The organism is Vibrio sp. B1FLJ16, assembly GCF_905175385.1.
Lineage (GTDB): Bacteria > Pseudomonadota > Gammaproteobacteria > Enterobacterales > Vibrionaceae > Vibrio.
In genome coordinates this window covers 2,479,873-2,595,215 of record NZ_HG992749.1, presented here as the reverse complement: position 1 = coordinate 2,595,215, position 115,343 = coordinate 2,479,873, and the positions used below count along the sequence as shown (strand labels likewise).

Here is a 115,343-nt window from a genome sequence, read left to right as displayed (position 1 = left end):
GCGCTCGTTCGGTAACTTCGAAAATGAAGTCATCCCTGTTTTGCAGAACTACTTCCACGCTTGTGCATTAAAAATGAGCTGCGTAGATTTAGCTAAAACCTTCAGCTACTTAGCGAACAAAGGTACTTCGGTACAAACAGGAAAGCCTGTTGTAACACCGACTCAGACAAAGCAGCTGAATGCTCTTCTCGCAACGTGTGGTCTTTATGACGGTGCTGGTGAGTTTGCTTACCGTGTCGGCATGCCGGGTAAGTCTGGTGTGGGCGGAGGTATTGTGGCCGTTGTTCCGGGAGAGATGACTATCGCAGTCTGGTCGCCGGAGCTTAATTCGGCAGGTAACTCACTGGCAGGAACTAAAGCTCTGGAGCTGCTTTCGGAGCGAATTGGTCGCTCTATTTTCTAGAGTTGCCCGTTCGGAGCAGGATCAACAAAAATGCCTCTCACATTAGGAGGGGCATTTTTATAGCTCAGTTTTTCGGGAAGTTATTCGTCTTCTTCAGCCATAAAGGCTTCCAACAAATCGTTTAAGAACAGTTTGCCTTTCTCGGTGATCTGCCAGTGTGTGTCAGTCTCACTTAAATACCCCACTTCCAGAGCCCACTGAATGGTGTCCTGAATGCTGCTTAGTGGTAAGCCAGTAGTGTCGATAAAGTCCTGTTTTGGACAAGCCTCGATCAGACGGAACCGGTTCATGAAGAACTCAAACGGACGATCTTCATCTTCCACAAACTGCTCTGTATGCAGGTATGGTTTAACCATGTTCTGGTATGCGGCCAGATACCCGCGAGGATGTTTTACCTTGGTGGTACGAATGATACGTCCATCCGCAAAGCTCAGCTTGCCATGAGAGCCGCAGCCAATCCCGAGATAATCCCCAAAACGCCAGTAGTTAAGATTATGCTGACACTGATAGCCCGGTTTGCTGTAACCGGAGATTTCATACTGGACGTAGCCAGCTGCCGAGAGCTTTTTATGCCCCTGTTCGAAAATGTCCCACAAGTCGTCGTCGTCCGGCAGAGTCGGCGGCTTGTAGTAAAACATGGTATTTGGCTCGATAGTTAACTGATACCAGGACAGGTGCGGTGGCGCTAGTTCAATCGCTTTGTCCAAATCATCGAGAGCCTGCTCGATGCTTTGATCCGGTAAGCCGTGCATCAGATCGAGATTAAAGCTGTTTAAGCCAATCTGGTGAGCCAGCTTAGCAGCATTAACTGCTTCATCCTTTCCATGAATACGTCCCAGTCGTTCCAGCTTTTCCTGTTCGAAACTCTGTACACCGATAGAGATACGAGTGACTCCTGCTTTTCGATAGCCAGCGAAGCGCTCTGCTTCAATCGTTCCCGGATTGGCTTCCATAGTAATTTCGATTTCTGGCTTGAACGGTACTCGTGTTTCTATCCCTTTTAACAGACGTTCGATACCTTCGGCGGAAATCAGGCTCGGCGTACCACCACCGATGAATATAGAGTGCAGCGGACGTGGCACATCGTTCAGGTGATATTTCTCAATATCGGTATCGAGATCTTCCAGAAGGGCATTGATGTACTCTTCTTCCGGGATCTCCGCTTTGAGCGCGTGCGAGTTAAAGTCGCAATAAGGGCACTTTTGTACACACCAGGGGATGTGGACATACAGACTGAGTGCTGGGGGCGTTAACATGGTTAAACTCGTTATGACTATACTTTGGAGTGTAGGGCTGTGGGCTTACTGGGCTGCGTGTGCAGACAGCTGAGCGAACAGTGATTTAAGCGCTTTACCGCGGTGTGACAGCTGTTTTTTACGCGCTGGTTCCAGCTCTGCAGATGCACACTCGTCTTCTGGTACGAAGAAAACAGGGTCGTAACCAAAGCCGTTTTCACCTTGTGCTTCTGTCAGAATACGGCCTTCCCATACGCCATGACAAACAACAGGAGTCGGATCGTCTTTGTGGCGCATTAACACCAATACGCAATGGAAACGTGCCGTACGCTCTTGTTCAGGAACACCTTCCATAGCGGTAAGCAGCTTTTCCAGGTTCTCCCGATCCGTAGCGTTTTCGCCGGCGTAACGTGCTGAGTAGATGCCCGGTGCGCCATTAAGGAAATCGACTTCTAACCCAGAATCATCCGCGATAGCAGGCAGGCCTGTTTCCTGAGCCGCGTGGCGAGCCTTGATAATAGCGTTCTCAATGAATGTGGTGCCCGTTTCTGCTACGTCAGTTACGTTGAATTCACTTTGTGCCAGTACTTCGAAGCCGAAATCTGACAGTAAATCAGCCATTTCGCGTACTTTGCCTTGGTTGCCTGTTGCTAACACAATCTTTTTCATGGGGTTCTCTTTTCATTGAGATAAGGAGAGCTTATTGCTCTCCTTATCTGTTTTACTTTGTTATTTTAACTTATGAAAGCTTTTGGTCTACTGGTGGTCAAAAGCTTTCAGAACATCATGTTCCAAAGGCTTTTGGTTCATGATGTTCTAATTGCTCTGGAATCTATTTTTCAACATATCACTCTTCGACACCTTACTCTTCTACAAAGAATTTCTGAGTGAATTTCAGTTTACCAGAGCCTTTGTTGCCAGATTTTACATCAATATCGAAGGTAAAAGTTTCTTCATGTGTGACTGGCAGTTCCGCCAGGTAGTAAATGGCATCGCCTTCTTTAATTTCGCGGAAGGTTAGCTTTTGAGTCTGGCCAATCAGGTTCTTTGCTTGCCCGCTGACTTTTGCTTCCAGAGCTGGTTTTCCTAAAGAGGCTCTGTCCAGTACGCTGATATTGATGATTGCGAGGTAACCATTACGTTTGATGTCGTAACTACGCGCTATTTTGGGTGTCAAAAAGGTGGAGTTAAACGCCACGTAATGCACTTCGATGTCTTTCATGTTTTTGAACTGTTCAGCGAAAGTCGGAAAAGACAACAGGCTGATCAGCAGTGCAGTAATCCATTTGTTCATCGTGAAATCCTCAGAGAGATACTTCTATGCTCAAGTAACTTCAAGATGCTTGAGTATATTTAAGTTTAATTTAAATCATCTGCTTTTAGGCTAAATAAAAAGCCATCATAAGATGGCTTTTACTTCAGCAGGTATCTGGGAAGGGGATTCTATCCGAATTTGTTTGTGCCGTCCCAGTTCGCCTTTTTCTATGTGAACCAAACCTTTAGCGACTTTAAACTGTTTAGCCAGAAATTTGGCTAGATGCGCGTTGGCTTTACCATCGACAGGCGGGGCGGTGATAGCGATTTTCAGCTCTTCCCCGTGCAAGCCGACGATTTTATCGCGGCTTGCTTTAGGTTGAATGTAGAGCTTAAGGACAATGTCCTCGCCATCTTGCCAGGCGGCTGACACTACAGCTGGAACCAAATCGGACCGATAATATCGCCCATCAGGAAGTTGGCGAACTGGAGGCCGATAAACAGAACCAGAACACTAAGATCAAGACCACCAAACGCCGGAAGAATACGACGGATAGGCGCGCACATTGGCTCTGTAAGCTGGTGGAATACATACTCAATCGGGCTGCGGCCCTGACTCACCCAGCTCAGGATGGCTCGAAGTAGCAATACCCAGAACACTAAACCACCGGCCGCTTTAATCAGAGACAGGAAGCCCAAGAACAGGAACTCAGCACTGAAAGAAACAGAGCCGCTTGATGCGATAAGAATTAAAGCAACAAATTTAAGCACGCAAAGCAGATACGCAAACAGAACTGTCGCTAAGTCGATATTACCGATAGACGGGATAACTCGACGCAGCGGAGCAATGACAGGTTGCGTAGCTTTAACGATAAATTGCGAGAATGGGTTGTAGAAGTCTGCGCGCGCAGCCTGCAACCAAATACGCAATAAAACGACCATGATGTACAGGTCGAATAGGGTTGAGATGAGAAAACTCATAGAATTCATAGGTTACCCTTCATAAAAGTGGATGATCTCTCTGAATCAGCCAGATAATTAAAATAATTTTTCCATTTCTTCCGCGCGAGCAACTGCTGCCTGCATTGCTTTTGCCACAATATCAGAAAGTTGGTGCTCGTTGAATGTGCGTAGTGCTTCTGCTGTTGTCCCGCCTTTAGACGTCACGTTCTCACGCAGGGTGGATAACTCGGTATCCGGATTATTCACAACCATGCTGGCTGCGCCCAATGCGGCTTGCTGAACCAATATGCGGGCTGTCTTTTTATCGAAGCCTTGCGCAATAGCTTCTGCCTGCATCGCTTCCATAAACAGGAAGAAATACGCTGGTGCGCTTCCCGCTGCTGCAATCACATTGTTAATGCCGGACTCTTGCTCTACCCAACATACTTTGCCAACGGCTTCCATCAGCTGGGCGGCAAACTCTTTATCTTGTTCGTTGACATGTTCTGGTGCAAAAAGCCCACTCATCCCTAAACCCAGCTGAGAAGGGGTATTTGGCATTACTCGAACCAGGTTTAATTGAGTGTTCAGCATCTCATCTAAACGTGAACAATTAATACCAGCAGCGATAGAAATCACCAGTTTGTCACTGAAATCGACTGCTTGCAGAGGTTTACATACCTCCGCCATCATTTGTGGTTTCACCGATAAAACCACCACATCGGCTTCTGACGTTGCAAGGATGTTGTCGCTGGTGGTGCGGATGCCAAAATCTTGCTCAAGAGGCAAGCGGCGTGTTTCCGAAGGAGCTGTTGCGATAATACTCTGCGCTGGATAACCATTTGTTACTAAGCCAGAAATAATGGCTCTTACCATGTTACCTGCGCCGATAAAGGCAATCGTTTTATGTTCCATTTATCTGAATTCCGTTGTGATTCTGTATTACTAAAATGCACTCGCGCGCCATAACATTTAAGTCTTGCCACGCGAAAAAGGCTCTGACAGGGGCAAGTTGAATTGCATATGTTGCCAGTGACTATTCACTCTTTGTGCTGTAGTCACGTGCTCCAAAAATAGCTGTTCCGATGCGAACCATGGTACTGCCTGCGTCTATGGCTGCGGTCATATCGCCACTCATTCCCATTGATAATGTGTCTACTTCCGGATACTGCTGTTCGAGCACTTGCTTCAATGTAGCCAGTTTCTGGAACTCATGAAGTTGTGACTCGTAGTCCGATACGTTCGCAGGAATAGACATTAACCCTCTTAAAGTGAGGTTGGGAAGACGAGAAATCAACTCAGCTAACTCGAATACTTCTGCATCGGTTACGCCGGACTTTGAGTCTTCACCACTGGTATTGACCTGAATAAGTACTTGCAGTGGTTTTAGCTCGTCAGGTCGTTGATCATTCAGGCGTTGAGCGATCTTGGCCCGATCAATGGTGTGAACCCAATCGAAATGTTCAGCAACAAGGCGGGATTTATTGGACTGAATAGGGCCGATAAAGTGCCATTCTATGTGATTTTCTGGATAATACTGCTCAAAGTGCTGGACTTTGTTAACGCCTTCCTGAACGTAGTTTTCGCCAAACGCGGTTTGGCCGGCTTGGTACGCGTCAAGAATGGCTTCAACAGGTTTGGTTTTACTTACTGCTAAAAGTTGCACTGACTCAGGAGAACGGCCGCACTTTCGTTCGTCGTTGCGTATTTGAGAGGTGATATGTTCAATATTTTGTTGGATACTACTCATAGCTGTATTTTGATTTAAGGGTTTTAAATGGATATCACTGAGTTACTGGATTTTAGTGTAAAGCATAATGCTTCGGATCTACATCTTTCTGCTGGCGTACCGCCTATGGTCAGAATCGATGGTGATGTACGAAAGCTAGGTATTCCGGCGTTTACACACCAAGAGGTGCATCGCTTGGTTTTTGAAATCATGAACGATGCCCAACGCAGTGAGTTTGAAGAAAAGCTTGAAGTTGACTTCTCGTTTGAACTCCAGAACGTAGGTCGTTTTCGTGTTAACGCATTTAACCAATCTCGTGGTTGTGCTGCGGTATTTCGTACTATTCCAAGCATTATACCGACTCTCGAAGAACTGGATGCACCAGATATTTTTCGAAAATTGCTAACGCACAAAAAGGTCTCGTTCTGGTCACAGGGCCAACCGGTTCAGGTAAATCGACGACCTTAGCTGCCATTGTCGACTACATTAACCGTAATCACAATAAGCACGTTCTCACAATTGAAGATCCGATTGAATTTGTTCATACCAATAACAAATGTCTGATCAACCAACGTGAAGTTCACCGTGATACACATAGCTTTAAAAATGCTTTACGTAGTGCGCTGCGTGAAGACCCAGACGTCATCCTGGTTGGTGAGATGCGTGATAAAGAAACCATCAGTCTTGCGTTAACCGCTGCGGAAACGGGTCACTTAGTGTTTGGTACTCTGCACACGAGTTCTGCTGCGAAAACCATTGACCGTATTATTGATGTGTTCCCGGGCAGCGATAAAGACATGGTTCGTTCAATGCTATCTGAATCTTTACGTTCTGTTATTGCCCAGAAACTGTTGAAACGTAATGGTGGCGGACGCGTTGCTTGTCATGAAATCATGATGGCGACACCGGCAATCCGTAACCTAATTCGTGAAGATAAAGTCGCTCAGATGTACTCGATCATTCAGACGGGTGCGGCTCACGGAATGCAGACCATGGAGCAAAACGCTCGACAGTTACTCGCTCAGGGTATTGTTTCTCATGAAGAGGCAGACAGCAAAGTCGGTCTTGATGTCCAGCCGTTCTCGTAGCCCTCATTAAATAAAGGTGTATACACAAGATGGATTTGAACAAATTTCTTGAAGGTATGTTGGCGCTTAAAGCGTCAGACCTTTATATCACAGTGGGTGCTCCCATCCTGTTCCGGGTTGATGGTGAACTGCGCCCGCAAGGCGATAAACTGACTGAAAATGACGTGGCTCAACTGCTGGATAATGCAATGGATCCTGAGCGTCGTCAGGAATTTCGTAAAAGTCGTGAGTCTAACTTCGCTATTGTCAGAGATTGCGGCCGCTTCCGTGTCAGTGCTTTTTTCCAGCGCGAGCTACCAGGTGCTGTCATCCGCCGAATTGAGACTGAAATTCCGAGTTTTGAGCAGCTTAAACTGCCTGTTGTGTTGCAGGATCTAGCGATTGCCAAGCGCGGATTAGTGCTGGTGGTCGGTGCAACTGGCTCGGGTAAGTCTACAACAATGGCGGCGATGACGGGCTACCGAAACAGTAACCGAGCCGGACATATTCTGACGGTAGAAGACCCAATTGAATTTGTGCATGAACACAAGCGTTGTATAGTGACGCAGCGTGAAGTGGGGTTAGATACTGAAAGTTATGAAATCGCACTGAAAAATTCGTTGCGTCAGGCTCCGGATATGATCTTGATTGGTGAGATCCGTAGCCGGGAGACAATGGAATACGCGATGACCTTCGCAGAAACAGGCCACTTGTGTATGGCGACGTTGCACGCCAACAATGCCAACCAGGCTCTGGAACGCATCCTTCATTTAGTGCCGAAAGATCAAAAAGAGCAGTTCCTGTTCGATCTCTCTATGAACCTGAAGGGAGTAATTGGTCAGCAGCTTATCCGTGACAAAAGCGGCAAAGGGCGCCATGGCGTGTTTGAGGTATTGCTAAACAGTCCGCGTATTTCGGATTTGATCCGACGTGGCGATTTGCATGAGCTGAAATCGACCATGGCGCGTTCAAACGAGTTTGGCATGCTGACCTTCGACCAGTCACTTTACAAACTGGTGATGGAAGGAAAAATCAGCGAAGAGGATGCATTGCACAGTGCAGATTCTGCGAACGACCTGCGTCTGATGCTGAAAACCCAGCGTGGTGAGCCACTTGCTACGGGAAGTTTGGCCAACGTTAAGATCGATATGGAATAGATATTTCAGAAAGGAAAGGTTGGCAGAAGCCAACCTTTCTCTTTGTATGCATTCACGCAATCTTTTTAAAACTTATTCACCCCAAAGCTTTTCAAACCAGCTTTCCAGAATCACAACCGCAGACTGACAATCAATATTGCCTTTTGACAGTGCTTTGTAGCCGCCCATTTCGAAAAGATCTGCCCTTGCTTCAGCCGTAGATAAACGCTCGTCGTGAAGTTCAACTGGTAATCCGTAACGACCTTGCAGACGGTTGGCAAATTTTTTCGCTCGCGGGGTAATGGTTTCCAAATCTTTCCCGTGCAGGTCTGTCGGCAAACCAACAACCAGCAAATCGGGTTGCCATTCTTTGATCTGTTTTTCGATGTCGTCCCAGTTCGGGATGCCGTCATTGGCTTTAAATGCTTTCAGAGGAGAGGCGGTACCGGTAATTTCCTGGCCGATGGCGCTGCCAATGCTTTTGGTTCCGAAGTCAAAAGCCATAATTGTACGTGACATAAAGTGTCTCAAATCTAAATTTAATCTAAACGGGGCTGAGCTTTCAGGTTACGCATGACCTGCATCTGAGGAGAGTTGGCTCGGATCGATACCGAGTTTTTCCACTGCTTTGTTCCAGCGCTCAGTTATAGGAGTGTCAAAGATAATTTCAGGCGTCGCTTCGATAGTCAGCCAGGAGTTTTCAACTAACTCGTTTTCTAGCTGGCCTGCACTCCAGCCTGCGTAACCCAGAGCGACCAAATAGTCACTAGGCTCAGCTTCTGTCCCTAATACTGACAGGATATCCCGTGAAGTTGTGACTGCCAGTTCATCAGTCATCTGAATACTGGACTCGTAATAATCTTTGGGTTTATGCAGGATAAATCCCCGGTCTTCTGAGATCGGTCCGCCGTTATACACCGGCCTTTCGAGACTTGCCTCAAACAGGCGTGGATGTACAGGGTCTACTTTGACCTGCTGAAGCATGTTTCCCACAGTGATATCGACAGGCGCATTAATGATCAATCCCATTGCACCTTCTTCGTTGTGTTCGCAAACGTAGATAACACTGTTCTGGAAATAGGGGTCTTTCATTCCAGGCATGGCAACTAAAAAATGGTTTGTGAGGTTCATACTTACACCGACCCTTCGGACTCGTAAATGAACTTGAGCAAATCGTTTATAAGAATAAGTTTGCTCAAGTTAGCATTTGGCTCTCTAGTATAACTTTACTATATATTTAGCCTTTTAGTCGGCGTTCAATGGCGTCCATTAGCTTACCTGTGATTGAAACATCGAATGCGGCTTCAATTTCACGGATACAAGTCGGGCTGGTTACGTTTATTTCAGTCAGTTTGTCGCCAATCACGTCAAGACCAACAAAGATTAGGCCTTTTTCTTTCAAGGTCGGAGCTACTGCCTGAGCGATTTTAAGATCGGTTTCGCTTAGTGGGCGAGCTTCACCGGTACCGCCTGCTGCTAAGTTACCGCGCGTTTCACCTTTGGCAGGAATGCGGGCAAGGCAGTAAGGCATTGGTTCACCGTCGACAACAAGGATACGCTTGTCACCATTGCTGATATCCGGAACGAACGTTTGTGCCATCGCGTAGTTTTGACCATGGTTGGTCAGCGTTTCGATGATCACCGATACGTTTGGATCGTTTTCTTTTACGCGGAAAATAGACGCACCGCCCATGCCGTCAAGAGGCTTAAGGATCACATCACCATGTTGCTCGCGGAACTGTTTAATTTTCTCTGCTTTGCGCGTCACGATCGTAGTTGGGGTTAACTCCGGGAACCAAGCGGTAAATAGTTTTTCGTTACAGTCGCGTAAGCTCTGAGGCTTGTTGACGATCAGCGTGCCTAGTTCTTCTGCTCGTTCAAGAATGTAAGTCGCGTAGATGTACTCGGTATCAAACGGAGGATCTTTACGCATTAGAACCGCATCTAACTCAGATAGCTCGATCGTTTGCTCTGATTTGAATTCGTACCAGCCATTTGGATCTTCTTTCAGCTCTACCACTTTAGTGTCGGCAACTGCGACACCCTGATCCAAATGCAGATCGTTCATTTCCATGTAGTGGATTTCGTAGCCGCGGCGTTGCGCTTCAAGCATCATGGCAAAGCTAGAGTCTTTCTTGATGTTAATGGACGAAATAGGGTCCATTACAATACCGAGTTTGATCATTATTTTTCTCCGTTTTAACCAAGATCGCCGAAACGAACTTGTAAGGCTGTAATTGCTGTAAGAGCCGCAGTTTCGGTGCGCAGCACGCGTGGGCCGAGGAGCGTCTCTTCAAATTGATATTCGCGGGTCATGTCGATCTCTTCTGACGACAAGCCACCTTCAGGGCCGATCAGAAGACGAACTTTTTCAACTGGTGTCGGCAGTGTGTTGATCGAGTATTTTGCACGAGGATGCAGATTGAGCTTTAGGCCATCGTACTCCTCTTTACACCATTGTTCCAAGCTCATGATCGGGCGAATTTCAGGGACGACATTACGACCGCATTGCTCACAAGCACTGATGGCGATTTTCTGCCACTGAGCCAGTTTCTTCTCAAAGCGTTTTTGATCGAGTTTGACACCGCAGCGTTCTGAAATGAGAGGAGTAATGGTATTGACCCCTAGCTCTACTGACTTTTGGATCGTGAACTCCATTTTATCGCCGCGTGAGATAACCTGTCCAAGGTGCAGATCTAGCGGGGATTCAATGCTGTTTTCTGTACGCTCAGTGATATCAACCATGACGTTCTTTTTACTGACTTCGCTGATCACTGCCGGGAACTCAGCGCCGCTACCGTCAAAAAGGAGAACTTCCTGGCCTTCTTTCATTCGAAGTACGCGACCGATATGGTTTGCAGCGTCTTCACTTAACGCGAGTGTGCCAATTTGCTGAATGGTTTCTGGGTGATAAATTCGAGGAATACGCATGAGATTTCCGGCAAGAGAATAAACTTAGTTCCTAACATGGATGCATTTTATCGAAAAAACAAGGGGGCAAGAGGCGTTTGAAGTTAATCAAACGCCTCAATATTAAAGGGGAAAGGCTATGTGTCTAAAGTGCGCGGCACGCCTCTTTAACAAATGGGTTGTGATTGCCCTGAACTTTAGCAATACGCTTGTCTCGTTCACACTCCCATTTATCAACCGGATAAGTTTTGTTCCATGCGCCCATCAGTTGAGTCTGCTGCTTGGAGAGCTTGAATCCGTATTCTTGGCTCATGTATAGATAGGTACGAGCGATTGAGCCCCGTGCGCGATCAGGCGGCATGACTTTGCGCTGCTTGAAGTTAACCTGAACCTCGCAACGCCCGTAGGTTGCACCATCGATACCGTTCCACTGGCTAAAGTTATAATTGGAACGGTCACCGTTGACTTCACCAATGGCAGGAGTCAGGTTATGCAGGTCGGCTTCCATCAGACGGAATGCTTGGTCATTGCGGGTACAGTTTTTACGACCGCCGTCTTGCCAGCATTGTCGCTGGTGGCCGAATTGCCAGGCTGGAACGACGTGCTCCCACTCTATGCGTGAGGCGCGTGTCTGTTGTTTGCGCACCTGGTAGCCACAAGATTCAAGGTCAGGTAAGCCTTTCTTGCCTTGCCATTGAATGTTGCACCCGCAGTAAAAGCTGGTGGGGTTGTCCTGATAGATTTTAACGGCTTCGCGCTTTGCTGCTGAGAAGGAGCTTGGTGGCGCTGCCACTGCTGCACTGGAGAGTGCCAGAATGAAAAAAGAGAACAGGTGTTTCATGGTTAAAGTCTTAGAAAAGTATGACTTTAGCCATTCTATCACTCAGATATTGGCTTTCGTAATGAGCAACTTAATAATAATAAAAGAAAAGTTGCTCATTATATCCGATTGATTATTTATTGAGCAAAACGTTCAGGTTACGTTAACTGATTACCTGTGAATTTCAGCGGCTGGCGACATTTTTGACACGAGTACACCGCCTGTTTGCGCTGCACCTTGTTATGACGACGAATAGACAGCGGATAAGCAGTACAACGACAACAGTACTCGAAGGTCTTACCCTGAACGGAAGTGACTTCAAAGGAGTGGGTAGTTTTGGCCGGTATTTTAAACACCGATTCCATCACCCCTTGCCACTCTTTACCATGAGGACGTACCCGTCCGTAGACCTGGTATGTAATTAAGTGTGCGACTTCATGCGGTATCACTTCATGTAAAAAAGCGAGCTTGTTTTCTTTAAACAAAATTGGATTGAGGCGAATTTCATTAAGCTGGAGGTAGGCTTTGCCAGCCGCTTTACCACGCACATTAAACGTAATATGGGGGAGAGGGAATGAGCGTTTAAAAGCATGTTCAGCTAAGGCAATATGGTCTGCCATCACTTGTTTTGCTTGGTAGCTCAGCTCAATATCCATCTTTACTCCACTTCATTTACTAAAAAGCCCCCGCGTTGGCGAGGGCTGGATCATAGCATCACTGATTTAAAGAGTATGCTTTTTCTTGATAGTTGCGTGGTAAGCATGCCAGGTACCGTAACCAAGGATCGGCATAGTAAATAGCATCCCGATTCCGTAGGTTGCAAACCCGATGAGGATGCCACCACAGATTATTGCTGCCCAGACAATCATGGCCGGAATGTTCGACTTAACCGCGTTAAAGCTGGTAAAGACCGCAGACATCATGTCAACCCGGCGTTCCATCATTAACGGAATAGAGAAGGCAGAAATACTAAATACGACACATGCCAAAACAAACCCAACGATAGAGCCGACCAGTAAGAAAGGCAGGAACTCAGACAGTGGAGCACCTTGTACGGACGGATATAAAGCATGAAGCAGTGACGCGATTCGCATCCAGAAAATCATAAACACCGCAAGCAAAACGGCAAATGCCCATTGAGAAGTGGAGTTACGACCGATGGCTTTCATCGAGTGGAACAGGCTGGGCTTATGTCCGCGTTCTCTTTCCCAGCTTGCATCGTACAGGCCCAGGGCCAGAAATGGGCCAATCAGCATATAAACAATCAGACTTGGCATCACGACAAGATGTGTACCCTGCCATTGTACAAGTAAAACAATTCCAATGGCTGCTGCCATAAAGCAGAGGCCGTAAAACGCGCTTATAAGCGGCATTCGGACGAAATCATGCAGACCGAGTGCGAGCCAATGGAATGGCGCGCTAATGTTCACCGTATTGCATGGAATGGTTCTAGCGTATTCGTTATCTGGGACTTCCTTTTTCTTACCGTGGAAGTCGGATGGATTGACTGTTCTAGGCATAACTCCTCCTTGGCTTATTCCTACGCAGTTATCTAAGCAGTGACTTATACCAACCCCTGTTAGGTGTAAGTCATAAAGGATGCCTGGCTAACGTACTCCCCAAGTTTTCTGTTGTTACCCTAGCTTGCACCCGAAATGTTATCGAAACACTTTTTAACATTATTTTAACTATTGGCAGAGTTCGAACAATTTACAACTATTTGCTTAAAATTTGTTTTCGTTCGACTGAGAAATTGGATAAGGAAGAGGGCGTGGATACTGGTAAAAACAAAAAGCCCCCGCCATTAGGCGAGGGCTTGAAGATTCAAACTGGCTTTCTTATTTGATGCCAGCAAAATCGCGAAGAAGTGCTGCTTTATCAGTCGCTTCCCATGGGAATTCTTCACGACCGAAGTGACCGTATGCTGCCGTCTTCTTGTAGATTGGCTGCAGAAGGTTAAGCATTTCTTGCAGACCGTAAGGACGCAGGTCAAAGAACTGACGTACTGCTTCGATGATGATGTCGTGAGATACTTTCTCAGTACCGAACGTCTCAACCATGATTGATGTTGGATCTGCAACACCGATAGCGTAAGAAAGCTGGATTTCACAACGATCAGCCATACCAGCTGCAACGATGTTTTTCGCTACGTAACGAGCTGCGTACGCTGCACTACGGTCAACTTTTGATGGATCTTTACCAGAGAATGCACCACCACCGTGACGAGCTGCACCGCCGTATGTATCTACGATGATTTTACGACCAGTCAGACCACAGTCACCCATTGGGCCACCAATTACGAAACGGCCGGTTGGGTTGATGAAGAAGTTAGTTTCTTTGTTGATCCACTCAGCAGGAAGAACTGGCTTGATGATCTCTTCCATTACCGCTTCACGCAGATCCGGAGTAGAGATAGTGTCACAGTGCTGAGTTGAAAGAACAACTGCATCGATACCCACGATCTTACCCTGGTCGTACTGGAACGTTACCTGAGATTTCGCGTCTGGACGCAACCAAGGTAGTGTGCCGTTCTTACGTACTTCCGCTTGCTTTTCAACAAGACGGTGAGAGTAAGTAATTGGAGCTGGCATTAGCACTTCAGTTTCGTTACATGCGTAACCGAACATGATGCCCTGGTCACCTGCACCTTGCTCTTTTGGATCTGCTTTATCAACACCTTGGTTGATATCTGGCGACTGTTTACCGATTGTATTCAGTACTGCACAAGAGTTAGCATCAAAACCCATATCTGAGTGTACGTAGCCGATTTCACGAACGGTTTCACGAGTTAGCTCTTCGATGTCAACCCATGCTGAAGTCGTGATCTCACCACCCACCATTACCATACCGGTTTTAACGTAAGTCTCACATGCAACACGAGCCTTTGGATCTTGCTCTAGAATCGCGTCAAGAACCGCATCAGAAATCTGGTCTGCAATTTTATCTGGATGACCTTCTGATACTGACTCAGAAGTAAACAGGTGCTTAGCCATGTTAGCTCCACTATATCTGGTTTATAGCGGCAGCGTGATAAACGCTACCGCGTAAAAATAATAAAATATGTAGGTGTATCTACATCTAGACGGCTATTCTAAATTTGATTGCTCGAATTACAAGCTCTTTTTTGGTTTTTGTCACAACTAAACGTTTGCCTGAATTATTTAACCCGAGCACAGGCTAATTAAAGCCAGCCAGTACCACCATTTCGCCCCAGAGCTCCCTTAGAGCCACAGCAGCAGTTCAACTACTGACTTCAGATTTTGCCTGGGTTAGTCAGCAGAAATGCAGTACTGGCTATGCTGCGAGAGTAACAATTTGATATTAAAAGGCTTGCTAACTTCCTTCTCTCCTATTCAGATTATTTATTCTTTTACGAGTTTCGAAGAAATTAAATTCACAGATGCGATATTTATAAGCTTTTGGAGTGGAAAACGTTTGCACACCCTCAGGGGCTTTGAGAGAATTATGACCTATTTTTTCTTATCGCTTAACGTACTCAGGAGCAGACATGTCGTCTCGTAAACATCTTGCCAATGCAATTCGTGCTCTAAGCATGGATGGTGTTCAACAAGCTAACTCTGGTCACCCAGGTGCACCTATGGGTATGGCTGATATCGCTGAAGTTCTTTGGCGCTCTCACCTGAACCACAACCCGTCAAACCCAGAGTGGGCTGACCGCGACCGTTTTGTACTGTCAAACGGCCACGGCTCAATGCTGATTTACTCACTACTACACCTAAGTGGTTACGAGCTGTCTATCGACGATCTGAAAAACTTCCGTCAGCTTCACTCTAAGACTCCAGGTCATCCTGAGTACGGCTACGCACCAGGTATCGAAACAACTACAGGCCCTCTAGGTCAAGGTATTACTAACGCTGTTGGTATGGCCATGGCTGAAAAAGCACTGGCAGCTCAGTTCAACAAAGAAGGCCACGACATCATTGACCACTTCACCTACGCATTTATGGGTGATGGCTGTCTGATGGAAGGTATCTCGCACGAAGCATGCTCTCTGGCAGGCACGTTAGGTCTGGGCAAACTGATCGCGTTTTGGGATGACAACGGCATCTCTATCGATGGTCACGTTGAAGGCTGGTTCTCTGACGATACACCTAAGCGATTTGAAGCGTACGGCTGGCACGTAGTCCCGGCAGTCGATGGTCACGATCCTGAAGCGATCAATGCAGCTATTGAAGCGGCAAAAGCAGACCCTCGCCCAACGCTTATCTGTACTAAGACCATCATTGGTTTTGGCTCTCCAAACAAGTCAGGCTCACACGACTGTCATGGTGCTCCACTAGGTGCTGAAGAAATTGCAGCAGCACGTGAGTTCCTGGGCTGGGAACACCCTGCATTTGAAATTCCTGCGGACGTATACGCAGAATGGGATGCAAAAGAAGCTGGCGCAGCGAAAGAAGCGGCCTGGAATGAGAAATTCGACGCTTACGCAGCGGCTTACCCGGCAGAAGCGGCAGAACTCAAGCGTCGTCTAAACGGTGAACTTCCTGCTCAGTGGGAAGAGAAAGCAAGCCAAATCATTGCTGATCTTCAAGCGAACCCAGCTAACATTGCATCACGTAAAGCATCGCAAAACGCACTAGAAGCGTTTGGTGCGCTTCTACCAGAATTCATGGGCGGCTCTGCTGACCTAGCACCTTCTAACCTAACTATGTGGTCTGGTTCTAAGTCTCTGGAAGCAAATGACTTCTCAGGTAACTACATCCACTACGGTGTGCGTGAATTCGGTATGACTGCGATCATGAACGGTATCGCACTACACGGCGGTTTCGTTTCTTACGGCGCAACTTTCCTAATGTTCATGGAATACGCTCGTAACGCAATGCGTATGGCTGCTCTGATGAAAATCCAGAACATCCAGGTTTACACGCACGATTCTATCGGTCTAGGCGAAGACGGCCCAACTCACCAACCGGTTGAGCAAATGGCCTCTCTACGTCTGACTCCAAACATGAGCACATGGCGTCCATGTGACCAGGTTGAATCTGCAGTAGCATGGAAACTGGCTATCGAGCGTAAAGATGCACCAACTGCGCTTATCTTCTCTCGTCAGAATCTAGCACAACAAGAGCGTACAGCTGAACAAGTTGCAGACATCGCTAAAGGTGCTTACATCCTGAAAGATTGCGAAGGCAAGCCAGAGCTTATCCTAATCGCAACAGGTTCTGAAGTTGAGCTAGCGGTAGAAGCAGCAGCACAACTAACAGCAGAAGGTAAGAAAGTACGCGTTGTTTCAATGCCATCAACGGATGCATTCGACAAGCAAGACGCAGCTTACCGTGAAGCAGTACTACCATCAGATGTTACTGCACGTATTGCTATTGAAGCGGGCATCGCAGACTTCTGGTACAAGTACGTGGGCTTTGGCGGCAAGATCATCGGTATGACTACTTTCGGTGAATCTGCACCAGCAGGCGAACTGTTCAAGATGTTTGGCTTTACTACTGAAAACGTAGTAAACACAGCAAAAGAGCTTCTAGCTTAATCTTAGTCACACTTTTCAATAAAAAAGCCCCTTATCGGGGCTTTTTTTTATACCTGATTTTTTTGTTTGTATTCGGTTTATTTTCTTTATTTGTTAGTTGGTATTCACTTACAAAAATATCAATGAGAGACGAGGAGTGCGTGTCTCATTTATAATACTCAATGCTTCATTTACGAATCCTGTAAATAGATTTTCATACTCAAAAGTGAGGGGGTTCTGACATCTTTTTCAGAGTAAGTTATTGATATTTTTATTGGACTGATAAGTGTAGTTAATGTATTTTGCTTTGATTATTTGAAATAGATTCATTTGTTAAGGTCCGTTAGAGGTGGGGGGGGGTAACCCTTACTTTTACGTTGTTGGATGCCATGAAAATTTTTCGTTAAAAAGTAAAATTATTACGCTCACCTCTGTCGTTGCAGTTTCATCATATGTTTTTGCTGGTGGTGAGGAACTTCAACAGCCGAACAGTGGAAAAGAAGTAAGAAACGCTGAACAAGGAACAGAGACTTCTGTTTCTGGTAAGACTGACAATATTTCTAACGATGGAACGCTGTTTGATATCCGCAAAATAGCGACGACTTACCAACAGCGAGCAAATGAAGTTCAACAGCAACGAGAAGAAAGTGCGAAAGCTCTCAATGACGCTAACCTTGCTGCTGAAAAAATCTATTTAGACTTAGACAGGCAGCAATCTGAGCTGGTGATTTTTAATCAAAAGCTTGAAGAAGATAAGCTAGCTTTATCAACTAGTCTGGAAAACGATCCTAAAAACGCTGAAAAGCTGTTTAGCTCCATCCAAAAAAATATCGCAACTCGTAAGCAAAAACTTTCTGCACTCGAAAAGCTAGAAAGTGAGCAAAATCTTGCCAAGAACAAAGCTGACCAACAGCTTGAAACGCTGGTCAAGCTTGATCATAAAATCAACGCACTGCAAATTGATACCAAGAAAGCGATCGGTGAACTTGCTAAAGAACACTTTAGTGAGGCGAAGTCTTTTACCTTCAGCGGCACGGTTCGATGCCAGACTGGTGAAGCATTGAAGCAGTGTATGAATAAAGCATCTACCCGCGAGAAAGTCGTTGATTCCGGTTTGAAGCATTACTTTAGTGGTTATCAATCTAACGGAAACAACTGGGAAGCGTTGGATTATAAACTACTGGATCTTGAATACTTGAATGTAACTCAGGACTGGCATGGGACAACTCAGTTCAAAGCTAAAACCAAGCTGATGGTTAATGTTAATAACCGTTTGCTGAACAGCTTATATTCTGTGGTTGGATTGCCTGAAAGTCACAAGGTTAGTCTGGTGTTGCGAAGCAATCAGTACGCTACTTTTTACATGGATGGTAAAGAAATTGGTAAAGGCGTGAATAAGGTCATTTTAATCGATCAAGGTGACTATACATTCAAAGCGGAATACCAAGGTAAAGCAGAATCCAGTAAAGAACATGTCAGCAGCAATAAAACTTTGTTTTACAAGTTATAAGCCTTCTTAGTAGCACATTTTTCTAGTTGCATTTCTGGCTGTAACTGATGCTATCGCTCATATAATCAGGTAAAATACATCCCTTACCGAATTGAGCCAGCATGAGATACAGTCAGGATGTTAAAAGTTGCGATTAATGGTTTTGGGCGTATAGGTCGTAATGTTCTGCGAGCTGTGTATGAAAGTGGCAAACATCAGCAGATCAAGGTTGTTGCAGTAAACGAGCTGGCTCAGCCCGAAGCAATGGCGCACTTACTTCAATATGACACCAGTCATGGCCGCTTTGGTAAGAAGATTTCCCACGACCAAGAACACCTCTACGTTCATCATAGCTCATGCCGTCAAGGCTCAAGTCTCCAAATCACAGGCGAGTACGATGCGATTCGCATCCTTCACCTTGCTGATATTGAGCTTCTGCCCTGGCGAGATCTTGAAGTCGATATCGTATTAGACTGTACCGGTGTTTATGGCTCTAAAGCGGATGGTTTAGCACACATCGCTGCAGGTGCGAAGAAAGTACTCTTTTCCCACCCGGGTGCTGCAGATGTCGATAACACCATTATCTACGGTGTGAATCATGAAACACTAAAAGATGAGCACGTCGTTGTTTCTAACGGTTCCTGTACGACTAACTGTATTGTTCCTATCATTAAAGTTTTAGATGAAGCATTTGGGATTGAGTCTGGCACGATAACGACTATCCATTCATCGATGAACGACCAGCAGGTTATCGACGCGTATCATAGTGATTTACGACGTACACGTGCCGCAAGCCAATCTATTATCCCCGTTGATACCAAATTGCATAAAGGGATTGAAAGAATCTTCCCGAAATTTTCTAACAAATTTGAAGCGATTTCTGTTCGGGTTCCGACAGTTAACGTCACTGCAATGGATTTAAGTGTCTCAATTAGTACAAATGTGAAAGTTAATGACGTAAATCAAACCATTGTGAACGCATCTCAGTGTACATTACGTGACATTGTTGACTATACTGAATCGCCACTTGTTTCCATCGATTTTAACCACGACCCCCATAGTGCAATAGTGGATGGAACTCAGACCAGAGTGAGTAACGGGCAGTTAGTTAAAATGCTCGTATGGTGCGATAACGAATGGGGCTTTGCTAATCGGATGCTGGATACCGCTTTAGCAATGCATACTGCGAATTAAGTTGTACAGCAGTGATGGAAAAATATTTAATTTTAGCCTTGAAATAAATATTGTATGTCTCCATATCTATAACCAGTTTGAAGAATTAACAGGCTTGGCAGGGTTGCCGAGTTTTCAAAAACTTTAATTTTTAAATATTTGAGAGGACACAACATGTCTGTAATCAAGATGACTGACCTGGATCTTGCAGGTAAACGTGTATTTATCCGTGCTGACCTAAACGTGCCAGTAAAAGACGGTAAAGTAACTTCAGATGCACGTATCATCGCATCTCTTCCTACTATTAAGCACTGCCTAGAAGCAGGCGCTAAAGTAATGGTTACTTCTCACCTAGGTCGCCCAACTGAAGGTGAATACGCTGAAGAGTTCTCTCTACAACCTGTTGTTAACTACCTAAACGACGCACTTGATTGCGAAGTTAAACTAGCAAAAGATTACCTAGATGGCCTAGAGCTAAACGCGGGTGAACTAGTCGTTCTAGAAAACGTTCGCTTCAACAAAGGCGAGAAGAAAAACGAAGAAGAGCTATCTAAGAAATACGCAGCACTATGTGACGTATTTGTAATGGATGCATTCGGTACTGCTCACCGTGCTCAAGCGTCTACTCACGGAGTTGGTATGCACGCTCCTGTAGCTTGTGCTGGTCCTCTGCTAGCAAACGAACTAGAAGCACTAGGCAAAGCAATGGACAAGCCAGCTCGTCCAATGGTTGCAATCGTAGGTGGTTCAAAAGTTTCTACTAAACTGACTGTTCTTGAGTCTCTGTCGAAAATCGCTGACCAACTTGTTGTTGGCGGTGGTATCGCAAACACGTTCATCGCAGCTGCTGGCCACAACGTTGGTAAGTCTCTATACGAAGCAGACCTAGTAGATACAGCTAAGAAGCTAATGGATGAGTGTGCAATTCCAGTAGCAACTGACGTTGCATGTGCTAAAGCGTTTGACGAAAACGCAGAAGCTGAAATCAAAGATGTTTCTGAAGTACAAGACGACGACATGATCTTCGACCTTGGTCCAGATTCAACGGCAGCACTGGCTGAAATTCTTAAGAACGCGAAAACTATCCTGTGGAATGGTCCTGTAGGTGTATTCGAATTCAAGAACTTCGAAGCAGGTACTAAAGGTATCTCTGAAGCGATCGCAGCTTCTGAAGGCTTCTCTGTTGCAGGTGGTGGTGACACGCTAGCAGCTATCGACAAGTTCGGTATCAAAGCTGACGTCTCTTACATCTCTACTGGCGGCGGCGCTTTCCTAGAGTTCGTAGAAGGTAAAGTACTTCCAGCAGTTGAAATGCTAGAAGCACGCGCTAAGTAATTAAAATAAAGCGGGGGAGTCATTCTCCCGCTTTTTTGTTTGCTGCAACGCGTGAGGAACTCTGCTAAAATTGCCTCAGTTGTGAGCAAACGTTTGCAAGATTTTCAACTTAACAAGTTTTGTTTAAAACAACAGATAAATAGGATTAAATCCATGTCTAAGATCTTCGACTTCGTAAAACCAGGTGTTATCTCTGGTGATGACGTTCAAAAAGTTTTTGAAGTAGCGAAAGAAAATAACTTCGCACTTCCAGCTGTAAACGTTGTAGGTACTGATTCTGTGAACGCAGTACTAGAAGCAGCAGCAAAAGTTAAAGCTCCAGTTGTTGTTCAGTTCTCTAACGGCGGTGCAGCTTTCTTCGCTGGTAAAGGCGTGAAACTTGAAGGTCAAGGCGCTCAAATCCTTGGTGCTATTGCTGGTGCTAAATACGTACACACTGTAGCTGAAGCTTACGGTGTTCCAGTAATTCTTCACACTGACCACGCAGCTAAGAAACTTCTACCATGGATTGATGGTCTTCTAGACGCTGGTGAAGAGCACTTCGCTCAAACTGGTAAGCCTCTATTCTCTTCTCACATGATTGACCTTTCTGAAGAGTCTCTAGAAGAGAACATCGAAATCTGTGCTAAGTACCTAGAGCGCATGTCTAAAATGAACATGACTCTTGAAATCGAACTAGGTTGTACTGGTGGCGAAGAAGACGGTGTTGATAACTCTCACATGGACGCATCTGAGCTTTACACTTCTCCAGAAGACGTTGCTTACGCTTACGAGAAACTAGTTGCAGTTAGCCCACGTTTCACTATCGCAGCATCTTTCGGTAACGTACACGGTGTTTACAAGCCTGGTAACGTTGTTCTGACTCCAACTATCCTACGTGATTCACAAGCGCACGTTTCTGAGAAGTTCGGCCTACCTGCTAACTCTCTGAACTTCGTATTCCACGGCGGTTCTGGTTCTTCTCAAGAAGAAATCCAAGAGTCTATCGGCTACGGTGTTATCAAAATGAACATCGATACTGATACGCAGTGGGCAACTTGGGATGGTATCCGTCAGTACGAAGCGGAAAACCACGATTACCTGCAAGGTCAAATCGGTAACCCTACTGGCGAAGACGCGCCAAACAAGAAGTACTACGACCCACGTGTATGGCTACGTGCTGGTCAGGCTTCAATGGTTGCTCGTCTTGAGCAGGCATTTGCTGACCTTAACGCAGTTGACGTACTATAATTCGTCCGAATTAACGTTGTTAAAAACCCGCTCATTGAGCGGGTTTTTTTATACTTGGGTATTGAACAATAGGTTGATGTATAAGCATATATGTGAGCATTCTCAATTTGTTGGCGAAATATTGTTCGCTCTGCGCAAGTTAGAGCATTAGAAGTGGCGAAATACTTGAGCATTGCGTAACCTGTATTTGACGATATGCGGAATTTCTTACAAGGCTTTGTTTTGTAAGTATTTACGAAAATTTGACTTGGTGAATAGCCAGAGTTGAGATATCGTGCCAAAAATCTGGCATCAGTCAGTATATGTAACAATAGCAATATTGTTTTAAATAAGAGCTTGTAAAACAAGGCTCATAACTAAACGGCAATTGGTTTTATATTTTTATTTGAGGATAAGAGTTATGGCAGGTGAATCGACTGGTATCGATACCACTTTAACTGACGGGTTGAATCAAGCAGAGAAGTGGTTTTCAAACAACTCAGACCTACTTATTCAGTACGGTGTAAACATTATTTCAGCACTGATTATCCTGTTTATCGGTAATATTATCGTTAAAGCAGTCGCTGGCAGCGTAGCAAAAGTACTAGAAAAGAAACATATGGATAAGGCGGTTGTGGAGTTTATTCACGGCCTTGTTCGTTATTTATTATTTGTTATCGTACTTATTGCAGCCCTTGGCCGCGTAGGTGTTCAAACGGCATCTGTTGTCGCTGTGATTGGTGCGGCAGGTCTTGCTGTTGGTCTTGCTCTACAAGGTTCGCTATCAAACTTTGCGGCAGGTGTGCTTATCGTTGCATTCCGCCCATTCAAATCTGGTGACTATGTAGAAATCGGTGGTGTAGCAGGTAGCGTTGAAGCGATTCAAATCTTCCAGACGGTTCTGAAAACCCCAGATAACAAAATGGTTGTTGTGCCTAACTCTTCTGTTATCGGTGGTGCAATCACAAACTACTCTCGCCATTCCACTCGTCGTGTTGACCTCGTAATAGGTGTTTCTTACAAAGCTGATTTACAACTGACTAAGAAAGTGATTCGTGAAACACTGGAAAAAGATCCACGTATTCTGAAAGATCCAGACATGACAATCGGTGTACTGGCTCTTGCTGATTCTTCAGTTAACTTTGTTGTGCGCCCTTGGGTTAAAACAGCAGATTACTGGCCAGTTTACTTTGATTCGATGCAAGGCATTAAAGAAGCATTGGATGCGAATGGTATCGAAATTCCGTTCCCACAGATGGATGTTCACCTGAACAGAGTCGAAGCTTAATCTTTACGATTAGGCATCAAAAAAAGCGAGGCAGTAGCCTCGCTTTTTATGCATGTCAATTAGGTACGTTACCTACTCATTTTCGTATGCAATCAGAGTACTTACCAGTATTTAGTGATTAACTCACTAGCTAAAAAATAAGCGATGGTAAACATCATCACGGCTACAGCGATGTCGATACCTTTTTTCACCTTAGGTTTCGAGAGAGTCGGACCTAATTTTGCCGCGCCAAGAGACAAGGTAAAGAACCACACAAAAGAAGCCATAATAGTACCAAGAGCAAATGCAATGCGGTCATGGCCTTCAAACTGGCCTCCAATAGAACCAAGAATAACAACGGTGTCCAGATACAGGTGAGGGTTCAATACCGTTACCGCAAGTGCACCTAAAATTACAGTACGACGTCCACGGGCAATGACTTCCCCTCTCGTTTCCGATTCATCTGCTGGTTTCAAGGCGCTTCTTAATGAGAGGAAACCATAAAAGCCAAGAAACGCAATACCACCGAGTGTCACTGAGGTTAGCAGAATTTCGTTTTGCGATAAAATGGCACCGCCACCGAAAATACCTAAAGAAATGAATAGCATATCTAGGATGCTACAGATGGTCGCTGTGGTCAGGTGATGGTTGCGTTTGATACCCTGATTTAGAACATATGCATTCTGTGCACCAATAGGGATGATCATTGATGCCCCTAAACCAAACCCTTGTAACAAAACCCAAAAGCTCACAACACACCTCAAAATTAGTAGTAAAAAGACCGAGGAGTGGAAGATAAAACTTCTGGGTAAATAAGTATAATTAATGATTTTAATATAATATAAGTAAAGCTTATCAAGTTGCTTTGGGGACTGTAACAGGAGGGAGGGTGTATGCGCGGACTGGACTATAAATGGATTGAAGCGTTAGATGCGGTAGTCTATCAAGGAAGCTTTGAGCGAGCTGCAGATAATCTTTTTATCTCGCAATCAGCTATCTCTCAGCGTATCAAACAGTTAGAAAAGTTTCTTGCCCAACCTGTATTAATTCGTGAGCAGCCACCGAAACCGACCCCGATCGGTAAGAAGCTTTTGGGATTGTATCGTCGCGTTCGTTTGCTGGAACATGAAATTCTGCCGGAATTAAAAAATGACAGCAGTACTCGCCCAGTTCAGTTATCACTTGCCACAAACGCCGACAGTTTAGCCACATGGTTACTGCCCGCTCTGCAGGGGGTGATGAAGACGCGTCAGGTTGAACTAAAACTCGCTATCTATGGTGAATCCCGATCTATTGAGAAGCTTAAAAGTGGGGAAGTGGCTGGCGCAATCAGTTTGGAATCACAACCAATACCAGGCTGTCGGGCAGACTACCTGGGTCGTATCGATTATGTTTGTGTTGCGAATCCGGAATTTTATCAGCGCTATTTTTCTGAAGGTGTAAATAACCAAACGCTCTCACATGCTCCCGCAGTTTCCTACGATCAATATGATGAACTGCATAAGAAGTTTCTCACGGAGCACTTCAATATACGACCGGATAGCGTTATTCATCATAACATCAGCAGCTCTGAAGCGTTTTTAAAAATGGCGCTGGCTGGTGTCGCGTATTGTTTGATTCCCAGGTTGCAGATCACTGATGAACTGGAGCAAGGAACGTTGATTGATATCACCCCCGGATTCTTGATGACCTACCGGATTTACTGGCACCACTGGCAGTTGGAGACGGGCGTTCTGCAAGAAATTTCCCAAGCCATCGTGCGTTATGCACAGCGTCATTTACCTCAGTAAATACTGAAGCTACTAAACCTATTCTACAATGAGCCGATTAAAAAGAACCTGAATTGCAAGGTTAAAATTGTGTTAGAAGTGAGCTAAGGTGGTTGGATAATTGTCAAAACTTTCTATGATCAAGCCATCTAATTTGGGGTATCTTGCGGTTTATATTATGGATAGATTTGTCAAAGTGAAGCTGTACTCGTGTTTGTTAGCCTCTGTACTCAGCTTTGCGAGTATTTCTGCTCTGGCCAGCACGCCAGAATTCGCTCATATTACGACGACTGGTTACGGTGAAGTTGTTGCAGCGCCCGATATGGCAACGTTCTCTGTTAAAGTCGTTGATACGACAATGACTGCAGAGCAAGCAAAACAGTCGGTGGATGAAACGGTCGATGAATTTTTGAAAAAACTATCTGCTGCTGGCTTATCGAAAGATAGTGTCACAAGCTCGAATCTGTATCTTGCCCCGCAATATCATTATCCGAAGTCAGGTAAGCCTGAGTTAGTAGGTTACCGGGCCACGCGCGGTATTAACGTTACGGTAACGGACTTATCTCGCCTTAATGATTATCTGGATATGGCAATACAAGCGGGTATTAATCAGGTGGATAATATTCAGCTTAAGGTGAGTAATCAGACTGAGTTTCAGCAGAAGGCGCGCATGGAGGCAATTAAGGATGCCAGAGAAAGTGCAGCTTCATTAGCATCGGGATTTGATAAGCAACTTGGCGACATCTGGCGCGTGAACTATAACCACACCTATCCTGAGCCGGTACTGATGCGCTCAGTGGCATTAGATAGTAAACAGCATGTGAACAGTTACCAAGACTCAACAATGGTGATCCGGGATCAGGTTGAGGTGATCTACAAGCTGAAGTAATACCAATTATTTCTGGATATAAAAAGGCAGGGAAATCCCTGCCTTTATTGTTTGTAAGCTTCTTAGTGAAGAATACGCGCACGAATCGTGCCTTCGATGCTTTTCAGTTTGGTTAGAGCTTCTTCTGAGCGCTCTGTTTCTACATCGATAACCACATAGCCGATCTCTGCTGCCGTTTGCAGGTATTGCGCAGCGATGTTGATGCCTTCTTCAGCAAAAATGGTGTTGATCTGAGTCAGGATACCAGGACGGTTTTTGTGAATGTGTAGTAGACGAGAACACTCACCACCGTGTTCAGGAAGTGATACTTCAGGGAAGTTGACGCTTGAAAGTGTCGAACCGTTATCTGAGTATTTTGCGAGTTTACCTGCAACTTCAACACCGATGTTCTCTTGAGCTTCTTGAGTCGAACCACCGACGTGTGGTGTCAGGATGACATTGTCGAACTTCTGTAGCGGAGACTCAAACGGGTCTGCATTCGTTTTTGGTTCAACCGGGAAAACATCGATAGCTGCGCCGGCAAGGTGGCTAGCTTCCAAGCTATGACAAAGAGCTGGAATGTCTACCACAGTACCGCGCGCTGCATTGATAAATATTGCGCCCGGCTTCATGCGTGCAAATTCTTCTTCACCCATCATGTTCTTCGTTTCTGGTGTTTCCGGAACATGCAGTGAGATGACATCACATTTATTCAGCAGCTCACTCATAGTGTGAACTTGCGTTGCGTTACCCAGTGATAACTTGTTTTCAATATCGTAGTAGTAAACACGCATACCTAAGTTTTCAGCAATGATACCCAGCTGAGTACCGATATGACCGTAACCGATAATGCCTAAACGCTTACCACGAGCTTCGTATGAGTTATCCGCACTCTTTTTCCAGATGCCGCGATGTGCCAGTGCATTTTTCTCAGGAATGCCGCGAAGAAGCAGCAGAACCTGTCCTAGTACTAACTCGGCTACACTGCGTGTGTTTGAGAACGGAGCATTGAATACAGGAACACCGCGTTTTGCTGCTGCGTCCAGATCAACTTGGTTAGTACCGATACAAAAACAGCCAATAGCAACCAGTTTGTTTGCTGCATTGATCACTTCTTCAGACAGATTCGTTCGGGAGCGGATACCGATGAAGTGCGCATCTTTTACGGCTTCAATCAGTTCTTCCTCAGGAAGTGAACCTTTGTGATATTCAATGTTGGTGTAACCAGCTGCTTGCAGAACTTCAACTGAAGAAGGGTGAAGTCCTTCAAGTAAGAGGATCTTAATCTTGTCTTTTTCCAGTGAAACTTTGGCCATTTTTTCTCGTCCTTAAATGGAAAGGTGGGCTAATAATGGCGCACATTGGGCAAAACGATTAAAAAGGGGATAATTAACCGTTTTTTAGGAGGACAAACGTTTCCTTGTGCGTCTTCTGTTCAATAAAGTAACAAAAAAAAAATTACTTTGGGTAAGAAAATTACGGAATAAGGAATAAATTTATTGAGCGAAAGAACGAAAAACGGTGCTTTGCAGCACCGTATGTAATGAAATAACCGAAAAATGAACCTGATAGCCAGGTTTTTAGGTATTTTACTCTTCGATTTTTGCGCCTTCTGGTGTGCCCGTAATGACTACGTCGGCACCACGATGAGCAAAAAGACCATTGGTTACAACACCTGCGATGCTGTTGATTTTGTCTTCCATCTCTTTCGGGTTAGTAATCTTCATGTTGTGTACGTCCAGAATAATGTTGCCATTATCTGTTACCACACCTTCACGGTACGCCGGATCACCACCAAGTTTCACCAGCTCACGAGCAACGTAAGAGCGGGCCATTGGGATAACTTCTACAGGTAACGGGAACTGGCCTAGTACGTCAACTGCTTTGGTATCATCGACTATACACACGAATTTTTCAGAGATTGCTGCGACGATTTTTTCACGAGTCAGCGCTGCACCACCACCTTTGATCATGTCACGTGTCGGGTTGATTTCATCAGCGCCATCAACATAAACATCCAGCTTAATTACGTCGTTACACTCAAATACTTCAATACCAAGCTCCTTCAGGCGCTCAGTAGAAGCAACAGAGCTAGAGACAGCACCTTTGATATCGTCTTTGATTGTACCTAGTGCATCGATGAAGTGATTCACGGTAGAGCCGGTACCAACACCAACAATGCTGCCTTTTTCAACATATTTTAATGCTGCCCAACCAGCCGCTTTTTTCATTTCATCTTGAGTCATGCCAATCTCCTGAATAGATGTTCGTTAACATTTGCGGCGTGATTATAGCGGCTAAGTGCTAGTTTTCCCATTGCCAGATTCGGCTTGGAGTCACGATCTTAGGCAGTGGGATGTCCCAGCTTTCAGTTGGCAGGCGATCAACATGCTGGCAATCGTGAGCAATACCAACCGGTATTGCTCCTTCACCGGTCGCGAACCAGAGGGAAAGTGTACGATCGTAATACCCGCCGCCCATGCCTAGCCGATGGCCGATACTGTCGAAACCGACTAACGGTGTGCAGATAAGATCGAGTTGTTTTACTGGCATCAGGTGACGGATATCGAGCCTGGGTTCAAGAATGCCATATTTGTTGTAAACCAGTTGGTCGTCGTTTAAGTACTGATGAAACAGTAGCTGACCTTTGGAAAAGGGATGGATAACTGGCAGGTAAATCGACTTTCCTTGTTGCCATAACCATTCGATAAGTGGTTTGGTATCTAGCTCACCATCCGCAGATAAATATATAGCGATGTGCTGCGAATGCTGTATTTCAGGGAGTTGGGAAAATTGCGTAATAAGGTCGAGAGCCGCCTGGAACTGGGTATCACTACACAGGGCGTTGCGTTTTTCACGAATTAGTTTTCGGAAATCTTGTCGGGAGCTTGATGATATGGATAGTTCTGACATAGAGGAATACCCCAGGGTGCCGTTGAGGATTATGACCCTTGAACCAGCTAGTTCAAGGCGGATCAGCAATGATAACCGTAGGCTTCTCGGTACATGCCAAGCTTGCTCAATAGCTATCAAGTACTAACCCTTTGGTATTGCTTATCGGCTCGGGGACTTAAATCCTGCTGACGCACACCCCAGGGTAAATTTTGTATCTACTGCTGTCCTTGCGTAACTTTACTTAGTGCGTTTTCTAACGACGCAGTGAGCTTTTCCATTCGCTCAGTCATTTCTTGCTGTTGGCCACTTGACTCGTATGATTTAGTCTGCAATTCATAACAAATGTTCAATGCGGCAAATGTCAGCAACTGAATTTCATTGGTTACCTTAGTACGATCGCTCATCTCTTTCAATCGGCGATCAAGATCTTTTGCTGCTGCAACGAGAGATTCTTCTTGTCCAGTAGGACAGTTCACTCGTGTTACTTTGCCTAGTATTTCAACGTCGATCGCTTGATTGCTCATGATGAATAAACTCTATATTCGCGCTATCTAAGGTGTTGCTCCATACAACTACCGAGGAGGAAACTATAGGAAAAGCGGATTTAAGATTCAAGCATTTCCCATCACAGAAAGAGAAATGATGATGTGATCACACAGGAATTCGGCAAATTGAGCAAATGGTGTTCAAAATGAATTTGATAGTCGTTTCGGAGGGCCAGGCTTGATGGTAGGATATGTCGATACATTATTACGCAAGAATGAGCCAAGTTATGAGTGAAATCACCCTTCCGGAATACCAATCTATTGCCGCTGAATTGAAATCTGCAAGTCTGGCAGTTAGTCCAGCTGAATTGCACGGATTGCTTGTCGGTATGTTAAGTGGTGGATTGGCGATTGACGATCAGACCTGGCAGCCAATTTTGTTTGATTACACCAATGAGGGCATGGGATGGCCAACAACGGCTCTAACGTTTGCACAAAGTGTGTTTAAAGTTACTGTGGATGAGCTGACAGGCTCTTCAATGGAGTTGTCGTTGCTATTGCCAGATGAGCCAGGCGAAGAAGGTTTATTTGCACTGGCAGATGGTTTATCTGATTTCGTTAATCATTTTATCTCAGGACTTGGCTTAGGTGGTATTACACTGAACAAAGCGTCCGACGATGCCAAAGAAGCATTGGCTGATTTAGAAGAAATCGCCAAACTGGGTATTGATGAAGAAGATGATTTGGGCGAGCAGGCACAATTGCTGGAACAAGTCATCGAGCATGTTAAAGCTTGCGTACTCACGATCCATGCAGAGTTTGGTGTGCGCCCTGAAAGTAGTGACAGTAAACCAACGATTCACTAATCGCAGATTAGTTCAGCAGAGGTAAGCATGAAGCAGTATGATGTAGTGATTGCTGGTGGTGCGATGGCTGGGGCTACGTTAGCTCTGGCGATTGAGCACTTATCTCAGGAGACGTTGCGAATTGCTGTTGTCGAGCCATTTAAGGCGCAGTCTGATGCCCATCCGGGCTTTGATTCACGCTCAATCGCGCTGTCTTACGGCACCGTTAATTTGTTGCGCCATTTACAGCTTTGGTCGGTCATTGAACCATTTGCGACTTCAATTGAGCATATTCATGTTTCTGACCGCTCTCATGCAGGGATGACGGAGATCACCAGGCAAGAGGTTGGGGTAGAAGCTTTGGGATATGTTGTGGAGCTGGCCGATGTAGGTCGTGTTTACCAAGACCTGCTTGCGAAAAGCGCTTGTATTGATTTCTTCTGTCCTGACTCCGTTACCTATATCGAGCGGGAACAAGAGCATACCAATGTCGAATTAAGTAGTGGTGAAAAGCTGGTTGCGAAGCTATTAGTTGCCGCTGATGGCGCGGTTTCACAGTGCTGCCAGCAAGTTGGCTTAGAACTCTTTGAACATGATTTCGAACAGGTAGCCGTCATTGCTAATATTGTTGCTCAAGAGGCTCATCAGGGGCGCGCATTTGAGCGCTTTACTGAGAATGGCCCTGTTGCGTTACTTCCGATGAGTGACAATCGAATGTCATTAGTGTGGTGTCTCCATCCGGATGAAGCTGAGACTGTTTTAGCCCTTTCTGACAGTGATTTTCTTGCGAGGCTGCAACAAGACTTTGGCTGGCGTTTAGGCGCTCTTAAGAAGGTAGGCCAACGCGCGAGTTATCCTCTGCTACTTCGCCATCGTAAGCAGAACATCTCTCACCGCTTTGCGATTGTGGGCAATGCCGCCCAGACACTTCATCCAATAGCGGGGCAAGGCTTTAATCTTGGGATCCGTGATGTGGTCTCTCTGGCTGAAGAAGTGGTCAAACAAGCTGATGATGCTGGGCGTTATCAGGGCTTAATGCGCTTTAGTCAGCGCCGCGAAGCTGACCGGAATGAGACAATCTGGCTAACGAGCGCGCTGGTTCATATTTTTTCCAATGATTTACCCGCGATGCGAATCGGGCGTAATACAGCCTTAGCCGCGATGGACAACCTTTCTATCTTTAAGCAGCCTTTGCTACGCCATACACTTGGTTTAGTGAAGCGATGAATGGCAGAAACGAGTTAGGTAACTATTAGTTACTAGGTTAGTTCTTAGGTAACAATTAGCTCTTAAGTTACATCAGTTATTAGGTAAGTATAAGTAATGATGCAAAGTGTAGATATCGCCATCATTGGCGGCGGGATGGTTGGATTGGCGCTTGCCGCCGCATTCAGGGACAGTGACCTTCGTATCGCTGTTATCGAAGGAAGCGTGCCTGATCAGCAACTTAATGAGTTACCCGACGTGCGTGTTTCTGCATTGAGCCGCTCTAGTGAAACTATATTGCGTAAGCTTGGTGCCTGGTCGGGAATAGAACAGCGACGAGCTTCACCGTATTACGGAATGGAAGTCTGGGAACAGGACAGCTTTGCCAAAATAGAGTTTGATGCACAAAGCATGGCACAGCCGGATCTTGGACATATTGTTGAAAACAGAGTGATTCAGTTGGCGCTGCTCGAGCAGGTGCAAAAACTGGATAATGTTACTCTGTTTATGCCTGCTCGTTGCGCCACCCTTGCAGTTGGTGAACAGGAAAGCTGGCTGACATTGGACAATGGTCAGGCGATGACGGCAAAATTGGTGGTTGGCGCGGATGGCGCGAATTCCTGGCTGCGCAACCAAGTGGATATCCCGCTTACTCACTGGGATTACGGTCATAGTGCGTTGGTTGCGAACGTAAGAACGACAGAGCCGCACAATAACATTGCGCGTCAGATTTTCACGCCTCATGGTCCATTAGCATTGCTGCCGATGTCTCAGCCAAATATGTGTTCTATTGTATGGTCTACGGAGCCTGATCGGGCAGAGCAGCTGCTCGCGATGGATGAGCACGACTTCAATAAAGCGTTGACCAGCGAATTTGATGCGCGTCTTGGTCTGTGTGAGGTATTAGGTGAGCGAGCAGCTTTTCCTCTGAAAATGCGTTATGCACGTGACTTTGTCACAGAGCGTGTTGCGTTGGTCGGAGATGCTGCGCATACCATTCACCCATTAGCCGGACAGGGAGTGAACTTAGGTCTATTAGATGCAGCAAGCCTGGCGCAGGAAGTTTTGATGCTTTGGAAGCAAGGACAGGATATAGGTAGCAAGCGTAATCTTCGCAGTTATGAGCGCTGGCGTAAAGCCGAAGCTGCCAAGATGATTGCTGCTATGCAAGGCTTTCGCGATTTGTTCTCGGGTGAGAATCCGGCTAAAAAATTGGTTCGTGGAATTGGTTTGAGTCTAGCTGGGCAACTGCCGGGCGCGAAAGATGAAATCATGAAGCGGGCGCTTGGCCTGAAAGGGCATTTGCCTGAGCTAGCTCGTCAGTAGGCTGTTGTTGAATCACAAAAAAGGCTGAATAATTCAGCCTTTTTAACATCGATGTTTAGCTAAGCATATGCGCACCGGAGCTTCATGATTTCCTGGTTGATCTCTTTTACTGCTCTGAAATGACGTTGTTCCGCTTTTTCAGGGATCATCAACTTACCGTTATCAAACTCGAACCTACCGACTCCGTAAATATAAATTCTTCCTTTAAAAAGACGACTTATATGTTTAGCAATCATACCTGGAGTATAGCGCTTAAACAGTCTCATATTTACTTTCCTTTTTTTATTTTACCTAGCTCAGGTTATTTTACGTTTTTGACGCGATATTATTGTGATGGCAATAATATAAAGTACAGGTGATATGTAACAGATTAGATATTTGTGCTGTCACAAGCAAAATGTCAGGTGGATATCTTAATTTGCGTGAGGTTTACCCCAAATATCGCCTGTGTAAGGAACATTATTTGTTCTTATCTCCTTCTTGCACGATGCATTAAGCAACAGTTTTGTTACAGAATTAAGAATAGAAGGAAAACATAAGTTTGCTAAATGTTTCTTTTGTAACATTCATTCCGTTTTTTTCTGCTCATGTGATCTTAGAGGCAGGGGTTTCGCTAAAGTTCAGACAAAAAAAAGCCCGCTTCAGCGGGCGAATAGTCACAGATGCATTACACAAAAGTGGGCTGCTGAAATAACAGAGAACGTTATGTAACTCAGCATTACCACTTTATGTCAGTCAAGTCCTGTTGAAAACTTAACCAACATGAATATCATATATAAGTTTTTTAAATGTGACTATTTATGTTTTTAAGTTGATTAAAAATTCCATTCTAATTAATGCAAAGCGTGAGGCTGGTACAGTTTCTTGCATGGTTTTGCAACCGATTACATTTCTGGCCCCGACTATCGACAAATATCAGCCACGATTGGCTGACATAATTTGGCAAGATCATCGATGGATAAAGCAAGTCCGGCCATTCGATCACCGCTACTGATGGTGACTTCCCCTTCCTCAAAAAGACTTGGGTCAAATACCACAGGCATATGACGCTTAAGTAATAGCGGTGTCACCGTGCCAATTTTATATCCTGTAATGCTTTCAACATCGGTTTGATCAACGCAAGTCATGCGCCGAGACTGCAGAAGCACGCGTACTTTTTTAGGATCGACACTGCGATCACCAGGTGCACAAGCCAGTGCATAAAGGTTTCCCATGTCACGCAGCAGGATCGCTTTTACCATCTGAGAAGGACGAATGCCGCGTTGTTGTGCGACATCCTCAATGGTCGTGGCGGGTCTTTGATGTGGCAGTAACCTGTACTGGATGTTCTGCTCAGACAGGAATTGCATCAAAGGGGTATGAATGGGATTACTCATCATCCAAGCTATAAGGTAGTGCTTCGATGCTCCATTCACATTCAGGTTGAGAAACCAAACGCAAACGCGTGTCTTCATCTAGGTTGTTTGGTAACACAATCAAACCGATAGCCTGGTTGTCGCTAAACTGGTAGTGAGCCTGCAGGGCACCGACAGAACGCCAGTTTTCTCCTACGCTTCGTTCTAATTCAACAGGTTCGTTTAAGTCTGACGTGATTACACCTTTTACGATGTACATAGCTCGTTTGTTGATGCCGCGATATTTGGCGCGCGCGACGGTTTCTTGGCCAGTGTAACAGCCCTTAGTAAAGCTGATTCCACCCAGCGCTTGAAGGTTGAGAGCCTGAGGTATGTGTTCGTTTTGTGCACTTGAAGACACAAATGGCAGTCCAGCTTCAATATCGAAACGGTTCCACAACTGATTGTTTGTCAGGGTTGCATCGCTTGTTTCAACTATTGCTTGTGCAGCCTCATTGCTTACGGCTAGTAACCAGCGATTATCTTCAACTTTTACTGCAGTGCCACCGTTAATTCCTCGCACGTTGCCCGTTTCTTCAGTCAAACTTGCGATAAAGTTGTCGGCCTTAACGCCAGACACGCCAAGAATAACCTCGCTTGATTGCTCGATGGTGACTTTTGAAAATACGGCGTATTTCTTAATTTCTGTTAGTTCAACTTCAAGGGCTGTTTTCGGTTGGATCATGCCGTAGCCATCGTGATGATGGAACAAACGAAAAACACTCCACACTTTGCCTTTAGCATCGCAATGCGCGCCCAGTGTTGACTGGTCTTTTTCAAGCGAAACGACATCACAGGTTACCTGGCCATGTAAGTACGATTTTTTATCATCACCGACCATGGTGATCATGCCTAAGTTGTCTAATAATGAGATAGAAAGCTCAGGTAATGCATCTTGAGTTGAGAGGGGTAGTGCTGAAAAGCGGGTTTGCCATTCCATGATTACAATGCCTTTTGAAGATATTTTTCAGCTATGTTAATTGTAGATGAAGCATTTGTCAGCTCTCATTATGCGTACATAACCTCATGGAGTTTGGTTCGCGTATTGTGACCGGGACACTAGTGACGTTGCACATCAGTTGCTACACTCCGCACCTATAACAAGACATCTATTAAGGAATAATGAATGTACACTCCGGAAGAAAAGGCGCGTATTAAATGGGCTTGCCGTCGAGGTATGCTTGAGCTTGATGTGGTGATTATGCCGTTTTTTGAAGAGTGCTTTGATGCGCTGAGTGAACAGGAGCAGCATGACTTTGTTTCTTTGCTTGAATGTGATGACCCTGATTTGTTTACATGGATTATGGGACATGGCCGTAGTGAAAATCTAGGTCACGCATCGATGGTCGATAAAATTGTCGCCCACAACCTCAGCAAAGTTCGTTAATCTGACACTTTCCCCCTCCGTTACTGCCCGGGTCATTAATCTCATACTTCTCCTCTCAATGACCTGGGCTATTATTCTTTCTGACATCCCAATTGTATTATCGATTTATTTGTTATTAATGATTACCAAGCTGTATTTGCCGACAGGTTCTGTTGTTCCTGTTAGCGTGGGTCTTTGGTATGTTCATCGAGATGGAACGGTCAGAAGTGAAAATACAAAGACTCAGCTCGTGAAAGCTGACCTGTCGACTTTACCGTTTAAGACCACTTTTATACTTGAATCAGGAGAGAGTGTGACGGTATGGAGGGACAGCTGTAGCGATAATCAATACCGCCAACTCGTTCTGGTATTACGTCAGTGGGAAATAAAACAGAGAGCCGAAGCTCTCTGTTGATCTGACTGATTGGTTCAGGCTCTTACGACTACTGCTGATTCAGCTGCTTGGTAGGTGTGAGGATCGTCGGCCCGCTGCTTTCCAGTTGATTCGGATAATCCAGGGTGTAGTGCAAACCGCGGCTCTCTTTGCGTTGCATCGCACAGCGCACCATGAGTTCAGCGACTTGCAGCAGGTTGCGCAGCTCAAGCAAGTTATTGGATACACGGAAGTTACTGTAGTATTCGTGTGTTTCTTGTTGCAGCATTTGAATACGGCGCAACGCACGCTCCAAGCGTTTATCTGTACGTACAATGCCCATGTAGTCCCACATAAACAGGCGCAGCTCATGCCAGTTATGCTGAATAATCACTTCTTCATCACTGTTGGTGACCTGACTTTCATCCCAGCAAGGTAATTGAGAAGCTAAGCTCACTTCTGACAGGTGTTTAAGAATGTCTTTTGCGGCAGACCAGGCGTAGACCACGCACTCCAATAGTGAGTTTGAAGCCATACGGTTGGCACCGTGCAGACCAGTGTAGCTTACTTCACCTATCGCATATAGATTCTTCAGGTCTGTATGCCCGTTCTGATCAACAATCACACCACCACAGGTATAGTGCGCAGCAGGAACTATAGGGATAGGCTCTTTGGTCATGTCGATCCCTAAGTCCATCAAGCGTGAGTAGATGGTCGGGAAGTGCTTAGTAATGAAGTCAGCCGGTTTATGGCTGATGTCGAGATACATGCAATCAGCACCGAGGCGCTTCATTTCAAAGTCAATAGCGCGAGCAACGACATCGCGCGGCGCTAACTCTTTACGTTCATCGAAGTCTGGCATAAAGCGAGAGCCATCTGGACGACGTAAGTACGCGCCTTCACCGCGTAGTGCTTCCGTGAGCAGGAAGTTACGTGCCTCCGGGTGGAACAGGCAGGTTGGGTGGAATTGATTAAATTCCAAGTTTGCGACGCGACAGCCAGCGCGCCAGGCAATGGCAATGCCATCACCAGAGGAAACATCCGGGTTTGAAGTGTACTGATAAACCTTTGAAGCGCCGCCAGTTGCCAGAACAACAAACTTGGCACGAACGGTTTCTACGTGCTCTTCGTTGCGGTTCCAGATGTAGGCACCAATAACCTTATTCTTATCACCACCCACTTTATCTTCAGTGATAAGATCCAGCGCGTTATGACGCTCGAGAACATGAATATTGGGATGGTTGTGAGCGTTGTCTTGCAGGGAAGTTTGCATCGCCATGCCCGTTGCATCTGCAGCATGCAGAATACGTCTACGGCTGTGGCCACCTTCACGGGTCAGGTGGTAACGAGGTTCTTCGTCAGAATCATCATCTTCGCGATCAAATGGAACACCACCATCAATCAGCCACTGTACACACTCTTTTGAATGTTCAGCGATGAATCTTACGGTCTCTTCATCACATATTCCATCGCCTGCGATTTGGGTGTCTTCTACGTGAGAGTCAATCGTATCTGACTCATCGAACACCGCAGCAATGCCGCCCTGAGCGTAATACGTCGCGCCTTCGCTTCGTGGTCCTTTACTGAGAACCATTACCTTACAGTGGTTTGCGACACGCAAAGCCAACGACAAGCCTGCAGCCCCACTCCCTACCACTAACACATCACATTCATGTTCACGATTTGTGTTCATATAACTTTTATAATCCCAAGCTAAGACAATAAGGTTGTCTTGTATATTATTTGCACACCATGTGCTCTTCCATTAGCGTGACATCCGTCACTAAGGGCTAAGTTGGGAGGTTCATCTAAACTACAGTTACTCTGGTGACTTGGGTCACTCTTCTTTTTGGTATGCACAGGTCGAAGACCAAAATTACATACGAATACTTTTTGAGTTTCATTTAAAACGCGTTATTCAGATAGCCAACAGCCATGCAAATGAAAAGTAATAGTTTGTCAATGTCATTGCTTTTCCATGCTCTACCCAGCACAATTTGGATAGAGGACGATTATTATACCCAATTCCCTTCAATTTGCTCGTCTGACAAACTTAGATTTAAGTTTAAACAAAGTAGGGCATTGGTGTATGACATCACACAGTGAAAAAACAATGATAAAAACTTGAGAACCTATGGAACTTTCTCATTTAAACAGCAGTCACAATAGTGCTCAAGTAAGCAGTGGTGTCAATACTACATTTTGCATAAATAGTACCCATATCTGAGAAGAGTAGGGGCATAACAAATAGGAGTATCCGCTCGAATGAACGAGCAGCTGACCGATCAAGTATTGATTGAGCGAGTTCAGAATGGCGATAAGCAAGCATTCAACCTGTTAGTGACAAAGTATCAGAACAAGGTTTGTAATCTTATTTCCAGATATGTAAGTAATCCTGGTGATGTTCCAGATGTAGCACAAGAAGCGTTTATCAAAGCTTACCGAGCGATTCCCAGCTTTCGCGGGGAGAGTGCGTTCTATACTTGGCTATATCGCATTGCAGTGAATACTGCGAAAAATCACATTGTGGCTCAAGGGCGAAGACCCCCTGCGACGGATGTTGATGCTGAAGAAGCTGAATTTTACGAAACAGGTAATGCACTTAAAGAAATTTCGAACCCTGAGAACTTAACGTTGTCCAAAGAACTGCAACGGGTAGTGTTCAGCGCAATCGAAGCTTTACCTGAAGATTTAAAAACCGCAATGACCCTGCGAGAGCTTGATGGCTTGAGCTATGAGGAAATTGCTGAAGTAATGGATTGCCCGGTAGGAACGGTACGCTCACGTATCTTCCGTGCTCGTGAAGCGGTGGAAAAGAGAATAAAACCTCTGATGCAGCGCTAGTACAAGTAATAACTATGGTGAAAACAATGGCTGACAAAGAAAAACTTTCAGCTCTCATGGATGGAGAATTGATCGATAAGGCTTTAATTCAAGAGTTAGAGCAAGATCAAGAGCGCCGTGAAGCTTGGCAGAACTATCACCTTATTGGTGATGTGATGCGAGGTGAAGCGCCAGCAAATCCTGAGTGGAATATTGCTGAAAGCGTGGCGTTAGCGTTAGAAGACGAGCCAGTGCATCGTGCTGTCGACTCGCACAGTGCAAACGTGATTTCAATCGCGGATGCGCCAAAAGAGTCGCAACCAGAACCACAGAAAGCCAAGCGTCAACTACCAGGTTGGTTGACTCAATTTGGTCAGGTAGCGGTTGCTGCTTGTGTATCCTTGGTTGTCATTTTAGGTGTGCAGCAGTACGGCGGTAGTGATTCTAATGCCCCTCAAGCTGAGCAGTTACCTGTATTGCAGACTATTCCGTTTGCAGGTAGTGCAGAGCCAGTGAGTTTAACCCGTGAGTCTGTAGAGCGCTCAATGGGTGAAGCAAATATGCAGGAGCAACGTAAGCGTGTTCATGCTATGCTACGAGACTACGAATTACAGTTAAGAATTAACAGTGACGCATCTCAACAAGATGTGCCTGTGACTCCGGATGTTGAATGAAAAAATTTCTGATCAGCGCTTGCGCTCTGTTCAGTATGATGTCTTCGCAAGCCTTTGCTGGTGACAAGCCAGCGGAGGCTTTATTGCATCAAATGAGCGAGGCGAGTAAGAATTTAAGTTACGAACTCTCTTATATTCTCATCAAAAAGACCAGTATTGAGCCTTTGCTGTACCGTCATGCTACGCACGGTGAAGATCAATATGCCCATCTTGTCTATCTCAGCGGTCCTGTACGTGAAGTGATTCGCCGTGGCCGAGAGGTCAGCTACATCGAAACCGGCGCAGAACCTTTCACTATTGAATCGGGGAATATGGTTGCACCGACTATTCCGATGCTGAACACTGATATTGATGAACTTAACCTGTATTACGATTACGTGCAGGTCGGACGAGCCCGTGAAGCGGGAGTGGCGACTGAGGTTTTGCGTATTGTACCCAAAGATGGTTTACGTTATTCCTATATCCTCTGGATAGATGAAAACAGCAAGTTACCGCTAAGAGCTGATCTAATCGACCGTGACGGAGAGATTCTGGAACAGTACCGCACCATTTCTTACACAGTGAACCCAAAAATCTCTGAACTGATGAGTGGGCTAGCAGACGTTCAGCTTCCTGCAGTTCTGACTATGCCTAAAGGCGATGTCAGTACCAGTGACTGGGTGGTCAGCTGGACTCCTGATGGTTTTGAGCCTAACGAGCTTAATCGCTACCGCATGGCAGTAAGTGATCAGATGGTAGAAAGCCAAATGTATTCCGATGGCCTGTTCAATTTCTCAGTCTATGTCGCAAGCAAAGATGAACACTCTTTGAAAGGTCAGCTTGTTCGCCAGGGGCGAAGAACGCTGCACAGCTACGTAAATGGTGACTATGAAATCTCTGTCGTGGGTGACATTCCGCCAGCCACTGCGCAGCGCATCGCCCAATCGGTCACCTTTAAAGTAACCAGTAATTAGTAACGTACAAGCAACATGAGTAACTTGGAATGATGACCGCGTTAGCAACGGTGACAGGTGTTCAGCGTCGTGGTAAGCAATATGAGATTGATCTGAGCTGCGAGCAGCAAACCAGTTGTAGCAGCTGCTCATCGCAAAAAAGCTGTGGTACAGGCGTGGTGACTAAAGCCATTGGTAATAAAAGCTTGTCATGGCATTTACGCTCAGATAAATCCGTGCACGTCGGGCAGGTGGTTGAAATCGGTTTTCCAGAATCTAGTCTGATCAAATCCGCCATGGCAGTGTATCTGCTGCCACTAATCGGCTTAATTTTTGGTGCTTTGATTGGTCATTTCGTATTAGCACCTGTTACCGCTGGTGGCGAGGGGATTATCATTCTCGCTTCAGTAATGTTCGCGGCTGCTGGCGTGTGGTTAGCGAAACTTGTTTCACGACCACTGGAAGACGAATCAGAGCGTCAGGTCACACTGATTCGTGTCCTTGGTGATCCCATCCTGTAGCTTACCGATCTTTTGTTAGTAAAGTCGCACTTTAAATTACGTGCGCCCGTTAACGAAATTCGGTAGAATCTGGCAACTTGATTGAAATGCCATCAGATGATGGCTTTCTTACTGTCCCTATTTGTAAAGAGTTAGTCAGCCTAAATCTATGAAGCACATTCGTAACTTTTCGATTATCGCCCACATCGACCATGGTAAGTCGACCCTATCAGACCGTTTAATCCAAGTTTGTGGAGGGTTGAGCGATCGTGAAATGGCCGCACAGGTTCTGGATTCTATGGATCTTGAACGTGAGCGTGGTATCACCATTAAATCTCAGAGTGTGACGCTAAACTACACCGCTAAAGACGGTGAAACATACCAGCTGAACTTCATCGATACTCCGGGACACGTAGACTTTGCATACGAAGTATCACGTTCTCTGGCGGCTTGTGAAGGCGCGCTATTGGTTGTTGACGCAGGTCAGGGTGTAGAAGCGCAGACACTAGCAAACTGTTACACCGCGATCGAAATGGATCTGGAAGTTGTGCCAATCCTGAACAAGATCGACCTGCCAGCTGCTGATCCAGAACGTGTTGCTGAAGAAATCGAAGAAATCGTTGGTATCGATGCGATGGAAGCGACCCGATGTTCAGCGAAAACAGGCTTGGGCGTTGAAGACGTACTGGAAAACATTGTATCAGCGATTCCAGCGCCAGAAGGTGATCCAGACGCACCGCTACAAGCACTGATTATCGACTCATGGTTTGATAACTACCTTGGCGTAGTTTCTTTAGTGCGAATCAAAAACGGTTCACTGAAGAAGAACGACAAGATCAAAGTAATGAGCACTGGTCAAACTTGGGGTGTAGACCGTTTGGGTATCTTCACACCTAAGCAAGTAGATACAGATGTTCTGAATACTGGCGAAGTAGGCTGGGTGGTTTGTGGTATTAAAGACATTCTCGGCGCGCCAGTAGGTGATACGCTGACATTGGCGAAAAACGGCAGTGATAAGCCACTACCAGGCTTTAAGAAAGTTAAACCTCAGGTATACGCGGGTTTGTTCCCAGTATCATCTGATGACTACGAAAACTTCCGTGATGCTCTAGGTAAACTAAGCCTGAATGATGCCTCATTGTTCTACGAGCCAGAAAACTCGGCAGCACTAGGCTTTGGTTTCCGCTGTGGCTTCCTTGGTATGCTGCACATGGAAATCATCCAGGAGCGTCTTGAGCGTGAATACGATCTAGACCTAATTACTACGGCACCGACGGTAGTATATGAAGTGGAGCAAACGGACGGCACACTTCTGTATGTGGACAGCCCGGCTAAGTTGCCTGCGGTAAACGATATTGAAGAAATTCGTGAGCCAATTGCACGTTGTAACATCCTGGTACCAGCAGATTACCTAGGTAACGTAATCACACTGTGTGTGGAGAAGCGTGGTCTTCAGGTTGATATGGTTTACCACGGTAACCAGGTGGCAGTAACTTACGATATTCCAATGGCAGAAGTAGTACTCGATTTCTTCGATCGTCTGAAGTCAACTTCTCGTGGTTACGCGTCTCTGGATTACAACTTCCAGCGTTTTGAAGCATCAAACATGGTTCGTGTTGATGTTCTTCTAAACGGCGACAAAGTGGATGCTCTAGCGCTGATCACTCACAAAGACCAGTCTCAGACGCGTGGTCGTCAGCTAGTTGAGAAGATGAAAGAGTTCATCCCTCGTCAGATGTTCGATATTGCGATTCAGGCGGCGATCGGTAACCACATCATCGCGCGTTCAACGGTTAAACAGTTACGTAAGAACGTAATCGCGAAATGTTACGGTGGTGACGTGAGCCGTAAGAAGAAACTTCTGAAGAAACAGAAAGAAGGTAAGAAACGTATGAAGCAGATTGGTAACGTAGAACTGCCTCAAGAAGCGTTCTTGGCTATTCTTCACGTAGGCAAAGACTAGAATTGAACTTTGTTCCATTCTCGTTGGTCATAAGACGTTAGTATTGATATAAGTGAAAGAGTTAGCGCTCTTTCACTTTCGCATTTTTAGATAAGGGAATTTAATGGCGAATACATTCTCACTGATTCTGGTTATCGTGACCCTGGTAACTGGTGTAGTTTGGCTACTGGAAAAGCTGGTGTTTGCGAAAAAACGTCAGGAAAAAGTCGCAGAGATTCAAGCTCAAACAACTAATGGTCTAGATGCAGTTACGCTACAAAAAGTGGAACGCCAGCCATGGTGGATTGAAAACAGCGTCTCTATCTTTCCGGTGATCGCGTTTGTACTCGTATTGCGCTCTTTTATCTACGAACCGTTTCAGATTCCGTCAGGCTCAATGATGCCTACTTTACTGGTCGGAGATTTCATTCTGGTAGAAAAATATGCTTACGGCATAAAAGATCCGGTATGGCGCACTGAGCTGGTAGAAACAGGCAAACCAGAACGCGGCGATATCGTTGTGTTTAAGTATCCACCTCATCCTAGCATTGACTACATTAAGCGCGTTGTTGGTCTGCCGGGTGATATTGTGCGTTATTCAGATGACAAGCAGTTGTGTGTTCAAAGCAAAGGTGACTCCGGCTGTAAGCCAGTTAAACTGAGTAATGTCGAAGAGAGTCAGTTTGTCTCAAATGGTGTCCCGATGATCCAGATGGATGAAAAACTGGGTGCTGTTGAACATAATATTCTGGTAAATCCGTTGGTTCGCAATCATGTGCAGCAATACTTTCCGCGTAGCGGCACAACAGAATGGGTTGTACCACAAGGTCAGTACTTTGTGATGGGGGATAACCGTGACAATAGTGCAGACAGCCGATACTGGGGCTTTGTCCCAGAAGCAAATTTAGTTGGCAAAGCAGTCGCCATCTGGATCAGCTTCGAGTTTGAACGTGGCGCAGATAGCGTTCTACCTTCATGGATCCCGACTGGTGTTCGTTTTAATCGCATCGGTGGTATTCACTAACTTCTCATCATAGTTGGAGTCGCCTAGCTGCAACTCCAACTAATAGAGAAATAAACATAAATATCGAGAGAGTATGAATTCTCCAATTGATAAACTAGAGCGTAAACTCGGCTACCAGTTTCAGGATGCCGAGCTTATAAACCTAGCGCTGACTCACCGCAGCGCTCACAGTAAGCATAACGAACGTCTTGAGTTTCTGGGCGATTCAATTTTAAGTTTTGTCATCGCTGATGATCTGTACCATCGTTTTCCAAAAGTAAACGAAGGTGACATGAGCCGTATGCGCGCTACCTTAGTACGCGGACACACATTGGCGGAGCTGGGTCGTGAATTCGATCTGGGAGATTATTTAAAATTAGGTCCAGGTGAATTGAAGAGTGGTGGCTTTCGCCGTGACTCTATTCTTGCCGATGCGGTAGAAGCCATTATTGGTGCAATTTACCTGGATAGTGATATTGAAGCAGTGCGTGGCATTGTACTGAGTTGGTACGAGTCACGTCTTGAAGCCATTAAACCTGGTGTATCACAGAAAGACCCAAAAACTCGCCTCCAAGAGTTCCTGCAAGGCAGAAGAAAACCTCTGCCAGTTTACACAGTGACTAATATTAAAGGTGAAGCACACAACCAAGAGTTTACGGTTGAGTGTGAAGTTGCAGGTGTGGAAAAACCTGTAATCGGTAAAGGCACCAGCCGCCGCAAGGCAGAACAGGCGGCAGCTGAAACAGCACTAGAGCAATTAACTAATGGCTGATAACGAATTCGATATTGATGCATTTTTTGCGTCACACGGTGAAGTTAGCTCACCGGAAAACCAACATTGTGGCTTTATTGCCATTGTTGGTCGTCCAAATGTAGGTAAGTCGACCCTTCTGAACAAAATCTTAGGTCAGAAGATTTCGATCACGTCACGTAAGCCACAAACGACTCGTCACCGCATCATGGGTGTAGACACCGATGGTGATTACCAGGCGATTTACGTTGATACTCCTGGACTTCACATCGAAGAGAAGCGAGCTATCAACCGTTTGATGAACCGAGCAGCAAATTCATCTTTGAGTGATGTGAATTTAGTGTTCTTCTTGGTCGATGGTACGCATTGGACTAAAGATGATGAGATGGTACTGACCAAGCTTCAGAAGTCCAACTTCCCAGTCGTGCTTTGTGTAAACAAAGTCGACAACGTACAAGACCGTAATGAAGTAATGATGCACATGGCTGACATGTCTAAGAAAATGGACTTTGTCGACGTTGTGCCAATCTCGGCTAAGCAAGGTAAAAACATCGATGTGCTGCGTAAGCACGTTCGTGATCACTTGCCAAAAGCCACACACCACTTCCCGGAAGAGTATGTGACAGACCGTTCACAACGCTTTATGGCGTCAGAGATTGTTCGTGAAAAGCTCATGCGTTTCACTGGTGATGAACTGCCTTACTCAGTTACGGTAGAGATTGAACGCTTTGATTACAATCCGGATACCGACGGTTTCCATATCAATGCCCTGATTCTTGTTGAACGTAATGGTCAGAAGAAAATGGTGATTGGTAAAGGCGGCGAAAAGATCAAAACTATCGGTCGTGAAGCACGTCTGGATATGGAAGAGCTCTTTGGTCGCAAAGTTTACCTGGAGACCTGGGTTAAAGTGAAATCTGGTTGGGCTGATGATGAGCGCGCTCTGCGTTCACTTGGTTACATCGACGATCTATAACTACTTGGCGAAGACACTTCGCTCCAGCATTGATTCGAATAGGGAGCCTTTGGGCTCCTTATTTTTTACCACTTAGTATTTCGACTTTTAGGCACACCGAATTAGATGAGCAACCTCTCTTCTGAAGGCTTCCAGCGCTGCTTTGTTTTACATCGAAGACCTTACAGTGAATCGAGTTTAATCCTTGATGTTTTCAGTGAGGAATACGGACGTATCACGCTAATGGCTAAAGGCGCGCGCAGTAAACGTTCCAACCTGAAAGGGGCGCTGCAGCCGTTCACGCCTTTATTACTTAAGTGGTCAGGCAAAGGTTCCATGAAAACATTACGGCAGGCAGAACCAATCAGCCTGGGATTGCCGTTAAGCGGAATCAATCTTTATTCAGCGATGTACGTTAATGAGTTGATTGGGCGCGTACTGATGGCAGAGGTGCCAATGCCAGCCCTGTTTCATGATTATCTTCATGCATTAACCGAACTTGCTCAGTGTGACAATCCAGAGCCAGCGCTGCGCCGGTTTGAGCTGGCTTTACTTTCTTCAATGGGGTACGGCGTCGACTTTATGCACTGTGCCGGGACAGGTGAGCCAGTCGAAGCGGACATGACCTATCGTTACCGCGAACAGAAGGGGTTCATTGCTTCAGTAAGACGCGATAACCTGACATTTTTAGGTAATGAGCTGATTGCCATCAGTGAGCGGCGCTTCGTCACTAAAGAGCAGCTAAAAGCCGCAAAACGCTTTACACGTATAGCCTTAAAGCCGTATCTTGGCGGCAAACCTTTAAAAAGTCGTGAATTATTTATTCACATACCGAGAGCACGGAGTAACGGAAAATGAGCTCAATCTATTTAGGCGTTAATATCGATCATATTGCTACTTTACGTAATGCGCGTGGCACTAAATACCCGGATCCTGTTCATGCTGCTGAAATAGCAGAGCGCGCGGGCGCAGATGGTATCACCATCCACTTGCGTGAAGACCGTCGCCATATTCTAGACCGTGATGTACGTATTCTGCGTGAAACTATTCAGACGCGTATGAATCTGGAGATGGCGGTAACAGATGAAATGGTTGAGATTGCTCTGAAAACCAAGCCGGAGTTCGTTTGTTTAGTGCCGGAGAAGCGCGAAGAGCTGACGACAGAGGGCGGTCTGGATGTGGTTGGCCAGCTTGATAAAGTAAAAGCAGCGACACAGAAGCTAACCGAAGCAGGTATTAAGGTATCTCTGTTTATTGATGCAGACCGTCAGCAGATTGATGCAGCACTGCAATGTGGCGCGCCATATATTGAGCTCCACACTGGTCACTATGCGGATGCAACAACAGAAGAAGAACAGCAGGCTGAGCTAAAGAAAATCGCAGCAGGTGCAAGCTACGCTGATGGCCTGGGAATTATTGTCAATGCCGGGCATGGTCTGACTTACCACAACGTTGCGTCTATTGCGGCACTGCCAGAAATTTATGAACTGAACATTGGCCACTCAATCATCGGCCGCGCGGTCTTCGACGGCTTAGAAAAAGCCGTAGCTGACATGAAAGCCCTGATGATTGAAGCGCGTAAATAATCCGGCATTATTAATGGCCATTTTAGGTTTAGGTACGGATATTGCGGAGATTGAGCGTATTGAACAGGCGCTTTCTCGCACTGGTGAAGCGTTTGCAGAGCGTATTCTCTGTGAAGAAGAGATGCTCAAGTTTGCTCAGTTAAAACAAAAAGGCCGTTATCTCGCTAAGCGATTTGCGGTAAAAGAAGCCGCATCTAAAGCATTGGGAACGGGTATTGCGAAAGGTGTTACCTTTCACGACTTTTGTGTCGATAACGATGAGCGGGGTAAGCCGGTACTTACTCTGTCTGGTGTTGCTCAGCAGTTGGCGCAGGGCATTGGTGTGAACAACATTCACCTTTCAATATCAGATGAGCGTCACTACGCTGTTGCGACGGTGATTCTGGAGTCCTGAATGACTTGCGGGTAGATAGCCTACAAAAAACAAATAGCAAAAAGCCAGAGCAAACGCTCTGGCTTTTAAGTCTTAATTTACTGTTCAAGATAGAGCTTTGCGGTTGTAGTAACCTTAATCATCTCATCCTGCAGCTCAAACATTTCCGGTTCAATATCTTCAAGGCTGGCATCGGAACGTAAAGCCTGCTCCAGTGTCGCGCACAGCGATTTTAATCTTGGTACACCACAATAGGAGCTGCTGCCATGCAGTTTGTGGATGACGTGAATTAACTCTTCACGTGAGTAGTTCTCTTCTTCCAGAGCATTGGCGACGACGGCATCGACTTCCGGGATATACTCAATCAACATGCGTAGCATATCTTTGGCTAAGTCTTCCTTGTTTGCACTCTGTTTTAATGCGGCTCCCCAGTCGATAATTACATCCTGATGAGCACTTTCTGCGGTATTGTCTGCTTCACTCTCAGGTTCATCGACGTAAGATGGCGCGACTTTACCAATGCTTTCGGCGCAGGCATTCGGGTTCCAGTGAACCAAAACCTGTTGCAGTATGTGTTCTTCAATTGGCTTGGTCAGGTAATCATCCATGCCCGCCGCGAGCAGACGATCGCGTTCACCCGCCATCGCGTGTGCGGTTACCGCAATTACCGGCGTATCTCTATTAAGTTCAATCTGTTTGATGTGCTTACACGCTGTCACGCCATCCATATGTGGCATCTGAATGTCCATGAAGATCATGTCGTATTTCTTCTCGGTTGCCAGATTCACCGCTTGTTGACCGTTACTGCATGCTGTCACTGTTTTAACCCGCTCCTTGAGCAGAGCTGCAATCAGCTTCAGGTTAGCTGGGTTATCGTCGACAGCTAATACGTGCAATGGTAAACGCTCTTCCGCTATGGTCGGGATTGGCGCTGCCAGAGGCTGAGGCGATTCTACATGCTCACTGATCAGGCTCTGTAGTAATCGGCGTCGCGACAGAGGCTTGGTCAGACATTGGATGTGATGCTCTGTCATTATTTGATCGGCTAGTGCCAGCTCAGTACTTGGCGTACCCATGATTACGCTTGGCGCCATCTGTTTTGCTTGCTCTATCCATACTGCCACAGACTGCTCATCATAAGTCTGGTTTGCAGCCAGGTTCAGCAACACGTAATCGTAGTGCTCATCTCCTTCTGGCAGAGATGAACGGTAGGTAACCAGCATGCCTTCCTGACTTAGGATCTGCTGAGTTACGGAGGCCGCCTGCATGTTTGGCTCGACTAACAGCAGCTGTTTACCCATAAGCAGCTCAATCTCGATAAGGTCGCTCATCGGCATATCTGTTGAGTTGAGGCGCAGAGTAAACCAGAAGGTGGAACCCTGGTGAAGACGACTAGTCAGACTGATCTCTCCGCCCATCTGGCTCACCAGTTTCTGGGTAATGACCAGACCAAGACCTGTCCCGCCGTAGCGGCGTGAGATGCTTGCATCAGCCTGGCTAAACGCCTGGAACAGCTGTGCTTGCTGACGCTCTGAGATACCAATCCCCGTATCGCGCACCATAAATTGCAGTTCGACCGAGTCACCAGCCTGAGAACGCATTTCGACACTGATGTCGATGTTGCCACGTTCGGTAAACTTGATTGAGTTACCGACCAGGTTCGTCAGTACTTGTTGGATACGCAATGGGTCGCCTATCAGGCCTGATGGAATTTTAGGGTCAACTTTGAGTGTAATTTCCAATCCTTTCTCATGCGCGCTGGTGGCCTGAAGGCTGATGACCTCTTCCAAGCTTTCGCGGAAATCAAATGGAATGTTTTCCAGTGCCAGTTTACCCGCTTCCAGTTTCGAGAAATCGAGGATGTCATTGATAATATTCAGCAGGTTATTGGCCGACTTTTCAATCGTCTGCAGATAATCCGTCTGACTGTTCGATAACTGGGTTTTCAGCATCTGGCGCGTAAAGCCTATTACTCCGTTCAGTGGTGTTCTTAGTTCGTGCGACATGTTGGCCAGGAATTCAGACTTCACACGAGCCGCTTCTTGTGCCCGCTTCTTAGCGATATCCAACTCAACGTTCTGAATTTCCAACTGTTCTAAGGTCTCGCGCAGATCTGAGGTTGCCTGGTCGATACTGTGCTGCATCTCTACGTGGTACTCCGACAAAGAGATAGCCATTGCGTTGATACCGTTTTTCAGCTGATCAAGTTCACCATGCATTTTTCCTTCAATACGAACGTCCAAATGACCGCGTCGAATGCGATCCACGACGTTTTTCATGTGCGTGATTGGCTGAGTGACATCATGCATTAAACGGGAAGCAAACACGCTGGCAAGACCGAGGCCTAAAATCAGCACCAAAAATGCCGAGAAGACTTCTTGGTATTGCTGAAGACGCAGAGACGACAGATCCAGTTCAACGGCAATGTAGCCGATGGCTCTGGTTGCCTGACTTTTATTGGAGAGATCGGTCAGGTATTGGCCTTCAGATAAAACAGGCACACGCAGGATCAGATAATTATCGTAAAGCTCTGAACTTCCCAGTTGTGGAATAGGATTATCTTTAGGAAACATCAGAGTTTCGAAGTTGGGATGAAAGTTTGAGGTAACGAATAGCTCGTGGTTAGAATCAAACACGGCAATGCTTCGAACCAGTTTAGAGTTTTTGCGGTGAGCATAGCTGACAAGACGACGAACGGCTTCCCGACTTTCTGTCAGTAAGTAAGATTCGCTGGCGATGGCTAAGGGCTCAATGATGCTATTGCCAGTGGTGATGACTTGTTTCTCTAGATCCTGATAGCGGTTAAATGAGAAAAAGCCGCTCAGTAATAAGCCAATAATGAGAGTGGGAGCGAGAGTCAGTGTTATTACACGTGCTCGTAAGCCATATCTGGTCATGTTTTCTATTATCTAATTACATCGGAGTCTGGATATGGGAAAATAACGCATAATTTCTCAAGAGTAGACATATTGCCTTGAGTAAAGGTGACGTTACCGGATGAATGGTAAGCATAATAAAGTCACTCGATTCACACAACGGCTGCAATCAATAATAGTGAAGCCGCAGAGCAATAAGACACAAATCAGGCACAGATCATGGCACGCATCTTCCAACCTAAAAAGAAAACCCAACTCAACACTCGTCACCAGTCGGTGCAGGTTGAACGTTTGGATCATCACGGCGCAGGTATCGCTTACCTGAACAAAAAGCCGCTATTTATTGAGGGCGCTTTGCCGGGTGAAGAGGTAGTGACTCAGTTAGTGGAAGAAAAAAGTAAGTTTGCCCGCGGCAAGCTGATTAAGATTTTGCAGCCGAGTGATAAACGCGTTGAACCATTCTGTCCTCATTACCATGAGTGCGGTGGATGTGATTTACAGCATCTGGATTATGACCAACAATTGACGCACAAACAGCAGACCCTGCGTCAGCTTATGCGAAAATTTGCCGGTAGTGATATTGATCTTGATGCCCCAATTTTAGGTGAGCAGCTAGGCTACCGTCGCCGTGCCCGGGTCAGTTTGTTTGTCGACAAAAAAACGCGTCATTTGAATTTTGGTTTCCGTAAAAAGCAAAGTAAGCAAATCGCTCAAGTGACCGATTGTCCGGTTTTAGCGCCCCAGCTGAATGTGTTGCTTCCGGAAATTTACGCGGTTCTGCAAAATTTTAAAAAGCCTGAACAGCTCGGCCATGTTGAGCTGGTACTGGGTGATAACGGCCCGTGCATTACGCTGCGACACATGAGTAAATTGGCTGACGACGAAGTGGAGGCGTTGGTTGAGCTTGCCAAGCGCCACAATGCGGCATTGTACCTGATGCCAGAAACCGACCAATTGGACTTAGTGGAAGGTGAAACACCGTTCTATCAGGAAACTGGCGTGAAAGTGCCATTCACACCGAATAACTTTATCCAGGTCAACCAGGCGGTAAATCAAAAAATGGTTGCGCAGGCAATGGCGTGGCTAGACCCGCAGGAGAATGATCGAGTGTTAGATCTGTTCTGTGGTCTTGGTAACTTTAGTTTACCGATAGCGAAGGCAGTAAAACAGGTGGTGGGAGTGGAAGGTGTGGCGGAGATGGTAGAAAAAGCCACAAATAACGCATCATTGAACCAAATCAATAACGCGCAGTTTTATCACGCTAACCTTGAGCAGGACTTTAAAGGTCAGACTTGGGCGGAGCAAAAATTTGATAAAATCCTACTCGATCCTGCTCGTGCCGGCGCAAGTGGGATCATCGATCAAGTATCAGCTCTGGGTGCTGAGCGCGTGGTTTACGTTTCTTGTAATCCTGCTACCCTTGCAAGGGACAGTCAGAGCTTAATAGAACAAGGCTACCAATTAACCAAATTAGGCATGCTGGATATGTTCCCGCATACCAGCCATTTAGAATCAATGGCCTTGTTTGAAAAGTCCTCATAAAACAGGCATCGACCCTTACTTGTGGTGGGGTCAAAAAGTCAGCAAACAGTAATGACTTAAGAACTAATCTGAACGTTGTTAGTCGAACCACACGAATATAATAATTAGGACGCTGAGATGGTTGCGGTAAGAAGCGCGCATTTAAATCAAAATGAACAGTTTGAACTCGAGCAATGGGTGGCTAGCCTAGGGCAAGAGAAAAACACAGCAAAACGCTTGATTGAGGTATACAAAGACTGCCAGACGATTTTGGCAGGGAATGAACAAGCGGAACTACTGCTGTGGCGTGGACGAGAGATGATCGAAATTCTGATCACCTTGTCTATGGATAAAGCTACATTAGTAGCGGCTCAACTGTTTCCATTGGTTTCAAGCGGCGCTTTCAAAAGAGAGTTGTTTGAAGAGAAGTACAGCAAAGAGATTGTAAAGCTGATTGATGGTGTTGAAGAAATGGCCGCCATCGGCCAACTCAATGTCACTATGGAAGGCGGCGCGGCATCGTCTCAGGTAGACAATGTGCGTCGTATGTTGCTGGCTATGGTTGATGACTTTCGTTGCGTGGTTATCAAACTGGCAGAACGCATCTGCAATCTGATAGAAGTAAAAAAAAGCGCCGGATGAAATCCGTCGAGCCGCTGCTAAAGAGTGCGCCAACATTTATGCGCCACTGGCCAACCGACTAGGTATCGGTCAGTTAAAGTGGGAAATCGAAGATTATGCGTTTCGCTACCAGCAGCCAGAAACCTACAAGCAAATAGCCAAGCAGCTGTCTGAACGCCGCATCGTTCGCGAGCAGTACATCAAAGACTTTGTCGATGACCTCACAGAGGAGATGAAAGTCTGCGGTATCAATGCGGAAGTGAGTGGCCGTCCAAAGCACATTTACAGTATCTGGCGCAAAATGCAGAAGAAGAGTCTGGCGTTTGATGAGCTGTTTGACGTCCGAGCTGTCCGTATCATCGCTGATAAACTGCAGGACTGTTACGCGGCCTTAGGTGTTGTGCATACCAAATACAAGCATCTGCCGAGTGAATTTGATGACTACGTAGCAAACCCGAAACCAAACGGATACCAGTCCATTCATACCGTTATCCTAGGCCCTGAAGGGAAAACCATCGAGATCCAAATCCGAACTAAGCAAATGCATGAAGAGTCGGAATTGGGTGTGGCTGCGCACTGGAAGTATAAAGAAGGTACGAGTGCACGCAGTGGATACGATGAGAAAATTACCTGGCTACGTAAGCTGCTGGATTGGCAAGAAGAGATGTCCGATTCTGGCGAGATGCTGGATGAGCTTCGTAGTCAAGTCTTCGATGACCGCGTCTATGCGTTTACGCCGCGTGGTGATGTCGTCGATCTGCCAATGGGCGCAACGCCGCTGGATTTTGCTTACCACATTCACTCCGAAGTAGGTCACCGCTGTATCGGTGCCAAAGTCGGAGGCCGAATTGTGCCGTTTACCCATAAGTTGCACATGGGCGATCAGGTCGAAATCATCACTTGTAAAGAGCCAAACCCATCTCGAGATTGGCTAAACCCATCGTTGGGCTTCGTTCATTCTGGTCGTGCCCGAGCAAAAATTAACGCTTGGTTCCGTAAACAGAGTCGTGAGAAGAACTTAGAAGCCGGGCGTGAAATCCTGGAGCACGAACTGGTAAAAATCGGTGCGACGTTAAAAGATGCTGAGCGTTATGCGCTTAAGCGATTCAACGTAAAATCACCAGATGAGCTTTATGTCGGTGTTGGTAGCGGCGATTTACGTATCAACCAGATCATTAATCATATTAATGCACTGGTAAACAAGCCAACCGCAGAAGAAGAAGACCAGCAAGCCCTGGAGAAGCTTCAAGAAGCAGAACATAAAGCGCCAGCTCAAAGTCGACCAAAGAAAGACGCAGTAGTTGTAGAAGGCGTCGATAACCTGATGACACACCTTGCGCGTTGTTGTCAGCCAATCCCTGGTGATGATATCTCAGGGTATATCACTCAAGGTCGTGGTATTTCCGTTCACCGAAGTGATTGTGAGCAGTTAGAAGAGCTGCGTCACCATGCACCGGAACGCATCATTGATACAGTATGGGGAAGCGGCTTTGTAGGCTCATACATTCTTACCGTACGAGTCGAAGCGATGGAGCGCAGCGGTCTGCTGAAAGACATCACCACGCTGTTCGCTAACGAGAAAATCAAAGTTACCAGCATGAAGAGCCGTGTCGATTACCGTCGTCAGCTCGCCATCATGGACTTTGATCTCGAAGTGACCAATATAGAAGTGCTTTCTCGCGTGTCGAAACGGGTTGAGCAGATAAAAGATGTCATGACGGTGAAACGCCTCGGCTAAAACTCTCTTCATAGTTATCGTTGTAGCGTTGTTGACTGCACGCACTCCGGAGTGCCGGCTCAGGCTCATCACATGGTGAACCATGCTCAGGAGTCGCGAAAACTTGTTGCCTTGTCAAAGTAACAATTACTTAGTGAAAGCTGCTGAGAAAATATAATGTAGAAGGTGAGTGGTTTTGGCTGCTCACCTTTTTCTTTAGATAAAAAGGTTTAAAAGAAGAAAGTATGAATCATCCAATTGAACAGCTTGAAGCCATCATGGCGCAATTGCGTGACCCAGAAGGTGGGTGTCCGTGGGATTTGAAGCAGAGCTTCGATACTATTGTTCCGCATACGATAGAAGAAACCTACGAAGTCGTGGATGCGATTCAGAATCGTGATTGGCCAAATCTGAAAGAAGAGTTGGGTGATTTGTTGTTTCAGGTGATTTTCTACAGCCAGTTAGCGAAAGAGCAGGGACTGTTTGAGTTTTCTGATGTGGTAGAAACGGTGAATGAAAAGCTGACTCGCCGCCATCCGCATGTTTTTTCTGATGTTGAGTTTGAATCTGACGCTGAAATCAACGCGAACTGGGAAGCGGAAAAAGCGAAAGAAAAAGCGCAAGTAGGCAAACAAGAGGAAAGTATCCTAGACTCAATACCAAACTCTTTGCCGGCGCTTTCGCGTGCTACAAAGATACAGAAAAAATGTGCCAAATATGGTTTTGACTGGGATTCGCTCGGGCCGGTAGTAGGAAAGGTTCGTGAAGAGATTGACGAAGTCATGGAAGAGGCTCTGCAAATTGATCCTGATGAAGAAAAAGTAGAGCTAGAGCTGGGTGATTTGCTGTTTGCCACCGTTAACTTAGCTCGTCATCTCGGCAAAGATCCCGAGGTTGCATTAGGTAAAGCGAACTTGAAGTTTGCCAGACGCTTTAAGCAAGTAGAGGTGAAGGTGACGCAATCAGGGAGGGGTTTAAAAGACTGCTCGTTAACTGAACTTGACAAGTTTTGGGATGAAGTAAAAACAGAAGAGTGAAAGTGGGATACATGCGCTTAAGGCTGTTTTGGGGCAAGTTTGACTCAGGACAGTACTAGACACTTTAGTTTCTCTCTGTCCACTTTGATTTGAAGCAAAAAATAAAAAATTACTGTGTGATAGATTTCACGTTGTGGCGGTAAGGAGCTTCTGGTATATTTACGTCCCGTCCAGAACACTCCATTTCCCTCATTCAACCAATTTCAGGTTAAACATGACGACAAATTACATTTTTGTTACTGGCGGGGTTGTATCCTCTCTAGGTAAAGGTATTGCAGCAGCATCTCTTGCGGCTATTCTAGAAGCTCGTGGTCTTAAAGTGACTATGATGAAGCTTGACCCTTACATCAACGTTGATCCGGGCACAATGAGCCCAACTCAGCACGGTGAAGTGTTTGTTACAGAAGACGGTGCAGAGACTGACCTTGACCTTGGTCACTACGAGCGTTTTATCCGCACTAAGATGACTAAGCGTAACAACTTCACTGCAGGTCGTGTTTATGCCGACGTACTTCGTAAAGAACGTCGTGGTGACTACCTAGGCGCAACTATTCAGGTTATTCCTCACATTACTAACGCAATCAAAGATCGCGTAATCGCTGGTTCTGAAGGCCACGATGTTGCTATCGTTGAAGTTGGCGGTACAGTAGGTGATATTGAATCATTACCGTTTATGGAAGCTATCCGTCAGCTAGCGGTAGAGCTTGGCCGTGAGCGTGCAATGTTCATGCACCTTACTTTGGTTCCTTACCTAGCAGCTGCCGGCGAAGTTAAAACTAAGCCTACTCAGCACTCTGTAAAAGAGTTGCTATCTATCGGTATCCAGCCAGATATTCTAGTTTGCCGTAGCGATCGTATGATCCCAGCAAATGAGCGTAAGAAAATCGCACTGTTCTGTAATGTCCCTGAGAAAGCAGTAATTTCAATGAAGGACGTAGACTCGATCTACAAGATCCCTCAGCTGGTGAAATCTCAAGGCCTGGATGACCTGGTATGTGCACGTTTCGGTATTGATGCTCCAGAAGCTAACCTTTCTGAATGGGAACAGGTTATTTACGAAGAAGCAAATCCAACAGGTGACGTCACTATCGGTATGGTAGGTAAGTACATCGAATTACCAGATGCTTACAAATCGGTAAACGAAGCACTTAAACATGCGGGCTTGAAAAACCGCCTGAACGTAACCATTAAGTATGTAGATTCACAAGATATTGAAACCAAAGGCGTAGAGCTTCTGGAAGGCCTGGATGCTATTCTGGTTCCTGGTGGTTTCGGTGACCGCGGTGTTGAAGGCAAAATCCGTGCAGCTCAATATGCACGTGAGAACAAAGTGCCTTACCTAGGTATCTGTCTTGGTATGCAAGTTGCCCTAATCGAATACGCGCGTAACGTTGCGGGTATGGAAGGCGCACATTCAACAGAATTTAACAAAGAAACTAAGTACCCTGTGGTAGGTTTGATCACAGAGTGGGTAGACGAAACAGGTAACGTTGAAGAGCGTACTGAAACGTCTGACCTTGGTGGTACTATGCGTCTTGGTTCACAGCTTTGTCACTTAGAGAAAGGTACCAAAGCGCGCGAACTATACGGTAGCGCGACGATCCACGAACGTCACCGTCACCGTTACGAAGTGAATAACGTACTTCGTCCGCAAATTGAAAAAGCAGGTCTGAAAGTTTCTGGTCTGTCTGCGGATAAGAAGCTGGTGGAAATGATTGAGAACCCTGAGCACCCATGGTTTGTTGCGGCTCAGTTCCACCCAGAATTTACATCGACGCCTCGCGATGGTCACCCATTGTTTGCAGGCTTCGTTAAAGCTGCGGGTCAATACTCTCGCGGTGAGTTTGAGAAGTAAGTAAGGGATACGGGCGGCTGCGAAGGTTGTGCTGCTGCCCTTGAAAATTGACATTTATATTTGAAACGAGAGGAAACATTAATGTCTAAGATCGTTAAAGTTCTAGGTCGTGAAATCATCGACTCACGTGGTAACCCAACAGTAGAAGCTGAAGTACACCTAGAAGGCGGTTTCGTAGGTATGGCAGCAGCTCCATCTGGTGCTTCTACTGGTTCTCGCGAAGCTCTTGAGCTACGTGACGGTGACAAAGCACGTTTCCTAGGTAAAGGTGTTCTTAAAGCAGTTGAAGCTGTAAATGGCGCAATCGCTGAAGCTCTAGTTGGCAAAGATGCTAAAGACCAAGCTGCAATTGACGCAGTTATGATCGAACTAGACGGTACTGAAAACAAATCTAAATTCGGTGCTAACGCTATCCTAGCTGTTTCTCTAGCAAACGCTAAAGCTGCTGCTGCAGCTAAAGGCATGCCTCTATACGAGCACATTGCTGAGCTAAACGGCACTCCAGGTCAATTCTCTATGCCTCTACCAATGATGAACATCATCAACGGTGGTGAGCACGCAGACAACAACGTTGACATCCAAGAGTTCATGATCCAACCAGTTGGCGCTAAGACTCTTAAAGAAGGTCTACGTATCGGTGCTGAAGTATTCCACAACCTAGCTAAAGTTCTTAAGTCTAAAGGCTACAGCACTGCAGTTGGTGACGAAGGTGGTTTCGCTCCTAACCTTAAATCTAACGCTGAAGCTCTAGAAGTTATCGCAGAAGCTGTTGCAGCTGCGGGTTACGAACTAGGTAAAGACGTTACTCTAGCTATGGACTGTGCAGCATCTGAGTTCTTCGACAAAGAAGCTGGCATCTACAACATGAAAGGCGAAGGTAAAACTTTCACTTCTGAAGAGTTCAACCACTACCTAGCTGAGCTAGCTAACCAATTCCCAATCGTTTCTATCGAAGATGGTCTAGACGAGTCTGATTGGACTGGCTTCAAGCACCAGACTGAACTACTAGGTGACAAGCTTCAACTAGTAGGTGACGACCTATTCGTTACTAACACTAAGATCCTTGCTGAAGGTATCGAGAAAGGCGTAGCTAACTCTATCCTTATCAAGTTCAACCAAATCGGTTCTCTAACTGAGACTCTAGCTGCAATCAAGATGGCTAAAGACGCAGGTTACACAGCAGTAATCTCTCACCGTTCTGGCGAAACTGAAGATGCAACTATCGCTGACCTAGCGGTAGGTACAGCTGCAGGTCAAATCAAGACTGGTTCTATGAGCCGTTCTGACCGTGTTGCTAAGTACAACCAGCTAATCCGTATCGAGGAAGCTCTAGGTGAGCGCGCTCCTTTCAACGGTCTAAAAGAAGTTAAAGGCCAAGCTTAATTCTTATTGAATTAGTTTAGCTAAATAGCTTTTTGAAACCCTCGCTACGGCGGGGGTTTTTTATGTTTGAACGTTTTGATTCGGTGAGGTCTTTTTATCTGACTCTCGTTATTACCAAGGTGATGGAGGACGGGTAAGGAATCTCTTGTTTCATGTGAGGAGTTAGTGAGTCTTCCTTTCTGCGCTAGAGGCAATCCCGCATTTATGCTATATATGGCATCTTATTTAATTCCTTTCCGGTACAGAATGTTAGCAACGATATGCGAATCTTTGTCATAGCCCTCACCTTACTGTTTGGCTTACTTCAATACACTCTATGGTTCGGTAAGAATGGTGTATCTGATTTCTATGCCGTAGAAGATGAAATTGATGCTCAGCAACAAGTGAACAGCAAGCTGCAAGCCCGAAACAATGAGATGTTTGCTGAAATTGACGACTTAAGACAAGGTATTGACGCCATTGAAGAAAGAGCACGCCATGAGCTTGGCTTAGTCAGAGATGGTGAGACTTTCTACCGAATTATTGGTGAGGATAATCAGTAACATGTTGGATACTGTCCAGTTTCATATCGCTATTGTGCCTGCAGCAGGTATTGGTAGCCGGATGAAAGCCGATCGTCCCAAGCAATATTTATTGATCGATGGTAAGGCGGTTTTAGAGCATACCGTGGAGAAACTCCTTTCCCATCCTAATATCTCTAAAGTAGTGGTGTCGGTAACAGAAGGTGATCCTTACTTCCCTGAGTTAGCCATCGCAAGTCATCCCGATGTGATTCGGGTTGCTGGTGGTAAAGAAAGAGCAGATTCGGTTCTTTCAGGGCTAAACTATGTAAGTGCGCATTTTACCAGTGAGTGGGTGCTGGTCCACGATGCTGCAAGACCTTGTGTATCTTTAAGCGATATTGATTGTTTGATTGATGTTTGTGTCTCTCATCCAACTGGGGGCATTCTTGCTTCTCCGGTAAGAGACACGATGAAACGTGCTAATTCAGTACAGAATATTGATCATACGGTTGAAAGAGAAGCATTGTGGCATGCACTAACCCCGCAGATGTTTAAAACTCAGCAGTTAACACGAGCTCTGGCAGACGCACTGCAACAAGGTATCGCTATCACTGATGAAGCGTCTGCTTTGGAGTGGCTGGGAGAAACCCCTGCTTTAGTTCAGGGTGATGCAAGCAACATAAAAATTACTCAACCAGAGGATCTCGCGTTAGCCGAGTTTTATTTAAGCCGTGAGCGCGGCGCGTAAGAGGATATAAAATGATTCGAATTGGTCACGGTTTTGACGTACATAAATTTGGTGGTGAAGGCCCGGTTATTATCGGCGGAGTTGCTGTGCCTTATGAACAGGGGCTGATTGCTCACTCTGATGGTGATGTGGCTCTGCATGCCTTAAGTGATGCGTTGCTTGGTGCTATTGCTGCGGGCGATATCGGACGCCACTTTCCTGATACTGATGATAAATGGAAAGGAGCAGACAGCCGCGAATTACTGAAAGATGTTTACCGCCGAGTGAAAGAACAAGGTTATCGGCTCGGTAATGCTGATATCACCATCATGGCGCAAGCACCGAAAATGGCACCGCACATTGAAGCGATGTGTGCAGTGATCGCTCAAGATCTTGAAACCGATATCAGTAATATCAACGTGAAAGCGACCACAACAGAGCGCCTTGGCTTCACCGGACGCAAAGAGGGTATTGCTTCAGAAGCGGTCGTACTTTTGTTTAAGCAATAACGAGTAACTTGCTCCCTAATGTTGTGAGAGCAGCGGAAATAAATCATGTCAGACATTTTATCTTCATTGGCGTACCTAACGGGTAAGCCAGTGGCATCAGCAAAAATTAAAGCGAAGCCTGAGCATTTTCAGGTGAGTGAAGATCTCGGCTTTTCCTTTACGGGGGAAGGTGAGCACTTGATGGTGCGTATTCGCAAAACAGGTGAAAACACCAGCTTTGTTGCCAACGAGTTAGCCAAAGCATGTGGTGTCAAATCTAAAGATGTAAGCTGGGCTGGCTTAAAAGACCGTCATGCTGTGACTGAACAGTGGCTGAGTGTTCATTTACCGAAAGGTGATACACCTGATTTGAGTGACTTTTTGACTCAGTATCCGAGTATTGAGATTTTGGCGACCGATCGACACAACAAAAAGTTACGTCCTGGTGACTTAGTCGGGAACGAGTTTGTCGTCACTCTGTCTGAAGTAACAGATATCGCAGATGTAGAGCAACGTCTTGAAAAGCTGAAACAAACTGGTGTGCCAAACTATTTTGGTAGCCAGCGTTTCGGTAACGATGGTAATAACCTGGAAGAAGCGCGTCGCTGGGGGCGCGAAAATGTACGCACCCGTAACCAAAACAAGCGCAGTTTGTATCTTTCTGCTGCACGTTCGTGGATTTTTAACCGCATCGTATCTGCTCGTTTGGAACAGGGGGTATTCGACAAGTTTATTGTCGGCGATATTGCACAAACGTCCGCAGGTAGTGTGACAGTGGATGCAAGTAACCTTAGTGAAGTGCAAGCTCAGTTTGTCAACGGAAAGGCGTCCATTACGGCTGCATTAGCTGGCGATAATGCCTTACCTACGCAAGCTGAAGCCTTGGTTTTAGAGCAACCTTTCCTGGATGAAGAGCCTGACTTGATGGCGCTTATCTGTGGTAACCGCATGCGTCATGACCGACGTAGTATTGCCCTGAAGCCACAAGATCTCGCTTGGAGTGTTGAAGGTGACAATATTACGCTGACTTTCTCATTAGATGCCGGTTCTTTTGCGACATCTATTATCCGAGAGCTGGTCAATGAGGTAAAAGTTGAAAGAGAGTACTAATGGAACTAGATTCACCAACTGAAAAGGCACTGCGAATTCTTATTAGTAATGATGATGGTGTGTACGCTCAGGGAATTCACGCCCTTGCTGATGAATTGAGAGACATTGCTGAAGTGACCATTGTTGCTCCGGACAGAAACCGTTCCGGGGCGTCAAATTCACTTACGTTAGAACAGCCACTTCGTGTAACCGAGATTGCACCAAACATCTATTCAGTGCAGGGAACACCGACGGATTGTGTTCACTTCGCCCTAAATGAGCTGATGAAAGATGATCTGCCGGATCTGGTTCTGACAGGTATCAATCATGGTGCTAATTTGGGTGATGACGTACTTTACTCAGGTACAGTAGCGGCGGCAATGGAAGGGCACTTTCTTGGTGTTCAGTCTGTTGCATTCTCGCTGGTTGGAAAGCGCCATTTTGAATCAGCGGCAAAGATTGCCCGTAAGCTGGTAGAACAACATTTAGCTATGCCGATTCCAACCAACCGTTTATTGAACGTTAACGTACCGGATTTACCGTTAGAAACATTAGTTAATTCAGAAACACTAGGCGAAATCGAAGTGACTCGTCTAGGTGCTCGGCATCATGCTGAGAATATGATTAAGCAGAAAGATCCTCGAGGTCATGATATTTACTGGTTAGGTCCCCCGGGCAAAGAGCAAGATGCAGGTGAAGGTACTGATTTTTATGCCATAGAACACGGCAGGGTCTCTGTTACTCCGTTACAGGTTGATCTCACCGCCCATGAGTCTCTTCGTGCTATGGACAGTTGGCTGAAGGAGGATAAGTCATGAGTAATCCGCATGCTGATCAGCTAATTGCATTTCTTTCCTCCAGTGGCATCACAGACCAGCGAGTTTTAGAGGCTATTCATAACTTGCCAAGAGAACGTTTTGTCTCACAAGCAATGATGCACCAAGCCTACGACAACAATGCGCTACCAATTGGTCAGGGACAAACAATTTCTCAGCCTTACATAGTAGCGCGCATGACAGAGTTATTAGAGTTGGAGCGCACGAGTAATGTATTAGAAATTGGTACAGGCTCTGGTTACCAGACAGCAGTGTTGGCGCAAATTGTTGATCATGTCTGTTCCGTTGAACGCATTAAATCTCTGCAATGGGAAGCGAAGCGTCGTTTAAAACAGCTTGATATTTATAACGTGTCGACCAAACATGGCGATGGCTGGCTTGGTTGGGAAAGCAAAGGTCCGTTTGACGCCATTATCGTTACCGCTGCCGCAGAAGTGGTTCCCCAGGCACTTCTGGCACAACTAAAAGATGGCGGTAAAATGGTTATTCCGGTTGGTGGAACTGAACAACAACTTTTAAAAATTGAACGTAAAGGCGATGAGTTCCTTTCCACTGTTGTGGAAATGGTGCGATTCGTACCTTTGGTCGCAGGTGACTTAGCGTAAGGGTTCAGGAACGGTGAGTAAGTTATTACGTCATATTGGTATTAGCTCTATGTTAGCTGCAGGCCTTATCGGCTGTGCGGCTCACTCGCCAGCACCTGTATCCAGCTTAAATAAGGATTACTCAAACGTAGAAAGAGGGAGCTATAGAGGGAGTTACTACGAAGTAAAGAAAGGAGATACTCTTTATTTTATAGCATACGTCACAGATAAGGATGTAAAAGATATCGTCCGTTACAATGAGCTCTCTCTGCCTTACACCATCTACCCTGGACAGCGTCTAAAACTTTGGGCTCCGAAATATATTGCCCCTAAGTACGGCCAGAAAGTAGAACCCGTTATAGTACCGATAGTTGCGAAGACAACCCCGCCAGTGTCTAAAATATCAACAGTATCCAAGCCTGCAACTTCAAGTAAAAACTCTAGTAAAAAAGTAGTACCAGCCACGCCTAAAGTAGTACAAAAACAGCCTCCCAATAAGGTTGAACAATCGAAAACAAAGGAGTATGTTGGTTCGAAAGTTAACCAGAAAGCGACTAAAAAAACGCCAGTGGCAACTTCAGCAACAACGTCAAAAAGCGATAAAGTGTCGAAGTGGTTATGGCCAACAAAAGGGAGAGTAATCAAGAACTTCTCAGCGGGAGAACAGGGAAATAAAGGTATTGACATTGCAGGACAGCGAGGTCAGCCAGTCGTTTCAACCGCATCCGGCACAGTTGTATATTCGGGTAATGCGCTACGAGGTTATGGCAACCTAGTTATAGTGAAACATAACGACAATTATTTAAGCGCATACGCACATAACGACAAGCTGCTGGTATCAGAAGGACAGAGTGTGACAAGCGGGCAGAAAATCGCAACTATGGGTAGTTCCGGTGCTAAATCCGTCAAGCTGCACTTTGAAATTCGCTACCAAGGTAAATCAGTGAATCCGAAACGCTATTTACCGTAAACTTTGAAAACTTGCGAAACCATTTAGCGACATATATCAGTTGTCATGTCTTGCTAACTCGCCAGGGGGAGGCGTTATGAGTATCAGCAACACAGTCACCAAAGTTGAAGAGTTTGATTTTGACGACGAGTCAGTGAAGACCGTAGAAAATGAACTCGACAAATCATCTACAGAAAGCAAAACTGCTGCACGTGAGGAGTTCGATGCAAGCAGTAAGAGTTTAGATGCAACACAATTGTATTTAGGCGAAATTGGCTTTTCACCTCTACTTACCGCTGAAGAAGAAGTACTGTATGCACGCCGTGCTCTTCGAGGCGATGAAGCCGCTCGTAAGCGCATGATCGAAAGTAACCTTCGTTTGGTTGTAAAGATCTCTCGCCGTTACAGTAACCGTGGTTTGGCTCTGCTGGATCTTATTGAAGAGGGCAATTTAGGGCTGATCCGTGCGGTTGAGAAATTTGATCCGGAACGTGGATTCCGATTCTCTACTTATGCAACTTGGTGGATCCGTCAAACGATCGAGCGTGCTTTAATGAACCAAACCCGTACGATTCGTCTGCCGATTCATGTAGTGAAAGAGCTTAACATCTATCTGCGTACTGCGCGCGAACTCTCTCAGAAGCTCGACCATGAACCAACAGCTGAAGAGATTGCAGCACAGCTGGATATCCCGGTGGAGGACGTAAGTAAAATGCTTCGTCTGAACGAGCGTATCAGCTCTGTCGACACCCCGATAGGCGGTGATGGTGAAAAAGCACTTCTCGACATTATTCCTGATGCCAACAATTCAGATCCTGAAGTATCAACTCAAGATGATGATATTCGATCGTCTCTGATTCATTGGCTTGAAGAGCTGAATCCAAAACAGAAAGAGGTATTAGCTCGTCGTTTTGGGCTTCTTGGCTATGAGCCGTCGACATTGGAAGAAGTTGGGCGTGAAATCGGGTTAACCCGAGAGCGTGTTCGCCAGATTCAGGTGGAAGGTTTGCGTCGTCTACGTGAAGTACTGATTAAACAAGGTTTGAATATGGAGAACCTGTTTAACGTCGAAGATGATTAATCAGCACTGATTATAAAGAGAAAAGGCTATGGGTAACCATAGCCTTTTTGCGTTTTAAGCCAGTCAGCGAAGCTCTTTTAGCGCCTAACTGCGTTAAAATCACCGCAATAGACTTGCTATTGACTTGTGATTTTGCCTTGTTATGCATCTAAAATTGCTACACTGACTCACTAGCTTGATTAACTAAATGAAACTTGAAATTATTTCGACTTTCTTATCCCAAGCTGAGGTTAGTTAAAGCATCTTTTTCAAACGATACAGCTCTTCAAGAGCCTGGCGAGGCGTCAGGTCATCAGGGTCAATATTAGACAAGGCTTGTTCTACTTCGCTTGGATCAGGAATAAGGCTAAGCTGATTTGCCACATCTACCGTACTCGGGCGAAGGGAATCGTTGTCATGGCTGAGCTGCTCAAGCTGAGAAAGTTTATGGCGCGCGTTTTTGATTACCGTTTTCGGCACACCTGCCAGTCCTGCAACTGCAAGTCCGTATGATTTACTCGCGGCTCCTTCTTGCACAGCGTGCATAAAGGCAATACTGTCTCCGTGTTCCACTGCATCCAAATGGACATTTGCCAGGTTTGGTAACTGACTCGGCAGCTCGGTTAATTCGAAGTAGTGCGTGGCAAACAGCGTCATCGCACCGATTTGTGTTGCCAGCCATTCCGCACTTGCCCATGCTAAAGACAGACCATCATAGGTACTGGTACCCCGGCCAATCTCATCCATTAACACTAGGCTGTTTTTAGTCGCGTTATGCAGAATATTGGCTGTTTCCGTCATTTCGACCATGAAGGTTGAGCGTCCGGAAGCTAAGTCATCGGAAGCCCCGATACGAGTGAAAATTCTATCTAATGAGCCAATCTGGGCAGATTCTGCAGGCACGTAAGAACCGATATGAGCCATCAATGCGATTAATGCAGTTTGGCGCATGTAAGTCGATTTACCACCCATGTTAGGGCCGGTGATGATCAGCATTTTACGTTGCGGATTTAGCTCAATCGGGTTGGCAATAAACGGGTCACTGGTGACCTGTTCGACAACCGGGTGGCGACCGGATTGAATTTGAATTCCCGGTTCTTTAACTAAAGTCGGGCGGCAGTAATCGAGTGAGTCTGCACGCTCGGCCAGATTTTGCAGTACGTCGAGCTGAGAAATAGCCGAGGCCAGATTTTGCAGCTTTTCAAGGTTAGGCATCAGCAGATCGAACAGCTCTTCCCAAAGCTGTTTTTCTAACGCCAGGGCTTTAGATTTTGAGTTGAGCACTTTGTCTTCGTGCTCTTTCAGCTCAGGAATAATATAGCGCTCTGCGTTTTTCAGGGTCTGACGGCGCACATAATGCGGCGGTACCAGATGGCTTTGGCCACGGCTGACCTGAATGTAGAAGCCATGAACGTTGTTGTAACCCACTTTGAGCGTATCAATACCGTGGCGTTCGCGCTCATCAGACTCAAGTTTCTCTAAGTATTCTGTTGCACCATCTGCAAGTTTTCGCCACTCATCCAGTTCAGCGTTGTAGCCTTCTGCTATCACACCACCGTCGCGGATCACCACTGGTGGATTTTCCTTAATTGCCCGTTCTAACAGTTCGCACACGTCATCGATTGGCGCGGCAAACTGAGCAAGCTTAACCAAATATGGATGAGCCAATGAGGTAGTAATCGTTTCTAGTTCAGGCAGTTGCTGCATAGCATGACGCAAGCGAGCCATATCGCGGGGGCGGGCAGAACGTAAAGCAAGGCGAGCCAGGATACGCTCGATATCGCCAATCTGTTTTAACGTCGGCTGTAGATCGGCAAACAAACCTTGCTCTTTAATTTCACCAATCGCATCCAGTCGGTTGTTCAGCGTATCGGTACAGCGCATTGGTTGATGCAGCCAGCGTTTTAACATCCGGCTGCCCATCGGCGTTGCGCAGTAATCAAGCACGCCTGCTAGCGTATTGTCCACACCACCAGCCAGGTTGTGAGTGATTTCGAGATTACGGCGCGTTGCAGCATCCAGAATCACAGAGTGATCCTGACGATCAAAAGTCAGAGAACGAATATGTGGCAGCGCAGTACGTTGTGTATCTTTTACGTATTGGATGAGACAGCCTGCCGCACACAAACCCAGTGAAGCATGTTCTACGCCAAAACCAATCAAGTCTTTGGTGCCGAATTGCTGGTTAAGTTGCTGTTTTGCCGTGTCTAACTCAAACTCCCATACCGGACGACGACGATTTCCGTTGCGGCTCGACATCAGCTGTACGGGTTCAAAATCTTCAGGAAACAGCAGTTCACGGGGAGCAGTACGCTGTAGCTCTGCTGCCATTGCCTCTTCGGTTTCTGGTTCAGTTAACTGGAAGCGGCCAGAAGTGATATCCAGCGTAGCATAACCAAACTTACCGTGGTGGTGATAAATCGCCGCAATCAGGTTATCAATACGCTCAGAAAGCAGCGCTTCATCAGTCACTGTTCCTGGCGTAACAATACGTACAACAGCACGCTCGACAGGCCCCTTGCTGGTGGCAGGATCACCGATTTGCTCACAGATAGCGACAGACTCACCAAGCTGAACAAGTTTGGCTAAATAACCTTCTACAGCATGAAACGGGACACCTGCCATCGGAATCGGCTCTCCGGCGGAGGAGCCACGTTTGGTCAGCGATATATCCAGCAGCTGAGAAGCACGCTTAGCATCATCATAGAAGAGCTCATAGAAGTCGCCCATGCGGTAAAACAGCAAAATTTCAGGATTCTCAGCCTTTAGCTTGAGGTACTGCTGCATCATAGGGGTATGGGTCTGGCTTGTTCCTGTAGATTTTGTGCTTGTCTTTGTCATTCTCTTTCTATGCTTTTTAATAAGTTACAAAGTCCCGCTAGATTTCAAAGAGCTTCACACGAGCGCTGCAATTGATGTAGACAAAAGTGCAGGCTGAACTGCTGCACAAGAAAATAACATTGCAATATCACCAGCGATGAAGGGACCAGAAATGGCAGGGCGATAGAATACCAAACCTAGAAGCAGTAGAGCAATTGACTCTGTGAGCCTTCCATAAATGAGTGAGTGGCAAGCCGTCTCAGTTGGCTTTGTTGAGAAGGAATCTCTTGGCTCTCATTGCTGCGCCAGAAGCTGTGTAAGATTATACTGATATTGATGTGGGAACGTGGTGTTGGTGTTAAATATAATTAATAAAATCATATTGTTACGTTTTTTGGTGTGCGTTTGGTCAACTGACGCTACATTGAACAAATTATGTCCTTAATTTAGTATCTGCCGCCGTTAAAATCTAAACTTAGGACTCCATGAGAATGTCAAATGCTATAAAGAAATTTGCTGTCGATGATGGCTCTACTAACGTAAAAGTAAGCTGGCTAGATCAAAACGGCGGAATTCAAACATTAGTTTCTCCGAACTCTTTCAGAACAGATTGGAAAAGTGCAGCCCTAAGGAAGGATAAGAAGGTCTTCAACTACTCTATCGACGGAAGTAAGTACACTTACGATGCTACGTCAGATAAGGCTCTGGAAACCACACATGTGGATTACCAGTACGATGATCTTAATCTGCTTGCTGTTCACCACGCACTATTGCAAACAGGCATTGAGCCTTGTGAAGTTGTGCTTGTTGTTACCCTGCCTATCACTGAGTACTACCGCTTCGAAGATTGTCAGAAGAACGACGAAAACATTGAGCGTAAACGTCAGAACCTGATGCGCGAAATTGTTCTTAACAAGGGCGAAGTATTCAAAGTGGTTGACGTTGAAGTGATGCCTGAGAGCCTGCCAGCAGTACTTTCGACACTGGTAAATTCAAACGTAAACGAATTCACTCGCTCACTGGTTATCGATTTAGGCGGTACAACACTGGATATGGGTGTTGTGGTCGGTGAGTTCGATGATGTATCAGCTATCTACGGTAACAACGAAATTGGTGTATCTATGGTGACTAACACAGTACGCAAAGCGCTGGCATTTGCAGACAGTGATTCAAGTTACCTAGTGGCGAATGAGCTTATTCGTCGCCGTGCTGATGATACTTTTGTTTCTGAAGTCGTTAATGACGAATCTCAGATTGATATGATTCGCGAAAAAATGAACGCTAAGATTCACGAATTAGGCAAACAGGTTGTTTCTGAAGCGAAAAAATTCGCTAAGAATCCAAACCGCGTTTACCTGGTTGGTGGTGGCGCTCCGCTTATCTACCCAGCTATTCAAGCCGCTTACGAGACTTTAGGCGATAAAGTGATTCTGGTTGAGAACTCTCAGTCGGCACTCGCGCAAGAGATGTGCTTATACCACGCAGCAGATGAGGAAGAAGCAGAGCTTCAAGAATCTGGGTCAGTGAATGAGTAACCGATTTAAGAAAGTCTCGCTGTCGCTTTACTTAGATCCCCGGCAGTCTTCTTCTGACAGGATTGCCTACAGCACGTTAGCTGATTGGGCTAAAAAACGTCAGCAGTATGCAGCGGATCCTTCCGCTGCTGTTGATTTGCACAATATAGTCCATGTCCACAAAGATATTTATCTGAGTGGACTGTTTTTGCATTTATTGAAACCTGAACTCGCAACCAGCCTAGCGTCATCACTTTCGACTGATTCCATAAAAGAACAAGTACTTATTGATGTGATGAGCTCTCATCAGATAAGTGGCTCTCAAGGAGGCGGTGAGGCAATTGAACAGTCACAATTGCTCGAGGCGATTTCACAGCAGGTGCAAACGGCTTTACGCGGCGAGTTAGCGGAACAGTTTAAATCGTCCCGTGATGAGATTGACTCGGCAGCGAACGAGTTAAAAGCTCAGCTGAGCAGCGAGCTAACAGAACAAGTTCAAATGTCTCGCAGTCAAATTGACTCGGCAACCAATGAGTTAAAATCACAAATAGAACGAATGGAAGCAGAGCGTGTTCGTCAGCTTGAACAACAGAATGAGTTGGTTGCCAGTAACCCTCAGGAACTGAACGCTGAACTCGCAGAGGTTCTTAACAGTCAGGTTAAAGAGGCCTTACAATCGCACTTCTCTGAATACACACCTGGCTCAGCGTCTCTGGCAGAGGTTGATACCGACGCACTGACAGAGGAGCTAGCATCAATCGTTCGTCAACGTGATGATGAGCAGAAACGCCAGATTGCGGAACTTAGTGATCTGATCAAAAAGCAAAGTCAGCTATTGAAGAAGTTATCGCTCAATCAGCCTGTCACTTCTGCTAACGATGATAGTGGCGACTCGGTTGACCTGAACTCGCCAGAGCAGGTAGAAAAGCGCCTCGCTAACGTTCAGAAAATGAAAAAGAAAAGGGTTTTTTAACCCTTTTTTTATGCTTATTCTCCATTCCTAAACTTTTCCATTTCCTCCTTGTTTATTGATTAGCGCCAGCAGTGTCATTCCAGCGAGCTCAAGCGAGACTAGGAATCTAAGATCTTCGTGCAAATAAGTTTGAGTATTAGTTTTAGAATAGAGTGCGCTGAGGCTAGATCCTGAATCACGCTCGTTCCTCGCTGTTCAGGATGACTGGATACAAAAGTATGCGACTCACTCCTAATCCAATTACACTACTCTAAGATGGCAGTGCTTTAATATTAAAGAGCCATAAAAAATGCCGTTCGCTTTTAACGAACGGCACAGATAGGGACAAGTGAGCGACTAATACTTAAGATCTTCAGGAATAGTAAATGACGGTAGTGATTGCGGCTTAAGGTGAGTACCTGCTTTCCATCGTCTTAACTGATTTACATAGTTCAGGATCTGAGCGACGGCAACAAACAATTGGTTAGGTATCATCTGACCAATCTGTGTCGTGTGGTAGATAGAGCGTGTTAAGTCAGGAATAACCAATACTTCAACATCATTGCTCTCTGCCAGTTCTCGAATATAGTACGCCACTTCTTCAATACCTTTCGCGACGACAAACGGCGCTTCAGCGCGCTCTAAGTCATACTTCAAGGCAACCGCGTAATGGGTCGGGTTCATCAGAACGACATCTGCGCCAGGTACTGCTTGTGCTGCAGTACCGCGTGCCCGTTGTTGCTGAAGCTGTCGAATTCTTGCTTTTATCTCCGGCTTACCTTCATTTTGTTTATGCTCTTCTTTGACTTCCTGCTTGGACATCTTCATTTGCTTATTGAAGGTGTATTTCTGATACGGGAAATCGATCAGGCCGAACAAAATGATCACCCCGATCATGGTGTAAACATGATCCTGAATAAAGGTACCAACGGTTAAAAATGCCGTATTAAAGCTAGTACGGGATAAGTTGGTAATGACATGCAAGTTTTCTGAAATCGCAAAGTAGAGCAAGTAGAAGAAGATAGCGACCTTAAGCACGTTTTTCAGAAACTCAACAATGGAGTTCATGGAAAAAATGCGCTTAATCCCTTTCAACGGGCTAATTTTGTCGAATTTAGGCATCAGAAGGCTGAGGTTCATAACCCAGCCACCTAATGCAACACTGCCGCCGATCACCGAGATCAGTTTAAACAGAAACAGTGGCAGAAAGAGTTGCACGATAAAAAACACCGCTTTGGAGAACAGTTTCAACAGATGCTGAGTATTCGATACAGACTCAACATCAAACTGAAAGCTCATAGCAAAAGTGTTTGAAATGGTCTGCCACATCGTATCTCCATAGATGACGAAATACAGCACAGTAACAGCCAGAGTCATTGCGGTGGTAAACTCTTTTGCCCGGGGAAGCTGACCTTCTTTTCTGGCTTTCTGTAGCCGCTGCCCGGTGGCCGCTTCGGTTTTGTCATCAGACATGTTACTGATTCTCCATTAACAGTCTAAAGTGGTCGAGCATCTGTAAGACATTGTCTAAATAACTGTCTCCAACACCAGTAAAGGAAAGGCCGAGTGCAAATAGGCCAATTGTCATCGTCATTGGAAAACCAAGCGCAAACACGTTAAACGATGGAGCAGCCTTGTTCATAAAACCAAACGTAACCTGGCTAATCTGCATAACACAGATGGCTGGAATCGCTAGCATCAAAGCCGCAGAAAACATCCAACCGACCATTTTGAGAATATGGGCGAAGCTGTCAAACGGCATGACAATGTCGATAGGGAAAACAACAAAGCTTTCCTTAAAGAGTGCTAGTACGACTAAGTGGCCATCAAAAGCAAGAAACAGCAAACTACAGAGAATTTGGAAGAAACGGCCTATGATCGCTACGCTTACACCGCTGGATGGGTCATTCATCACTGCCATCGCCAGACCCAGCTGCATGGATATCGCTTGTCCTGCCATGGTGTAAATAGTAAAAAATATCAGCAGGGCAAACCCAAGCATCGCGCCGTAGGCAAGCTGAGTCAGAGTCAGCAATACTGCGCCGAATGAAAACGGGTTTACAGCAGGAACTTCACCAATCAGTGGTGCGCAAAGCAAGGTAAAAGCGAGTGAAAGCAGTATACGAACTTCTGCCGGTAATGACTGATCGCCGAAAAACGGTGCAATCAGAAAGAAGCCAGTAATACGTATAAATGGCCACCACAACAGTCCCAACCATTGAGTGATTTCGCTAAAGGTGAAGTCCATTAGCTTTACCCTATATTGGTTGGGATCATGTGGAAGATCTGATTAAACAGATCGATAACCTGCTGAAGAATCCAGTGACCACCCGCAATTAATGCAACAAAGGTGGTAATCAGACGAGGTAAGAAGCTTAAGGTCTGCTCGTTAATCTGCGTCACCGCCTGGAAAATAGCGACCACCAAACCGACAATGAGGCTTGGCACTACTAGCAAAGCGACCAGTGAAACCACTACCCAGACCATTTGAGTAACAAGATCAACTGCGAATTCAGGAGTCATTTTGTTTACCCCACTGCAAAACTTGCAGCCAAACTGCCAACCAACATGCTCCATCCATCTACCAGTACAAACACCAGCAGTTTGAATGGCAATGACACAATGAGCGGAGATAGCATCATCATACCCATCGACATCAACACCGAGGCGGTGACTAAATCGATGACCAAAAAGGGCAGAAACACCATAAAGCCGATCTGAAACGCTACTTTTAGTTCGCTGATAATGTAAGCGGGCAAAAGTACCAGGAAAGGCACTTCTTCCGGAGGTGTCGCGACGGGTTCGCGCGCGATTTTAAGCATTTGAGTTAATGCGTTTTTTTGCGTCTGAGCTAACATGAAACCACGCAATGGGACTTCAGCGGTTTTAAATGCTTGTACAAGCGTGATTTCGTTGGCTTCGTACGGGACATAGGCCTGGTCGTAGATCTCCGTCCATACCGGGCGCATGATCAGTGCAGATAAGATCAGTGCAATACCCACGAGCACTTGGTTAGGCGGTGATTGCTGGAGACCCAAAGCTTGTCTGAGAACCGCCAGAACCACAATGATTCGAGTAAAACTGGTACACATGATGATGAATGTCGGCACGAAGCTCAACAAGGTCATCAGGATCAGGATTTGCAGTTTTACTGAGTATTCACTGCCTGCATCGCCTTCCTGAACGGTGAGGATATTTAGTCCGTTATCCGCGAAAGACGAAAAAGAGGTGAACAATAATAAAAGCGTGATGCCGGGTAAGAGTAGTTTTTTGATGTTACTCTTCGAAAGATTCAAAAACATGAACAATTTTTACACCATACCTATTATCTTGTTCTACGATCTCTCCTTGTCCGAATAATTTGCCGTTGACTTTAATGTCGACAGGTTCACCTTCATGCTTATCTAGCATCAATACCGAGTTTGGACCTACGTCCATTAATTCTGCTAGGGGCAATGTTTTCTGAGCGACTTCTACAGTGATTTCTACAGGGATATTCTTAAAAAACTGCATCGAATTACCTGAGACTGTCGAAGTTTCCTCCACACCTTCTACTGATAATGCATTATCGTCAGTGTCGAATTCGCTCAGATCCAGATCGGCAAGATCGTCGTCAAAGTTATCTAAGCTGCTCATTAATTTTCACTCCTAATTCTTTATCTTGTTTGGTTACAAGACCTTTAAACATTGTGATGCCATTGACCTTAACATTTGCCTGTGGCAACTTTTTCATGGCCAAAAAATCGCCTGCTTTTAAGCTGACTACTTTGTCCAGGCTGTGTGTCGCTTTCATGATTTCGCACTCAACCTTTACCGGTACATGCTGAAGTGCTCGTGCCATGATATCTGAGTCAACCTGAGTGGAAGGTCTGTGATCCTTACTCAGGGTATCGATGTAATCTGTATCTAGCGCGATGCCTACTGACGCGATTTTTTCACCCTCGTGGATGATGTCCAAAGTGACATCAATTTGTGATGCAACAAAGGTTTCCGGGTCGGCCAGTTTTATGTCATCGCAAAGCGTTAAGGCTTTGCTTAACTGACTAATCAGTCGGTTATAAAAACGCTTGTGTGTGTTCGTTATGGCAATGTTATCTGCTTCATCCGCGTCCACTTTTAGATGCTTACAAAGCAGCGAGTGTATGCTGTGCTTATCAATGCTAAACAGTACATGACCATGTTCAGGATGCTGGATACACTCTTTAAGCTCACGCCCTTGTGAAACGTCATCTGAAGCCGTAACCACTTCTACATCAGCCAAATCACAAGCTTTTCCTATGATTCGTTCTATGTCATGACTTTGCTTCATAATGTGTTTGTTCAGGAACAATTCGATAGTTTTATTGGCACTACCTAATTCCTTAAGGGCAACATTTCTCATTTAGATCACCAAAATCCTCGTTCTTCAGCGGTAACTTATCTCGAGTTTAGCGCTAGCGAGATTCGACTTATTGCTTGCGTGTAAGTTTTAACAGGACGGCATAATAATGATTACTTCAGGCCAGATAAACAGAAAAAAATCAATTATTCAAAAATTAGCCGTTTACTAGAACAGTACTACACAAGGGTAGGAAAAGACCTACAAAATTGTCATTTTGTTTAACATTGTTAACTTCTTCATTTAAACAAACTTCTAGCGACAATATTGATGAACTTTTTTGTCAGAATATTCTTGTTGTTGTGTAGGTTGTTCTATTTTGCACTGACTCAGAATGACTTATTACTGTGAAGGTATTAAGTTTTCCTTTGATTAAGTCGTTGAAATTAAATTACTTTTAATTTTAATGGTTCGGTTTTGGTAGCCTGTAGGGGCTATTTTGAGCGATTGAACAAAAGACTTTAGTTGATAAAATAACCGACCCGTTAAATAGGGTGAAATATGCCCAATTGATTTAAATATGATTCTTTCAATATAAATTAAAATAAAAAAGTTAAATCAGTTCATTAATTAACGGGCATTTTAATAATTGCTTGTCACTGAGTGGAAAATAAATCTTATGGTTAATTTAGATGATGCATTAGGTATTCATCCTGAAATGTTGAATTACAGGATGCAGAGAACATCAGTTTTAGCTTCCAATATCGCGAACATCGATACCCCTAACTACAAGGCTCAGGATCTGAGTTTCGACGTAGTAATGAGTGGTATCGGTAATAACCAGACTTTATCGATTTCTGATCAGGTTATGTATCGCATTCCAACTCAAAAAACACGCGACGGCAATACCGTGGAGCTGCAATCTGAGCAAACCCGATTCGCGCAAAATGCGATGGAGTATCAACAGAGTCTGCAATTCTTAAAGCAAAAAATTTCAGGTTTACGTACGGCTATTGAAGGCCAGTAACGAGTTGGAGAACACCAGTCCTTATGTCATTTAACGCATTATATGATACCGCAGGCTCTGCACTTAACGCACAGACCATTCGCCTGAATACGGTGTCCAGTAACCTGGCGAATGCTGATTCTGTTGCGAGTAACCCTAACGATGTTTACAAAGCGCTAAAGCCAGTTTTTTCATCAGTTTACAACCAATTTCAAAGCCAGCAGCTTGAAAGTCCGACCTCAGTTCCTGTGTACATCGCGGATGTTGTTGAGGTTGAGTCTTTAGTTGAAGGGCGCTACGAACCCAATAACCCGTTGGCCAATGAGGATGGTTACATCTATCACTCTGGTATCAACGTCGTTAACGAGATGGCCGACATGATGTCGGCGACGAGAAGCTTTGAGGCGAGTGCTGAAGTGCTATCGAACGTTAAGTCTATGCAGCAATCTCTGCTGCGATTGATGGAAGCATAACATGACAACAATTTATGGTGCAGATAGCACACCTACAGTTCAGTCCGCTTCTACCGAGGCTGTAGAAAGTAATCCAAACAGCGCGGAATCATTGAGTAATGAATTTCTGACCTTAATGGTTGCTCAGATTCAGAACCAGGATCCTCTCAACCCTACAGATGGTACAGAGTATGTCTCTCAGCTGGCACAGTTTGCTCAGGTGGAGAGTACAGAAAACATGGTATCGCTAATGGCGAACCAGATGGTGTTAATGGATAACATCCAGGTATTGAGTACCGCGAACTTAGTAGGACAAGATGTTTCAGTCCGTGCTGATTCTTTTGTTGGTGACGGTGAATCAACTATCAGTGGCTCTTTAGAACTTGAAGCTTCTTCAAACACGGTCACATTAGAACTGACCACGGAAAGTGGTGAGACACATTTAATACCGCTAGGCGCGAACAATGCCGGTAAGGTGGATTTTTCTATTGATACCGCAGAGCTTGGTATCACAGGTGCTACAACGATCAGTGTCGTGCTTGATGAAGGGCAGAGCTATGCGCCGGATGTCTCACTGACGGGTACTGTAGGAGGCGTAAGCATCTCCAGTTCTACAGGTACGTCTATTCTCAACATCCCGGGTATCGGCGATGTACCGTTTTATGACATTACAACGTTCGGTCAAACCAGTTAATCGATAGAACGACACAAATTCAGGAAAATTTTTATGAGTTTTAATATCGCACTTAGCGGTTTGACCGCTAGTAATACAGAACTAAATACAATTTCAAACAACATTGCCAACGTATCTACGACAGGCTTTAAAGGTTCACGTACTGAATTCGCATCTGTTTACAGCGGTGGCCAAGCTGGTGGTGTAGAAGTTGCGTCAATTTCTCAAAACTTCGATTCAATCGGCAGTATTACCGATACAGGCCGTTCACTTGACATGGCCATTGCTGGTGGTGGTTTCTTTATTACTAAAGACAATACTGGTCAAGCTATCTACACGCGCTCGGGTGTGTTTAATACTGATGCTAGCGGCACCATCATTTCTAACACAGGCGCAGCTCTTCAAGGCTACACGGTTGATGCTAACAACAACCTGCAAACGGGTATTATTGGCGATCTAGTGGTCAATACCGAAGGGCTGCCAGCAAAAGCGACAACAGGTATTGAGTTTGCTGCCAACCTGGATGCTACGGCAGAAATTATTTCTCCAAATATGGTTGTTGATCCAAATGAACCTTTAGACCCGACAGATCCGGCTTACCCGTCTCTGCCTTTAGTTGATGCTAATGCGTTTAACATTGAAGATTCCAACACATTTACTAACTCATACACCACGCTTGTTTACGATTCATTAGGTAACTCGCACACGGTTGCGCAGTACTTTGTCAAAACTGGCGAGAATACCTGGGATGTACATACCGTAACCAATGGTAGTGTGAGTAACGCGACAACCAGTACTGTGAATTTCAATAGTGATGGTTCTCTGGTTGATGACGGTTCTAACAACTACTCAATTACTTTCCAACCTCCGGGTGCTGAAGAGATGAATATCCAGATTAATCTGGATGGCACTACCCAGTATGGCAACAACTTTGTGGTATCGAAAAATAACCCTGACGGCTACACATCTGGCGAGTTTAATAACGTTGTCGTTGCTGATGATGGCAGCGTTTATGCCATGTACACCAATGGTCAGTCTGCACTTCAGGGACAAGTTGTTTTAGCTAACTTTGCAGCGCCACAAGGTTTAACTCAGGTTGGTGGCACTGGCTGGACACAAAGCTTTAGTTCTGGTGAAGCTTTGATTGGTACTGCTGGTACAGGTTCACTTGGCACTATCGCAGCAGGAGCACTTGAAGGCTCAAACGTCGACCTTACTCAATCCTTAGTAAGTCTGATGACGGCGCAGCGTAACTACCAAGCGAATACTAAGACGATCTCTACAGCAAACGACTTAACTCAAGCGCTGTTTAACGCAGTTTAATAGGTTATGAATCCAATATTATTCAGTTCAGCGAAAGGCGCTGAACGGGTGATGTACGCACAACAAGTGCGTGCAAACAACCTGGCTAACGCCGACACCGTCGGATTCAAGTCGCTTATGGAGCATTCGCAACACATGCGACTTGAAGGCTCTGGCTTTGAAAGCTCTGTGACGGCGCGTACTAACTCTGCCATGAACAACTTCCGTGAAGGTGACAGCGTTACGACCGGTAAGGCGCTTGATGTGACTATCCTTGGCACCGGCTTTTTTACCGTAGAAGGTAAAGGCGTTGAAGGGGAAGAAGCATTCACCCGCGCAGGTAACTTTCGTCTGGATGAGGAAGGTCAGCTTATGCTGGGGAGCCGTCGCGTCATTGGCGCAGACGGTCCGATTGTGATTCCTGATCATGAATCACTCAACATCGATAACGACGGAATAATCTCCATTGTCCCGTTGGGCGGTGGTGCCATCATCGAAGCTGGTGCTTTGAAGCTTGTGAACCCTGACTACTCAGAAATGACGTTGTCTGAGAGTGGGTACTTTATGCAAAGAGACGCCGAACTTTTACCTACAGCGGCCGATGTTTCCGTTCAATCGGGTGCTTTAGAGCGAAGTAATGTCTCTAGCATCGAAGAGCTCGTTGCCATGATGTCTTTAACCAGACAATACGAAATGCAAGTCAAGGTAATGGCAAGCGCAGATGAAATTGCCCAAATCGGCAACAGAATTATGAGAGATTAAGACAATGCATAGTGCACTGTGGATAGCGAAAACCGGCATGGCGGCTCAAGATGCCAAAATGACCGCAATTTCGAACAACCTAGCTAACGTAAACACCGTTGGCTTTAAAAAAGACCGTATGAACTTTGAAGACCTTTTCTATTCAGTAGAAAAGCAAGCAGGTATGGATACGGCAGAACTGAGTGAGCATCCGACTGGTATTCAGTTAGGTAACGGTGTTCGTGTTGTTGGTACTGAAAAGGTCTTTACCCAAGGTAACGTGACAACGACTAACCAGGAACTCGATATCGCTATTCTAGGCGATGGTTTCTTCCAGATTGAAAACAGTGAAGGTGAAACCTTCTATACGCGTAATGGTCAGTTCCAGCTGAATTCTGAAGGCTCTATCGTGACCAGCGCAGGTTACACCCTGGTGCCGGAAATTACGGTTCCTGACAACGCGACATTAGTGAACATCTCAGCTGAAGGTCTGGTTACCGCTGCGGTTGCTGGTGCTGTTGAGCCAGAAGAGCTGGGGCAAATTACCTTAGTGAAGTTCATGAACGCATCGGGCTTACAGGCAAAAGGCGGAAACCTGTTTGCGGAAACTATCGCGTCAGGTGAAGCAATGGAACTGGTGGCTGGTACTGAAGGTGCAGGTCAATTGCAGCAAGGCTCATTGGAAGGCTCAAACGTTCAAGTTGTTGAAGAAATGGTGGATATGGTTTCTACGCAACGCGCCTATGAAATGAGTGCAAAAATTGTATCTGCTGCTGACGAAATGCTTCAGTACATTGCACAGCACGCGTAAGCAGGATTAGTAATGAAAAGCCCTTTGTTTATTTTATTGAGTAGTCTTTTAGCTCTTTTCCTTACCGGCTGTGCTGGTCGAACAGATGACTTCATTCCGCCAAAGCCGGATGATGAAGCGTATGCGCCACCTGCAATTAACTACGAAGTAAAAAGAGCAAGCAAGGGCAGCCTCTATACGGGGGCCTCTGCCTTTACTCTGTTTCAGGACAGACGCGCCTACCGTGTAGGGGACATTCTTACCGTCGACCTGGACGAAGAGACCAAGTCAGACAAAAGCGCAACCACTAAGTATGGTAAGTCTTCATCAACTAACTACTCTGCGCCAATCTTCGGTAGTACGACTTATGATCAAGGTACCATCGGTGTAAGTGGCAACAACAAATTTAACGGCAGCTCTTCTACCGCGCAGGGTAACAGCCTGTCTGGCTCGATCACTGTGACGGTCTACGAAGTGCTACCGAATGGTGTGTTGCGTGTGCGCGGTGAAAAGTGGCTCAAGCTTAATCAGGGTGACGAGTTTATTCGTCTGACCGGCAACGTTCGCGTCGATGATATCGGCGCTAACAATACGTTGTCATCGCAACGTATTGCAGATGCCCGTATCACCTATGCAGGACGGGGCACCTTCTCTGATACAAACTCGGCAGGTTGGTTATCTCGATTCTTTAATTCACCGTGGATGCCATATTAATGAATCAGCACATGAAATTTTTTCTTACCTGGCTGCTGTTGCTCTGCGCTGTCGGGGCACATGCAGCTACGGCATCAAAACCGATCGGCCAGATTGTTGATGTTTATGGTGACCGAACCAACCAATTGATTGGCTATGGTCTCGTGGTTGGCTTGGATGGCACGGGGGACAAATCCCAAGTTAAGTTTACCCAACAGTCGATCGTCAACATGATAAAGCAGTTCGGGGTTCAGCTTGATGATAAAGCTAACCCTAAACTGAAAAACGTTGCGGCTGTTAGTGTTACAGCAGAAGTTGCGACTAATATGGGGGCTGGCCAGACGATGCACGTTACCGTTTCTTCCCTAGGTGATGCAAAAAGCCTGCGTGGCGGAACGCTTCTGATGACGCCTTTGCATGGCGCAGATGGTGAGGTGTACGGAATTGCGCAAGGAAACGTCGTTGTGGGCGGTTTTTCAGCAACTGGTGCGGATGGTTCATCAATAACGAAAAATACTACTACCGCAGGTCGTATACCTAATGGTGCAACACTAGAAAAAGAAATCGTTGTTGAGCATGACGAGCCGGTATTACGTTTGAACCTTAAACGTCCAAATTACAAGACCGCACTTAACATCTCACGCAAAATTAATTCGGTATTTGGCGGCAGTGTCGCGGTCGCGAAAAACAAAAGCCGTGTAGAAGTGGCCGCGCCGCGAGACCATGAACAACGTGTATTGTTTGTCTCAATGATTGAAGAGCTGCAAGTCGTCGAGGGGGCGGGACTGCCGAAAGTGGTGTTCAACTCGCGTACCGGTACGGTTGTAATCAGTTCTACGGTTACGGTGTCGGAAGCGGCGGTAAGTCAGGGCGGATTAACCATCGCGGTTAAGGAAACCCAACAGGTATCTCAACCTAATGCGTTCTCTCAGGGTGAAACGACTAAGGTGAATGACTCAAATCTTAAAGTGACGGAAGAGAATCCGACCATGATGATTTGGGAAAAAGGCACCAATTTGCAAGAGATCGTCGATGCGGTAAACCGCGTTGGTGCAACTCCTGATGCATTGATGCAAATCCTGCAAGCGCTGGATGAAGCCGGTGCATTAAGTGGACAACTGGTGGTGATATGAGCTCTCTGTCTATTGATGCAAATCAGCTGGAAATTGCGAACTGGAAAGCCTCGGTTACCCTGTCGGAAATTACCGACAATGTGAACTCAGTTCCGACACAGGAAGCGTCTTTTTGCACGCTTTCCGGACGTTTGGAGACCCAGTCTTCAGCTCTCTCGACAGAGTGTGGCAACACAGATATCGAAGTTAGTCAGCTGGCAAACACTTTTCCGCTAACAAGTACGTTGCCGGCAAGTAACCGGTCAGCAGAAAGCCTGTCAGCTAATACCCGGCGCACAACCGACATGATGCTGGATTCACACTCGCTACAAGAAATTAAGTTGATTGACGACCAGGATTTAGCGCTGCGTCAGGTTGCCGAACAATTTGAAGCGATTTTTGTACAACAAATGTTAAAGCAGATGCGTTCTGCAAGTGCGGTGATTGCGGATAAGGATAACCCGTTAACATCACAATCAGATTCTGTTTATCAGGATATGCTGGATGGCCAGCTTGCTTTGAATATGAGCCAGACCAGCGGTATGGGTATCGCGGATATGCTCGTCAAGCAACTATCCAGAGCCTGATAACCCCTGAGCCTGATAACCAAAAGAAAGAGAAGAATTTATGAGTATGTTTGATATCGGTTTATCCGGACTAAAATCGAATAGCCTGGCGCTAACGGTCACGGCGCAAAATACTGCCAACGTAAACAACGCTGCATACTCTCGTCAGGTTGTTGATCAAAGTGCTGTCATCTATGGCGGTCAGGGCAGTTTTGTCATTGGTTCAGGCGTGCAAGTGGATAGCATTCGTCGTGTCGCAGATACAGCAGTAATAGAAAGCCTGCGTTTGTCTCACGAGTCATACGGCTACGCTTCGACCTATTCTTACGGAATGGATTCGATTGAAGGTATCCTAGGCGCGGATGGCTTAAATATTACTTCCGGTCTGAATGAGTTTTTTGCAGCAATCGATGAGGCATCCGTGACGCCAGAGTCGGTTGTTCTACGTCAACAGGTGATAAATGCTGCTGGCGGCTTAGCTTCTCAGTTTGGCGATATTATTAGCCAGATGGAAAAGGCGCAATCTGAGTTAAGTTCTCAATATTCGCAGATGACTGACAGTGTCAACATGGGCTTAGCGAATGTCGCTGAGTTAAACAGCGCGATTAAATCTGCTCAGGCACTTGGGCAAAATACTTCAGGCCTGCAAGATTCTTTAGACAAAGAGTTGCAAAACCTGTCTGGCATGATTGGTATTCACACGGTTAATCAGCCTGACGGGACTATCGATATTTCGCTGAGCAATGGTCAGCCTCTAGTGATTGGTGATGAAGCGGCAACGCTATCATTAGCGCAAGGTAATGGGTCATACGGTACCGCACTGAATTTAGAATTCGCCGGACAGACTTCTCCAGTGTATGCCAAACTTGGCGGACAAATGGGCGCTATTGTGGATGTAATGGCGAATGAATTTGAACCGATCAAAAGCACTCTGGATGACATGGCTGCTGCGTTTGCGGATCAAGTGAATGGTATCTTAGAAGCAGGCTATGATCTTAATGGTACTTCTCCTGGTGCACCACTGTTTACCTATAATCCTGATGACCCGGCAGCGTCTCTGTCTATTACTGATATTAAGCCAGAAGAGCTTGCTTTATCGTCAGACGGTAGTATCGGCAATGGCGATATTTTAACTCAGTTGTCTGGCCTATCTAGTACGCCGCTTGGTGAAGGTAGTGTAGCTAATGTGAGTATGTATGATGCGTACTCACAGATGATAGGTGGTGTTGGTGTATCAAGTTTAAAAGCAACCAGCGACAAAGATACCGCACTATCGACGCTGACCGAAGCGCAAACCGCACGCAATAACATCAGCGGCGTGAACAGCGATGAGGAAGCGGCTAACTTGATGATGTACATCAATGCTTATGAAGCCAACATGAAAGTGATTTCAACCGCTAACCAAATGTTTCAAACCGTACTCGGCGCGTTTTAAGGAGACGAAATGAGAATTTCCAATATCCAGTTTACATCGATCATGCAAACCGCCATCCAAAGAAACAACGCGGATTTGAATACTGTTTTTACTCAGATGGCATCGGGAAATAAAATCAATAAGTTTTCTGATGATCCTTTGGCGACCGTGCAACTTGCGTCTTTGGAGCAAACTATTGCCATGTCTGGTCAGTACGATCGCAATATCGCCAATGTACAGGGTAAATACGATCAATACGAAACATACATTTCGAGTGCAGAATCCATATTACAGGAAGCCAATGATCTTGCTTTACGTGCATCGAATGGTTCACTTGCTCCGGAATCTCTGGAGGGTATCGCGATTGAGATGGAGTCGATCAAGCAAGAGATGTTGAGCCTGATGAATACGCAGGATCAGGGCAGTTACCTGTTTTCTGGTACTGATGTTGACTCACCTGCTATCTCAACGACACCTCCTTATGATTTGCTAGGTAATGATGATCACCGAGAAACTAAAGTGAGTGAGAACGGTTTTGTACAAAACAACTTTACCGTGAATGACGTACTTGGTGGCTCAGACATCTTTGTTCAAATGGATAAAATGATTGCCGAACTGAACAACCCTACGGCTGCCTTTTCTGATGTGATGGCTGAGTCAATTGATCTTATCCAAGATGTTCATGTCAATGTGAACCGTTCATTAGGTCAGATTGGTGCTCAGTACAATTCACTGACTCGCGCTGCTGGTACTAATGCGGATATCCAGCTTTACGCCGAGGGTGTACAGACTGACATCATTGAGCTGGATTATGCCGAGGCAAGCGTGCGACTGAATCAAGGTATGCTGGCGCTTGAAGCAACCCAGAAAAGTTACAGCTCTATCATCGGCTTATCTCTGTTTGACTATGTTTAAACACGATTAAACATGAATAAATTAAAAGCATTTCTTCTACTGGCGAGCGTTTGTGCGGTAACAAGCGCTCACGCCAAAACTTATATTGTTCCCTTTGACCAGGTAAAGTGGCGAGCCGTTTCTGAAGTGGACTACTGTGAAGTGTATGTCGCAGATGAACACACCAATCTCGAAATTGTCTTCCAGCTCAAACCGCCTAAAGCAATGAAGTTATTAGTAAAACAGCCCGTAAGGGCTGTTTTTGGCAGCGGAACTGTTGCCTCTGTGGCGGCGCCTTCCTGGGCAAGATCGGATTATTCTTACAACACAAAATTTATAAAAATGGTACCTTCTCGCCCTGGCAAAAATATGCTTGTAACCGAGGCAAGAGGCGCAGATGTGATTCTTGCTGAGATGTTTAAAGGGAATTGGCTGAATATTCGTGATGCGGTGAATGATGTTTATTTCCCAACTGTCCACTTTGGTCCGGTGATTGAAGCGTTTAGCGAATGTGAGCAGCAGTTACCACCAGTGAGTTTTGAAGCAGTTCAAAATCTTACGCTTCACTATAACTCTGGTGTGATTACCCCTAACGCACAACAGCGCAAGCAGATTAGTGATGTCAGCAAACTTATTCTAAAAGATAAACGGATTAAGAAGGTCTTAATTGAAGGTCACACTGACAGTGTTGGCGATTCAATAACAAACTTGAACGTATCAAAGCGACGCGCAAGCGAAGTTGAACGTTGGTTCTCTAAGAACGGTGTGCCGAAGAATAAGATGGAAATAAAAGGGCACGGGCAACGATATCCGGTGAGTCACAACAAAACACGTGAAGGGCGAGACCTTAACCGTCGTGTAGAGATTCGACTCATACGAAAATAATATTTGATTCGCAAAAGAGTAGCTAATTCATGAATACTTCACCAATTAACGGCGTACAGGCCTTAATGCTCGACAAGATGGATACGCAGGCCAAAATCGCCAGTAATCCATTCAGTGAGCAAAGCAGCGTAACTCGCCTTAATTCGGTTTCAGAAAGCAACCTGAAAATCGGTTCTGGCATTAAAGGTGTCTTAGATGTGGTTGACTCACATAGCAAAGATGCTGAAAGCAAAATTCGAGCGGTTGAACTTGGACTTAGCGATGATCTGATCGGAGCTACGATTGCGTCACAAAAAGCGAGCCTTTCATTCAGTGCGTTAATGCAAGTCAGAAACAAAATGGTTTCTAACTTCAATGACATCATCAAAATGGCTATTTAGGTTATTGATTCATGTCAGCAGCACTTGAAAATAAAACAAAAGATAGCGCTAAGGCGAATACGCTGATTGCGAATGCAAAAACAAAAATATCCATGGGCGGCATCTCAGATAAATTGAGTTCTATCTGGGAAAGCTCGCAACGTAACATGGTTATTGTGACTATTTTTGCTGCAATCACCGCTGCCGTATTGGTGCTTATTCTATGGACCAGTACAGATCGGTACCGTCCACTGTACAGTGTTTCCTCTAAATATGACTCCAGCCAAGTATTACAGATGCTTGACAGTGAGGGCTTTAAATACACTTTGCGCTCTGACGATGGCCAGATCCTTGTGCCTGAGAAAAACGTTGCTCAGATCCGTATGGTGCTGGCGGCGAAAGGTCTTAAAGAGCAGTTACCAAATGGTTTCGACTCGTTAGATGGTCAGTCAAGCTTGGGTGAAAGCCAGTTCATGGAAAATGCCCGCTATCGTCATGCTTTGGAAGGTGAGTTGGCGCGTAGTATCACAACCATGGATCAAATCAGTTTGGCGCGCGTTCACTTAGCGATACCTAAAGAGACCTTATTTGTCCGTGAGGACGCCGAGAAGCCGCGTGCTTCTGTCATTGTAAACCTTATTCACGGTACCGATCTTAAGCAGAGCCAGGTTACATCAATCATTAACTTGGTTTCGGGGTCCGTGATTGGTCTGCGTCCTGAACATATCAGCGTGGTAGACCAGTACGGTCGTCTGTTATCTGAAGATGCTGAAGAGCGAGAGATGTCGTTGGCTTCAAGTAAGCAAGTCGACTACAAACGTAAACTGGAACGCAAGCTGATCACGCAGGCGGCGGATATGCTGACGCCAATTCTTGGTGCGCAGAACTTCCGTGTGCAAGTCGAGTCTGATATCGACTTCTCTAAGCGTCAGGAAACCGAAGAAAATTACACGAACCCGGTTGTTCGCCGCGAAAGTCTAAAGCGTGATAACAGCGACTCAAGAATAGCACTTGGTATTCCGGGCGCGTTAAGCAATACGCCTCCGGTGACAGATGGCGAGGAAATACCGAACCCGAACAGCACTAAGCAGCGTTCTGAAGAGAACCGAGACTTTGCTGTCAGCGGCAAAGTTACCCACACCGAGTATCAACAAGGTGTATTGCAGTCACTCTCTGTTTCAGTAGTTATTAATGACCAGGCCAATACCAATGGTACCTGGACAGAGCAAGAGCTAAATCGTGTACAAAACATTGTCATGGCTGCGGTAGGCTTCAAAGCTGAGAGGGGCGACACTGTACACATTACTAATTTCCCGTTTGTTGTCGCTGACTTGTCACCGCAAACTGATGTTAAGTGGTATACCAATCCAGACATCATGCAGCCGGTCAAGTACCTGCTGGGTGCGCTACTAGCGTTCATGATGATTATTTTCGTACTGCGTCCTCTGGTGAAATTCCTGACGGAAGACAGTACGCCTGAAGACGATTTGGATGGCCACCTACTTGGTGTCAACAGTGATGGTGCTGAAGAAGATTCAGGTACTGAAACGAAAGCACTGGAAGGCAAAGCTGCTCCTGAAACCGGTGCGCTTGGACTCGATAGCTCAGGTATTCATACCTATGAAAATGAGCTGCCAAGTCCGGACAGTTCTCTGGAAGTACAGATTAGTCACTTACAAATGATCGCATCGAAAGATCCTGAGCGAGTCAGTGAAATCCTAAGAGGCTGGATGGAGAAGAAACCAGAGGATGAAAGCAATGTCTGAACAACAACGTTTACAATCCGTTGAAGGGGTTGCGATGCTCATACTCAGTATGGGTGAAGAAGTGAGTTCTGAAGTGCTTAAGCACTTCAACAGAGAAGAAATCAAGCAGCTTACTCACGCGATGAGTCAACTGCACGATATCAAAGCTCATGATGCACACCAGTCTTTAACCAGCTTTTTTGATGATTACCGCAACCACTCGGGCATTCGCGGTGGTACCCGTAAGTACATCAGTAATGTACTGCAGAAAGCGCTCGACGGTAACATGGCGAAAGATTTGGTTTCCGAGATCTATGGAGATGAAATTCGCAGCCATGCAGAAACCCTGACGTGGATTCCTGCGGATATCTTAGCGCGCGATCTGATGCAAGAGCACATTAAGATGCAGGTGCTGTTGATTGCGCACTTGCCGCCAGAATACAGCGCAGAAGTTTTATCCTACTTTGACCCGCAGTCGAGTCACGAAGTGATTTTCCAGATTGCACAGACAGAGATGCTTAACTCTGAAATTGTCGACAGTTTGCATGAGCTTATCGATCGCTGTAAGAGCAATTATCATGAAGGTTCAACTTCTGTACTCGCAGGGCAGAAAGTGGTTGGTGACATCATTGGGCGCTTCAAAGGCGACCGTAGCCAGTTGATGAACTTCCTGAAAGAGCGCGACCAACAGCTGGCCGAGCAACTGGAAGAGAAAATGCTCGACTTCTCTATTCTGTTTAAGCAGCAACCTTCGGTTATTGATGAGTTGTCGACCCTCATTCCGCTGGAACTTTGGGCACTTGCACTAAAAGGTGTGACCGCCGAGCAGAAAGGCGTGATTACAGGTGTTATGCCAAACCGTGTTGCCAACGAACTGGACGACCAAATGATGATTTTGGGCTCTGTACCGCTAAGCCGTGTAGAGCAGGCACGCCAGGAAATTTTGCAAACCGTCCGTCAGATGATGGCCGAAGAGCGAATCACTATCAGTTTGTATGAAGAAGCGAGCGTATCGTAATGTTATTCAATCCATTAAGCTATTATAAGGTGCTTAAGTGATTACTGGTCGAGTTGGCACCGCGGCGACTGGCGGTGCAACTGGCACTCATAAATCAAGGATTGAAAAACCAAACGCTCCACGTAGTACTGGCAAGGTAACGGCTGCGGCAACCCGCAGCATTACCGACAACTACTACCTGCAGAAACTGCACGAGCGACCACGTCTTATCTCGGAGCTTTCCGATAGCCACAAGTCATTTTGTTCGGCATCAATCGCTCAGGAACTGCTTAAAAAAGTGGTTCTGTCACTCATCAAGATCAGAAAGATTCTCGCGAAAGGGGAGTTCTCTCCAACCTTGCTTAATCAGATCGACATTGAAAAGAAGTCGGTGCTTGAGGCGATAGAAACCAAGGTATTTGGTGACTTCATTCTGGACTCCAGCTTCCAGCCAGTTACTAACGTGGGTAACTGGATTGAGTTTACGGTACCTGGGCTGGATTTTGTTCGTGAAAGGCTGACTGATGAGCTTCTGACGGTTTACCTTAACCGTAATATGCTGCCGCTTGCTTTCGACCGAACCATTAATGACAAGCAACTTCTTCAACAGTTCCAGCAACAAGCCGGATACAGTCATATGACAATGCGTATGGCCCAGGACAAAGCGATCGTAATCGGTATTCGTGACCGTCAGTGGCGACTATGGGATGGTACGGCGTTTGTTTCCGGTCAGGGTGGGCGCTATGCTGCCGGGCAACCGATGAGTTTTCAGGTTAAAGCTATCGTACCGACCGTTGAAGATGTCACGCGGTTAGATTTGCGTGAGAACACATCGCCGGATGCGCTTGATCCTGTGATTGAACACGTAAACCGAATTCACCTTAACTTATCTCAGACCATACAAGGCCAGAGCGAGTCTGCTGATCAACTATTTAAGCTGTGTCAGAGCTTTGATACAGAAAAGATGGAAGCGACTCTTAACCTGTTGACGCAGGTGCCGGGCAGAGCTGCACTGACCATTTATCGCAACTACAATGGCCCGTCGAGAGAAAATGTAATTAATTTACTCGATGTGTGAAATAAAATTGAGTTGTGGTCGTAATCTAAAGATAGAAGTCAGTGAAGTGAGGTAAATTATGATGAATACAGTTAAGTTTGATAGCGTAAGACATGTTGATGCAGTTCGACGTGTTGATAACAGCCATCTTCAAGTCCAACAAGTAAAACAACAAACTCAGGCAGATATTAAGAGTGTTGATTTGAACGAAACAGATTTAGCTATGGTAGAGCAAGCAGCGCTTACCATGCACAACAGTGAAGATGTTGATATGGACCGTGTAAAAGCGATGAAAGAAAAAATCGCTAACGGTGAAATGCAATTCGATATGGGTGAGCTGGCGCGTTCTCTTTTCAGAGGCTAACTCTTTTATAGAGACTCACTTTTTAGGTTCACCCGTCTTTTAGGTGCACTTGTCATTTAGGTACGAATTCAATATGCAAGCAGCGGAAAAACTAAAAGTTTATTTTCAAAAGATGCACGAGAGTATTGAACTGGTTAAGACGCTTAGTCTTGAGCTCGACCGTTTATACAAAGCATCGATTCATATGGACTTTGAAAAATCGCAATCCGCTAACCAAAGGGTAAGTGAATTGACGGCTAAAATTTCGATGATTCATGAGCAAAGACAACTGATCGCTGCCGAGTTCGGCTGTACAGACGATCGATTCTCTTTGCAGTTAGCGAAAAAACTGCCACAAAAGACCGGACTGCTGCTAGAGAACTTATCTCATAAATTGATTGGATTGATGGACGAGTGCAATAGTAAGCTCACTATGCACAGTGAACAGCTACAATTACAAAAGCAAATTGTAACTGAGGCCGTTGAGTCGTTGAACCTAACTGTAACCGCATGATCCTACGCTTATTAAAAGCGAACCATTACCTCACACTACTTCTAATTTTCATTAGCTCGCCTCTGCGGGCTGATGTTGTTTATGACCAAGTTGAAACTATTGCTCAGCAGTGGGCGATACATAAACTGAAAACGCGCTATCCCCATGCGACTGAGATTCACGTCGAAATACGTAGCCCTAAATCAGCGCAAAACCTTCCTCAATGTCTTCAACCTCCCAACATCACTTCGTCAACGTTAGATGTTGGCCGCTCAAGGATAAGCATAGAGTGCGCAAAACCAAATTGGAGCACAAGACTGACCGCCAATAACTATATTGAAATTCCAGTTCTGGTTGCAACTCACCCAATGCGTAAAGGGCATAGACTCTCTGTAGAAGACTACCGTCTACAAAACGTTACTCTAAAAACGCCTTCACAGCCATTTTACTACCAGGACTCCATTAACGGTCAACAACTAAAACGTAATGTTAAGGCCGGCGACATTTTTACGCCTAAGCTTATTAGCCTGTCTTATGCGGTAAGAAAAGGGGATTTGGTAACCATCTTCTTTAACTCGGATACCTTTTCGTTAACGACAGAGGGCATTGCGGAAGAGTCAGGGGTCATTGGTGATACAATCAAAGTGCGTAACAGCCAGTCTGGAAAGCTGCTGATAAGTACGGTGATTGATAACCGTCAGGTGGAAGTGAACTAGAAATTAAGCTATCCAGACACGTGCTCATTAAATGCTGATTTCACGTTATGCGGGTGCGTCATTCCAGCGAGCATAAGCGAGACTAGGAATCTAATCTCAGCGTACTGAGAAGTTTCAGATTTAGTATTGGAGACAAAGAGAACTAACATTCGGAAAAACATACTGAATTGAATCTTTGCGTTGCTGTTTAGAGCTATTAAGAGATATAAAAATGGTGTCACTAGCTGTGCTAGAGACACCAGTATGGTTAATAGCCAACGTTAATCTAACGAAAGTTTATTAATCGTTATTTGTACCGTCAGTTTTAGCAAAGTTCTCGATTTCCGCTTTCAGATAAGCTGTCATTTCGTACTCATAAATATCGGCCAAGCCAACGTGATCACGCCTTTGGTATGCCTGGTTTATTGAGGCTAACAGTTCCGTCAGCGTTTTCTTGTCTTGAAATATAGCCAGGTATTTCATGATCAGACCATTACAGAATGCCAGCGCCTTATCAAGAGAGTAGGCGTCGCCATTACGTAAAATATGAGCAAGCTGAATGAAAGGAGTCAAAACCTCTTCAGTTTTATTACTAATTTCCATTACACAATCTCTTTGCCATCTAAATATTCTGTATTTTTTATTTTTGCGCCTTTGCGGCTACAGTTGATAAAAGTTAAATTTGGAGCCGACATTACCAAAGACTCTACGCCAGTTAAGAAAGTACGGTAACTTCTATCGGTTTCTATCTCTTCGTCATAGCCGTTAAGTACGGACTCATTCATTATGATCCCCGCCGTATGGGTATCGTTAGACATTCCTGCATGGAATTTTTTATCCGGGAAACCAAAATCCATACCCATGAAGTAGACGTTCTTGGTTGCAAATGACATTGCCATATGCACTGCTGGCGCGATGACTGAACCATGGATGAACAAACGGTCGGTAGGTAGCAATTTATGGCTTTCATCATAATCGCAAGTATTGAGATTTGCGTAGAATGCACTGCCTTTCCAACCCTCAATAATTTCTCTTTCTACCAAGGTGGCGTAAACGAGTGCTGTACCTTCTGACGCTAACTCAAACGGAATAAAATCAGGTAAGTGCTTCCCTTGAGCAACCATTCCTTGTCCTCTGTCTACATGAACAAGTATGTCCGGAATAATATTTTGCTTTAGCAGTAGGCTACCCGCCATGGAGACTGCAATGATCAATGGTCGTTTGTGCTTTTTAAGTTGGCTAACACGAACAAGTTCTGGGAGATTATCTTCTAGTGTTGGTCCTGCACCAATAACTATCACCGATTTGTGTGCGTGGCGATGTTTATCAACGAGAGTATTAACCGATTTGTGCTGACGAATTGAAGGTAAATTTTCTTTCAGTCGCTTTGTGTCAAACTCTTGCTGCTCTTCATTAAGTAGCGATGCATTCATATGTTGTAAAACGATACTATTCTCCAGTCGGTAGTAAAGACTGGCATCTAATCGCTTACACAGTTCTTTTTCACTTGGCAAGATGATCGTGCCTTTTTGGTGTAAAAAAGGTTCCACGTGAATGTGTTGTGCGGGTACCAAGTGTAAATTGAAGCGCGAATCTGCTAACCAGCTTTGCTCTGTGAAATGTAATACCAGTTTAAAAATATCTGGGTTAATCACAAAGATATTGATTTCTTTGGCGCCAGGATCGTGAGCGAGCAGTTTAGGAATATCACCTAAAGCAACGCCAAAAAGAAAATAGACGTCTCCCTCGGTTTGGCTACGATAAAAAAACGCTTCTTCTAGTGCATCATATCGGCTACTCAGTTGAATACCGTTGATACTTATGGTTTGAGCTTTTGCTTCAACAAGCTGGGCATCCAGCGCTTCAATGTCTTGCTGATCAATATGCGCGGCTATTTCTGGCCAGCGTTTTTCTATCAACTGCATATTTTGAGTGTAAAGTTGAGACATTCTCTCATCCTGTTATTTACTGGTACACCTTACTTACAATGATATTGATAGTAAGGTGTGCGATGTCATGGTTTTACTGATAGTGAGCTTTCACCTAGGCTCAATATAGGTATTCAGTTTCGTCTCTAGTCAATCGTACCTAAGGTATTGATGCTGTAGTCATTAGGTATTTCATTGAATGACAAAATGATGATGCCGCGTGCAAATGCTTTCCCCAACTTACTGATGATCGGGCGCGCGGTTGGCGCAACCAGAATCACCGGTGCTAGTCCCTGAGTCTGCATTGTTTGCATGACGCTTGGCATTTTGTTCTGGAACTTCTGAAGGATTTCCGGACTCAGGCTGATACCATCGAGTGGAACATTCGGGTCTTGCTGTTGTGCGGTGACAATAGCCCCGCGCACCTCTGCGTCCAAATCGCTCCCTAATGTGAATACGTTCAGTTGCTTAGAGCGTGGAGACACCAAGTTCATGATGGTGCGTTTCATCGCAACCCGAATATTAGATGACAGCAGTATAGGGTCTTTAGTTTTGTCAGCTGATTCAATCAGGGTATTGGCAATCGTACGCACATTTCGGACTGGTACCTGCTCTGCCAAAAGATGACGAATCACCTGCATTTGCAGGTTAGGAGTAACTGCATTTCCTAGGGTTTCTAGTAATTCCGGATGTTCTTGTGCTAAACGCTGATTGACGGCTTTGACGTCATCGTAGTTAAAGATTTCATCCAAGTGTTCAGCACATACTTTGTTAATGTGAGTTGCAATGACATCGTGAATATCGATGACCTGATAGCCATGGTTAATGGCTTTGGTTTTATCTTTACTGTCGATCCACAGCGCAGGTAGTTGGTATGCCGGGTCGTGGCCTAAAATACCGTCGATTGCCGTAGTACTGTTCATGCCAACTGCCATTAAACGGTCTGGTATTACTTCACCCCGTTCAATTTCATCACCGTCTATGTAGATAGCGTATTCCGCGGGTTTTAATTTCAGGTTATCGCGTATAACAACTTCAGGAAGCAAAAAGCCGACCTGCTCGCTTAGTGTTTTTCGCGTACCACGAATACTTTTCAGCAGTGAGCCGTTTCTGCTCTTTGTTGCTAACGGTACCAGCTTAAAGCCGAGAGAAAGTGAAATCGGATCTACACGCGGAATCACAGACCAGTCTAAAGGTGAATCTGTTGCGTTACGCAGAGGCTTGGTTTCTTCATCAATGATTGCCGCTTCAGTCTGCTGAACTTCATCAGACCGTTTACTTTGCTGCCAGCCAACAAAGCCAACCAAGGCGGCAAAGGTGTAGAAGGCAAGGTGTGGCATGTTTGGCACACTACCGATTATAAACATCACACCAGATGCCATATAAAGCACAGCAGGCTGAGCCAATATTTGTCTGTTTACCGTTTCGGCAACGTTGGCACTCTGGCCGTCATCGATACGTGTAACGATAATTGCAGCCGAAACCGCCAGTAGCAGTGAAGGGATCTGAGCAACCAGACCGTCACCGATCGTTAATAGAGCGTAAGTCTGGAAAGATTCTGTTGCTGACAGGTCGTACTCGAAGATACCAATCAGAACACCACCAATCAGGTTGATGAACAGGATCATTAAACCAGCAATGGCATCACCACGGACGAATTTACTCGCACCATCCATCGCGCCATAGAACTCTGATTCCGAAGCGAGTGCTTCACGGCGCTTTTTGGCTTGTTCCTGGTCAATAAGACCAGCGTTTAGGTCGGCATCAATTGCCATTTGCTTACCAGGAAGGGCATCCAGGGTAAAACGTGCTGATACTTCCGATATACGCTCACCACCTTTGGTGATAACCACGAAGTTGATGATCATCAAAATGATGAACACCACGATACCGACAACGTAAGAACCGCCGATCACCACCTCACCGAAGGACTGGATAACCTGACCTGCAGCCGCGCCACCATTATGACCTTCTAACAACACGATTCGAGTTGATGCTACGTTCAGTGTTAAGCGTAACAGCGTCGCGATAAGCAGTAAGGTGGGGAAAACAGAAAAATCAAGAACCTTACGGGTGGTGGTACTCACCAATAAGACAGTAACCGCCAGTACGATGTTAAACGTAAAGAAGGCATCCAATAAGAATGGCGGTAGTGGCAGGATGATCATCGCGAGAATCATCAACAATACGATAGGTATTGCTATTCTGGCGTTAAAAATGTTGCGTGCTTTAAACATACTGGACAATAAGCCTTAACATATTCGGTAGTTAATAATCGACGCGTAAATATACAGCTTACTTTCGTCCTTTAGTCTAAAAAAAAAGACCAATAGGAAAAGTCCTACATTGCTATCGGAACTGGAGGACTTATTAATATTTTTTAGCGAGAAATCGAATGGAAATGAAAAGTAAATAATTATAGGTCGTAGTGGAAAGCTAAGAGTTAAATAAAAGTCTCGTTGAATTAGAAAACAAAAAATATATAAACTTTTTTGAAATTAAATTTTATACGGGTCGTAAACCTTTTATGAAAGACATAAACAAACCATAAAGTACTAGCTTGTAGGTTTGGTCTATACGAATATTAAAGTAGGAGAATCGCCATGGGCATTTCAGTACACACTAACTACGCAAGCCTAGTTACTCAAAACACACTATCAAAAACCAACAACGCACTATCAACTTCTATGGAGCGTTTGTCTACGGGTTACCGCATCAACTCTGCAGCTGACGATGCAGCGGGTCTGCAGATTGCTAACCGTCTGGAAACACAGACTCGTGGTATGAACGTAGCAATGCGTAACGCGCAAGACGGCATCTCAATGATGCAGACAGCGGAAGGAGCGATGGATGAAGTAACCAACATCGCGATGCGTATGAACGACCTTGCTCTTCAGGCAAACAACGGTTCAAACTCAGATGCAGATAAAGTAGCACTAAACGCTGAATTCGGTGCGCTGGCAGAAGAGATGACAGCTATCATGGAAAACACTTCATTTGGTGGTCAGGCGCTACTTAAAGGTGGTGCATTCAGTGGTACAGGTGTTAGCTTCCAAATCGGCGCAACAACAGGTGAGAAACTAGACGTATCTCTATCAACAGCTCTAAATTCAATTTCTGGTCTGCTAGGTACAGTTTCTGGCGGTTCAATCAGCGGTGCTTCTGCAAGTGCAATGATTGATGCACTATCTGGTGACACCGGTCTTATCAACACGCTAGGTGCAGCGCGTGCAGAGTTTGGTGCAAGCATCAACCGTCTAGAGCACACAGTAGTTAACCTACAAAACATGACTGAGAACACAGACGCAGCGAAAGGCCGTATCATGGATACAGATTACGCTTCTGAAGGTGCGAACATGTCTAAGCAACAAATGCTGATGCAATCTGGCTCTAGCATCCTGTCAGCAACTAAGATGGTTCCTCAACTAGCAATGGGCATGTTGGGTTAATCTCAATAAACTGATTGAGCGTTATATCCTGCTAATCAAGCCTCACATTTATGTGGGGCTTTTTTGTAAGGTTTAGCGAAAACAACTGGGCAGCTTTTAAATTAACCTCTTTGATATTGTTACGTTGGTATTAGTGATCTTTCTTCGTATCTACCTTTTATTCTTTTCTCTGCTAGGTTTTTAAATTAGGTTAAGTGATTACAATACGACTCAATACAAATGGGAGTTGTTGGTCTGATTTTTTTGAGATGTTTCCTACAGCTTTGTGGGATTTTTTTATTGATTATTTGTTATTTAGCTTTGGTTTTTATTGGTTTGAATAAATTTAACTTTAAGCCATAAAAATAAGGTGTTTTTTGAAAAAAATAAATTTCTTTGGTCGTAATCTATTTATGAAAGACATGAACAAACAATAAAGCGAATGAGTTATTTGTTTGGTCTAAACGAATATTAAAGTAGGAGAATCGCCATGGGCATTTCAGTACACACTAACTACGCAAGCCTAGTTACTCAAAACACACTATCAAAAACCAACAACGCGCTATCAACGTCTATGGAGCGTTTGTCTACAGGTTACCGCATCAACTCTGCGGCTGACGATGCAGCAGGTCTACAGATTGCTAACCGTCTGGAAACACAAACACGTGGTATGAACGTAGCAATGCGTAACGCGCAAGACGGCATCTCAATGATGCAAACGGCTGAAGGTGCGATGGATGAAGTAACTAACATCGCAATGCGTATGAACGACCTTGCTCTTCAGGCAAACAACGGTTCAAACTCAGATGCAGATAAAGTAGCACTAAACGCTGAATTCGGTGCGCTGGCAGAAGAGATGACAGCTATCATGGAAAACACTTCATTTGGTGGTCAGGCGCTACTTAAAGGTGGTGCATTCAGTGGTACAGGTGTTAGCTTCCAAATCGGCGCAACAACAGGTGAGAAACTAGACGTATCTCTATCAACAGCTCTAAATTCAATTTCTGGTCTGCTAGGTACAGTTTCTGGCGGTTCAATCAGCGGTGCTTCTGCAAGTGCAATGATTGATGCACTATCTGGTGATACTGGTCTTATCAACACGCTAGGTGCAGCACGTGCAGAGTTTGGTGCAAGCATCAACCGCCTAGAGCACACAGTAGTTAACCTACAGAATATGACTGAGAACACAGACGCAGCGAAAGGTCGTATTATGGATACAGATTACGCTTCTGAAGGTGCGAACATGTCTAAGCAACAAATGCTGATGCAATCTGGCTCTAGTATCTTGTCAGCAACTAAGATGGTTCCTCAACTAGCAATGGGTATGTTGGGTTAATCTCAATAAACTGATTGAGCGTTATATCCTGCTAATCAAGCCTCACATTTATGTGGGGCTTTTTTGTAAGGTTTAGCGAGAATAACTGGCCAGCTTTTAAATTAACCTCTTTGATATTGTCACGTTGATATTAGTGATCTTTCTTCGGATCTACCCTTTACCTTTTTCTCTGCCAGATTTTTAAAACAGGTTAAGTGATTACAATACTACTCAATATGAATAGGAATTGTTGTCCTGTTTTTTTTTGAGATATTTCCTACAACCTTGTGGGATTTTTTTTTATTGATTGCTTGTTGTTTGGTTTTGATTTTTATTGGTTTGAATAAATTTAACTTTAAGCCATAAAAATAAGGTGTTTTTTGAAAAAATAAAATTCTTTGGTCGTAATCTATTTATGAAAGACATGAACAAACAATAAGCGAATGAGTTATTTGTTTGGTCTAAACGAATATTAAAGTAGGAGAATCGCCATGGGCATTTCAGTACATACTAACTACGCAAGCCTAGTTACTCAAAATACACTATCAAAAACCAACAACGCGCTATCAACGTCTATGGAGCGTTTGTCTACAGGTTACCGCATCAACTCTGCGGCTGACGATGCAGCAGGTCTACAGATTGCTAACCGTCTGGAAACACAAACACGTGGTATGAACGTAGCAATGCGTAACGCGCAAGACGGCATCTCAATGATGCAAACGGCTGAAGGTGCGATGGATGAAGTAACTAACATCGCAATGCGCATGAACGATCTAGCTCTTCAAGCAAACAACGGCTCAAACTCTGATGCAGATAAAACGGCACTAAACGCTGAATTCGGTGCACTTGCAGAAGAGATGACAGCTATCATGGAAAACACTTCATTTGGTGGCCAGGCGCTTCTAAAAGGCGGTGCATTTAGTGGTGCTGGTGTTAGCTTCCAAATCGGTGCAACAACGGGTGAGAAACTAGACGTATCTCTATCAACAGCACTGACTAGCATCTCAACTCTATTAGGTACAGTATCTGGTGGTTCAATCAGCGGTGCTTCTGCAAGTGCAATGATCAGCGCGCTATCTGGTGATACTGGTCTTATCAACACGCTAGGTGCAGCACGTGCAGAGTTTGGTGCAAGCATCAACCGTCTAGAGCACACAGTAGTTAACCTACAGAATATGACTGAGAACACAAACGCAGCGAAAGGTCGTATTATGGATACAGATTACGCTTCTGAAGGTGCGAACATGTCTAAGCAACAAATGCTGATGCAATCTGGCTCTAGTATCTTGTCAGCAACTAAGATGGTTCCTCAACTAGCAATGGGTATGTTGGGCTAATCTTAAAATATTGACGGACATTTCTTACAAAGCCTCGCGTTGGTGGGGCTTTTTATTTAAGAATCCTGAGGTAAGTACTTTAAAAGTTTAGTATTAAAACATTGTTAAAGTATTTTCCCTGAGTGTTCTTAATTGATAATCCTTCTTATTCTATTTGTTTAAGTCTATTTTGTAGCTTTGCATGGTTTTATTAATTTATTAGAATGCGCGGCTTGGATGTAAATTAATTATTAATTTCGTCTTGGATGTTTTAATTAGGTTCTATTTTATTTTTTATTGTCAAGTAAGAAACCTCGTTTGATCGTGAAGGATACTTCCTACAAATCTAATAATTTATTATTACGGAGTTAAATAATGAGTGCAGTCGATGCCGCTTCAATGGCGGACCAATTTGCTTACTACGACATATATTCAGCAGAGTCTCGCTATAATACGAAGCTTTCTGCAGTTACTGCTAAACGTTCGGCTTTTTCATCATTACAAAGCTCGTTAAGTAGCCTGAAAACATCTCTGTATGACTTCACCAAATATAACGGAACGGTTGAAAAATCGGCGGCGAGCGCAAGCAGTGAAGAGTACTTATCGGTATCTGCTAGTGAAAACGCCTCAAACGCTGATCTTGATATTTTTGTTGAGCAGCTTGCGACGACTCAACAATACGCTTTTAACCTAACAGATATCCAGGATCCTCAAACAGCGATTGAGCCGCAGACCGGTGCAATGTCAATCTCTCGCACTAATGCCGCTGGTGATCCTGAAGAAATTTATAATATCGACATCGCACAATTAAGTACGACTCTTGGCCGAGAAGCGACCTACCAAGACTTGGTGAATGAAATAAACTCTGTCTCTGGCGACGAGATTACCGCCAACTTGGTTCGCACTAATGGCGAGCTCAAGCTACTGGTAGCTTCCAATGAGACAGGTAGTGAAAACGCATTTGAGATGAGTTTTGATGATGGAGCAGGTGGCACTCATACAGGTTTTGGAGATGCGCTTGTTTTAAAAGAAGCTCAAGATGCAGTTATCTGGCTAGGTGGAGAAGGCACTGGTCTTCAGCTGACAAACTCATCCAATACATTTACTGACCTGGTTGATGGTGTTGATGTAACACTGAATAAAGCTCAAGCGTCAGGCACGGATACTACTAACGTAACAGTAGGTGCTGATGTTGACTCGAGTATCGAAGCTTTACAGGAATTCATCACTAAGTTTAACGAGACGATTACAAAGCTTAATGATCTCACCGCTACCAGTTCGTCGGAAGACGGTTCACGTGGTGTATTGGCATCTGACAGTACAGCACGAGGAATTAAGTCTAATTTAATTAATACACTACGTGGTGAGTTTGATGGCCATTATCTGTTTGAATTAGGTATCGAAATCGGTCGAGATGGCACACTAAGCCTGGATGAAAGTGCTTTTGAAGAAGCGTTCTCCGATAAAAGCTTAGATATCGATGCAATGCTTACTGGTGATAACGGTGCATTCAAGCTCTTAGAATCCACAATTGATGTCTACAGCAAGACCGGAACAGGGTTGCTTTCAACTCGTATCGACACGTTAGATCAAGAAAAATCTAACATTAACGACCGCCTTGATGCTTTAGAACTGAAGTACGAGAAAGCGTACAACCGTTACTTACGACAATTTACCGCAATGAACGAGGCTATTTATTCTATGGAATCGGCCATGAGTTCATTCAGTTATTAAACCTTTTTGTAAATCGAGAAAATACTATGTTGTTAGGCAATCATCTACAGCAAAGCTATGCCGCAGTGCAGAGTGAAGCAAATGCTTCTGTATCCTCTCCAATTGAACTGATCGCTATGTTACACGATCGCTTATTACAAGAGATCGACAGTCTGGAGTTCTTCATCACTGAAAAGGATTTTGAGAAAAAATCAGCAAGTGCGCAGAAGTGTATCGATATTCTTGTGGCGCTGGATTCATCCCTTGAGATTGAAAGTGGTGAAGAGTTGATTTTAAACATTCATGCACTATACGAGCACGCAATCGCAGTAATTTTCGACGTATCGAAAGAGATGAATGCAGAACAACTTAAAGACTTACGCGGCGTTATTACTGATCTTAAAGAGGGTTGGGAAGGCGTGGTGAAAAATCTGAACAATGAATAACGATGCTTTAAAAAAGTTACTCGAACGTTATCAGCAAGCTGAGAAGGACAATGAGCTAGAGGCCATCGTCCGTTGCAGTAACCAGCTGAAAGCAGTTCTAGATAAAATTGCTCCGGTTAAGGAGCAGTTGGGTGATGAGTCGAAAGCCTTGGTCATTGAGCTGCAAATCACGCATGTGCGGGTTTTAGAGAAAGTAAAAGCCCAACGTGAGGAGATGAAAGTCAGGCTCGAAGGGTCTCAGCAATATAAAGATCGTGCAAAAGCTTACACGACAACTCAGCTAGCAGGACTTTACATATCATGATGGCCGCGACAACAGCAAATGCGCTTCTGACTTCATCTTCTGGTGGCTCTTCTGCAGGTGATGCTATTACGAGTAACAGTCAGGGCTCTGGTACTGAGGCGTTTGGGCAGTCTTTAGCTAAGGCTGAATCTAATGCTTCTGCACAAGAAGGTCGGTTAGCTGCTTTAGCGAACGGGCAAGACCTGACGACTTTAGTTTCTGGTGACTTGGATAATCTAGTCTCTGATGAATTGGTCAGTGATGAGGGTTCTGTGCCTCAGACAGGCCCATTAACGCTGCTTAATGAGCAGGGTATACCTGAAGCTGGTGTGTTGCCAGCGTTGCAGTCAATACACAGTACTCAGCAAAATTCGCGACTTAATGAGACAAACGCACTTAAATCTCAAAGTGCTGTTACTGCTATTGATTTGAGCGAAGGTAAGTCTGAACGTGCTGCGGCTACGACGGTCGATGTAAGCGGAAGTAAATCTCAGCTTGCGGCTCTGAATATATCTCTATCACAAAGAGAATCATTGTCTGCTGCAACATCAGAGTTACTTAGCCGAAGCAAAGTTCAGGTTGTACAAGATTCTAAATTAGCAGCGGTAAATGACGCGGCTCAGAACCGTACTACCTCGCAAGAACTCACCTTCAAGGCTGAGCTGGCTATGAACTCCAGCAACAAAGCGGAAGTTGGTCAGCGTTTGGTCTCTATGTTGTCAGACAAGATCACGTTGCAAGCGAGTTCTCAGGCCAACAAAGCGACGATCCGATTGGATCCGCCTGAACTGGGCAAGATTGATCTTACAGTAACGTTAGAGCGCGATCGTTTATCTGTGCAAATCAACAGTACCAATGCCAGTGTACGTGAAGCGATTACGCAAACGGTGGAACGCCTAAGAGCGGAACTTGTTCAAGAGAACTTTTTGGAAGTCACTGTCAATATCGGTAATGACGATAAGTCTGACTCTTCACAACATAACCACGTACAGGATGATGCGTTAACCCACGTTGCGTCTAACCTCTCGGCATCAGAAGAGCAAGTAGACGAAAGCAGTGAGCAACAACAAGAAATAATAGCGAGGGTGTAAATGTCGAAGAATTTAATTGTGGCTGGCGGTGCAGCGGTAGCATTGGCTGGATCTCTGTTTTGGGCGTTCTCCAGTGGCTATATCCATATTGGTAATAATCCAGCGCAAAGTGAGCAGGCTGCAAATATCGTTGTTCCAACAGTCCAGACAGTAGAAGTGCCGGTATCAGGCATCTTGGTCTCGATAAATCGCGAACGTCGTCAGAGCTTACTGTTGATGGATCTCGCGATTGTAGCACCAGAACATTATCAAGAACTGATTGTGAAACAGAAAGCTAAGATCGTGAATGCGGTCCTGAAGGCACTGGGTCACAAATCAGAAGAGTATTTTTACGGGAATAACTTTATTGACTCGGTGCAGGCTGAGCTAAAAACGGAACTTAGCAACGTTCTAGGGATAGACATCAAAGAGATCCTAGTAACAAAAGCGGTATACCAATAGTTATGTTAATGCAACGTTCATATCAACACACAGAAGAGTTGAGTTTGTCTCAGCGTCATCTGATTGAAACCAGAGTGCTGAAAGAGCACGCTGGTTTTATCAACCGGATTCTTCGGCCTTATTTCTGTGTATTTGACGATGGGACAATCGAAGAGTTACGCCAAATTGCTTTAATGACCTTCCTGCTCGAACTGCGAAAGTTTGATCATGTTGTTGACGACGACTTTATGAAGTCGGCGACGCTGCGTGTACGCGGCGAAGTGATTGATGAGCTAAGACGTCGTGACCCGATGGAAAGGCGCAAGCGTCAGTTAGTCAACCAGATAAAAAAAGCAGAAAACATCCTTTCTGGTCGTTTGGGGCGTCAGCCAACTGCCAGTGAGTTGTGTAAAGCGACAGACATCACTCTGGAAGAATACCATGAAGTGGTTCAGGTTATTGTCGTTGATTCTGAGGTTGAACTCGATGCGATGGTTGCCGCTTCTGATAATTCCGACCATGAAGCCCGATTGTTAGAGCTTCAAGAATGTCTGGAAACGTTAAGTGAAGAACAACAGAAGGTGATGTACCTGCTGTACGTTCAGGGTATGAACCTTAAAGAAACGGCACTTACGCTTGATCTCAATGAAAGTAAGGTGTTTCGCATTAAACAGGCGAGTATTGAGCTACTTAAAGCCAAGTTGAGTCAGGATTAACGGAGTATATATGCATCGCTATATAGCAATTTTACTGGTGTGCGGTTCGGTGTTTGGAGGATTTATCCTTCACGGCGGACACATGGGATTGATTTGGCAACCCGTAGAGATGTTGATCATCTTTGGCGCAGCGTTCGGCAACATATTGATTGCATCTAAGGTGCAAACTTTAAAGCTGTTATTGCAACAACTGAAATTAGTCTTCACCAAGCTGCCATATAACAAAGAATACTACAACCAGTTACTATCGTTGATGTATGAGTTGATCAACGTGGCAAAAATTAATGGTGTTAAAGCGCTTGATTCACATGTTGAAGATCCCGAGAAAAGTACCATTTTTGCCAAATATGAATTGGTTACAAAAGACCGTTTGGCTACTTCTTTTATGGTTGATGCCTTTCGTTTGGTCATCAGTTCGCAGCCTGAACCACATGTTATTGAATCGGTATTAGAAGAAGAAATTCGTATTCTGAGTAAAGAGTACAACAAGCCTTACCAGAAGCTGTTCCATACCGCAGAAGCACTACCGGGTCTGGGTATCGTAGCCGCAGTACTGGGCATTATCCTTACTATGCAGTCTTTGGACGGTGATGTAACTGTGATTGGTGCCAATATCGCAACAGCACTGACAGGTACCTTCTTGGGCGTTCTGGGATGTTATGGTTTTTTTTGGCCCTATGGCTGATGCAGTAAAAGATGTGGGCTTAGCACAAATGTCTCCGCTTGAAAGCATTAAATCTGTGATTACCAGTTACTGTAGCGGTCAGTCAGCGCACCTGTGTGTCAATGCCGGACGCCGTAATGTAGAAACTAAATACAAACCTACCTTTACAGAGCTTGAAGAAACTGTAAAAGCGGTTCGTGGATAGTCAGGAGTTTATAGAGTGAACGATAATCCAAGACCTTTAGTTTTTGTTAAGAAAACACTGGAAGAAGATGCTACTCCTCACGGAGGTGGGTGGAAAGTCGCAATGGCGGATTTAATGATATCCATGTTCGCTCTATTCCTTATTCTGTGGCTGATTCAGATCTTAGATACAGAAGATAAAGAAAAACTTGTCGACTATTTTCGCAATGGCGGTGTGCTCGAAGTATCTGGTGGTGAAGCGGTGGTTCAAGGGTTTAACTCTATTAGCCCGATTGATTTGCCTAATGTCGCGACAAGTCATGACGATGCAGACTTACATCGGGTTAACGACACTTCGCTGATAGAAGGTGAAGTCAACTCTCAGCAAGAACTTGAATTGTTGGCAGCGAGGGTAGAAGAACAGCTGGAGAAACTGAACGGCACATCGAGTGTTAAAATAAAGGTGACGCCTCAGGGCTTAAGACTCGTCATTCACGATTCTGAACATGGATCGATGTTTGTACGTGGTAGTTCAAATCTGACCTACTTTTATGAAGATTTACTTCTCGGTTTGGCACCTATTTTCGAGAATATTACAAATAGCGTGATCATCACCGGTCACACCGACATGAGTAAGTATGTTGGCTCTAAAAAAACGAACTGGGATCTTTCTTCGGATCGTGCTGGTCGGGCGAGATATTACTTAGAGCGTGGCGGTATGCCAGCCCATCGTGTTTACAAAGTCAGTGGGTTCGGTGATACACGTCCTATCAACAAAGCGGATCCGATGAGCTCGGTTAACCGTCGAATAGAGCTATTTGTTATGACCCGAAGTGCAAAAGAAGAGATGGACTTAATATTCGATGGCACCATTGATATTGAAGACCAAGATAACGTGCAGCAACAGGTTAGCTCTGAAATAGAACGTGCGAAAAACACAGCACAAGCAAATCAACGCTGATGCAATACTGAGGTAGCACTATGCCGCATGTAAGAAAAAGCCGCGTTAGTAAGGTGCTAGCCTGGTTAGCCGTAATCAATATGGTACTGGCGATATTTTATGGAGTGAGTGTCGACCTGATAGAGGTTTATCACGGATTTATTCTGGCACTGCTTCTTATCGTTTTGAATGTATTGCAGGTCCTGATTTTAGTTTCTCAGCCAAAAGGTATGATTCAGTTACCCCAAGATATGTACTTGGTTTTGCCAGTGGTGTTTTGCAACATTTCAATGATTTTAGTGATAAGTCGTTATTTATCGACGGTTTAACTTGTTATCAGAGTTGACTCAGCCTTGGCGAGTTTCTTGTTCTCGGTTCCGGAAGTCTCTTAGATAAAACGCACAATGGATATCAAATTGAAAAGAGTTATAGTCAACAAACCGTTAAGATATTTGCTATACGCAACCCTGATTGGTTCGCTTTATTATTCATACCATATGTTAGATACATCAGAAGAAACACTTGCGTACGCTCGAGTGATGAATGTGTCTATAAAGAAGACATTTAACAAAGACCAAGCGTTATTGACGGTCCGGTTTACTGAGGAAGGAAATCTGGCTCAGTTTTGGGTTTCAGAAAAGCAAGCGAGAAGCTGCAATATTTATGATACTGCCGCAGTTAAAGTTGTGCCGTCTTTATCCAGACGTTTCACTCACTACGAGTTAGTTAACTGTTTTACGAATTAAAACTCTAATTGTATGAGTTTAATCTAGAAGCCAACTGAACTTTTTCGGTTGGCTTTTTGCTTTTTTGAGTTGAAAATCCGTTAACCCTGTATTTCTCTGCAACGTACCGAGTTCTACTTTTAAAGTTAACGCTTGTGCTCATTGTTTAACATGCAAAGGGCTTTCGTTTGTCTTCGTAGCAGCTTAGGATATGTTTTTGTCAAATACGTAAGTAAACCAAAAGGCATTTTGGCTATGGAAAGAACAACACAACTAAGTGCAGAAGTAGGGGCTTTACTTGCCCAGCATGGGCATGTGATGACTACTGCTGAATCTTGCACCGGTGGAGGGGTTGCTGCGGCAATTACCGATATTGCAGGTAGCTCAGGATGGCTGGATCGCGCCTTTGTTACTTATAGCAATGAAGCGAAAATGGAAATGCTTGGTGTGCACGCTCAGACATTAGAAGAGAATGGCGCAGTCAGTGAGCCAGTTGTGATCGAAATGGTTCAGGGGGCGCTTGGGCACTCAAATGCGACAATCGGCGTATCTATTAGCGGCATTGCCGGCCCAGGTGGTGGCAGTAAAGAAAAACCGGTCGGAACCGTGTGCTTTGCGTTCGCGGATAAGCAAGATTGGCTCTTGGTTGAAACCATGCACTTTGATGGTGACCGTGTAAAGGTAAGGGAACAAGCAGTGTTTCATGCACTAACTCGAATCCATCAGCATTTGGCTGAGAAAAATTAAAATTGCTCTAACCCATATGCGATAAGGTCTGGAGCAAAACAAGACGCAGAAACGCACAAATTTTTTTTATACAGGTGTGGACACTGTATGAATCAACAGTATAATGACTTGCATTGTTGAGCAGGTTATCTGCTTAAAAGAGTTTAATGACTATTCGTCGCCCAATGAAGATGAATAAATCGGAGAAAGTAATGGACGAGAACAAACAAAAGGCGCTCGCCGCTGCGCTAGGTCAAATTGAAAAACAATTCGGTAAAGGCTCAATCATGCGCCTTGGCGATAACCGCGCAATGGACGTAGAAACCATTTCAACGGGTTCTCTTTCTCTTGATATTGCTTTGGGTGCTGGTGGTTTACCAATGGGTCGTATCGTAGAAATCTACGGTCCGGAATCTTCAGGTAAAACAACGCTAACTCTGGAACTAATTGCTGCAGCACAGCGCGAAGGTAAAACTTGTGCGTTTATCGATGCAGAGCACGCTCTGGATCCTGTCTACGCTAAGAAGCTTGGCGTTGATATCGATGCGCTATTGGTTTCTCAGCCAGATACTGGTGAACAAGCGCTAGAAATCTGTGACGCGTTAGCACGTTCAGGTGCTATCGATGTTATGGTTGTCGACTCGGTTGCGGCTCTGACACCAAAAGCAGAAATTGAAGGCGAAATGGGCGACAGCCACATGGGTCTGCAAGCACGTATGCTTTCTCAGGCAATGCGTAAGCTAACAGGTAACCTGAAGCAGTCTAACTGTATGTGTATCTTCATCAACCAAATCCGTATGAAGATTGGTGTGATGTTCGGTAACCCAGAAACAACCACTGGTGGTAACGCACTTAAGTTCTACGCATCGGTTCGTCTAGATATCCGTCGTACTGGCGCAATCAAAGAAGGCGATGAAGTAGTCGGTAACGAAACTCGCATTAAAGTTGTTAAGAACAAGATTGCAGCACCATTTAAAGAAGCAAACACGCAGATCATGTACGGCCAGGGCTTTAACCGTGAAGGCGAACTTGTTGACTTAGGTGTGAAGAACAAGCTAGTTGAAAAAGCCGGTGCTTGGTACAGCTACAATGGTGACAAGATCGGTCAGGGTAAAGCAAACGCTTGTAACTACCTGCGTGAAAACCCAGAAGTGGCGAAGACTATCGACACGAAACTTCGCGAAATGTTGCTATCTCCAGCTTTAGCAGAAGCGCCAGAAGCGGGTGAAATGCCAGAGCAAAAAGAAGAAGAGTTTTAATCTATCTTGTAATTAGAGCTTATCTTGCTTTAAATGAATTATATCAAAGCCCTGCGATGCGGGGCTTTGTTGTATCTGTTAGATCTAAAGTGTCAAACGGAAGCTTAAAATCATCGTTTGTACAGGAAAAATAGGTTTAGGATCATCATGTACCAAAAGCGCCAAGCGCCAACTCTATCAAGTAAAGAAGCAGCAATTCATCTCTTAAGCCGACGCGATCACGGCCAGTACGAGCTGTATCAAAAACTGGCTTTAAAAGGATATGAAGAGGCTGACATCGAAGCTGCGATAAATTTCTGTCTGGATCATAACTATCTCGATGATTTGCGTTACGCCAAAAGCCAGATTCGCCAACATGTGTATAAAGGGCATGGCGAGCGCAGGATTAGGCAGGAATTAAACCAAAAGCGTGTGGCGGAATCTGTTATTGATGAAGCGATGGCAGAAGAGCCCCAAGATTGGTTTGAATTAGCGAGAATGGCGGCAGAAAAGAAGTTCAAAGGAGTGAAAGCTAAAGATCAGAAAGAGTACGCGAAACAAGTACGTTTTATGCAATACCGTGGTTATAGTTTTGATCAAATCAGCTATGCACTGAACTTTGACGAACATGATTAACCTTACTTAGATTGAGCGGAGCCTGGGCTCGTCAGAATTATTCTTTGTTTTTCCCTCAATTTCTTCTTCCAAAGCCTCTTTTCCTCAAGAAAACTAGTCGTAGCTGATTGCATGATCTACAATACGGCAAAATTCTAACTCGACTATTTTCAGGAAGAGCTGCATGTACATGAGCACTGACGAGGTTCGTAACTCGTTCCTCAAGTTCTTTGAGAGCAAAGGACACCAAATCGTAGAAAGTTCATCGTTAGTACCACATAACGACCCAACCCTGCTATTCACCAACGCAGGTATGAACCAATTTAAAGATTGTTTCTTAGGCTTGGAAAAACGAGCCTATACTCGAGCGACTACGGCTCAACGTTGTGTACGTGCTGGCGGTAAACATAATGACCTGGAAAACGTAGGCTTTACGGCTCGTCACCACACTTTCTTTGAAATGCTGGGTAACTTCAGCTTTGGTGATTACTTCAAAGAAGATGCGATTTCATTTGCCTGGGAATTTTTAACCGAAGTTCTTAAGCTGCCGACAGAGCGTCTATTGGTGACCGTTTACGAAACCGACGACGAAGCATTCGATATCTGGAACAAAAAAGTAGGTGTTCCGGCAGACCGCATTATTCGTATTGGCGATAAGAAAGGTGGCAAGCCATACGAGTCAGACAACTTCTGGCAAATGGGTGACACCGGTCCTTGTGGGCCATGTACTGAAATCTTCTACGATCACGGTGAGCACATCTGGGGCGGACGCCCTGGCACTCCTGAAGAAGATGGCGACCGTTTTATCGAGATCTGGAATAACGTATTCATGCAGTTCAACCGTCACGCAGACGGTACAATGGAGCCGCTACCAAAACCATCGGTAGATACTGGTATGGGTATTGAGCGTATTTCTGCAATCATGCAAGGCGTTCACTCAAACTACGAAATCGACGTTTTCCAAACGCTTATCAAAGCTGCTGCTGAAGTGATCGGTTACGATGACCTGTCTAACCAATCTCTACGCGTTATCGCAGACCATATCCGTTCATGCTCATTCCTTATCGTGGATGGTGTTATGCCTTCAAACGAAGGTCGTGGTTATGTTCTACGCCGTATTATTCGTCGTGCTGTTCGTCACGGTAACAAGTTAGGTGCGCAAGGTGCATTCTTCCATAAACTTGTTGGCGTACTGGCAGATGTTATGGGTACTGCCGGTGAGGAGCTTAAGCGTCAGCAAGCTGTAGTTGAAAAAGTACTTCGTATTGAAGAAGAAAACTTCGGCCGTACGCTGGAACGTGGTATGGCTATCCTAAATGAAGCGCTAGACAACTTAGACGGTAAAGAGCTGGACGGCGAAACAGTATTTAAACTTTATGATACCTACGGTTTCCCTGCTGACTTAACTAACGACGTTGCACGTGAACGTGAGTTCACCATCGACGAAGACGGTTTTGAAAAAGCGATGGAAGAGCAGCGTCAACGTGCGCGTGAAGCTGGCCAGTTTGGTACCGACTACAACGCTGCAATTAAAGTGGATGCTGAAACTGAGTTCTGCGGTTACGTAGGGACTAAAGGTTCTGGCTCAGTAGCAGCGATGTTCGTTGAAGGTAACGAAGTTGAGGCTCTGTCTGCAGGCGAAAAAGCGATCATCATCCTGGGTGAAACGCCTTTCTACGCTGAGTCAGGTGGTCAGTGTGGTGATACCGGCGTAATTCGTACTGAGTCTGGTGTATTCCGTGTTGAAGATACTCAGAAGCTGGGTAATGCGATTGCGCACCACGGTGTGATGGCTGAAGGTGTTCTGGCGAAAGGTGATGAAGTAGCAACAATCGTTGACGCTGAGCGTCGTGCGGCTATTTCTCTGAACCACTCTGCGACGCACCTGTTACATGCAGCTCTTCGTCAAGTGCTGGGTGAGCACGTTACGCAGAAAGGCTCTCTTGTGAAAGCTGACAGCCTACGTTTTGACTTCTCACACCTGGAAGCCGTAACGGCGTCTGAGCTTAAAGAGGTTGAGCGTCTGGTTAACGCACAGATCCGTCGCAACCATACTATCGAAACCAATATCATGGACATCGAGTCTGCGAAGAAGAAAGGTGCGATGGCGCTGTTTGGTGAGAAATACGATGATGAAGTTCGTGTTCTTTCTATGGGTGATTTCTCTACTGAACTTTGTGGTGGTATCCACGCTTCTAACACCGGTGACATTGGTCTGTTCAAGATCACTTCAGAAAGTGGTATTGCAGCAGGTATCCGTCGTATTGAGGCAGTAACGGGTGAGGGCGCACTAGACGCAATCGAAGCCCAGACAGCTAAGTACGAAGAAAAACTGGCTGAATCAGCTCAGAAGTCGAAAGCGCTTGAGAAAGAAATTCAAAAGCTGAAAGACAAGATGGCTGCAGCAGAAAGCGCAAACATCATGGGCAAAGCGGTAGAAGTTAACGGTACTAAAGTGCTGGTTGCTGCTCTGGAAGGTGCAGACAGCAAGAATTTGCGTACTATGGTTGACGACATCAAGAACCAGATGGGCTCCGGTGTTGTACTGCTAGCAAACATTACTGGTGATAAAGTTGGCCTGATTGCTGGTGTGACTAAAGATCTGGTTGGCAAAGTAAAAGCTGGTGAACTGGTTAAGATGGTCGCGGAACAAGTTGGTGGTAAAGGCGGTGGCCGCCCGGATATGGCGCAAGCTGGTGGTACTGACGTCGCAGCTCTGCCAGCAGCAATCAAAACTGTTCAGCCTTGGCTGGAAGAGCGCTTGTAATAAGTAATTTCCGCTCAATCAATGTTCTTTGATTGAGCTTAATTCCTTTACGTTAACCAAGTGGTTTAATTGGCTGGATATTAACCCGGTCATTTAGGCTGCTTGGTTTTTGTTGTAACTACCACTTAAATCTTTTTACAAAGAGGACAAGTGGTCCGAATGAGACTTTGGTCTTGGGAAGGTGAAGACTGGTGAAAAAGCCCCTTATCGTGCAAAAGTTTGGCGGAACCTCGATGGGTTCAATTGAAACAATCCATCAGGTTGCTGAACACATCATTAAGGCGAAAAATGATGGTAATCAAGTTGTTGTAGTTGTGTCTGCGATGTCAGGCGAAACAAACAGGCTTATGGATTTAGCTAAACAAGTAGATAGCGTTCCAACAGCCCGAGAACTTGATGTTTTGCTCTCTGCTGGTGAGCAAGTGTCGATGGCACTGCTGGCGATGACTCTGAATAAAATGGGTTTTCCAGCGCGTTCACTTACCGGAGCACAAGCGAACATTGTGACTGATAATCTACACAATGACGCGACGATTAAGCACATTGATACATCGAAAATTATGGCATTGCTTGAACAAGAGCAAATCGTCATTGTTGCAGGATTTCAAGGTGTGAATGACAATGGGGATATCACCACATTAGGTCGAGGTGGCTCAGATACGAGCGCTGTGACACTGGCAGGCGCATTGCGTGCTGATGAGTGTCAGATCTTTACCGACGTTGATGGTATTTATACTTGTGACCCACGTGTAGTGAAAACGGCTCAAAAAATGGCGGTCATTGATTTTCCTTCGATGGAAGCAATGGCGAGCCGAGGTGCTAAAGTATTACATCTACCTTCTGTGCAATATGCATGGAAGAATAGTGTACCGCTACGCGTGCTTTCTACATTTGATGTGAATGAAGGCAGCTTAGTTAAGGGGGAATCAGGCACTCAAGCCGTCTCTGGTATAGCTATTCAACGTGACCTTGCCATAATTGAAGTAGACAAAGAACATTTATCAAGTGCTACAAAGCAATGTCAAATGTTAGGTATCGACATCTGGAATGTGATCGAGGAAACAGAACGAACAGGTATCATGATAAAACAAGATACATGTGCCAAGTTTGAACTGGTGTTCAGAGATAAAATCCGCAATAGTGAAATGGTAAGCTTGTTGACCGCAGTAGGGCTTGAGGCCAATGGAATGGTAGAGCACGCATGCGATTTGTTGTCTCAGCAAGATATTGCGATCAATTTCAGCGCAACGAATGCACTCACTATGATGCTCGTATTATCTCCTGATTATGTGGATATGGCCGCAAACATTCTTCATGATGCTTACATTATGTCTGATGAGGCGTTAAATATTCAGCAAAAACATGTCTTAGTAGGATAATTTTCGATAACAAGGTTGTTTACGAAAATAGAGTTTTTGTTGGATAATAGCTTTATAGCAAGAAAACTTAGAGATTACTCAAGGAGCATAGAATGCTAATTTTGACTCGTCGCGTAGGCGAAACACTAATGATTGGTGACGAAGTAACTGTAACGGTTCTAGGCGTTAAAGGTAACCAGGTACGTATTGGCGTTAACGCTCCGAAGGAAGTATCAGTTCACCGTGAAGAAATTTACATGCGCATTCAAGCTGAGAAAGGTAACGGTAACGTTGCTTCAGGTAACTACTAAGCTATTTCTGTTTTGAGAGCTTAGTTTGAATAAAAAAGGCTAGCCCCAGGGCTGGCCTTTTTAGTTTTTGTTAAATTCCATTTTTAAGATAAGACTCTCTTTTCTCGTAATAATAGGGTGGTAAAGTTCGTTTAATAGTCACTTTGATTAAAACCGCATCGGTTAACTGCTTTTTGCGTTTTTTTCAAAGAAAGTGTTTGACTTATTTTTGGTAAAAAGTAATATGAGCCCCCGCAAGACGGTGAGGTGGCCGAGAGGCCGAAGGCGCTCCCCTGCTAAGGGAGTATGTGGTTTGTAGCCGCATCGAGGGTTCGAATCCCTCCCTCACCGCCATTCTTGCCTTGTTTGGGTTAGCGACCAAGCAAAGAACAAAGTGCGTCCTTAGCTCAGCTGGATAGAGTACCTGGCTACGAACCAGGCGGTCGGAGGTTCGAATCCTCCAGGACGCGCCATATTCTTTTACATTCTCTTTGATGATGTATTTGAGTATGAATAATGTGGTGAGGTGGCCGAGAGGCCGAAGGCGCTCCCCTGCTAAGGGAGTATGTGGTTTGTAGCCGCATCGAGGGTTCGAATCCCTCCCTCACCGCCATTTATTGACTTAGCAGTCAATTTTTTTTGTTCTTAAAGAAAATTAATGTGATATGTTTCACAAAAAAATGTGCGTCCTTAGCTCAGCTGGATAGAGTACCTGGCTACGAACCAGGCGGTCGGAGGTTCGAATCCTCCAGGACGCGCCACATTTCAAATAAGTCTGACTTTTTTGAATAAGAATTTAGGGTATTGCCCTGATATTGACTAAAGTTGATATCGAAGCTTGCGCGTCCTTAGCTCAGCTGGATAGAGTACCTGGCTACGAACCAGGCGGTCGGAGGTTCGAATCCTCCAGGACGCGCCACTAATTGAAGGGTATTGCCCTGATATTGATTTCCTAGTGTTAGGGAATTGATATCGAAAACTGCGCGTCCTTAGCTCAGCTGGATAGAGTACCTGGCTACGAACCAGGCGGTCGGAGGTTCGAATCCTCCAGGACGCGCCACTAATTGAAGGGTATTGCCCTGATATTGATTTCCTAGTGTTAGGGAATTGATATCGAAAACTGCGCGTCCTTAGCTCAGCTGGATAGAGTACCTGGCTACGAACCAGGCGGTCGGAGGTTCGAATCCTCCAGGACGCGCCACTAATTGAAGGGTATTGCCCTGATGTTGATCTCCTAGTGTTAGGGAATTGATATCGAAAACTGCGCGTCCTTAGCTCAGCTGGATAGAGTACCTGGCTACGAACCAGGCGGTCGGAGGTTCGAATCCTCCAGGACGCGCCACTAATTGAAGGGTATTGCCCTGATGTTGATCTCCTAGTGTTAGGGAATTGATATCGAAAACCTGCGCGTCCTTAGCTCAGCTGGATAGAGTACCTGGCTACGAACCAGGCGGTCGGAGGTTCGAATCCTCCAGGACGCGCCACTAATTGAAGGGTATTGCCCTGATTTTGATCTCCTTGTATTGGGAAGTTAATATCGAAAACTGCGCGTCCTTAGCTCAGCTGGATAGAGTACCTGGCTACGAACCAGGCGGTCGGAGGTTCGAATCCTCCAGGACGCGCCACTATTTCTTTGAAAAAAAGTTTGAAACCAAAAGATGAAAACCTCGCTCATGCGAGGTTTTTTTGTATCTGCGATTTTCCCAGCTCAATATCCGTACCTATTTATCCCGCTGTTATTAGCTTTGTAGTTTGTTTTTCAGTTTATGTGCATCCGCTTGAAACTAAGCGATTTATTTCCCTCATGTTATTGCCAAATGCTGTGATCTGGCCTAATTCTTTAACATCGTCATTTGACAGGGGAGATACGATGTTAAGGAAGAATTTAGCTGCACATGCCATTGGAGTGCTCTGTTTTTCGTCATTAGTCTACGGTGCTGAGGGAGATGACTTACCACAGCGCGCACAAACAGTAAGTGATGTTATAGACAAGCCAGGAGTACTGACTCCTAAAGGCCAATGGTCATTTGACTCCTCCTTCAGCTACACACAAAACTCTTCCAACAAAGTATCTGTCGTTGGGTACACAGTGTTACCAACGTTAATTATCGGCCGGATTGAAGTGAGCGATGCTGATCGTACGACATTGACGCTTGGCTTAACTGCCCGATATGGTGTGACGAACGCGACCGAGCTGGAGGTCCGCTTACCATATGTTTACAGAAACGATCAGGTGTCTACTCGTCCTATTCAGGATGGAAGCAGTGAAGTTGTGAATACAACTATGGATGGTGGAGGATTAGGGGACGTAGAATTAGCTGTTAGGCATCAGTTTAATTTCGACTCTGCACCCTACTGGATTGGCGGGGTCAGAGTGAAATCAAATACCGGCCGTTCTCCTTATGATGTCACTCTAGGGGATGACAGCACTTCATTTAGTGATGTATCAACGGGGTCGGGTTTCTGGAGCGTGGAGCCTAACATAACAATGATCCACCCTGTGGATCCTGCGGTGTTGTTTGCTGGCCTAAGTTATATCTATAACGTGGAAGATAATGTCTCGATCGGAGATACTGACGCTGACGTTGATTTAGGCG

Annotated in this window: 114 protein-coding genes, 10 tRNA genes, 1 other RNA gene and 2 pseudogenes (2 of these 127 only partly in view); 91 read left to right on the top strand and 36 right to left on the bottom strand. The window is 45.3% G+C overall.

Features of this window, described 5'->3' with window-relative positions; genetic code table 11:
• Positions 1 to 403: the end of a glutaminase B gene (glsB, locus tag KHN79_RS11805; protein WP_182011687.1), read on the top strand. It extends 518 nt beyond the left edge of the window; 403 of the gene's 921 nt are visible here — the last part of the coding sequence; its start codon lies off the left edge, out of view; its stop codon occupies positions 401 to 403.
• 80 nt (positions 404 to 483) lie between these two features.
• On the opposite strand, the gene hemW is transcribed toward glsB, so the two are convergent.
• From hemW to KHN79_RS11770, 7 genes are all read right to left on the bottom strand, one after another.
• Entirely contained in the window at positions 484 to 1,659 is a 1,176-nt protein-coding gene (hemW, locus tag KHN79_RS11800; protein ID WP_182011688.1) for a radical SAM family heme chaperone HemW, read from the bottom strand.
• 45 nt (positions 1,660 to 1,704) lie between these two features.
• Entirely contained in the window at positions 1,705 to 2,307 is a 603-nt protein-coding gene (locus KHN79_RS11795) for an XTP/dITP diphosphatase (protein ID WP_182011689.1), read from the bottom strand.
• A 193-nt stretch (positions 2,308 to 2,500) separates the two neighbouring features.
• Positions 2,501 to 2,932, bottom strand: a complete 432-nt coding sequence (locus tag KHN79_RS11790; RefSeq protein WP_182011690.1) for a DUF4426 domain-containing protein — start codon at positions 2,930 to 2,932, stop codon at positions 2,501 to 2,503.
• 105 nt (positions 2,933 to 3,037) lie between these two features.
• Positions 3,038 to 3,325 carry a DUF167 family protein YggU gene (gene yggU / locus KHN79_RS11785; RefSeq protein WP_244812568.1) on the bottom strand — a complete coding sequence of 96 codons (288 nt, stop codon included), beginning with the start codon at positions 3,323 to 3,325 and terminating at the stop codon, positions 3,038 to 3,040.
• The gene (locus KHN79_RS11780) at positions 3,325 to 3,882 is read right to left on the bottom strand and encodes a YggT family protein (protein ID WP_182011692.1); all 558 of its coding nucleotides are present in this window, start codon (positions 3,880 to 3,882) and stop codon (positions 3,325 to 3,327) included. Before KHN79_RS11780 ends, yggU begins: the two co-directional genes overlap by 1 nt.
• Positions 3,883 to 3,930: 48 nt before the next feature.
• Positions 3,931 to 4,749: a pyrroline-5-carboxylate reductase gene (gene proC / locus KHN79_RS11775; RefSeq protein ID WP_182011693.1), complete on the bottom strand. Its 819-nt coding sequence runs from the start codon at positions 4,747 to 4,749 to the stop codon at positions 3,931 to 3,933.
• Between the two features lie 121 nt (positions 4,750 to 4,870).
• Positions 4,871 to 5,584: a YggS family pyridoxal phosphate-dependent enzyme gene (locus KHN79_RS11770; RefSeq protein WP_182011694.1), complete on the bottom strand. Its 714-nt coding sequence runs from the start codon at positions 5,582 to 5,584 to the stop codon at positions 4,871 to 4,873.
• A 27-nt stretch (positions 5,585 to 5,611) separates the two neighbouring features.
• Here KHN79_RS11770 and KHN79_RS11765 point away from each other — a divergent pair.
• Together KHN79_RS11765 and KHN79_RS11760 are read left to right on the top strand one after the other, a co-directional pair.
• Positions 5,612 to 6,651, top strand: a pseudogene (locus KHN79_RS11765) (type IV pilus twitching motility protein PilT).
• Positions 6,652 to 6,680: 29 nt separating this feature from the next.
• Positions 6,681 to 7,787 carry a PilT/PilU family type 4a pilus ATPase gene (locus KHN79_RS11760; RefSeq protein ID WP_182011695.1) on the top strand — a complete coding sequence of 369 codons (1,107 nt, stop codon included), beginning with the start codon at positions 6,681 to 6,683 and terminating at the stop codon, positions 7,785 to 7,787.
• Between the two features lie 72 nt (positions 7,788 to 7,859).
• Here KHN79_RS11760 and ruvX read toward each other — a convergent pair whose 3' ends face one another.
• The 8 genes from ruvX to metK form a co-directional block, all read right to left on the bottom strand.
• Positions 7,860 to 8,285: a Holliday junction resolvase RuvX gene (gene ruvX, locus KHN79_RS11755; RefSeq protein ID WP_182011696.1), complete on the bottom strand. Its 426-nt coding sequence runs from the start codon at positions 8,283 to 8,285 to the stop codon at positions 7,860 to 7,862.
• A gap of 48 nt (positions 8,286 to 8,333) precedes the next feature.
• A complete protein-coding gene (locus tag KHN79_RS11750; protein WP_182011697.1) occupies positions 8,334 to 8,897 on the bottom strand; it encodes a YqgE/AlgH family protein in 564 nt (187 codons plus the stop codon).
• 106 nt (positions 8,898 to 9,003) lie between these two features.
• Positions 9,004 to 9,951 (bottom strand): glutathione synthase, encoded by a 948-nt coding sequence (gshB, locus tag KHN79_RS11745; RefSeq protein WP_182011698.1) that lies wholly within the window; start codon positions 9,949 to 9,951, stop codon positions 9,004 to 9,006.
• A gap of 14 nt (positions 9,952 to 9,965) precedes the next feature.
• Positions 9,966 to 10,697 carry a 16S rRNA (uracil(1498)-N(3))-methyltransferase gene (gene rsmE / locus KHN79_RS11740; RefSeq protein WP_182011699.1) on the bottom strand — a complete coding sequence of 244 codons (732 nt, stop codon included), beginning with the start codon at positions 10,695 to 10,697 and terminating at the stop codon, positions 9,966 to 9,968.
• Between the two features lie 124 nt (positions 10,698 to 10,821).
• Positions 10,822 to 11,517 carry a deoxyribonuclease I gene (gene endA / locus KHN79_RS11735; protein ID WP_182011700.1) on the bottom strand — a complete coding sequence of 232 codons (696 nt, stop codon included), beginning with the start codon at positions 11,515 to 11,517 and terminating at the stop codon, positions 10,822 to 10,824.
• Between the two features lie 137 nt (positions 11,518 to 11,654).
• Entirely contained in the window at positions 11,655 to 12,152 is a 498-nt protein-coding gene (locus KHN79_RS11730; RefSeq protein WP_182011701.1) for a SprT family zinc-dependent metalloprotease, read from the bottom strand.
• A 66-nt stretch (positions 12,153 to 12,218) separates the two neighbouring features.
• Positions 12,219 to 13,016, bottom strand: a complete 798-nt coding sequence (locus KHN79_RS11725) for a DUF2189 domain-containing protein (RefSeq protein ID WP_182011702.1) — start codon at positions 13,014 to 13,016, stop codon at positions 12,219 to 12,221.
• Between the two features lie 318 nt (positions 13,017 to 13,334).
• The gene (gene metK / locus KHN79_RS11720) at positions 13,335 to 14,489 is read right to left on the bottom strand and encodes a methionine adenosyltransferase (RefSeq protein ID WP_182011703.1); all 1,155 of its coding nucleotides are present in this window, start codon (positions 14,487 to 14,489) and stop codon (positions 13,335 to 13,337) included.
• 515 nt (positions 14,490 to 15,004) lie between these two features.
• Here metK and tkt point away from each other — a divergent pair.
• From tkt to mscS, 6 genes are all read left to right on the top strand, one after another.
• Positions 15,005 to 16,999, top strand: a complete 1,995-nt coding sequence (gene tkt, locus KHN79_RS11715) for a transketolase (RefSeq protein ID WP_211907247.1) — start codon at positions 15,005 to 15,007, stop codon at positions 16,997 to 16,999.
• A 328-nt stretch (positions 17,000 to 17,327) separates the two neighbouring features.
• On the top strand, positions 17,328 to 18,488 hold the full coding sequence (locus KHN79_RS11710; protein WP_211907245.1) for a hypothetical protein: 1,161 nt from the start codon (positions 17,328 to 17,330) through the stop codon (positions 18,486 to 18,488).
• A 117-nt stretch (positions 18,489 to 18,605) separates the two neighbouring features.
• Entirely contained in the window at positions 18,606 to 19,661 is a 1,056-nt protein-coding gene (gene epd / locus KHN79_RS11705; protein WP_182011187.1) for an erythrose-4-phosphate dehydrogenase, read from the top strand.
• 153 nt (positions 19,662 to 19,814) lie between these two features.
• Positions 19,815 to 20,975, top strand: coding sequence for a phosphoglycerate kinase (locus KHN79_RS11700; protein WP_176293502.1), 1,161 nt, complete (start codon positions 19,815 to 19,817; stop codon positions 20,973 to 20,975).
• Between the two features lie 153 nt (positions 20,976 to 21,128).
• Complete coding sequence (gene fbaA, locus KHN79_RS11695; protein ID WP_182011188.1) at positions 21,129 to 22,205, top strand: class II fructose-bisphosphate aldolase; 1,077 nt, start codon at positions 21,129 to 21,131, stop codon at positions 22,203 to 22,205.
• A 400-nt stretch (positions 22,206 to 22,605) separates the two neighbouring features.
• A complete protein-coding gene (mscS, locus tag KHN79_RS11690; protein WP_182011189.1) occupies positions 22,606 to 23,472 on the top strand; it encodes a small-conductance mechanosensitive channel MscS in 867 nt (288 codons plus the stop codon).
• A 101-nt stretch (positions 23,473 to 23,573) separates the two neighbouring features.
• Here mscS and KHN79_RS11685 read toward each other — a convergent pair whose 3' ends face one another.
• A complete protein-coding gene (locus KHN79_RS11685) occupies positions 23,574 to 24,203 on the bottom strand; it encodes a LysE/ArgO family amino acid transporter (protein ID WP_182011190.1) in 630 nt (209 codons plus the stop codon).
• 141 nt (positions 24,204 to 24,344) lie between these two features.
• Between KHN79_RS11685 and KHN79_RS11680 the strand changes: the two genes are divergently transcribed.
• Positions 24,345 to 25,241, top strand: a complete 897-nt coding sequence (locus KHN79_RS11680) for a LysR family transcriptional regulator ArgP (RefSeq protein ID WP_182011191.1) — start codon at positions 24,345 to 24,347, stop codon at positions 25,239 to 25,241.
• Between the two features lie 175 nt (positions 25,242 to 25,416).
• Positions 25,417 to 26,109 carry an oxidative stress defense protein gene (locus tag KHN79_RS11675; RefSeq protein ID WP_182011254.1) on the top strand — a complete coding sequence of 231 codons (693 nt, stop codon included), beginning with the start codon at positions 25,417 to 25,419 and terminating at the stop codon, positions 26,107 to 26,109.
• Positions 26,110 to 26,171: 62 nt separating this feature from the next.
• On the opposite strand, the gene serA is transcribed toward KHN79_RS11675, so the two are convergent.
• The 5 genes from serA to KHN79_RS11650 form a co-directional block, all read right to left on the bottom strand.
• Positions 26,172 to 27,404: a phosphoglycerate dehydrogenase gene (gene serA, locus KHN79_RS11670; protein WP_182011192.1), complete on the bottom strand. Its 1,233-nt coding sequence runs from the start codon at positions 27,402 to 27,404 to the stop codon at positions 26,172 to 26,174.
• A gap of 273 nt (positions 27,405 to 27,677) precedes the next feature.
• Complete coding sequence (gene rpiA, locus KHN79_RS11665) at positions 27,678 to 28,334, bottom strand: ribose-5-phosphate isomerase RpiA (protein WP_182011193.1); 657 nt, start codon at positions 28,332 to 28,334, stop codon at positions 27,678 to 27,680.
• 58 nt (positions 28,335 to 28,392) lie between these two features.
• Entirely contained in the window at positions 28,393 to 28,986 is a 594-nt protein-coding gene (locus tag KHN79_RS11660; protein WP_182011255.1) for a 5-formyltetrahydrofolate cyclo-ligase, read from the bottom strand.
• Positions 28,987 to 29,005: 19 nt separating this feature from the next.
• A non-coding RNA gene (gene ssrS / locus KHN79_RS11655) (6S RNA) lies at positions 29,006 to 29,190 on the bottom strand.
• An 8-nt stretch (positions 29,191 to 29,198) separates the two neighbouring features.
• Entirely contained in the window at positions 29,199 to 29,507 is a 309-nt protein-coding gene (locus tag KHN79_RS11650; RefSeq protein WP_182011194.1) for a cell division protein ZapA, read from the bottom strand.
• 248 nt (positions 29,508 to 29,755) lie between these two features.
• Here KHN79_RS11650 and KHN79_RS11645 point away from each other — a divergent pair, with 248 nt between their 5' ends.
• From KHN79_RS11645 to KHN79_RS11635, 3 genes are all read left to right on the top strand, one after another.
• Positions 29,756 to 30,334: a YecA family protein gene (locus KHN79_RS11645; RefSeq protein ID WP_182011195.1), complete on the top strand. Its 579-nt coding sequence runs from the start codon at positions 29,756 to 29,758 to the stop codon at positions 30,332 to 30,334.
• 27 nt (positions 30,335 to 30,361) lie between these two features.
• Positions 30,362 to 31,540 carry a 2-octaprenyl-6-methoxyphenyl hydroxylase gene (gene ubiH / locus KHN79_RS11640; RefSeq protein ID WP_182011196.1) on the top strand — a complete coding sequence of 393 codons (1,179 nt, stop codon included), beginning with the start codon at positions 30,362 to 30,364 and terminating at the stop codon, positions 31,538 to 31,540.
• A gap of 96 nt (positions 31,541 to 31,636) precedes the next feature.
• Entirely contained in the window at positions 31,637 to 32,845 is a 1,209-nt protein-coding gene (locus tag KHN79_RS11635; protein WP_182011197.1) for an FAD-dependent 2-octaprenylphenol hydroxylase, read from the top strand.
• A gap of 59 nt (positions 32,846 to 32,904) precedes the next feature.
• On the opposite strand, the gene KHN79_RS11630 is transcribed toward KHN79_RS11635, so the two are convergent.
• The 3 genes from KHN79_RS11630 to ygfZ form a co-directional block, all read right to left on the bottom strand.
• A complete protein-coding gene (locus KHN79_RS11630) occupies positions 32,905 to 33,111 on the bottom strand; it encodes a DUF1107 domain-containing protein (RefSeq protein WP_182011198.1) in 207 nt (68 codons plus the stop codon).
• 636 nt (positions 33,112 to 33,747) lie between these two features.
• The gene (locus KHN79_RS11625) at positions 33,748 to 34,221 is read right to left on the bottom strand and encodes a YbaK/EbsC family protein (RefSeq protein ID WP_182011199.1); all 474 of its coding nucleotides are present in this window, start codon (positions 34,219 to 34,221) and stop codon (positions 33,748 to 33,750) included.
• Positions 34,214 to 35,179, bottom strand: coding sequence for a tRNA-modifying protein YgfZ (ygfZ, locus tag KHN79_RS11620; protein WP_182011200.1), 966 nt, complete (start codon positions 35,177 to 35,179; stop codon positions 34,214 to 34,216). Before ygfZ ends, KHN79_RS11625 begins: the two co-directional genes overlap by 8 nt.
• 186 nt (positions 35,180 to 35,365) lie before the next feature.
• On the opposite strand from ygfZ, the gene KHN79_RS11615 reads away from it, so the two are divergent.
• Positions 35,366 to 35,626, top strand: a complete 261-nt coding sequence (locus KHN79_RS11615) for a succinate dehydrogenase assembly factor 2 (protein ID WP_182011201.1) — start codon at positions 35,366 to 35,368, stop codon at positions 35,624 to 35,626.
• Between the two features lie 422 nt (positions 35,627 to 36,048).
• Here KHN79_RS11615 and nadB read toward each other — a convergent pair whose 3' ends face one another.
• The gene (gene nadB, locus KHN79_RS11610) at positions 36,049 to 37,671 is read right to left on the bottom strand and encodes an L-aspartate oxidase (RefSeq protein ID WP_182011202.1); all 1,623 of its coding nucleotides are present in this window, start codon (positions 37,669 to 37,671) and stop codon (positions 36,049 to 36,051) included.
• A gap of 572 nt (positions 37,672 to 38,243) precedes the next feature.
• Between nadB and rpoE the strand changes: the two genes are divergently transcribed.
• From rpoE to acpS, 11 genes are all read left to right on the top strand, one after another.
• Positions 38,244 to 38,822 carry an RNA polymerase sigma factor RpoE gene (gene rpoE, locus KHN79_RS11605; protein WP_182011203.1) on the top strand — a complete coding sequence of 193 codons (579 nt, stop codon included), beginning with the start codon at positions 38,244 to 38,246 and terminating at the stop codon, positions 38,820 to 38,822.
• Between the two features lie 26 nt (positions 38,823 to 38,848).
• The gene (locus KHN79_RS11600; protein ID WP_182011204.1) at positions 38,849 to 39,475 is read left to right on the top strand and encodes a sigma-E factor negative regulatory protein; all 627 of its coding nucleotides are present in this window, start codon (positions 38,849 to 38,851) and stop codon (positions 39,473 to 39,475) included.
• Positions 39,472 to 40,428: a sigma-E factor regulatory protein RseB gene (gene rseB / locus KHN79_RS11595; protein ID WP_182011205.1), complete on the top strand. Its 957-nt coding sequence runs from the start codon at positions 39,472 to 39,474 to the stop codon at positions 40,426 to 40,428. Before KHN79_RS11600 ends, rseB begins: the two co-directional genes overlap by 4 nt.
• Positions 40,429 to 40,457: 29 nt before the next feature.
• Positions 40,458 to 40,928 carry a SoxR reducing system RseC family protein gene (locus KHN79_RS11590; protein WP_182011206.1) on the top strand — a complete coding sequence of 157 codons (471 nt, stop codon included), beginning with the start codon at positions 40,458 to 40,460 and terminating at the stop codon, positions 40,926 to 40,928.
• 148 nt (positions 40,929 to 41,076) lie between these two features.
• Entirely contained in the window at positions 41,077 to 42,870 is a 1,794-nt protein-coding gene (lepA, locus tag KHN79_RS11585; RefSeq protein WP_182011207.1) for a translation elongation factor 4, read from the top strand.
• Between the two features lie 103 nt (positions 42,871 to 42,973).
• Positions 42,974 to 43,873 (top strand): signal peptidase I, encoded by a 900-nt coding sequence (gene lepB / locus KHN79_RS11580; RefSeq protein WP_140121414.1) that lies wholly within the window; start codon positions 42,974 to 42,976, stop codon positions 43,871 to 43,873.
• A gap of 73 nt (positions 43,874 to 43,946) precedes the next feature.
• Complete coding sequence (gene rnc, locus KHN79_RS11575; RefSeq protein WP_140121412.1) at positions 43,947 to 44,624, top strand: ribonuclease III; 678 nt, start codon at positions 43,947 to 43,949, stop codon at positions 44,622 to 44,624.
• Complete coding sequence (era, locus tag KHN79_RS11570) at positions 44,617 to 45,579, top strand: GTPase Era (protein ID WP_182011208.1); 963 nt, start codon at positions 44,617 to 44,619, stop codon at positions 45,577 to 45,579. Before rnc ends, era begins: the two co-directional genes overlap by 8 nt.
• A 105-nt stretch (positions 45,580 to 45,684) precedes the next feature.
• Positions 45,685 to 46,416, top strand: a complete 732-nt coding sequence (gene recO, locus KHN79_RS11565) for a DNA repair protein RecO (RefSeq protein ID WP_182011209.1) — start codon at positions 45,685 to 45,687, stop codon at positions 46,414 to 46,416.
• Positions 46,413 to 47,144, top strand: coding sequence for a pyridoxine 5'-phosphate synthase (gene pdxJ, locus KHN79_RS11560; protein ID WP_182011210.1), 732 nt, complete (start codon positions 46,413 to 46,415; stop codon positions 47,142 to 47,144). Before recO ends, pdxJ begins: the two co-directional genes overlap by 4 nt.
• A 13-nt stretch (positions 47,145 to 47,157) precedes the next feature.
• Positions 47,158 to 47,538 (top strand): holo-ACP synthase, encoded by a 381-nt coding sequence (gene acpS, locus KHN79_RS11555; RefSeq protein WP_182011211.1) that lies wholly within the window; start codon positions 47,158 to 47,160, stop codon positions 47,536 to 47,538.
• A 77-nt stretch (positions 47,539 to 47,615) separates the two neighbouring features.
• Here acpS and barA read toward each other — a convergent pair whose 3' ends face one another.
• A complete protein-coding gene (gene barA, locus KHN79_RS11550) occupies positions 47,616 to 50,414 on the bottom strand; it encodes a two-component sensor histidine kinase BarA (protein WP_182011212.1) in 2,799 nt (932 codons plus the stop codon).
• A 198-nt stretch (positions 50,415 to 50,612) separates the two neighbouring features.
• Between barA and rlmD the strand changes: the two genes are divergently transcribed.
• From rlmD to rpoS, 13 genes and pseudogenes are all read left to right on the top strand, one after another.
• Entirely contained in the window at positions 50,613 to 51,935 is a 1,323-nt protein-coding gene (gene rlmD / locus KHN79_RS11545; protein ID WP_182011213.1) for a 23S rRNA (uracil(1939)-C(5))-methyltransferase RlmD, read from the top strand.
• A gap of 117 nt (positions 51,936 to 52,052) precedes the next feature.
• Positions 52,053 to 54,273: pseudogene (relA, locus tag KHN79_RS11540) on the top strand (GTP diphosphokinase).
• Positions 54,274 to 54,497: 224 nt separating this feature from the next.
• Positions 54,498 to 55,289, top strand: coding sequence for a nucleoside triphosphate pyrophosphohydrolase (gene mazG / locus KHN79_RS11535; RefSeq protein ID WP_182011214.1), 792 nt, complete (start codon positions 54,498 to 54,500; stop codon positions 55,287 to 55,289).
• A 214-nt stretch (positions 55,290 to 55,503) separates the two neighbouring features.
• On the top strand, positions 55,504 to 57,144 hold the full coding sequence (locus KHN79_RS11530) for a CTP synthase (RefSeq protein WP_182011215.1): 1,641 nt from the start codon (positions 55,504 to 55,506) through the stop codon (positions 57,142 to 57,144).
• Between the two features lie 81 nt (positions 57,145 to 57,225).
• Positions 57,226 to 58,527, top strand: coding sequence for a phosphopyruvate hydratase (gene eno, locus KHN79_RS11525; protein WP_014232985.1), 1,302 nt, complete (start codon positions 57,226 to 57,228; stop codon positions 58,525 to 58,527).
• Between the two features lie 260 nt (positions 58,528 to 58,787).
• Entirely contained in the window at positions 58,788 to 59,069 is a 282-nt protein-coding gene (gene ftsB, locus KHN79_RS11520; protein ID WP_182011216.1) for a cell division protein FtsB, read from the top strand.
• 1 nt (position 59,070) lies between these two features.
• Entirely contained in the window at positions 59,071 to 59,778 is a 708-nt protein-coding gene (gene ispD, locus KHN79_RS11515) for a 2-C-methyl-D-erythritol 4-phosphate cytidylyltransferase (RefSeq protein WP_182011217.1), read from the top strand.
• 11 nt (positions 59,779 to 59,789) lie between these two features.
• Positions 59,790 to 60,266 (top strand): 2-C-methyl-D-erythritol 2,4-cyclodiphosphate synthase, encoded by a 477-nt coding sequence (gene ispF, locus KHN79_RS11510; protein WP_182011218.1) that lies wholly within the window; start codon positions 59,790 to 59,792, stop codon positions 60,264 to 60,266.
• A gap of 45 nt (positions 60,267 to 60,311) precedes the next feature.
• Complete coding sequence (gene truD, locus KHN79_RS11505) at positions 60,312 to 61,355, top strand: tRNA pseudouridine(13) synthase TruD (protein WP_182011219.1); 1,044 nt, start codon at positions 60,312 to 60,314, stop codon at positions 61,353 to 61,355.
• A complete protein-coding gene (surE, locus tag KHN79_RS11500; RefSeq protein ID WP_182011220.1) occupies positions 61,355 to 62,152 on the top strand; it encodes a 5'/3'-nucleotidase SurE in 798 nt (265 codons plus the stop codon). Before truD ends, surE begins: the two co-directional genes overlap by 1 nt.
• Entirely contained in the window at positions 62,149 to 62,775 is a 627-nt protein-coding gene (locus KHN79_RS11495) for a protein-L-isoaspartate(D-aspartate) O-methyltransferase (protein WP_182011221.1), read from the top strand. Before surE ends, KHN79_RS11495 begins: the two co-directional genes overlap by 4 nt.
• 49 nt (positions 62,776 to 62,824) lie before the next feature.
• On the top strand, positions 62,825 to 63,724 hold the full coding sequence (locus KHN79_RS11490; protein WP_182011256.1) for a peptidoglycan DD-metalloendopeptidase family protein: 900 nt from the start codon (positions 62,825 to 62,827) through the stop codon (positions 63,722 to 63,724).
• Positions 63,725 to 63,800: 76 nt separating this feature from the next.
• The gene (gene rpoS / locus KHN79_RS11485; protein ID WP_182011222.1) at positions 63,801 to 64,784 is read left to right on the top strand and encodes an RNA polymerase sigma factor RpoS; all 984 of its coding nucleotides are present in this window, start codon (positions 63,801 to 63,803) and stop codon (positions 64,782 to 64,784) included.
• A 234-nt stretch (positions 64,785 to 65,018) separates the two neighbouring features.
• Here the strand turns inward: rpoS and mutS are convergent, their stop codons facing one another.
• Positions 65,019 to 67,604: a DNA mismatch repair protein MutS gene (gene mutS, locus KHN79_RS11480; protein WP_182011223.1), complete on the bottom strand. Its 2,586-nt coding sequence runs from the start codon at positions 67,602 to 67,604 to the stop codon at positions 65,019 to 65,021.
• 470 nt (positions 67,605 to 68,074) lie between these two features.
• Between mutS and parM the strand changes: the two genes are divergently transcribed.
• Positions 68,075 to 69,118: a plasmid segregation protein ParM domain-containing protein gene (gene parM / locus KHN79_RS11475; protein WP_182011224.1), complete on the top strand. Its 1,044-nt coding sequence runs from the start codon at positions 68,075 to 68,077 to the stop codon at positions 69,116 to 69,118.
• A complete protein-coding gene (locus KHN79_RS11470) occupies positions 69,111 to 70,070 on the top strand; it encodes a hypothetical protein (RefSeq protein ID WP_182011225.1) in 960 nt (319 codons plus the stop codon). Before parM ends, KHN79_RS11470 begins: the two co-directional genes overlap by 8 nt.
• Before the next feature lie 336 nt (positions 70,071 to 70,406).
• Here the strand turns inward: KHN79_RS11470 and flhB are convergent, their stop codons facing one another.
• The 6 genes from flhB to KHN79_RS11440 are packed head-to-tail and all read right to left on the bottom strand — an operon-like array spanning position 70,407 to position 74,430.
• Entirely contained in the window at positions 70,407 to 71,522 is a 1,116-nt protein-coding gene (gene flhB / locus KHN79_RS11465; protein ID WP_182011226.1) for a flagellar biosynthesis protein FlhB, read from the bottom strand.
• Between the two features lies 1 nt (position 71,523).
• Positions 71,524 to 72,297: a flagellar biosynthetic protein FliR gene (gene fliR, locus KHN79_RS11460; protein ID WP_182011227.1), complete on the bottom strand. Its 774-nt coding sequence runs from the start codon at positions 72,295 to 72,297 to the stop codon at positions 71,524 to 71,526.
• 5 nt (positions 72,298 to 72,302) lie between these two features.
• Positions 72,303 to 72,572, bottom strand: coding sequence for a flagellar biosynthesis protein FliQ (gene fliQ, locus KHN79_RS11455; protein WP_182011228.1), 270 nt, complete (start codon positions 72,570 to 72,572; stop codon positions 72,303 to 72,305).
• Between the two features lie 5 nt (positions 72,573 to 72,577).
• Positions 72,578 to 73,351: a flagellar type III secretion system pore protein FliP gene (fliP, locus tag KHN79_RS11450; RefSeq protein ID WP_182011229.1), complete on the bottom strand. Its 774-nt coding sequence runs from the start codon at positions 73,349 to 73,351 to the stop codon at positions 72,578 to 72,580.
• Entirely contained in the window at positions 73,326 to 73,685 is a 360-nt protein-coding gene (locus KHN79_RS11445) for a FliM/FliN family flagellar motor switch protein (RefSeq protein ID WP_182011230.1), read from the bottom strand. Before KHN79_RS11445 ends, fliP begins: the two co-directional genes overlap by 26 nt.
• Positions 73,669 to 74,430, bottom strand: coding sequence for a FliM/FliN family flagellar motor switch protein (locus KHN79_RS11440; protein WP_182011231.1), 762 nt, complete (start codon positions 74,428 to 74,430; stop codon positions 73,669 to 73,671). The genes KHN79_RS11445 and KHN79_RS11440 overlap by 17 nt, the downstream gene beginning before the upstream one ends.
• 616 nt (positions 74,431 to 75,046) lie before the next feature.
• Between KHN79_RS11440 and KHN79_RS11435 the strand changes: the two genes are divergently transcribed.
• From KHN79_RS11435 to flgA, 19 genes are all read left to right on the top strand, one after another.
• On the top strand, positions 75,047 to 75,394 hold the full coding sequence (locus tag KHN79_RS11435) for a flagellar basal body protein (protein WP_182011232.1): 348 nt from the start codon (positions 75,047 to 75,049) through the stop codon (positions 75,392 to 75,394).
• A gap of 23 nt (positions 75,395 to 75,417) precedes the next feature.
• Positions 75,418 to 75,846 (top strand): flagellar basal body rod protein FlgC, encoded by a 429-nt coding sequence (gene flgC, locus KHN79_RS11430; RefSeq protein ID WP_182011233.1) that lies wholly within the window; start codon positions 75,418 to 75,420, stop codon positions 75,844 to 75,846.
• Position 75,847: 1 nt separating this feature from the next.
• Positions 75,848 to 76,519: a flagellar hook capping FlgD N-terminal domain-containing protein gene (locus tag KHN79_RS11425; RefSeq protein ID WP_182011234.1), complete on the top strand. Its 672-nt coding sequence runs from the start codon at positions 75,848 to 75,850 to the stop codon at positions 76,517 to 76,519.
• A gap of 33 nt (positions 76,520 to 76,552) precedes the next feature.
• Positions 76,553 to 77,821, top strand: a complete 1,269-nt coding sequence (gene flgE / locus KHN79_RS11420; protein ID WP_182011235.1) for a flagellar hook protein FlgE — start codon at positions 76,553 to 76,555, stop codon at positions 77,819 to 77,821.
• A gap of 6 nt (positions 77,822 to 77,827) precedes the next feature.
• Positions 77,828 to 78,562 (top strand): flagellar basal body rod protein FlgF, encoded by a 735-nt coding sequence (gene flgF / locus KHN79_RS11415; RefSeq protein ID WP_182011236.1) that lies wholly within the window; start codon positions 77,828 to 77,830, stop codon positions 78,560 to 78,562.
• Between the two features lie 4 nt (positions 78,563 to 78,566).
• Entirely contained in the window at positions 78,567 to 79,352 is a 786-nt protein-coding gene (gene flgG, locus KHN79_RS11410) for a flagellar basal-body rod protein FlgG (protein WP_182011237.1), read from the top strand.
• Between the two features lie 12 nt (positions 79,353 to 79,364).
• On the top strand, positions 79,365 to 80,045 hold the full coding sequence (flgH, locus tag KHN79_RS11405; RefSeq protein ID WP_182011238.1) for a flagellar basal body L-ring protein FlgH: 681 nt from the start codon (positions 79,365 to 79,367) through the stop codon (positions 80,043 to 80,045).
• 11 nt (positions 80,046 to 80,056) lie between these two features.
• The gene (locus tag KHN79_RS11400; RefSeq protein ID WP_280519655.1) at positions 80,057 to 81,157 is read left to right on the top strand and encodes a flagellar basal body P-ring protein FlgI; all 1,101 of its coding nucleotides are present in this window, start codon (positions 80,057 to 80,059) and stop codon (positions 81,155 to 81,157) included.
• Positions 81,154 to 81,723, top strand: a complete 570-nt coding sequence (locus KHN79_RS11395; protein ID WP_182011240.1) for a rod-binding protein — start codon at positions 81,154 to 81,156, stop codon at positions 81,721 to 81,723. Before KHN79_RS11400 ends, KHN79_RS11395 begins: the two co-directional genes overlap by 4 nt.
• Positions 81,724 to 81,763: 40 nt before the next feature.
• Positions 81,764 to 83,137 carry a flagellar hook-associated protein FlgK gene (gene flgK, locus KHN79_RS11390; protein ID WP_182011241.1) on the top strand — a complete coding sequence of 458 codons (1,374 nt, stop codon included), beginning with the start codon at positions 81,764 to 81,766 and terminating at the stop codon, positions 83,135 to 83,137.
• 9 nt (positions 83,138 to 83,146) lie between these two features.
• Positions 83,147 to 84,031 carry a flagellar hook-associated protein FlgL gene (gene flgL, locus KHN79_RS11385; protein ID WP_182011242.1) on the top strand — a complete coding sequence of 295 codons (885 nt, stop codon included), beginning with the start codon at positions 83,147 to 83,149 and terminating at the stop codon, positions 84,029 to 84,031.
• Between the two features lie 12 nt (positions 84,032 to 84,043).
• Positions 84,044 to 84,895 carry an OmpA family protein gene (locus KHN79_RS11380; RefSeq protein WP_182011243.1) on the top strand — a complete coding sequence of 284 codons (852 nt, stop codon included), beginning with the start codon at positions 84,044 to 84,046 and terminating at the stop codon, positions 84,893 to 84,895.
• Between the two features lie 29 nt (positions 84,896 to 84,924).
• A complete protein-coding gene (locus KHN79_RS11375) occupies positions 84,925 to 85,275 on the top strand; it encodes a flagellar hook-basal body complex protein FliE (protein ID WP_182011244.1) in 351 nt (116 codons plus the stop codon).
• Positions 85,276 to 85,286: 11 nt separating this feature from the next.
• Positions 85,287 to 87,020, top strand: coding sequence for a flagellar basal-body MS-ring/collar protein FliF (gene fliF / locus KHN79_RS11370; protein WP_182011245.1), 1,734 nt, complete (start codon positions 85,287 to 85,289; stop codon positions 87,018 to 87,020).
• Entirely contained in the window at positions 87,013 to 88,017 is a 1,005-nt protein-coding gene (locus tag KHN79_RS11365) for a FliG C-terminal domain-containing protein (protein WP_182011246.1), read from the top strand. The genes fliF and KHN79_RS11365 overlap by 8 nt, the downstream gene beginning before the upstream one ends.
• A gap of 37 nt (positions 88,018 to 88,054) precedes the next feature.
• Positions 88,055 to 89,074 (top strand): hypothetical protein, encoded by a 1,020-nt coding sequence (locus KHN79_RS11360; RefSeq protein ID WP_182011247.1) that lies wholly within the window; start codon positions 88,055 to 88,057, stop codon positions 89,072 to 89,074.
• A 58-nt stretch (positions 89,075 to 89,132) separates the two neighbouring features.
• Positions 89,133 to 89,417, top strand: a complete 285-nt coding sequence (locus KHN79_RS11355; RefSeq protein WP_211907244.1) for a flagellar biosynthesis anti-sigma factor FlgM — start codon at positions 89,133 to 89,135, stop codon at positions 89,415 to 89,417.
• A 73-nt stretch (positions 89,418 to 89,490) separates the two neighbouring features.
• Positions 89,491 to 89,910: a hypothetical protein gene (locus KHN79_RS11350; protein ID WP_182011249.1), complete on the top strand. Its 420-nt coding sequence runs from the start codon at positions 89,491 to 89,493 to the stop codon at positions 89,908 to 89,910.
• Positions 89,907 to 90,605: a flagellar basal body P-ring formation chaperone FlgA gene (flgA, locus tag KHN79_RS11345; RefSeq protein ID WP_182011250.1), complete on the top strand. Its 699-nt coding sequence runs from the start codon at positions 89,907 to 89,909 to the stop codon at positions 90,603 to 90,605. Before KHN79_RS11350 ends, flgA begins: the two co-directional genes overlap by 4 nt.
• Positions 90,606 to 90,884: 279 nt before the next feature.
• Here flgA and KHN79_RS11340 read toward each other — a convergent pair whose 3' ends face one another.
• From KHN79_RS11340 to KHN79_RS11330, 3 genes are all read right to left on the bottom strand, one after another.
• A complete protein-coding gene (locus KHN79_RS11340; RefSeq protein ID WP_182011251.1) occupies positions 90,885 to 91,187 on the bottom strand; it encodes a hypothetical protein in 303 nt (100 codons plus the stop codon).
• The gene (locus KHN79_RS11335; RefSeq protein ID WP_182011252.1) at positions 91,187 to 92,533 is read right to left on the bottom strand and encodes a 6-hydroxymethylpterin diphosphokinase MptE-like protein; all 1,347 of its coding nucleotides are present in this window, start codon (positions 92,531 to 92,533) and stop codon (positions 91,187 to 91,189) included. Before KHN79_RS11335 ends, KHN79_RS11340 begins: the two co-directional genes overlap by 1 nt.
• Before the next feature lie 125 nt (positions 92,534 to 92,658).
• The gene (locus tag KHN79_RS11330; protein WP_182011253.1) at positions 92,659 to 94,749 is read right to left on the bottom strand and encodes a flagellar biosynthesis protein FlhA; all 2,091 of its coding nucleotides are present in this window, start codon (positions 94,747 to 94,749) and stop codon (positions 92,659 to 92,661) included.
• Between the two features lie 366 nt (positions 94,750 to 95,115).
• Between KHN79_RS11330 and lafA (KHN79_RS11325) the strand changes: the two genes are divergently transcribed.
• The 31 genes from lafA (KHN79_RS11325) to KHN79_RS11180 all read left to right on the top strand — a co-directional run.
• Positions 95,116 to 95,961 carry a lateral flagellin LafA gene (gene lafA, locus KHN79_RS11325; protein WP_211907243.1) on the top strand — a complete coding sequence of 282 codons (846 nt, stop codon included), beginning with the start codon at positions 95,116 to 95,118 and terminating at the stop codon, positions 95,959 to 95,961.
• Positions 95,962 to 96,430: 469 nt separating this feature from the next.
• Positions 96,431 to 97,276 carry a lateral flagellin LafA gene (gene lafA, locus KHN79_RS11320; RefSeq protein ID WP_211907243.1) on the top strand — a complete coding sequence of 282 codons (846 nt, stop codon included), beginning with the start codon at positions 96,431 to 96,433 and terminating at the stop codon, positions 97,274 to 97,276.
• A gap of 470 nt (positions 97,277 to 97,746) precedes the next feature.
• Positions 97,747 to 98,592: a lateral flagellin LafA gene (lafA, locus tag KHN79_RS11315; RefSeq protein ID WP_211907242.1), complete on the top strand. Its 846-nt coding sequence runs from the start codon at positions 97,747 to 97,749 to the stop codon at positions 98,590 to 98,592.
• 354 nt (positions 98,593 to 98,946) lie between these two features.
• Positions 98,947 to 100,305: a flagellar filament capping protein FliD gene (gene fliD, locus KHN79_RS11310; RefSeq protein ID WP_182011741.1), complete on the top strand. Its 1,359-nt coding sequence runs from the start codon at positions 98,947 to 98,949 to the stop codon at positions 100,303 to 100,305.
• 26 nt (positions 100,306 to 100,331) lie between these two features.
• Positions 100,332 to 100,730 (top strand): flagellar export chaperone FliS, encoded by a 399-nt coding sequence (gene fliS, locus KHN79_RS11305; RefSeq protein ID WP_182011742.1) that lies wholly within the window; start codon positions 100,332 to 100,334, stop codon positions 100,728 to 100,730.
• A complete protein-coding gene (locus KHN79_RS11300; RefSeq protein WP_182011743.1) occupies positions 100,723 to 101,034 on the top strand; it encodes a hypothetical protein in 312 nt (103 codons plus the stop codon). Before fliS ends, KHN79_RS11300 begins: the two co-directional genes overlap by 8 nt.
• A complete protein-coding gene (locus KHN79_RS11295) occupies positions 101,031 to 102,104 on the top strand; it encodes a flagellar hook-length control protein FliK (protein ID WP_182011744.1) in 1,074 nt (357 codons plus the stop codon). The genes KHN79_RS11300 and KHN79_RS11295 overlap by 4 nt, the downstream gene beginning before the upstream one ends.
• Positions 102,105 to 102,545, top strand: a complete 441-nt coding sequence (locus KHN79_RS11290; RefSeq protein WP_182011745.1) for a flagellar basal body-associated FliL family protein — start codon at positions 102,105 to 102,107, stop codon at positions 102,543 to 102,545.
• An 8-nt stretch (positions 102,546 to 102,553) separates the two neighbouring features.
• Positions 102,554 to 103,240 (top strand): sigma-70 family RNA polymerase sigma factor, encoded by a 687-nt coding sequence (locus KHN79_RS11285; RefSeq protein WP_182011746.1) that lies wholly within the window; start codon positions 102,554 to 102,556, stop codon positions 103,238 to 103,240.
• A gap of 10 nt (positions 103,241 to 103,250) precedes the next feature.
• Entirely contained in the window at positions 103,251 to 103,925 is a 675-nt protein-coding gene (locus tag KHN79_RS11280; protein ID WP_244812565.1) for a motility-associated protein, read from the top strand.
• Complete coding sequence (locus KHN79_RS21615) at positions 103,918 to 104,109, top strand: hypothetical protein (protein ID WP_244812563.1); 192 nt, start codon at positions 103,918 to 103,920, stop codon at positions 104,107 to 104,109. Before KHN79_RS11280 ends, KHN79_RS21615 begins: the two co-directional genes overlap by 8 nt.
• A gap of 15 nt (positions 104,110 to 104,124) precedes the next feature.
• On the top strand, positions 104,125 to 105,048 hold the full coding sequence (locus KHN79_RS11275) for an OmpA family protein (RefSeq protein WP_182011748.1): 924 nt from the start codon (positions 104,125 to 104,127) through the stop codon (positions 105,046 to 105,048).
• 20 nt (positions 105,049 to 105,068) lie between these two features.
• Positions 105,069 to 105,356 carry a hypothetical protein gene (locus KHN79_RS11270; protein ID WP_182011749.1) on the top strand — a complete coding sequence of 96 codons (288 nt, stop codon included), beginning with the start codon at positions 105,069 to 105,071 and terminating at the stop codon, positions 105,354 to 105,356.
• Between the two features lie 87 nt (positions 105,357 to 105,443).
• Positions 105,444 to 105,773, top strand: a complete 330-nt coding sequence (locus KHN79_RS11265; protein ID WP_182011750.1) for a hypothetical protein — start codon at positions 105,444 to 105,446, stop codon at positions 105,771 to 105,773.
• Between the two features lie 234 nt (positions 105,774 to 106,007).
• Complete coding sequence (pncC, locus tag KHN79_RS11260; protein ID WP_182011751.1) at positions 106,008 to 106,499, top strand: nicotinamide-nucleotide amidase; 492 nt, start codon at positions 106,008 to 106,010, stop codon at positions 106,497 to 106,499.
• Positions 106,500 to 106,690: 191 nt separating this feature from the next.
• Entirely contained in the window at positions 106,691 to 107,737 is a 1,047-nt protein-coding gene (gene recA, locus KHN79_RS11255) for a recombinase RecA (protein ID WP_182011755.1), read from the top strand.
• Between the two features lie 147 nt (positions 107,738 to 107,884).
• Positions 107,885 to 108,352, top strand: coding sequence for a recombination regulator RecX (gene recX / locus KHN79_RS11250; protein WP_182011752.1), 468 nt, complete (start codon positions 107,885 to 107,887; stop codon positions 108,350 to 108,352).
• Between the two features lie 163 nt (positions 108,353 to 108,515).
• Entirely contained in the window at positions 108,516 to 111,098 is a 2,583-nt protein-coding gene (gene alaS / locus KHN79_RS11245; protein ID WP_182011753.1) for an alanine--tRNA ligase, read from the top strand.
• A gap of 191 nt (positions 111,099 to 111,289) precedes the next feature.
• Positions 111,290 to 112,477, top strand: a complete 1,188-nt coding sequence (locus KHN79_RS11240) for an aspartate kinase (RefSeq protein ID WP_182011754.1) — start codon at positions 111,290 to 111,292, stop codon at positions 112,475 to 112,477.
• A gap of 92 nt (positions 112,478 to 112,569) precedes the next feature.
• On the top strand, positions 112,570 to 112,767 hold the full coding sequence (gene csrA / locus KHN79_RS11235; RefSeq protein WP_004415691.1) for a carbon storage regulator CsrA: 198 nt from the start codon (positions 112,570 to 112,572) through the stop codon (positions 112,765 to 112,767).
• Positions 112,768 to 113,007: 240 nt separating this feature from the next.
• Positions 113,008 to 113,100, top strand: a tRNA-Ser gene (locus KHN79_RS11230).
• 42 nt (positions 113,101 to 113,142) lie between these two features.
• A tRNA-Arg gene (locus KHN79_RS11225) sits at positions 113,143 to 113,219 on the top strand.
• Positions 113,220 to 113,266: 47 nt separating this feature from the next.
• Positions 113,267 to 113,359, top strand: a tRNA-Ser gene (locus KHN79_RS11220).
• Positions 113,360 to 113,430: 71 nt separating this feature from the next.
• Positions 113,431 to 113,507 (top strand) — tRNA-Arg (locus tag KHN79_RS11215).
• An 81-nt stretch (positions 113,508 to 113,588) separates the two neighbouring features.
• A tRNA-Arg gene (locus KHN79_RS11210) sits at positions 113,589 to 113,665 on the top strand.
• Between the two features lie 64 nt (positions 113,666 to 113,729).
• Positions 113,730 to 113,806 (top strand) — tRNA-Arg (locus KHN79_RS11205).
• 64 nt (positions 113,807 to 113,870) lie between these two features.
• Positions 113,871 to 113,947 (top strand) — tRNA-Arg (locus KHN79_RS11200).
• A gap of 64 nt (positions 113,948 to 114,011) precedes the next feature.
• A tRNA-Arg gene (locus tag KHN79_RS11195) sits at positions 114,012 to 114,088 on the top strand.
• Positions 114,089 to 114,153: 65 nt separating this feature from the next.
• Positions 114,154 to 114,230: transfer RNA gene (locus KHN79_RS11190), tRNA-Arg, on the top strand.
• A 64-nt stretch (positions 114,231 to 114,294) separates the two neighbouring features.
• A tRNA-Arg gene (locus KHN79_RS11185) sits at positions 114,295 to 114,371 on the top strand.
• A gap of 245 nt (positions 114,372 to 114,616) precedes the next feature.
• Positions 114,617 to 115,343 carry the 5' portion of a transporter gene (locus tag KHN79_RS11180; RefSeq protein WP_182008867.1) on the top strand. It continues 266 nt past the right edge of the window, so only the first 727 of its 993 coding nucleotides appear in the window; the start codon lies at positions 114,617 to 114,619; the stop codon falls past the right edge of the window.

Excerpts from the sequence above, each read along its gene's own strand:
- barA (WP_182011212.1), bottom strand. The coding sequence starts at position 50,414 with ATGACCAGATATGGCTTACGAGCACGTGTAATAACACTGACTCTCGCT.
- fliP (WP_182011229.1), bottom strand. The coding sequence starts at position 73,351 with ATGTTTTTGAATCTTTCGAAGAGTAACATCAAAAAACTACTCTTACCC.
- flgG (WP_182011237.1), top strand. The coding sequence starts at position 78,567 with ATGCATAGTGCACTGTGGATAGCGAAAACCGGCATGGCGGCTCAAGAT.
- lafA (WP_211907243.1), top strand. The coding sequence starts at position 95,116 with ATGGGCATTTCAGTACACACTAACTACGCAAGCCTAGTTACTCAAAAC.
- flgA (WP_182011250.1), top strand. The coding sequence starts at position 89,907 with ATGATCCTACGCTTATTAAAAGCGAACCATTACCTCACACTACTTCTA.
- KHN79_RS11340 (WP_182011251.1), bottom strand. The coding sequence starts at position 91,187 with ATGGAAATTAGTAATAAAACTGAAGAGGTTTTGACTCCTTTCATTCAG.
- nadB (WP_182011202.1), bottom strand. The coding sequence starts at position 37,671 with ATGAACACAAATCGTGAACATGAATGTGATGTGTTAGTGGTAGGGAGT.
- KHN79_RS21615 (WP_244812563.1), top strand. The coding sequence starts at position 103,918 with ATGGCTGATGCAGTAAAAGATGTGGGCTTAGCACAAATGTCTCCGCTT.
- ubiH (WP_182011196.1), top strand. The coding sequence starts at position 30,362 with ATGAAGCAGTATGATGTAGTGATTGCTGGTGGTGCGATGGCTGGGGCT.
- flgC (WP_182011233.1), top strand. The coding sequence starts at position 75,418 with ATGTCATTTAACGCATTATATGATACCGCAGGCTCTGCACTTAACGCA.
- KHN79_RS11750 (WP_182011697.1), bottom strand. The coding sequence starts at position 8,897 with ATGAACCTCACAAACCATTTTTTAGTTGCCATGCCTGGAATGAAAGAC.
- KHN79_RS11380 (WP_182011243.1), top strand. The coding sequence starts at position 84,044 with ATGAATAAATTAAAAGCATTTCTTCTACTGGCGAGCGTTTGTGCGGTA.
- flgL (WP_182011242.1), top strand. The coding sequence starts at position 83,147 with ATGAGAATTTCCAATATCCAGTTTACATCGATCATGCAAACCGCCATC.
- KHN79_RS11270 (WP_182011749.1), top strand. The coding sequence starts at position 105,069 with ATGCCGCATGTAAGAAAAAGCCGCGTTAGTAAGGTGCTAGCCTGGTTA.
- era (WP_182011208.1), top strand. The coding sequence starts at position 44,617 with ATGGCTGATAACGAATTCGATATTGATGCATTTTTTGCGTCACACGGT.
- recO (WP_182011209.1), top strand. The coding sequence starts at position 45,685 with ATGAGCAACCTCTCTTCTGAAGGCTTCCAGCGCTGCTTTGTTTTACAT.
- rnc (WP_140121412.1), top strand. The coding sequence starts at position 43,947 with ATGAATTCTCCAATTGATAAACTAGAGCGTAAACTCGGCTACCAGTTT.
- ruvX (WP_182011696.1), bottom strand. The coding sequence starts at position 8,285 with ATGTCACGTACAATTATGGCTTTTGACTTCGGAACCAAAAGCATTGGC.
- lepA (WP_182011207.1), top strand. The coding sequence starts at position 41,077 with ATGAAGCACATTCGTAACTTTTCGATTATCGCCCACATCGACCATGGT.
- KHN79_RS11770 (WP_182011694.1), bottom strand. The coding sequence starts at position 5,584 with ATGAGTAGTATCCAACAAAATATTGAACATATCACCTCTCAAATACGC.
- epd (WP_182011187.1), top strand. The coding sequence starts at position 18,606 with ATGTTAAAAGTTGCGATTAATGGTTTTGGGCGTATAGGTCGTAATGTT.
- KHN79_RS11590 (WP_182011206.1), top strand. The coding sequence starts at position 40,458 with ATGATGACCGCGTTAGCAACGGTGACAGGTGTTCAGCGTCGTGGTAAG.
- KHN79_RS11730 (WP_182011701.1), bottom strand. The coding sequence starts at position 12,152 with ATGGATATTGAGCTGAGCTACCAAGCAAAACAAGTGATGGCAGACCAT.
- fliS (WP_182011742.1), top strand. The coding sequence starts at position 100,332 with ATGTTGTTAGGCAATCATCTACAGCAAAGCTATGCCGCAGTGCAGAGT.
- mutS (WP_182011223.1), bottom strand. The coding sequence starts at position 67,604 with ATGACAAAGACAAGCACAAAATCTACAGGAACAAGCCAGACCCATACC.
- KHN79_RS11615 (WP_182011201.1), top strand. The coding sequence starts at position 35,366 with ATGTACACTCCGGAAGAAAAGGCGCGTATTAAATGGGCTTGCCGTCGA.
- rpoE (WP_182011203.1), top strand. The coding sequence starts at position 38,244 with ATGAACGAGCAGCTGACCGATCAAGTATTGATTGAGCGAGTTCAGAAT.
- recX (WP_182011752.1), top strand. The coding sequence starts at position 107,885 with ATGTACCAAAAGCGCCAAGCGCCAACTCTATCAAGTAAAGAAGCAGCA.
- recA (WP_182011755.1), top strand. The coding sequence starts at position 106,691 with ATGGACGAGAACAAACAAAAGGCGCTCGCCGCTGCGCTAGGTCAAATT.
- fliQ (WP_182011228.1), bottom strand. The coding sequence starts at position 72,572 with ATGACTCCTGAATTCGCAGTTGATCTTGTTACTCAAATGGTCTGGGTA.
- KHN79_RS11795 (WP_182011689.1), bottom strand. The coding sequence starts at position 2,307 with ATGAAAAAGATTGTGTTAGCAACAGGCAACCAAGGCAAAGTACGCGAA.
- fliD (WP_182011741.1), top strand. The coding sequence starts at position 98,947 with ATGAGTGCAGTCGATGCCGCTTCAATGGCGGACCAATTTGCTTACTAC.
- fliR (WP_182011227.1), bottom strand. The coding sequence starts at position 72,297 with ATGGACTTCACCTTTAGCGAAATCACTCAATGGTTGGGACTGTTGTGG.
- pncC (WP_182011751.1), top strand. The coding sequence starts at position 106,008 with ATGGAAAGAACAACACAACTAAGTGCAGAAGTAGGGGCTTTACTTGCC.
- KHN79_RS11495 (WP_182011221.1), top strand. The coding sequence starts at position 62,149 with ATGAGTAATCCGCATGCTGATCAGCTAATTGCATTTCTTTCCTCCAGT.
- truD (WP_182011219.1), top strand. The coding sequence starts at position 60,312 with ATGTCAGACATTTTATCTTCATTGGCGTACCTAACGGGTAAGCCAGTG.
- metK (WP_182011703.1), bottom strand. The coding sequence starts at position 14,489 with ATGGCTAAGCACCTGTTTACTTCTGAGTCAGTATCAGAAGGTCATCCA.
- flgE (WP_182011235.1), top strand. The coding sequence starts at position 76,553 with ATGAGTTTTAATATCGCACTTAGCGGTTTGACCGCTAGTAATACAGAA.
- ygfZ (WP_182011200.1), bottom strand. The coding sequence starts at position 35,179 with ATGGAATGGCAAACCCGCTTTTCAGCACTACCCCTCTCAACTCAAGAT.
- eno (WP_014232985.1), top strand. The coding sequence starts at position 57,226 with ATGTCTAAGATCGTTAAAGTTCTAGGTCGTGAAATCATCGACTCACGT.
- flgK (WP_182011241.1), top strand. The coding sequence starts at position 81,764 with ATGAGTATGTTTGATATCGGTTTATCCGGACTAAAATCGAATAGCCTG.
- fbaA (WP_182011188.1), top strand. The coding sequence starts at position 21,129 with ATGTCTAAGATCTTCGACTTCGTAAAACCAGGTGTTATCTCTGGTGAT.
- KHN79_RS11365 (WP_182011246.1), top strand. The coding sequence starts at position 87,013 with ATGTCTGAACAACAACGTTTACAATCCGTTGAAGGGGTTGCGATGCTC.
- gshB (WP_182011698.1), bottom strand. The coding sequence starts at position 9,951 with ATGATCAAACTCGGTATTGTAATGGACCCTATTTCGTCCATTAACATC.
- serA (WP_182011192.1), bottom strand. The coding sequence starts at position 27,404 with ATGGCCAAAGTTTCACTGGAAAAAGACAAGATTAAGATCCTCTTACTT.
- KHN79_RS11470 (WP_182011225.1), top strand. The coding sequence starts at position 69,111 with ATGAGTAACCGATTTAAGAAAGTCTCGCTGTCGCTTTACTTAGATCCC.
- KHN79_RS11725 (WP_182011702.1), bottom strand. The coding sequence starts at position 13,016 with ATGCCTAGAACAGTCAATCCATCCGACTTCCACGGTAAGAAAAAGGAA.
- pdxJ (WP_182011210.1), top strand. The coding sequence starts at position 46,413 with ATGAGCTCAATCTATTTAGGCGTTAATATCGATCATATTGCTACTTTA.
- ispD (WP_182011217.1), top strand. The coding sequence starts at position 59,071 with ATGTTGGATACTGTCCAGTTTCATATCGCTATTGTGCCTGCAGCAGGT.
- tkt (WP_211907247.1), top strand. The coding sequence starts at position 15,005 with ATGTCGTCTCGTAAACATCTTGCCAATGCAATTCGTGCTCTAAGCATG.
- flgH (WP_182011238.1), top strand. The coding sequence starts at position 79,365 with ATGAAAAGCCCTTTGTTTATTTTATTGAGTAGTCTTTTAGCTCTTTTC.
- KHN79_RS11300 (WP_182011743.1), top strand. The coding sequence starts at position 100,723 with ATGAATAACGATGCTTTAAAAAAGTTACTCGAACGTTATCAGCAAGCT.
- KHN79_RS11630 (WP_182011198.1), bottom strand. The coding sequence starts at position 33,111 with ATGAGACTGTTTAAGCGCTATACTCCAGGTATGATTGCTAAACATATA.
- KHN79_RS11440 (WP_182011231.1), bottom strand. The coding sequence starts at position 74,430 with ATGAGAAATGTTGCCCTTAAGGAATTAGGTAGTGCCAATAAAACTATC.
- surE (WP_182011220.1), top strand. The coding sequence starts at position 61,355 with ATGGAACTAGATTCACCAACTGAAAAGGCACTGCGAATTCTTATTAGT.
- KHN79_RS11395 (WP_182011240.1), top strand. The coding sequence starts at position 81,154 with ATGAGCTCTCTGTCTATTGATGCAAATCAGCTGGAAATTGCGAACTGG.
- rsmE (WP_182011699.1), bottom strand. The coding sequence starts at position 10,697 with ATGCGTATTCCTCGAATTTATCACCCAGAAACCATTCAGCAAATTGGC.
- KHN79_RS11400 (WP_280519655.1), top strand. The coding sequence starts at position 80,057 with ATGAAATTTTTTCTTACCTGGCTGCTGTTGCTCTGCGCTGTCGGGGCA.
- KHN79_RS11490 (WP_182011256.1), top strand. The coding sequence starts at position 62,825 with ATGTTAGCTGCAGGCCTTATCGGCTGTGCGGCTCACTCGCCAGCACCT.
- KHN79_RS11780 (WP_182011692.1), bottom strand. The coding sequence starts at position 3,882 with ATGAATTCTATGAGTTTTCTCATCTCAACCCTATTCGACCTGTACATC.
- rseB (WP_182011205.1), top strand. The coding sequence starts at position 39,472 with ATGAAAAAATTTCTGATCAGCGCTTGCGCTCTGTTCAGTATGATGTCT.
- flgF (WP_182011236.1), top strand. The coding sequence starts at position 77,828 with ATGAATCCAATATTATTCAGTTCAGCGAAAGGCGCTGAACGGGTGATG.
- mscS (WP_182011189.1), top strand. The coding sequence starts at position 22,606 with ATGGCAGGTGAATCGACTGGTATCGATACCACTTTAACTGACGGGTTG.
- alaS (WP_182011753.1), top strand. The coding sequence starts at position 108,516 with ATGTACATGAGCACTGACGAGGTTCGTAACTCGTTCCTCAAGTTCTTT.
- KHN79_RS11625 (WP_182011199.1), bottom strand. The coding sequence starts at position 34,221 with ATGAGTAATCCCATTCATACCCCTTTGATGCAATTCCTGTCTGAGCAG.
- rpiA (WP_182011193.1), bottom strand. The coding sequence starts at position 28,334 with ATGACTCAAGATGAAATGAAAAAAGCGGCTGGTTGGGCAGCATTAAAA.
- flhB (WP_182011226.1), bottom strand. The coding sequence starts at position 71,522 with ATGTCTGATGACAAAACCGAAGCGGCCACCGGGCAGCGGCTACAGAAA.
- acpS (WP_182011211.1), top strand. The coding sequence starts at position 47,158 with ATGGCCATTTTAGGTTTAGGTACGGATATTGCGGAGATTGAGCGTATT.
- KHN79_RS11635 (WP_182011197.1), top strand. The coding sequence starts at position 31,637 with ATGATGCAAAGTGTAGATATCGCCATCATTGGCGGCGGGATGGTTGGA.
- KHN79_RS11650 (WP_182011194.1), bottom strand. The coding sequence starts at position 29,507 with ATGAGCAATCAAGCGATCGACGTTGAAATACTAGGCAAAGTAACACGA.
- KHN79_RS11435 (WP_182011232.1), top strand. The coding sequence starts at position 75,047 with ATGGTTAATTTAGATGATGCATTAGGTATTCATCCTGAAATGTTGAAT.
- rlmD (WP_182011213.1), top strand. The coding sequence starts at position 50,613 with ATGGCACGCATCTTCCAACCTAAAAAGAAAACCCAACTCAACACTCGT.
- csrA (WP_004415691.1), top strand. The coding sequence starts at position 112,570 with ATGCTAATTTTGACTCGTCGCGTAGGCGAAACACTAATGATTGGTGAC.
- rpoS (WP_182011222.1), top strand. The coding sequence starts at position 63,801 with ATGAGTATCAGCAACACAGTCACCAAAGTTGAAGAGTTTGATTTTGAC.
- fliF (WP_182011245.1), top strand. The coding sequence starts at position 85,287 with ATGTCAGCAGCACTTGAAAATAAAACAAAAGATAGCGCTAAGGCGAAT.
- KHN79_RS11600 (WP_182011204.1), top strand. The coding sequence starts at position 38,849 with ATGGCTGACAAAGAAAAACTTTCAGCTCTCATGGATGGAGAATTGATC.
- KHN79_RS11425 (WP_182011234.1), top strand. The coding sequence starts at position 75,848 with ATGACAACAATTTATGGTGCAGATAGCACACCTACAGTTCAGTCCGCT.
- KHN79_RS11790 (WP_182011690.1), bottom strand. The coding sequence starts at position 2,932 with ATGAACAAATGGATTACTGCACTGCTGATCAGCCTGTTGTCTTTTCCG.
- lepB (WP_140121414.1), top strand. The coding sequence starts at position 42,974 with ATGGCGAATACATTCTCACTGATTCTGGTTATCGTGACCCTGGTAACT.
- proC (WP_182011693.1), bottom strand. The coding sequence starts at position 4,749 with ATGGAACATAAAACGATTGCCTTTATCGGCGCAGGTAACATGGTAAGA.
- lafA (WP_211907243.1), top strand. The coding sequence starts at position 96,431 with ATGGGCATTTCAGTACACACTAACTACGCAAGCCTAGTTACTCAAAAC.
- KHN79_RS11330 (WP_182011253.1), bottom strand. The coding sequence starts at position 94,749 with ATGTTTAAAGCACGCAACATTTTTAACGCCAGAATAGCAATACCTATC.
- KHN79_RS11530 (WP_182011215.1), top strand. The coding sequence starts at position 55,504 with ATGACGACAAATTACATTTTTGTTACTGGCGGGGTTGTATCCTCTCTA.
- KHN79_RS11355 (WP_211907244.1), top strand. The coding sequence starts at position 89,133 with ATGATGAATACAGTTAAGTTTGATAGCGTAAGACATGTTGATGCAGTT.
- KHN79_RS11350 (WP_182011249.1), top strand. The coding sequence starts at position 89,491 with ATGCAAGCAGCGGAAAAACTAAAAGTTTATTTTCAAAAGATGCACGAG.
- mazG (WP_182011214.1), top strand. The coding sequence starts at position 54,498 with ATGAATCATCCAATTGAACAGCTTGAAGCCATCATGGCGCAATTGCGT.
- KHN79_RS11445 (WP_182011230.1), bottom strand. The coding sequence starts at position 73,685 with ATGAGCAGCTTAGATAACTTTGACGACGATCTTGCCGATCTGGATCTG.
- KHN79_RS11280 (WP_244812565.1), top strand. The coding sequence starts at position 103,251 with ATGCATCGCTATATAGCAATTTTACTGGTGTGCGGTTCGGTGTTTGGA.
- endA (WP_182011700.1), bottom strand. The coding sequence starts at position 11,517 with ATGAAACACCTGTTCTCTTTTTTCATTCTGGCACTCTCCAGTGCAGCA.
- KHN79_RS11285 (WP_182011746.1), top strand. The coding sequence starts at position 102,554 with ATGCAACGTTCATATCAACACACAGAAGAGTTGAGTTTGTCTCAGCGT.
- hemW (WP_182011688.1), bottom strand. The coding sequence starts at position 1,659 with ATGTTAACGCCCCCAGCACTCAGTCTGTATGTCCACATCCCCTGGTGT.
- KHN79_RS11680 (WP_182011191.1), top strand. The coding sequence starts at position 24,345 with ATGCGCGGACTGGACTATAAATGGATTGAAGCGTTAGATGCGGTAGTC.
- KHN79_RS11335 (WP_182011252.1), bottom strand. The coding sequence starts at position 92,533 with ATGTCTCAACTTTACACTCAAAATATGCAGTTGATAGAAAAACGCTGG.
- ispF (WP_182011218.1), top strand. The coding sequence starts at position 59,790 with ATGATTCGAATTGGTCACGGTTTTGACGTACATAAATTTGGTGGTGAA.
- KHN79_RS11290 (WP_182011745.1), top strand. The coding sequence starts at position 102,105 with ATGTCGAAGAATTTAATTGTGGCTGGCGGTGCAGCGGTAGCATTGGCT.
- KHN79_RS11645 (WP_182011195.1), top strand. The coding sequence starts at position 29,756 with ATGAGTGAAATCACCCTTCCGGAATACCAATCTATTGCCGCTGAATTG.
- ftsB (WP_182011216.1), top strand. The coding sequence starts at position 58,788 with ATGCGAATCTTTGTCATAGCCCTCACCTTACTGTTTGGCTTACTTCAA.
- KHN79_RS11760 (WP_182011695.1), top strand. The coding sequence starts at position 6,681 with ATGGATTTGAACAAATTTCTTGAAGGTATGTTGGCGCTTAAAGCGTCA.
- KHN79_RS11700 (WP_176293502.1), top strand. The coding sequence starts at position 19,815 with ATGTCTGTAATCAAGATGACTGACCTGGATCTTGCAGGTAAACGTGTA.
- parM (WP_182011224.1), top strand. The coding sequence starts at position 68,075 with ATGTCAAATGCTATAAAGAAATTTGCTGTCGATGATGGCTCTACTAAC.
- KHN79_RS11375 (WP_182011244.1), top strand. The coding sequence starts at position 84,925 with ATGAATACTTCACCAATTAACGGCGTACAGGCCTTAATGCTCGACAAG.
- lafA (WP_211907242.1), top strand. The coding sequence starts at position 97,747 with ATGGGCATTTCAGTACATACTAACTACGCAAGCCTAGTTACTCAAAAT.
- KHN79_RS11295 (WP_182011744.1), top strand. The coding sequence starts at position 101,031 with ATGATGGCCGCGACAACAGCAAATGCGCTTCTGACTTCATCTTCTGGT.